This window comes from Ruegeria sp. CDSB117 (genome assembly GCF_059611005.1).
Window position 1 is genome coordinate 1 of record NZ_JBXWOS010000010.1, and the last position, 115343, is coordinate 115343.

The following is a 115343-nucleotide window of genomic DNA, read 5'->3' on the forward strand; positions in this document are numbered from 1 at the left end:
GTCACCGTGATCGGCCCGTCCGGCTCGGGCAAAACCACCGTGTTGCGCATGCTGATGACTTTGGAAACCATCAATGGCGGCGTCATCTATGTTGATGGCAAACCGCTTACCCATATGGAAAAGAACGGGGTTCTGGTGCCGGCGGACGCGAAATACCTGCGCCGGGCCCGGTCCTCGATCGGCATGTGTTTCCAGCATTTCAACCTGTTTCCACATATGACCGCCCTACAGAACTGCATGGAAGGGCCTGTGCAGGTGCTGGGTTTGCCAACGGCTGAGGCCCGAGAACGGTCCGAAGAGTTGTTGTCGATGGTCGGCATGATCGACAAGAAGGACCAGCATCCTTCGCGCCTGTCGGGTGGTCAGCAACAACGTGTTGCTATCGCCCGGGCGTTGGCCATGCGCCCCAAGGTGATGCTGTTTGATGAAGTCACCTCGGCGCTTGACCCCGAGGTAATCGGTGAAGTGACCGGCGTCATCCGCAAACTGGTGGCCGAGCACAACCTCACCATGTTGATGGTGACACACCAGATGGGCTTTGCGCGCGATATCTCGGACCGTGTCTGTTTCTTCTACCAAGGGAAGATCGAAGAACAGGGTCCTCCGGAGGATCTGTTCGGCAATCCCAAACGCGAACGCACACAGCAATTCCTGTCAGCAGTAAAAGCGGCGGATTGAGCCTTGCACCTGACGTCATGATACGGTTCCCGAGGAACCGCCACCAAAGAAAGACCTGTTATGAGAATTGGAGTTGCCGGTATCGGAGCCGTCGGTGCGGCGGTTGCACGCGCATTGGACAACGGTGAAATTCCAGGATGTGCGCTGGGTGGTCTGGCGGCGCGAACCAGCGAAAAGGCGGCTGCCCTGAATGATACTCTGAAACATCCGGCGCATGTAGTGGATTTCGGAACGTTGGCCTTGACCTGTGATTGTGTGATCGAAGCTCTCCCCCCCGCATTGTTCGGCGATCTGGCTGACCCGGTTTTGCGGGCAGGCAAGCAACTGGTTGTGCTTTCGGCCAGCCAGTTGCTTGCCCGGGACGACCTAATCTCTCTTGCGGCGAAAAACGGTAGCCGCATTATGGTCGCGTCAGGTGCGATGCTGGGTCTGGACGCGTTGAATGCAGTGAATGTCGGCCAGATTCATTCGGTCACAATAGTGACCCGCAAACCGGTCGAAAGCCTTATCAGGGCACCTTTTGTCGCGCGGTTGGGCATGGATCTAACCGCGCTTCAAGGGCCAAAACAAGTGATCGCAGGCAGTGTCACCGAAGTGGCACGCGAATTCCCCGCCAACGTGAATGTCGCGGCAGCGATCAGCATGGCCGGGCTTGGTCCAGACAAGACCCGCATGGAGGTCTGGGCTGATCCATCCCTGACGCGAAACACACATTCGGTAGAGGTAACTTCCGACAGCTCGGATTTCGCAATGTCTATTCAGAACCGGCCGAGCGCTGAAAACCCGGCTACCGGCATCATCACCGCCCGAAGCGTGATCGCCCTTCTACGCCGCTTTCATTCAACTTTGCAGGTGGGGACGTGACGCAGTGTTGACCATTGAAATGATCACTCAGGCTGCCGAGCGGTTACAGGATGTCGTGATCCGAACCCCGTTGTTGGAATCTCCACTGCTCAACAACGCGCTTGGGTTCCGGTTGCTGATCAAATCGGATTGCCTGCAAAAGACCGGCTCGTTCAAAATACGTGGTGCTTACAACAAGATTGCGTCGCTTGGCGAAGGCCAGCGCAAGGCAGGGGTCGTGGCATATTCATCCGGCAACCACGCACAAGGCGTTGCGGCTGCCGCAAACGCGATGGGGGTTTCGGCTAAGATAGTGATGCCAGCAGATGCGCCCCGCATAAAGCTGGACAACACCGCCCAGTGGGGGGCCGAGGTTATCACCTATGACCGACAGACGGGTGACCGGGCCAAAATAGCCCAGGACATCGCCGAAAAAACCGGCGCAACGCTGGTGCCGCCCTATGACGATTACGACCTGATGGCCGGGCAAGGTACAACTGGGCTGGAAATAGCTGAGCAATTGGACGCGCTTGGCGTAAGGGCGGACAGAGTCATTTGCCCTGCCGGAGGTGGCGGGCTAATCGCCGGGCTGTCTACTGCCATGCTCGCGCGCCATGAGGACACTGAAATCTGGGCGGCTGAACCCCGGAATTTTGATGATACCAAGCGCTCTCTAGAAGCGGGAACTGCCCTGTCGATTGAGCCGGGTCACAGCTCGATTTGCGACTCGATCGTGACCGCGCGACCCGGACAGCTAACCTTTCCAATCAACCTGAAGACCCTGTCGGGTGGCTATTCCGTCAACGAGCTAGATGTTGTTGCCGCAATGCGGACTTTGTTCACAGAGCTCAAGGTTGTTGCCGAACCCGGCGGCGCAGTTTCAGTGGCCGCAGCCGTGTCAAACAAACGCGCCTTGCAAGGGCAGACCGTCGTTGCTCTGGTGACGGGCGGCAACGTTGATATGGACAGTTTTCTCACGTGGATGGCATAAGTTGGCGAATACCCGTTATCGATAGTGAGCAACGCATGACGAAGAACGATATCTATCTCGAGATGCGCCGGCGTATCTGCCTTCTTGACTATCAGCCGGGAACGCGCCTGAACGAGCGGGAATTGGCAACGGAATTTGGCGTCAGCCGCACGCCGATGCGGGCCGTGCTGCAAAAGCTTGAACACATCGGTCTGATCTCCAGCCAGCACGGGCATGGCACCATCGTTACCTCAATCGATCTGAAATCCATGCGCGATGTCTATATCGTGCGCATGAGGCTCATGGATGCGCTGGGTGATTCCGCTCCGTCCCCTCGGAATCCGGCCATACTGGACGAGATGCGCGAGTTGGAAGCGCGGTGCGATGCGATGCTGGATAGTCACGACAAACGCGAATTCGCGCGCGTGCTTCTGCGCTTGCACAAAATCCTGCATGGGTTGACCACCAACGCGGTGCTGGAGGATATCAACGACACATTATTCTATCAGTCCGCGCGCTTTTGGTTCTTGTTGCTGGATCGCGTCGAGATGCGCGTCCAAGTCGAGGATTTGAAGGATGAGATCCGAATATTGCGCCGCAGTCTGGAGATCGGCGATATCAAGTTGACGGCCTCGATCCACAAAACCTATCTCAGAGTGGTCGTGTCGCGTCTGGATGCCATCCAAGAGGAAGGCGGTGTTCTTTTTGAAGCAGAGTGATCCTTCATAGGTATACCTATATCTTCATTGGGGCACATATTGGTAGATTATCCAGTTAAAATCATTGAATTGGTATACAATTTGAGCTAGATTTCTTCAATCATTGAACATCGGGGCGGCCGCAGCGTCTGCCCGCCCAAGATAGCGAAAGAAATACCATGACCGATACAGCCGGGAACTCTTTGCTGTTCATTTCCATGTTGGGTGAGAATGAGCTTTTCAACCCCGATCACTTTGGAGGCTTGTGTACTTCCGGCCAGGAAAAAGATTGGATCGTGGACTGGTTTGGACCCGTGGCGCAGGAAACGGGTTTTTCACTATCCGGCGTCGACATTTGTCGCGGTGATGCACTGCCTGCGGTGGATGATGTCGATTGTGTCATCCTCGGCGGCACGATGCATGTAGTCACCGAGGACCGCCCCTGGCTGCACGCGCTCTATTCCTGGTTGCGCCGGTATCGCGATGCCGGGAAACCTTTGCTTGGCATTTGTGGCGGACATCAATTGGTGTCTACGCAGTTCGAGGATGGCGTGCTTGATGGCCGTACCGGAGGTACGCTTGCCGGAACCTATGAGATTGAGCTGACAGACCTTGGGCGCCAGCACCCCCTTTTTGAAGGCCTGTCCACATTCCCCCGTTTCAACTTTGCCAACTATCTGCATGTGATTCCGTCAGAAGCGCAGAAAGCAAAGGTACTGGCCCGCATCGGTGAGAGCAACGCCATCTGTATCGACCACGGCAACCATTGGTATACGACACAATTCCATCCGGAATCCCGCCGATCAGTCTGGTCCTGCATGTATGAACAGACCGAGCCAGAGCATGTCGAGAACTATTCGGATGATCAGGATGGTGCGGCCTTGCTTCGAAACTTCATGGCAATTGCTGCGAAAGAGTTGAATAAACAACGTCCAGTCACGTTGAGTCCATAGGACCAATACGGAATCTGAACTCGTTTTCGCTATTGTTCGAAAAATAACGCCGACAAATGCTCAGACTGCTTCAGCGTTCCTTTGCGGATATTGGTATGGATCTGTTGCAAACTTTTAGCTGTTGACGCTCTTCGGTGCTGCGAGTGAATGGCTATCGTTATTTTCAACTCGAGAGTCGGTTCATGATCTCTTTCAAAGGCGCACAATATCCGAAAGACGTGATCCTGTTTGCGGTCTTCTTCTATGTCCGTTTCGGCGTGTCCTATCGCGATCTGGAAGAAATCATGCTCGAGCGAGGCGTCACGGTGGATCACACCACACTGAACCGCTGGGTGACAAGGTATTCTGGCGCAATTGCTGATGCAGCGCGTCGTCGCAAGGGACCATGCGACCGCTCCTGGAGAATGGATGAAACGTACATCAAAGTAAAAGGCACATGGGTTTATCTTTATCGTGCCGTAGACAAACACGGCAAAACTCTTGATTTCATGCTGTTCGAGCGTCGAAACAAGCCGGCCGCCACAAGGTTTTTCGCCCGAATGATGGAGGTCAACGGTCTGCCGCGAAAGATCGTTATCGACAAAAGCGGTGCCAACACCGCTGGCATCAAGGCAATCAACAAGATGCTTGCGGGTTTTGGCTGCCCCATCCCGATCGAGATGGTCAGGCGGAAATATCTGAACAACATCGTAGAACAAGACCATCGTTTCATCAAAAGGCGAACTCGCCCGATGCTCGGTTTCAAGAGCTTTGCCTCAGCTGCAGCAACACTTGCTGGCATCGAGGTGTCGCACATGATCCGAAAGGGCCAATTCGCGCCCGGACTCTGTCCGTTTAAACAATTCGCTGAACTGGCAGCTTAACTTCGTTCTGATCGCCAAGACAATTCGGTAAGCTCAAAACTTTGCAACAAAGCCCTATGCGAACGACTTGACGGTCTTTTCCAGTGATGGCCACACACCTGATATATTTTGGGCGGCCATCTTTTCATGATCGCCGCCCAAAATCACGAATTCGATCATGGCAACGCGTTCTGTCATTTTGATACCAACCTCAACTCGCCTGAGGTGCGCCGATGGCGGCTTCAAGATCTGCCATGCTCTCTCCACCGGCCATCAGGTCCGCGATTTCTTCCCGAGACTTTTCGCCCCTCTTAAAGTCTGCGGCAATGGCGCCCCGAATAAGCACCGCGAAATGGTCGCCTACCGAAAGGGCATGCATTACTTGATGGGTGATGAAGATCACCGCCAGACCGCGCCGCTTGGCTTCGTTGACGATGCGCAGGACATGCGCCGCCTGTTTGACGCCGAGCGCTGCGGTCGGCTCATCCAGAATCAGAACCCGTGCCCCGAAATAGACTGCGCGGGCGATGGCCAGTGACTGGCGTTCACCACCCGAAAGTCCGCCCACAAAACGATCACCGTCAGTGATCCGGGTAATGCCCATCTTCTGTACTTCTTCCACCGCAATACGGTTCGCCTTTTCACGATCGTATACTTTGAACGGCCCGAGCCCCTTGGTGGGTTCCATCCCAATGAAGAAGTTTTTTCCGATTGACATCAGTGGGTAAGTCCCGCCGAACTGGTGCACAGTGGCGATCCCGCGCTCCTGCGCGTCACGCGGGCTGGTGAAAGACGTGGGGGTGCCATCCATGAGGATTTCACCGCGCGTTGGCGCATGCACCCCGGCCATCGTCTTGATCAGTGTTGACTTGCCGGCGCCGTTGTCGCCGAGAAGGCAAAGCACTTCGCCAGCATTCACCTTCAGGCTTATCTCATGCAATACGTCGATTGGCCCAAAGGACTTGTCGACTTTGCGAAGTTCCAAAACGGTGTTTGCTTCAGACATGCTTAATCCTCTTTCTTGCCAGTTGACCAATTGGTCGCCAGCCTTTGGAAGGTTCCGTTCATGAGAACTGCGATTAGCAGCATCACACCGATGATTAACAACGAATAGTTTCGGTCAATCTCGGTATAGTTGATGCCCTGCTGTACGATACCGAGAGTCATGGTCCCGAAGACCACTCCAACGACCGAGCCAAAACCACCGTTGAGCAGCACTCCACCAACAACACACGCAATAATCGTAAAGAAGATCATGTTGAAGAAGGTTGCAGATTGGGCGGAGTTGAACTGGATCACCTGAAGCATTCCCGCCAAAGACGTGCACACCGCACAGAGAATGAACAGCCCAATCTTCATTTTGCTAACCGGGATACCGGCATTGTGAGCACTTTCGGGGTCCCCGCCCATGGCAAACACCCAGTTACCCCAAGGTGACTTGTGCAGAAAAAACCAGAATATGACGATCAGACCCAACCACCAGAAAACCGATGTGCGGAAGCCAAAATAGCGTGTGCCAAATACTGCTTTCGCCCAATCCGGTGAGTTAAGAGAGACGTTGGTGTTGTTTATGAGGAGGTCGGACAATGCCAGTGTCAGCCCCCCTACAGCGAAGAGCGTGGCCAGCGTAACAATGAAAGACGGCACTTGGGTGCGTGTCACCAACAGCCCGTTGATGAGCCCGACTCCAGCGGCCATGGCCAGGGTGGAAACCATGCCCAGCCACATCGGGAAGTCATAGTGATTTACGGAAATCCCCAACATCATCGCTGATGCAGGCATGACGGCGCCGGTTGATATGTCCAATTCACCCGAGATCATCAGGAATGCAACTGGGATTGCAATGATCCCCACCGTGCTGGCGAAATTCATCCAATTGGCAAAGCCAGCAAATGAAAGAAAGTTCCGGTGATAGCCGAACATTGCGAAGATTACAAAAACAACTAGCATCCCGATAAGGGCACCCATGGCCGGGCTTCTCATGAGCTCGCCAAAAGAAAACGTGCTTTTGGCCTCGCCGGAAACAGAGCTTTCTGCAGCCGCATATTTCGTATTTACTTTTGACAAAGCGTCTCTCCAATTCTTCCCTTCACCCGACGGATCGCTCGAACGCATCGAGTGCCTGAACGGGAGTCCGGCCGCTCCGATTGAGGCGACCGGATTTTGTCATATGGCCTTAGCGTGCGCCAGCTTCCACACCCGCGAACGTCGCGTCGATATTCGATGAGTCAACGATCGCCGGGCCGGTCAATACCGGTTCAGTGGCAATCTTGGTGCCGAAGTCAATGTTGGCAGCTAGCGTAGAGACCGACAGAAAGCCCTGATAATAAGGCGTCTGGTCAATAGCCATTGCCTGGGTCCCGGCCTTGATGCGGTCCAGCGTTGCGGGGCTCAGGTCGAACTGACCCAACTGAACAGATTCCACCTTGCCCAGTTGTTCGATCGCGGCGAATGCGGCACTGGCGGACCACGACGCAAGTGTAATGACGCCGTCGATGCTTGGATCGCCATTCAGCTCAGATTCGATAGCTGCTGACGTCCCCGCCATATCGCCGTCCAACGTTGTTGGAAGACGCAAAATTGTAACTTTTGCACCAGATTCACTCGCACCGTCTTCAACACCTTTGCAGCGCGCTTCGAGGTTCACGGTTCCAGGGATCTGGATGTGGCACAGAATGTGCGTGGAGCCACGCTCAGCCAAATATTTGCCTCCAGCAACGCCAGCGACGTATTCATCAGAGCCAAAGTAGTTTAGAGCACCGGACTCTTCGAGGGAGTCACCGCCGCCGTTCAACAACGTCACAACGATGCCGGCTTCCTGAGCAGCTTTGATTGCCGGAAGCTGTGCGTTGGGTTCCGGCAGAACGGTTGCAATTCCGTCTACGCCCTGAGCTGTCGCTTGCTCGATCAGCGTAGCCAAGTCCGCGCCATAGTTGTCATAATTGTTGGTCTGCAGGATATTGACCGAACCGCCACGTGCCTCAATGGCCATGGCGGCATCTTCGGCACCCTTCTTGACGACATTCCAGAACGAGTCCTGATTAGAGCCAATAACGAGGGCAATGTCTGCCGCCATGGCAGCGCCTGCCGTCATCGAAGCGACAACTGCTCCCACGATGGTTTTCTTCAAAGTCATGTCGTATACCTCCTCTGTTTGTTACCGCCACTGGCGGCACGACATACTAGGTTTCCCTGTCTGCCAACTCTCCAAGATCGTCAGGCAGGGAAACTGATTTTGGCAAACGGTCATCGGTTGCCTTGTGATCCGTATCAGGAACGGCGGAAATTCGGTTGATTACTCCTTCAGCCTTTCTGCTGGTCCTGGGGCTTGTGCATCATAGCCACCCCAGACAGATTGATCGTAGTGAATGACCGCGCCGGTCATCATCCCGGCGTCGTCCGATGCCAGAAACAAAACAGCCCGGGCTACTTCTTGCGGGTCGAGCAATCGACCGAAGGGCAGGCCAGCATTCGCCTTTTCCTCCCAGTCAGGATCACCGGATTCTTCAAGTTGAAGCTGGCGCTCGTGGTCGGAGGCCATCCAGCCAATATCGAGTTGGTTTACGTGAATACCGTTGCGCATCAACGCGTAGCCTGAGCTGCGCGTCAGCGTCGAAAGCGCCGCTTTGGACGCGCAATAGGGCGCTATGAATGGCTGACCGGCATGCGAAGAGGTTGAGCCGATATTCACGATCCGTCCGCCTTTGCCATCCTTTTCAAGCTGTTTGACAGTGTCCTGCATCAGAAAGAATGGCGCGCGAGCATTGACCGCGAACATCTGATCGAAAAGCTCAGGTGTCGTGTTTAGAAGGTTCCCGCGATCCGTCAATCCTGCCGCATTCACCAAGATATCTATAGTGCCAAAGCGCGCTACGGCTGCCGGGACAATGCGTTGCACGTCCTCGACATTCCCAAGATCTGCGGCAATCATTTCCACTGGCACACCGGTGGCCACGCTGATTTCTGCGGCCTTAGCCTCACCTTTGGCCGCGTCGCGACCCACAATTGCGACGCCCGCAGCGCCAGCCTGCGCAAAGACGCGTGCGATGGCCGCACCCAATCCCTGCGTTCCGCCTGTGATCAGGGCGATTTTTCCATCTATCCGATTCATGCGACAACCTTGTACCCGGCCGCCTTCATGACACGGGATAATTCAGCTCGGCCTTTCTTGGCCATTTCAAGCGGCGGATTAGCGACCGGGTCTTGTTCGGCTTCAATCACGAACCAACCTTCATAGCCCTTCGCGGCAAGCGCCTTGGCAATCGCTTCGAAATCAAGCGAGCCGTCACCCGGCACGGAAAACGCACCCTTGATCACCGCATCGAGAAAACTCTCACGCTCTCGGTTCAGCCCGTCCACAACATCCTTGCGGATGTCTTTTGCGTGAACGTGACTGATCCGGGAGTGATGGTTTTCAATGACGCGGAAATTGTCCCCGCCTGCAAAGGCCATATGTCCGGCGTCAAACAATAGCGGCACTGAGGAATGCTTCATGAACATGTCCAGTTCCGCCTCGGTTTCCACCGCTGCCGCCATATGGTGATGATAGCTTAGCGGCATGCCTTCCTTGGCGCACCAATCGGCAAAATCCGAAACCTTGCGACCATAGGCGTCCATCTCAGCCTCAGTCAGTTTTGGTTTTTGCGCCAGTGGCGTGTTACGCTCACCCTGAACCGAGCGCGCGGTCTCACCATAGACGATGCAAGGCGCGCCCGCGGCTTTGAAGAAGGCGTGCTGTTCGGCGATTCGGTCCTTTTCAACCTCAATATCGCCATCAAGCAAAAGACCCGAAAACCATCCGCCGCAGACCGACATCCCGTGTTTGTCCAGAACCGGCCCCAGCTCATCCATATTCATGGGAAAGCGCCGGCCGGTTTCCATACCCGTCAGGCCAGCTTCGGCAGCCTGGCGCAAACATTCGTCCAAACTCACGTCGTCCGAGAGTTCCTCAAGATCGTCGTTCCACCAGGCGATGGGGGCTATACCTAATTTGGCTTTCAGCATTCCGACTCAGACTCCAATCCGCTGTCTCTTGCGGAATTCTTCCTGGCCTTTGCGGGCCTCATTGACACTTTCGCGGGGTGACACTTCCGGAACACCCACGTACCAATCGGCCCCGCCCGGGGTCCAAGTATAGGCATCCGACTCGATGCTGATCACCGTTGTGCGATCCGTGGTTTGAGCCCAGGCAAGAGCATCTTCGAGATCGGCCAAGCTTTCCACATGGCGCGCTTCGGCACCCATTGCTTCTGCATGTTTGGCGAAATCCACATGGCGTACATTGGCCGGATTAACGACGCGGCTGTCTTTGAGAAGATTGTTGAACCCTGCGCCGCCCATCCCCGTCTGCAAACGGTTGATGACACCAAAGCCGCCATTGTCGCAGACCACGACAATCATCTTGTGTCCCGCGATGACCGACGAATGAATGTCCGAGTTCATCATCATGTAGGACCCATCGCCCACCATAACGATTGGTGTGCCCGGAGTGCCCTCAAGCGCCATGGCATGGCCCCAGCCCCCTGCAACTTCATAACCCATACAAGAATAACCAAACTCACAGTCAAAACTGTGAGGCGATTTACAACGCCAGTTCTTGATCGTTTCACCGGGCAAGCCACCCGCGGCGGTGACCATCACGTCCTCTGGCTTCGCCATCTTGTTCACGATACCGATCACCTGCGCATAGCTTGGAATTTCGGCGTTTGTGGGTGCCTGCCCCTCGTCCAGAAGATCGTTCCAGTCTTTGTACCAGGCCTGGGCCTGCGCCATCCGCTCTGCAGGGGCGGCCCAATCACCAAGCGCTGCGTCGATCTCGATAATCGATTCCAATGCATCACCCACTAACGGCACGGCGCGGTGCTTGAGCGAGTCGAACCGTGCGGCGTTCACGTTTATGAACGTCGCATCCTTCGGAAAGGTCGTCCATGACCCGGTGGTGAAATCCTGCATCCTTGTGCCAATAGCCAGAACCACGTCAGCCGATTCCGACAATTGGCGGGCTGCTTCGGTGCCCTCGATACCCATCGGGCCAACATATGCGGGGTCATCATGGCAAACCGCGCCTTTTCCGGCGATGGTTTCGGCCATGGGAATGCCACGTCTCTTGGCGAATGCAGCAACGGCTTCTTCCGCGCCGGAATAACGAACACCTCCGCCAGAAATGATCAGAGGTTTCTTGGCTGTCTTCAACACCTCGACCGCCGCAGTTACCTGATCAACTGAGGGGCGCGGACGCGGGATCGTCCAGGTTTTCTCCTCAAAAAATTCGACCGGATAGTCATAAGCCCGCTCTTGAGTATCTTGCGGGAGTCCGATGAAAGCGGGGCCGCAATCGGCTGGGTCAAGCATCGTCGCGATCGCCTGTGGCAGAGATTGGATGATCTGCGCCGGGTGCACAATCCGGTCCCAATAGCGCGAGACAGCCTTAAAGCTGTCATTCACGGTCTTCGAGGGATCGCCAAAATGTTCAACCTGTTGCAGCACGGGGTCCGGCAAACGGTTGACGTAGGTGTCTCCCGAGATCAACAGCACCGGCAATCGGTTGGCATGAGCCACGCCTGCAGCGGTCACCATATTCGTCGCGCCCGGGCCCACAGAAGTGGTGGCGATCATGATCTGGCGCCGCTTTTTGGCTTTCGCAAACGCGATGGCCGCAAGCGCCATGGATTGTTCATTCTGGCCACGCCAGGTCGGCAGCTGATCCTGAACACGCTCCAGCGCTTCCGCAAAACAGGTGACATTGCCATGGCCAAAGATGCCAAAAACACCAGCAAACAGCGGCACACGTTCGCCATCAATCTCTGTGTATTGGGCACATAAGTACCGGACACAAGCCTGCGCCATCGTAAGGCGTACTGTGCTGGCGGTCATCTCGCTTTTCCTCCCTGAATGCCTGCGTTCAGCACCCACTGAATTGATTATTGACATTCAATACATCTTGCAACAATCATTGCAAGAGAAAAATGGGAGAACGAACTTGCCAAGGATTTCTGTGCTCGGCTGCGGACGTATTGGCCGCATGCACGCCAACAACATTGCATCACATCCGCGAGCAGATTTGGCCGGTGTTTTTGATGTGCACGACCCCTCTGCTGAGGAAATTTCTCAAAAGCATGGCGTTACCAAATTCGCTTCGGCCGACGAAGCTATAGTTGCCGAAGACGTCGATGCAGTACTTATCGCAACGCCAACTTCGACCCATGTGGATCTGCTCGAGGCCTGTGTGAACGCGGGCAAACCGGTTCTATGTGAAAAGCCAATCGACTTGTCCTTGCCGCGTGTAAACGCCCTTAAGGAACGAATTGCTGGCAAGGACGTGCCGATCATGCTGGGCTTTGTGCGCCGCTTCGATCCCGGCCATGCGGCCTGTCAAAAGGCGCGGGCGGAAGGTGAGATTGGCGAGCTGCATCAGGTCACCATCACCTCCCGCGATCCGGGCATGGCACCCGATGATTATATCAAAACGTCCGGCGGCATCTTCCGCGACATGACGATCCATGATCTTGACCTGGCCCGCTTCATGTTGGGTGAAGAGGTCACCGAAGTCTCTGCCACCGGATCGCGACTGGTGGACCCGGCACTGATGGATGAGTGTGACGACTTCGACACCGTTGTCGTGACGATGAAAACCGCCAGCGGTAAGCAGGCTATCATCACCAACTCGCGTGAAGCCGTCTATGGCTATGACCAGCGGGTCGAGCTCTTAGGATCCAAGGGCATGGTGATCTCTGACAATCACCATAATCACAACATGAGGAAGTTTTCTGCAACCGAGACGAACGTGTCGGCAGCATTGCAGCATTTCTTCATCGAACGCTACGGCGCGGCCTTTAACATCGAGATCGACCATTTCGTCGATGCGATCGAAACAGGCGCGCCAGTCCCCGTAGGATTTGAAGATGGCCGTTTGGCACTCCTGCTTGCAGATGCCTGTTTTATGTCCGTGGCTGAAGGCCGCGTCGTGAAAACCAGCGAGTTGGAGTGAGCTATGTACGATACTTTTGGACTTTTTCTATCTGGCGCATGGGTCAAAGGGGGAGAGACAACCGAGGTGTTCTCTCCGGTGACGGAAAAATCGCTGGGTAAGATTGCGGCGGCAACCCGAGATGATACCGCAGCGGCCATTGATGCGGCGGAAAGCGCGCTCGGAGCGCTGCGTGAAATGGGCGGGTTTGGCCGCGCTGATGCGCTGCACAAGGTGGCGGATGAGATGATCCGGCGCACCGATGAGGCGACGACGATGATCTCTACCGAGACGGGCAAGCCGATTGCTCAGGCGGGTCGCGAATGGACGCTCGCCTGCGATCAGTTCCGTTGGTACGCCGAGGAAGCGCGGCGCATTTACGGCCGTACTGTCGAAAGTCGCGTACCAGGCGGACGGTTCGATATCAGTTGCGAAGCGGTGGGAATCGTTGGTGCGTTTACCGCATGGAACTTCCCGGCGGCACTTCCCGCACGCAAATTGGCCCCCGCGCTGGCGGCAGGTTGTTCTGTTGTGCTGCGTCCTTCCTCGCAAACGCCGGGCGTGGCGATGGTTCTTGTTGATTGCCTGCGCGCTGGTGGCCTTCCTGATGGGGCAGTGAATCTCGTCACAGGCTCCACCGCCAGCACATATGGGCCAATCATGGCGGATAAACGAGTGCGCAAAGTATCCTTGACCGGGTCAACCCGTGTGGGCCAGCAAATGATCCGCGATGCCGCTGACACCGTAAAGAAGGTTTCGATGGAGCTAGGCGGGAACGCACCGCTGATCGTCTATGATGACGCCGATCTGGCAGCCGCGCTGGATGTGAGCGTTCCAACCAAATACGCCAACTGCGGCCAGGTCTGCGTGACGCCGGACCGGTTCTTTGTCCACGAAAGTTTGCACGACGCATTTGTCGATGGGTTTGTCGAACGAGCGTCCAAGATCAAAGTGGGCAACGGGCTTGATCCTGATGTGGGGATGGGCCCGCTTATCAATGATCACAGCCTCGAAACCATCGATGCGATCGTGCAAGCGGCCGTGGCCGAGGGCGCAACACTGGCCCTTGGGGGCAAGCGCGCGGCTGGTTTCAACGAAGGGCATTTCTATGTGCCTACGGTGCTGACCAACGTGACAGATTCCATGAGGGTCTTCGACGAAGAGAATTTCGGTCCGGTGGCTGCCATTACCACCTTCAAGGATGAAGACGAAGTACTGACGCGGGCGAACAACTCAACCATGGGCCTGTCAGCCTACGCTTTCACCTCCGACCCAGACCGCGCGCGACGCGCAGTTGCAACGTTGAAATCGGGCATGGTGGGGATCAATTCTTTTGCGCTGGCCGCGTCAGAGGCCCCATTTGGGGGCACAAACTTTTCAGGCATGGGGCGCGAAGGCGGCATAGAAGGCATCGCGGACTACCTCGACATCAAACTCGCCCAGATCGTGTTGTGAGGTGAGACGATGAGCGGACTAAACAAAGTCAAAAAGATGTGGGCTGCGGGGAAACCGGTGCTCCACGGTTGGTGCTCCATCGGCAACCCGTTCACCGCCGAGATCATGGCCGCGCAAGGCTATGATGCGATCTCGGTTGATATTCAGCATGGGGCGTTGGATTACTCCGCGTTTCTGCCCATGGCCCAGGCGATGCGGGCAAGCGGTGTAAGCATCGGCGCGCGTGTTCCCTGGCTTGATCCGGCGATCATCATGAAAGCTCTGGATGCAGGGGCAATGAACATCATCTGCCCGATGATCAACACGGCCGTGCAAGCCGCGGAATTTGTCAGCTACATACGCTACCCCCCCCACGGTCAGCGCAGCTTCGGGCCAACACGCGCGGGTATTGCCATGCCAGGTTATGGTCCTGCGATGAATGACGAGGTCGTGGCACTCGCCATGATTGAAACCGCCGAGGGTGTAGCAAATGTCGAGGCAATCGCCGCAACGCCGGGACTTGATGGGATTTATGTGGGGCCGGCCGATCTGACTCTGGGCACCCAGGAGGGCCGCTTGCCGCCCGGTTTCGACCGCGAAGAGCCCGAGATGATCGAACTGATCCAGCACATCGCGAATGTTTGTAAGGATGCGGGCATCAAGGCTTGCCTCCATTGCGGCACACCGGAATATGCGGTCCGCGCGATCGAATGGGGCTATAGCCTGACCACAGTTTCAGGTGATAGCCGCCTGTTGGCCGGCGCGGCTGCGGCCAGCGTGAAACGCTTCCGTGATCTCACCGGCGGCGAAATCGCCGCGACGACGAAAGGTGGCTATTGATGCCTCATGTCGTTGTCGCAGGCCCCTTGCATCCCTCTGGCCGCGCCCGTTTGGATGGGGCCAAGGGCATCACAGTCACCTATATTGACGAAACCTCGGAACAAAGCCTCGCAGCCAAGATCGCCGATGCCGATGCGGTACTTTTGCGCACACAGCCGGTTAGCGAGGCTACGGTCGCCCTTGGTCCGAAGGTCAAAATCATGTCACGCCATGGCGTGGGCTATGACGCTGTCGATGTAGAAGCATTGAATAAGCGCGGCATCGCCCTGGCGGTTTGCGGGGATGTGAACTCAACCACCGTGGCCGAGCATGTCGCCATGTTGATCCTGTCGGCCAACAGGCGTCTATTGCGGGGCGACGCATCAGTCCGCAATGGCCCATGGGAGTGGCGCAATAGGCTGGAGGCCCGTGATGCGCGCGGGCAGAATCTGTTGCTGGTGGGCTACGGGCGCATCGGTCGGCACACGGGCCGCATGATGGGTGCGTTTGGCATGAATGTGCGTGCCTATGACCCCTATCTACGAAAAGCAGGGTGGCCCGACGACGGAGCGCCAAGCGTCGCCAATCTTGAAGATGGCTTGGGTTGGGCCGACGTGGTTTCCTTCAGTCTGCCTCATACTGGCGAGCCGTTGATCGGAACAGAGCAATTTACCTCGATGCGCGATGGGGTCGTTTTGGTGAACACCGCCCGAGGCGGGCTGATTGACGAGACCGCACTGGTCGCAGCGCTTGAAAGTGGCAAAGTCGGTGCGGCAGGACTTGATGTGTTTGCAACTGAACCGATGCGGGACAATTGCGCCCTCAAGAAGTTTGATCAGGTCATCCTGTCCCCCCATATCGGCGGGCTTACGCAGGACGCAGCCGAACGTATGGCAATCTCTTCCGCCGAGAATATTCTGAACTACTTCAATGGAACAATCGACCACACGTTGATTGTGAACAGAGACCATATCAATGTCCCGCAACAAGCCTAAGCTTAAGGTCGGGCTCATTGGCACCGGGTTCATGGGTAAAACTCATGCCTTTGGCTTTGTAAACGCCGCCCGGGTTTTCGATTTGCCAATCGAGGCAGAACTGCACACCGTCGCTGATGTCAACAAACAGGCGGCACAAGCTGCCGCACACGCGTTTGGCTTTTCGGACTACACGGCGGATTGGACCGACATCATCGCCGATTCCGAGGTCGACATTGTCTCGATCACTGCACCCAATGCCCTGCACAAAGAGATGTCGCTCGCAGCGGCTGCGGCTGGGAAACACGTCTACTGTGAAAAACCCCTTGCTCCAAAGGTCATTGACGCCAATGAAATGGCCGAGGCCGCCGAAGCAGCAGGTGTTAAAACACAAGTGGGTTTCAACTATTTGTGCAACCCGATGCTTAGGCTGGCGCGCGAGATGATTGCCGCTGGCGAACTTGGTGAGATTTATGGCTATCGCGGTCTCCACGCCGAAGACTACATGACCTCTGCGACAGGCACGGCGACGTTCCGCATCGACCCCGAAGGCGGTGGGGCGCTTGCCGATCTGGGAAGCCATGCCTTGGCCACGGCCGAGTTCCTTCTTGGCCCGATCTCTGAAATCTTAGGCGATTTGGTGACAGTCCATGGCGCACGCACCGATTCAGAGGGCATTGCGCATGAAAGCACCGTCGATGACGTAGGTCGCGCAATTCTACGCTTTGCCAATGGTGCGTCAGGATCGATCGAAGGCAACTGGATAGCCACGGGGCGGAAGATGCAACACGACTTTGAGGTCTATGGCTCGAAAGGTGCGCTTGCCTTCAGCCAGCAGCGATTCAATGAGTTGCATTTTTTTTCTGCCGATGATCCCGCCGGGCGTCAGGGTTTTCGTCGGATCGAAGCTGCACTTGACCATCCGCCATATGGTCACTTTTGCATGGCCCCTGGCCACCAGATCGGCTTTAACGAACTCAAGGCCATCGAAGTGGCGGGGTTCATGTCCGCCATCAATGGCGATGGCCCAGAGCCCTTCAATTTCCGCGCGGGCTTGCGAATTCAATCATTGGTGGAGCAGATCCAAGAGTCTTCCAACAATCGCACTTGGATAGATGTGAGCCCGTGACGGTTCGCTGCACTGTCCAGACCCATCAGGAGAGCTAAGAAAATGCAAAGGTTTGCGAAAGTCTGATGTTAGAAGTTCACACCAGGAAGCAGTCGGTCGCATTGTCGACGCTACGACGGTAATTCGGAGGGTCCTAGATTGGGCGATCAAAACTTGTCAACGGGTCCCTCGGACTTTGAAACCTTTGTTCAACTGGTGCAGGAACGCTACGACAAGATGAGCAAGTCTCATCAGGCCATCGCGCTCTATTTGACGCAGAACCCAAACGAAATTGCGGTGCATTCTGTCAATGCGATTGCTGATCGCTGTGGTATTCATGCTTCTAGTTTCGTCCGATTTGCCCAAGCGATGGGGTACACCGGCTTCAAAGATCTGCAAGTCCTGTTTCAAAAGCGACTGGAGACTGCGGCACCCGGATTTGAAGCACGCGTCCGTGCGCTAGAGGATGACCTCGGAAACCGAGACGATCCCAGCGATATGGGCTTTCTGCGCGATCTGGTGGTCAGAGACATTGCGTCCCTTCAGTCCCTTATTGAGGACATTTCAGGCGATGACCTCGCGCTCGCCGCCGACCGGCTTAGCAAAGCGGAAACAGTATTCTTGATTGGGCAACTGCGATCGGCACCTGTGGTAGACTTCATAAGATACATGCTGACTATGATTGGTAAGCGATGTGTGATGCTTGATCCGAGCGGAGGCTTGGCGACCCATATGGCGCAGACAATGCAGACAGGAGACGTTCTCGTGGCGGTGTCTTTCCGTTATTACGCAAACGAAGTCGTAAAGATTGTCGAGCAGGTGCAAGAAGTTGGACACCCGATAATCGCCATCACAGATAGCAACCTCTCGCCTCTCGCCAAATCCGCCAAGCCTTTTTTTGTTGTGCCGGAGCATCGCCAGACATTTTCACGTTCCATCGCAGCCCCCATGTGTATTTCGCAAGCGCTCGTTCTGGCAACGGCCGCGCGGCTGCAAGGCGGCGACCACGATCCGAATATTCCAACGGTCACCAAAGCGAGTTGATCCTTGAAAGGTTTGTCTTCTTCCGGTGAGGCCAATTTGTAAGATACCCGCGCGGTGGCCTATCTTTCGCGTTGGGACGCAGGACTAATTCTACCACAACGACAACATACCATGTTGGGTTAGATCCGCGCGCAAAAGAATGCTGCGTCAGCGAAGATCGAAAACCCAAAGTCTGGCCTATACCGTCACTGTTGATTCGGGACTACAGCGGCGAAAGTACGGTTTCGATCCGGCCGATATCAGTACCCTCGAATGACCGGAATGGAGACATTTTCGACGCCACAGCAACAGTCGTGCCGCAACCGCAAGAAGTTACTGCGTCAGCGAAGTGCCAAAATCCAATGTCGGCAAGGTCCGCGTTTTAACGGTTCATGCAGCGCGCAGCGAAGGTAAGCATTTTTTTGATACGATCATGCCCCTAGCCGAACTCGTCCCCCAATACAGGAACATTAGGAGGCAGGGCAGGGTGCACCTGTTGGTAATTCCGGAGGCCATCAAACTGCGGCGATCAAAAAATATGCCTGATCATTTACGGGCGCGTTGAGAGAAGCGACCGTCTTGGCGAATTGAATTTGGACCAGCCTTCACTGTAGAGAACCCTTCAGTTTGAGAGCGCGTGACCTGTCCCAATCCCGGCAGTTTTCGACGAAAGCCATATGGGGGTTCTCGAAACCAGAGTGGTCGCCCAAAACACTTACCGCGACGAATAGAAACTCCGGCATCTTCGACGTCGCTTTGTAGATCGGCGAACCACAGTCAGAACAATTACCCAGGCTGACGGTGTTCCCGGCGTCAGACTCCCAGCTGTAGAGCTTCGGCTCGCCGCTAATTACCACATGCTGCCTAAGATACGCAGACTGCGGAAGATGGCCGCCACCGGAAATTTTCTGACAGTCCAGACAGAAACACAAAAACGAAAATTCGGGAGAACCCGAAATACGAACCTCAATTTTTCCACAAAGACACTGACCAGTGCAAATTGCCGCCGCCATTACAAGCCTCCAGATCGTAGTGTTTGGCGCCTTTTTTGATTGAAACCGAAACGGAGCGCAGCTTTCCGATACGGATGACGTCAAGAGCAGCGCCAAAATCACCAACTGTTCGAGGCCGATTAGAGCCTTGATCCAAAGCCGGTTCAAGATAGGCTGAGAAATGAAGAAGTAGCTTGTATCGTTTGAGATTTTGCCGGCTAAACGTTCAACTTCCTTGATTTGCGCTCATACCAAAGGCTCATCTTCCTCCTATTGGGTGCGATGGACCCGCAGTCGTCGGTCATCGGCCCAACCGGTTCCTCACCGTGCCCTGCCGTACCGCGTGGTTCGCGCGGAACTTGATGCCTTGACTGCTTGAGCCGTAAAGCCTGGATTTTTACTACTTCCTGACCTCAAGGTTCCCGGGTTGGTTCAGCGGATTGGATATATACTTGCAAACTGCATTTAATTGCAGTACGCATTAAATAGGAGTTTACCTCTCCGCAATCAACGCGAAAAACTCTCCAGGGAGGAGATCATGACCTATAAGATGCTCAAGCCTTTGCTTGTGACAGCAGCCATGTTGCCGCTTGCGAGCGTGGCAACGGCTCAAAGCGAAGCTCGTACCGATCTGGTAATCGCAGACCTTGGCCAGCCGGAAACAAACCCTTGGGTAATCAACCGCCATCGTTTTGAACGCTGCGTCGCCGAAGCGCTTGGTGTCGAGCTGAAGGAGTTTGACGATCAGAACTCGGAAGAACAGCACGCTGCGCAAGCTGAATCCATCATCGCAAGCGGCCCGGACGGGCTGATCTTCAACCCGCTGACGTCGCCGGCGGGTATCCAGGTCGCCCGTCTTCTGGAAGAAAATGACATTCCGGGCATTGCTGTCGGTCGACTGGTGGTGTCCAGCTACGACGATGACTATGAAGGTGAGGATTTCATCGCGCAGGTGACCCAGAACAATGACACTTGGGGGCAGGCGATTGGCAAAGCCACGGCAGATCTGGGGCACAAGAAAGTCGCGATGGTCTGGAACCAGAAGGGTGTGACCTCTGCGGAAGAAATCTGGGCTGGTGTCCAATCGGAACTGGACGCGGCAGGGGTCGAGGTGATCGCCGAGGCCTGGGATCGTCTGAACCGGGAGAATGGCCAGAAATATGCTGAACAGTTCATTGCCCGCTTCGGACCTGGCGAGATTGACGCGATCGTCGTGCTTGGTGCGGTCGCTGGCCTTGGAAGTCAATTTGCGGTGGAACAGGCCGGGCGAGATGACATCGCCATCATCACCACAGATATCGACGAGCAGGTGGCTCAGTTCATCAAGGACGGCAAGCTGGACTTCTCGATCGGTGGTCACTGGATGGTTGGCGGGTTCGGTCTTATCCAGCTCTATGACTATCTGCACGGTCACCCGATTGAAGACACCCAGCCGCGGGTTGGTCTCATTCCGGTAACGGCCGACAATGTGGATACCTATGCCAACAGTCTTCTGAACGGCTGTATTCTTTCGCCGGACACCATTCGCAGTCTCAGCAAGGTCCATAATCCCGACGCTGATCTGCCTGGTTTCATCGACGCCTGGCAGGCAAACTGGCAAGACTACGTGCAATAACTCCCCTTGCACGCAGCATGCCCTCCCCCGGCTCAATGGGCCGGGGGACCCAGAAATATCAAACTCTTTTTCGAGGTCCGCAGATGAGACTTTTCGGATACGCTCCGGAGCGCGGTGCTGCCGCTGGTGATACAATGCCATTCTACCACGATGGCACATGGCATCTGTTTTTTTCCCAACCCCCCGTAGGCGCCTGGGAATATGTTGAGCGGGCGCGTGTCTCGACCGCTTATCTTCGGTCAGATGACCTCGTAAACTGGGAAGTAATGCCCGACGCTTTTGGTCCCGGCGCGCATGGCGAATGCGACGGTGATGGGATCTGGACCGGCTCTGTCATTGAGCACGAGGGCGTTTTTCACTTCTTCTACACTGGCTACAACCGTCAATCGGCCTCGCCACAGTCAATTTGCAAAGCAACATCGACCGATCTCAGGACCTGGGAGAAATCCGGATCCAACCCGATGATCTCCCCCGATCCCCGCTGGTACGAAACCGTTGATTGGCGAGACCCCTTTGTCTACCGCGACGAAGAGGCAGGGTGCTTCAAGATGCTGATCTCGGCACGCCTCAAGGAAGGTCCGCAGTTTCGTCGGGGCTGTGTTGCCGTAGCCACGTCCGATGATCTGGAAAGCTGGGAGGTCGGCCCGCCGCTGGCGTCCTCGATGCTGACGCATTGCCCGGAATGCCCGGAAATCTTCAAGCTGGGCGATTGGTGGTATCTGGTTGAAAGCCGCTACTCGGAACGAATGCAAACCGTGTATCGGGTGTCAAAGTCCCCGGATGGTCCTTGGGAAAGCCGCAAGCTCGACAGTCTTGACGGGCGTCGGTTCTACGCCGCCAAATCCGCCAGCGATGGCGACCGCCGCATGAGTTTCGCATGGATTCCGTTCCGCAAGCATCACGGCCCCAAACGTAGCTGGGTCTGGGGCGGAGAACTGGGCAGCCCGCGCGAACTTGTCTCGCTGCCAGACGGCACGCTGACCTGTAAACTGCCCGATAACGTGGACCAGAGTTACGCAGAGACCGTGCCCCACAAGCTGCGCCCCATGTTGGGAGACTGGACCAGCGATGCAGACCCTCGGTGTGATGCGACAGGATCATACGGATACGCGTTCATCGACGGTCCGAACCGGGATGACGTGTTGCTCGATGTAGTGATTGAACCTGATCCCGCCACCGAAGCTGTGGGTATTCTCATCGAACCCCGAGGCGGCGATCATCTGGACAGCGGTTACAGTCTTTCAATCGAGCCCATGAAGGAGCGCGTCCTGTTTGATCGCTGGCCAGCTGCGATGGATCCACTTTGGGACAGCCTGGTGCTCAATGAACGGCATGGCATTGAGGTCCGTCAGGAGATCGACAGCCCATTGGTCGAGCGCCCGCTCGCCTTCACACCGAAGGATGGGTGTTACCGGGTCCAGATCCTGCGCAACGGGTCGGCCATAGAGTGCTTTGTGGCCGGGCAGGTTGTTGCATCCTTCAGGGTCTATGACATCTCCAATACCGATGCCTGGGGCCTGTTCGTTCAGGAAGGCTCGGCGAAATTCCACAATCTCAACTTCCGCAAGTAAAGGCCTCGCCATGCCCCTCATAACCCTCAGACAATTGCTTGATTATGCGGCGGATCAAGGATTTGGTGTGCCGGCGTTCAACATCTCCAATATGGAGCAGGGCCTTGCGATCATGAACGCTGCGCGCGCCTGCGACGCACCGGTGATCCTGCAAGCCAGTTTGAATGTTCGCAGGGCCTATGCCGGAGATCGGATGATCGTCGCCATAGTGAACGCACTGGCGTCCATGTATCCCGACAACCCAATCTGTCTGCATCAGGACCACGGCCACGACGAACAGGCCTGCGTCAGCGCCATCGCTGCGGGGTTCACCTCGGCTATGATGGATGGCTCCCTGATGGGCGACGGCAAGACACCCGCCAGCTATGCCCACAACGTCGATATCACGGCCCGCGTTGCACAGATCGCACATTGGACGGGTGCCTCAATCGAAGGAGAGCTGGGTGTTCTTGGATCGCTGGAAACCGGCGAGGCGGGTGAAGAAGACGGGTCCGGGGCAGAAGGCAAACTGGATCACGATCAGCTATTGACCGATCCCGATCAGGCGGCGGAGTTTGTAGCTGCAACCAAGGTCGACGCGCTTGCGATAGCCTGTGGGACATCTCATGGCGCTTATAAGTTCACACGGGAACCGGATGGCGACATCCTGGCCATCAGCCAGATTGAGGCGATCCACCGTCGCGTACCGAATACCCATCTTGTGATGCATGGATCGAGCTCTGTGCCACAGGGATTGCAGGACCTGATAAACGCCTCTGGCGGTGAAATGCCACAAACCTGGGGCGTCCCCGTCGAAGAGATCGAACGCGGGATCCGGCATGGTGTTCGAAAAATCAACATCGACACCGATTGCCGCATGGCCATGTCCGGCGCGATGCGGCGCTTCTCCCGGGACAACCCGTCGAACTTCGATCCGCGGGCGTTTATCCTGGCCGGGATGGCGGAGCTTGAGACGCTGGTCCGTGACAGGTTCGAGAGGTTCGGGGCAGCGGGCCACGGGTGTAAAATCAAGCCGATCCCAGTTGCCGAAATGGCAAAGCGGTATGCTGACGGCGGGCTCGATCCATCCCGGAAGGCCGCGTGAGCCGGGCGCTGTTCATAGGCCGCTCGGTGATGGATGTCACCGCGCTTGTCGAGGATTTTCCGGGTCCGGACGGCAAGACCAAGGCATTGAGCAATGATGTGATCCCGGGCGGGTCGGCCTTGAACGCTGCCGTCACGTTTGCCCATCTTGGCGGACGGGCGGCGCTGGCCACATCGCTGGGCGCGCCGGGCCCAATGAAGACAATGCTGACGTCCGATCTGAAGGACAGAAACGTTACGGTGCATGACATTTGTAATGAACCGGACTATCGCATCCCTCTTTCGACAGTTGTTTCAACGCGGAGCCTTGGGTCCAGGATGATTGTCAATGGCGCAGGGGATGAGTGCGAAAAGGTGCACTCTCAAGAGGATCTGATCCTGACGGAAGGATACGGGTTGATTCAGATCGACCAGTACGAACGACATTTTATTGCGGCGCACGCTGACGCTTTGCGCGCGTTTGATGGGCCAATCATTTTGGATGGCGGTGGCTGGAAAGACTGGTCCCCGGACTTTCTAAAGCTGGCCGATATTCCAATTGTCAGCGACGTGTTTTGTCCCGAGGGACCGCGCGCCTTTGCCAATATGTGTGAAGAACTGGGCATCCATCGCTGGGCGATGACACGGGGTCACGCTGGGGTCGTCTGGCATGATCAGGGACGTCAGGGTGAGATACCCGCTTTGGAGGTGGACGTTGTCGATAGCTTGGGCGCAGGAGACATTTTCCACGGCGCTTTCTGCCACGCGTATCTCGAGACCGGTTCATTTGTAGATGCGTTGAATATCGCCAACCAGATCGCGGGTAAGTCCTGCACCCATGCGGGTACGCGGAGTTGGATGGATGCCTGAGCAGCTCGCCGACTATCCCAACCTTCTGGGCGCAATTGAAAAGCGGATAGGTGCAGGTCAACCGCCGCTCATTGTCGCAATTGCGGGGCCTCCGGCGACGGGTAAGTCTACGCTGTCCGAGCGGCTGGCCGAGGATTTACGTGCTGCCGGGCACATCGCTGCCTACTGCCCAATGGACGGGTTTCACAAAACAAACGCCCAGCTTGAGGCCGAAGGGCTTAGGAGCGTGAAAGGCCGTATCGATACATTTGATGGCAACGCGTTTGCCCGCGCGGTGGAACGTTTGTCCAAGGGAGATGCGTTCTGGTGGCCGCGATATTCCCGGCACATACATGACCCGGTCCCAGAAGGGACCCGGATCGAAGGAAACGAAGCCGTTTGCATCGTCGAGGGCAACTACATCCTGATGAATGAAGCGCCCTGGGTTCAAGCGGCATCGCATTTCGACCTGCGTATCTTTGTAGATACGCCGGACGATCTCCTGAAGCAGCGCTTGATGCAACGCCACGAGCGTAGCGGCAGAGGTGAAGTCGAGACGCGGGAAAAGATCACCAAGACCGACATGCCCAACGCGGAGAGGATCCGACAAAGTGCTACATTCGCCGACATCCTGTTTCAGGAGGTCGTCGATGCCTAGCACCCGACAGTTGATTGCAGGTCGCAAGCAAAACTCGCTATGTTTGAGCCAAATTGAAAGAATTGGGGTTCGGACATGAAGCTTGCTCAAAAAGGCCTGTCGATCGAAGGCATTCAAGGCCACAACAGGCGCGCCATCCTTGCGGCTTTGCACGACATGGGAGAGTGCTCGCGCAAGGAAATCAGTGTGGCCACCGGATTGGATCAGGCGACCGTCACCCGTGCAATTGCACCACTTATCGACAATGGCATCGTAGAGGAAGTGGGGCTTGTTCGCGGTGGGCGCGGCCGGCGATCGATCAACCTGGCCTTTGTCGGTTCCGGGCGATACATCCTCTGTCTCCGACTGCAGCGGCGCAGCTTTTCCATTGCTGCATTCAATCTGCGCGGTGACCTGCTGGAGACCAGTGAATTCCCCATCGCACGAGACGGGTCCGCCAAGCAGACTTTCAAAGAGATTTCCGAAATACTGGATCGCCATATTGCCAATTTGAAACAGGTCGATGGCATTGGCGTGGCAGTTCCTGGCCCCTTCCTGGAACGCGATGAACGTGTCATCCTCATGACTGAAAGTCCTCAATGGCAGGGCTTCGATTTGATCCCCGAGCTGCGCTCCCGCTATCCCGACATACCTGTACACTCCACACACGACGCCAAGGCGGCAGCCTTGACTGAATGGCGCCATCATGGCCGGGCGCTGGGGGCCAAGGTCATGTTGTATTTGTCTGCCGGTCAGGGGATCGGATCGGCGCTTGTCGTGGATGGCCATGTTCACCGCGGGGCGCAAGGTCTTGCGGGCGAACTGGGGCACACATCCATCAGCGTTGATGGCGAGCAGTGCAAATGTGGAAATCGAGGCTGTCTGGAACTCTTTACATCACGCATTGCGCTACTGCGCGCCATACGGGAGCGCGCGGAGGACGTCAGCGGTACAACATTGACTTCAGACGCTGATTTGTCTCAGGTCCTCGACGCATACGCGGCGGAAGACGGGCTTGCCAGCGAAGAGGTGCACAGGGTTGCGCGCTATCTGGCGCAAGGCATCACCAACTGCATCAACTTCGTCAATCCGGATCTGGTAGTGATCGGAGACGAATATGCCGGGTTCGGTCAAAGGTTTCTGGAACACATCAAGACCCATGTAAAAGCGACGGTTTTGCCAAGCATCTATGATGCCGTCGACATCGAGCTGAGCCAGCAAAGTGAAGATACTGTGCTGCGCGGAGCCTTTCTGGACGTACTTGCACAAACCTATCTCGGTTCTCCCAGAGCCGAGCCAGAAGCCCTTGTTGCCGAAGCAAGCGGATAGGAATGAAGGAGAACCCACTATGATTGACCAGACGGCTCAACCTCTTCTTTCGGTGAAACACGTTTCGAAGTCATTCGGTGGTGTCCAGGCATTGCGTGACGGCTCCTTTGATCTTCATCGCGGTGAAGTCGTCGCGATCGTGGGCGGAAATGGTGCCGGAAAATCAACGTTGATGAAGGTTGTGGCCGGAGCCTATGTTCCGAACGGCGGACAGATCATCATCAATGGCAAGGAAGTGTCCCGCGCTGAGCATAACGTTTCACATATGCAGGAGTGCGGGATTGAAGTCGTTTATCAGGACCTGGCGCTGGTCCCCAATATGACGGCACCCTACAACCTGTTCCTGGGACGCATTCCCCGCAAATGGGGGATTTTTGTGGATGAACGAAAGATGCGAGAAAAAACCCGTGAAGCCCTCGCGCAGCTCAATGTCACCACCGTTCAGGATTTGTCTCAACCAATCTCCTCCATGTCTGGTGGACAACAACAAAGTATCGCGATCGGGCGCGCAATTGCCTGGGGGAGCGACATCGTAATCCTTGACGAACCGACCGCTGCACTTGGACCGAATGAAACGGCGGAGGTCGAGCGATTGGTTGAGGATGTGCGCGACAAGCAGGGCACGTCATTCCTTTTGGTCAGCCACAATCTCGATCAGGTGCGCCGTCTGGCTGACCGTATCGTAGTGACCCATCACGGGGTCACATCGCGCGAATTCAAACGCGACGAGATTACCTCGGACCGGCTCGTGAAGGCCATAACTCTCGGCGAATGAGGAGAACGACATGACCGAAACAACCGCCTCCGGCCCCTTCCTGACGCCCAAACGCGCGGAAATGTTGCGAGACTATGTGCCTTTCATGGCCATTGTTCTGGTGATCTTGTTGTTCTGGGCGATCTCGGGCGACCGCTTCATGTCGATGCGCAACTGGACGTTCATCGCGCAGCAAACGCCTGTCTTGATGTTGCTGGCATTTGCACAGTTGATGATCGTGACAACCGGTTCAATTGATATCTCCATCGGATCAAGCCTGGCATTTTCGGCGTTTCTGGGGGCTCTTGGAATGCTCTGGTTCGGGGATGTGGGCTTGATCCTGGGTGTTGTCGCAGGGGGTCTTGTTGGCATGGTCAACGGCCTGATTATTTCACTGCTCAAGATCCCATCATTTGTGACAACTTTGGCAATGCTCATCATCGTGCGGGCCATTGTGATTATCGCGTCAGACGGCACGGCGATCTATATAACGGACGACAGCGTGTCAGGCGGCACCAACATCTCATCCGTTGCCGCGCCATGGCTTCTGTCGATGGGCAAATTCCCCGCGATCTTCATCCTTGCGGCGATTGTCGCGCTGTTTATGTGGGCCTTCTATGAGAAGACTGTTTTTGGTCAGCAGTTGCGCGCCGTAGGTGGCAACGAGAAAGTCCTCCGCCTGGTCGGGATCAATGTCACCACGTTCAAGATCAAGGTCTTTGCCGCTGCAGGATTGATGGTGGGGTTGGCGGCTTGCGTCAACCTGGCAAGGGCAGGGGCGGCGACGCCACAGGCGGGTCTGATGATTGAGCTCGACGCAATTGCTGCAGTTGCGCTTGGTGGTACGCCGCTGACGGGTGGCTATGGCAGTGTAGTCAAGACGATCATCGGGGCATTGACCCTGACGATCGTCCGCAACGGGCTGACAATCGCGGGCGTGCCACCATCATGGAGTCAGGTCGCCCTGGGTGTATTGCTGATTGCGGCCATCGCTATTTCGCTGAACAGAAGCAAGGTAGACGTGGTGAAGTGACAGCGAATGACATCGTGGTGTGGCTGCCGGAGCTGTGCGCTACGATGCCGAGGAATCGAATATTGGCTGCGTGCAGCCGTCGACAATCGCTACTGGTCAACAGCTTGCGCTGAACTTGATGCGCGTAACCATGGAGAAGGGCGTAGGTTGATCGCATTTACCAGCGCACCTATCGTGCCAGAGGTCTAACATCACGCGTTCCATAGCGTTGGAGTGATCCTCGGATGAACATGTTCGAACTTCGCGTACCCTTCTTTCTTCCGCTCTGGCGGCGGGTTGCCGTCACACTCTTGAGCGTTGGATGGGCGATCCTGGAGCTTGTAACCGGGAACTTGTTCTGGGCCATTCTGTTTGGCGCGATTGGAGCCATCGCGAGCTGGCAGTTTTTCCTTTCTGGTTGGCCCGACGAGGCGTCAGATCAAGAGACTAAAGGGTGAATAAAGGCGCTGTAGTCAAGCTTTGAACGTGACGCGTTTTCAGCAGAATCGGGGATTTCGAAACCGGAATTAGAGCGAGCTCTACTACGGCGACACAGCGGCGTAAGTGAAACTATGTTAAATCTCTTTGACCGGTCGCTGCGCACCTAGCGTCAAAATTGAACGCTGTTTAAGCTTCGGAAAGTCTTCTCAAAGGCGAAGACGAGCGGCAGGCGAAAGTTCCACAACTCTTAACCCGCTGTCTGACGCGACACTGACTTGTCCGTTGTTCCATGCATAAACGACCGCCATCGTTTTGCCCGTGTGGGCGTCCTGAACTTCAATGATCGGCTCGCCTTTTTTTGCTCGTTCGTTTTGTTGTTCTGTCGCCATCGTCAATCCTCGGTGTTCGTAGGCCCGGTCCTTCAATCCCAGCACAACAAGATTGGTAGGGCTCTTTCTGTTGCGTGGTTGTTGCCCTTCATCCCAAAGCAAAGAGCGGATTCTGGCTCAACTTTGAGAAGAGTAAGGCGGCTCGTTGACAATCGCACGAACCGGAACGAAACAGGATGAAACGGAACGAACCATAAGCGTGTAATCAATTGATAAAGCACGGTAAATATTTTGTTCCTCCGCTGAAAGACGGCAGCGACTTCAAGGAACTGTTCAAGTATCTGGTTTCTGTGGGAGCTGGCTTACCCGCTGACCAGACGGGACTTCCTGTGGGCTCATGGACGCCAGAGTTACTTGCAAGCACCATCTCTCAGTTTGACTCCAATAAGTCGAGCATCGAGCTACGGACAGTTCAGCATTGGTTTCAGGATAACGACAGAGGGATTAGCACCGACAACATTCGCTGGCTGGCGCGCGTATTCGGCTGCGGCGATCCTGACGCTATCACCGCGTGGAGGGCGGAACTTAATGCCGCCAACAGGCGATTGGCAACAAAGCGACGAGAGAAGCGCAGCATTCAAACGCGCGATTTGCAGTTTTCTTCTGGCACTGCCAAGGAAGGTGACCAAGACGCGATTGAAAACGCAGCGAAACGGGAAACACCGAGGGAGCCGACGAGTATCTCGGGACTAGCGGGACGAACAGAGGCAATGTTCAGCACCCATTCATCATTGGGCTTGCCGGCCGTGGTATTCGCCGCTGCTACAGCGCTGGGGCTTATGTCGTTTTCATTGAACATTCACAGTGTTGAGTTCAAACCCCCAACAGGTCCGACAAAGCAAGTTGGTTTTTTGTGGGCCCCAAATTGGACAGTTGTTTTCCTTGTGCTTCTGCCAGCGTATTTCGCAGTTTTGATCAATCTGTTGAGGCTGTGGAAAGCAGAATGGCGAGCTGACTTGGTGACAAGGTTGAGTTCCACATCACCACGAACCAATTGGGCAAGCAGAGTCACAGCGATGTCCTATGTGTATTGGGCGGTGTTTGTCGTGACCATATTGATAGCCTCGGCTTTCAATTGGATGGAAACACACCTGATCCCCTTGCTGACAGGGAACACAGGAAGTTGGCCGGTGGAGTGGGGAAGAATAGCTATATTTCAACCTGATCTGGTTTCCGTACCGAACGCAATAGCGTTTTCCGGACTCGTCTTCTTGCTAAACGCCTTTGGGTCTTACTTGTTCTTCGCAGGCCTGATCATCCTCTATTCGCTCACGGATGATTTCGTCGATTTTGCTGCACACCTTGCCCACGACAAGAGCCAAGAACTCCATCAGAATCTTGCAGAGATTGGCAGCTTGCTAATGGTTGGGATTTTCAGATGTTGTTCATTGGGTCTGATGATCACCATTTTGATGAAGCTTCAGGCGAGCTTCCTGCTTTCGGACAGCAGAGACATCGTCGGTTGGCTAACATCGGACATCCTGGCTCCCTTTGGTAGACGCGATGCCCAATTGAACGGGTATGACCTCCATCAGAATGTACCCGGTTTTTACTATAGCTTTTTCTGTTTGCTCGTGATTTTCGCAGTATTTGTGATTTGCACAGCCAGAATTCGCGTTGCGGTTACCAAGCTCGGCCTGCCGAGCAGCAAGAGCGCGGACCGAGTACCCGTGGTAATGATGAACGGGATCCTGCTCCTATTGACGGCAGCCTATTTGCTCATTGGTGTTTTTCCCGGCTTCACGATCCTCCTAATTGCTGCCCTGACCTTGGCTGCATGTTTCCTTGCACGACCCACCCTGGGTCAGCTTAACGCAATAAAATCGAGAGAATTAGATGCCTAAGACGAATGCCCTGGACAAAGCCCCTATTCATCCCGATGTCGCGGAGGGCCCATCCGATGCGAAAGCCTATTGGATTCACACCGATGATAAGGTGCGGCTTAGGGTGGCGCATTGGCCGACAACCAAGCTGTCAAAAGGCACGGTTTTTCTGTTCCAGGGGCGAACGGAAAACATCGAAAAATACGGGCGCACCGCCGAGTATCTGCATGACTTCGGCTATACGGCGTTCGCTGTTGACTGGCGTGGCCAGGGGCTTTCGGACCGGCTCACGGAAGACAGGTTGATGGGCCATGTTGTTCGTTTCTCTGACTACCAAAAAGACGTCTCAGCTACGCTTGAAGCAGCCAAGTCACTCAATCTTCCGCAGCCCTGGTTTCTGATTGGGCACTCGCTAGGGGCATGCGTTGGCCTACGCGCCATTGCTGAAGGATTTCCGGTATCTGCCTGCGCGTTCACCGCTCCCTTGTGGGACATAAATCTCCCACGGCTGCAGCGCCTCGGTGCTTGGCCTTTGTCATGGGCATTTCAAACACTTGGAAAAGGCGACACCTATGCCCCTGGGACGCGTGGAGAGAGTTATGTCCTGACGACTGATTTCAAGGACAACAGGCTGACACATGATCCAGATATGTACGAGTACTACGCGAACATTTCGGAATCTCTGCCTGAACAAGTAATTGGTGGACCGAGTATGGGATGGCTGTTTCAGGCACTCAAGGAAACCAGATCACTGTCAAAAAGGAAGTCCCCTGACACGCCGTGCATAACGTTCTGTGGTGCCGAAGATGAAATCGTTGCCATATCCGCCATACAAGATCGAATGGCGCGTTGGCCAGGCGGGAAACTGGAACTCATTCCTGGTGCCAGGCATGATGTTCTATACGAGACCCCGAAGGTTCGTGAGCACGTTTTGGCTCAGATTTGTGAACTTTTCTCCGCGTCGACAGAGGAAAAGCTGAAGGCGCCCAGCAAATCGATTGGGGATGCTCTGGTCTAGAACCAATCACCCATTCAGAAGTCAATTCTTCCTCGAGTGGAATTGATTGCTCAGCAGGCCCGCCCGAGTGCGCTTGTTAATATGGGACCAGCTCATAGTCATAACGCCCAAAAATGTCGGACCAGTCCACCCCAACGCCCCGAAAGTAGCTCGGGCAGTCTTTGCGGAGAGGTAGCCAATCTGGTCTTTGTCCCGGGGCGCGATCCGACCAATAAAAATTGGCGTTTTCGTCATAGGTTCCGACAACCATATCCAGGCGAGTGGAACATGGGCCTTCACGCTCACGGACTTTGTAGCTGTAATGTCGAACATGCCAAACGCGGATGGATCTGATAACGTCAAAGTCCGCTGACGATAGATCAACGCTTGCACGTAAAGGTTCGGGCAGGGCAGGAGAACCAGCCACCAGTTTGGCCAATGGTGTTCCTGTCGTACCAAGTGTTGACCACGACTCTGGCGTGAACGAGGCCTCGACAACAATTGCACTTTCTTCTTCGCCGGGCAGCTCAGGAGTTGTCGTCGCACTGACAGCCTTGATTGCTTCCAGACGTTGCATCGGTGTGAGCTGCGATGAACCGGAGGCAACGCCCATCGGGCAACGCCAGAGTTGCAGCGGCGGCTCTACCGGCATGGGTGTTATGCGCCGAATGAACTCCGCCCGTGCTGTATTGCAATCGGGATCACTCGGCCACCCGCCAGCGAGGCACAGAAAAATCGCGCAATCAATGGGGTAGGCGTGTGCTGGGGCGGAGACTCCGAGTGCCAGGGCAGATGTGCATCCAAGTAGCGTCATGCGAAACATGGTATGATCCTTTCAAGCAACAGAGACTGTATGAATCGTGTAGGCTGATTTCTGCATAAATTGTAGAACACATTATTTTCTGTTTTGCAAATTTCAAATTTTACATTATTGAAAATACCAGATCTAAACTTTCGCAGGTTTCGAAAGGATGTAAGAAGTCGTCCCATAGGGGGACGACCATGCCGCACAGAAAGAACTTCCCATTGATCACACAAGGCGAAGCACGTGACCTTGTTGAATCGGGTAAGGACTATGAATTTCGGTATGACCTAGTCGAGCTGGGGCAAAATGGACGTCCGCAATACATTTGCATATATCGCTACGATGGGAAGGATAACGTCCTCATCTCTGAGAGGGCGACTTCGCAAGGCGTTGTTCCCCGCAGACTGTCGCTATTTCCGGGCCTGTTCAATTTCCATACCCGTTTCAGACAGGGCACTGACATCACCCTGCACAAAGATCTTACGATCACCACAGATGGTGTACGTGGGCACATCAATCTGGATTTTGATAAAGACCCTGATCAGGACGATTCAGAAGACGACAGCGAAACTAAGTAGTTCGAAGGTAGACTTAGAACAGGCAATGGCTATTAGCCGTCTGCACCAAACCTTTTCTCACACAAACTTCGAAAAAGCATCAAAAGCCGCCGCTCAGCCGGCTTGGTATGGGGTAGGGCCTAAACCCAGTTATGTTTACTGCGCCGTCGCCCCAAGTTTTGGCTGTCTTCTGGAAGAGGGAGGGCACGGCGGATGAAAAAGCTCCTTCTTTCCTGCACGGTCATGGCCGGGCTTCTGATCACAAACCATCACCTCGGCCAGACGACCAAGATCCTGAGCGCCTTCGAGGTTGCCGCTGTTGATGGCGATACCATCGACCATGGCGACGATCGCTATCGCCTCGTCGGCTTCGACACGCCTGAAACTTACCGTCCGCAATGTGATGCGGAGCGGGCTCTGGGCTTGAAGGCGAAAGCCCGGCTGACGGAGCTCATCGAAACGGCCGGCCAAATCAAGCTGGTCATTGAATCGGATTTGGACGTGCATGATCGTTTTCTGGCGGTCGGACGTGTGGCTGGACAGAACGTCGGGACCATCCTGATTTCTGAAGGTCTTGCGCGACCCTATGGCGGTGGCATGCGCCAGTCCTGGTGCAGCTGATCGGAGACTAGAATGCAGCAAGAGGAAGGAAACTAATCGAGCAAAGAACGGTCCTGTCGGTTGTTGGCGCAATCGACAGGACCCGAAACGCCCCAAGCCCGGGGCATTCCACAACATCAAGAGAGAACCGTAAGCGATGAAGAATACAGCAACCCTCGATGCTGCTCCTAAAAAGGACAGCAAACGCGCCGGAGTCAATGGTCCTGACTCCGGAACGCAATAGCGACTTCTGAGCGGTCTTCAGGGGTCCAGTAGGCGCGCGCTCTGCACGCCAGAGCCACGCCTCATAAGACTTATTATGTAAACTCTACTGACCTAACTGCGCCTCAAGAGGTAACTACTGTGACCTACGATATTGCATCAAAATCCGCTCCAACATCTTGCAGTTTGAGAATTGAGCTCTCTTCGATGCATGTGGTGCTACACCGAAGAGAGAATGTGGCCAGGTCCGGATTGAGCCGCACCAACCACATTTTCGCAATCTGCAATCCACCAGATGCGACGTACCACAAGCTACTCAACCCAACCTATTCAAACCAAACCAAAACCCGTCCCGATCACGGATTTGTCAACACGCCTCAAAGCAGTCTGGGGGCACCAGAGTGACCCTGTTTCTGAATGGCAATCCTCTGGTGGTCGATAGCGAAGCGGGTCAACGCGCCCTGACGGTCGCGCATGGCGCGGGCACCCGTGTGGTCTGTGGGTGCCGCACGCCTGCCCCGGAAATGTACATCGCGGCAACGGCGGGCAAATTCATTGTCAAACGGATGCCGGGAACGGGGCCGGATCATGCAATTGATTGTGCGTCTTTCCTGCCCCCTGAAGAATTGTCGGGGCTGGCGAAGGTCCAGGCGTCGGCCATCACCGAAGATCCTGACGACGGCACAACCACGCTCAAACTGGGCTTCCCGCTGCGCAAAAACAGCAAAAGCCGCACCGCACCGGAACAGACCGGTGCAAAGCCAACCGAGGCCAAGGCCGCACCGCGCAAGCTAACGATCACCTCTGTCCTGCATTTCCTCTGGCATGAGGCGGATCTGGGCAAATGGTATCCGAGAATGGAAGGAAAACGGTATTGGGGAGTGATACATCACGCTCTGCGCCGGGCTGCGGCGGCGAAGATCGTCAAGGGTCAGGATCTGGCCCGCATCCTCTATGTACCCGAATACTTCAAACTCGACGACAAGTCCCAGATCGCCGCCCGTCGGAACCGGGTCTTTGCAAGCCTGCGTTCTGCCGGGCACGGCGCAACCCCGTTTGGTCTGGTGATTGCAGAATACAAGGGTTTGGAACCCACAGCGCATGGTGCGCGGTTCATTTTCAAACATGCGCCAGACTGTTCGTTTTTTGCTGACGCGGATCTGGCGCAGAAGTTCGACAAGGTGTTCGGGGATCAGCTGCGGCTCATCGAAGCCATGGGCTCCGGCCACGCCATCCTGATTGCCAGCTTCTCCATCGCAAACGCAGGTTATCCAGTCTTGCATGAAATCGGAATGATGCTGGTGACGGACACCTGGATTCCGTTTGAAGGCCTGCGCGAACTGGAAATGCTGAATGCGCTGACCGAACAGTCCCGCGCGTTTCAAAAGCAATTGCGGTTCAACCTGCCACTGGACGCATCGATCGCCTCCGCCGTCCTGCTGGATACGACAGATCCGATTGCCGTCTTTGTTGCAGACAATCCCGACGATGCCGGGGCGCTGGCACTTCTCACCAAAGCCTCTGAAGAAGGCCGGTATGCGAGCTGGTGCTGGTTTGACGATGGGCCGATGCGCCCGTTCCCGCATCGTGGCGCATCCCCCTCCAGCCATCACTCACGACCACCGGAGGGGGGCGCGGGCGAAACTGTAGGCAGCGCAGACGGTCAAAACGTGGCCAAAAGAGATCCCGAGGGCGCCTATGGAGTCCCTCCCCGCCGACAGGACGATGTCGCGACGGAGAGGGATGCTAATCAAACTACATTTGGGATGGGGTTCGACCAGCAAGCTCCCCCTACTTCAACCTCCGCAATGTCACAAAAGAACAGTCGGCCCACATGAAAAACGTGTTCAAACCGTTGCTGATTAGCCTCCCTTTAATCGCAGCACTCGCTTCATCTGCCCAGGCGCAGAATGACGAGGCCGCAATTTGTGCGGGCCGTGAAGGCCCGCTGTTGAGTGGAGGGCGCTTGCTGTGTGTGGCCGCCCCCGCCCGCACCTGCCTGGAACCGGCATTCCGGGCAGGTGCAATGGTATGCCTCAGATATGAGGACGGAGGCAATCCGGAACAGGTTGTCTCGAAGAACGCAAGCCCGCGCAACAAGGGCGAATGGGCCGATGAAGCGGAGCGCGCCGCCAAACGCCACGGTGTTCCGGTGCCACTGTTTCTTGCGCTGGTCCATCAGGAAAGCCGCTGGAATGCGAACGCGGTCAGCCCCAAAGGCGCACTGGGATTGGCGCAGCTGATGCCACCCACCGCCGCGGCTCTTGGTGTCGATCCGCATGATCCGGTGCAAAACCTCGATGGCGGCGCTCGGTATCTCAAGGCGATGTTCCTGAAGTTCGGCACATGGCGACTGGCGCTGGCCGCATACAACGCCGGGCCCAAAGCCGTCGAACGCTATGAGGGCATCCCGCCTTACTCGGAAACCACCCACTACGTCGCAACCGTTCTCGAAGGGGCCGGGTTCCCGCCCGACGCCTGAACACCCCCGTCCAAGGAGACTATCTTACATGAAACGCAACCCTCAAAATGTCGCTCCGCTGACGCTGCTGGCCCTTGTGGCGTTCAGTAGCCCGGTCATGGCGCAATCGCTGTTTGATGCGCCGGTGTCCATCCTGACCCAGATCCGGACCTTTGTGACAGGTGCCAACGGTATTCTGCTCGGTGGTGCAGCTATTGCGCTCGCTGGTATCTCGGCGGCCAGCCCGCGCGTGCCGGTCACATGGGGCCATTTCTTTGTGATCCTCGTGGTGCTGGGCATCTTCTACGGTGCGTTTGGCATTGCCGAAGCCATTCAGGGTTTTGCGACCTGATGAGCGACGACAACCGGATATTCCAGGCGATCACCCGGCCCTCTGAACGGGCCGGGATGCCAATGACGTTTCACATCGTAGCGATCAGCATCCCTTTGATGACGTTCATCATGACCCAGGGCTTTTTGGGCTTCTGGGGGTTGCTCGCCATCGCCCCGTCTTATGCCGCCGCCCGCTGGATCGTGAGTGTCGATCCGTATCTGCCGGATCACGTCGCCACGATGGCGGACTGCAAACTCTTCACCAAAAACAAGCCCTTCTGGGGCGGCAATTCCTACGCCGGAGACTGACATGAACATGCACCCGGAGATTCAAAAGGCTATGCCGTCCGCGCGCCGCGCCGCGCGCGAGGTACCGGCCACCACGCATATCCCTTTCGTGCGCTTCCTGCAGGACGGGACGTTCACAACCCGCAACGGTGATCTGGTGGCGGTATTGGAACTCAAGGGGTTCATCCACGAAACTGCTGATCGTGAAACCATCAAGGCCGCCAATGCCACGCTGGCCCGCCTAGCATCCAGTTTCGAAGACAATCGGACGGCTTTCTACAGCCATATCATCCGCACCAAAGTGAAGCTGTCCGACACGCTGCCCCCCTTGAACGGCCCCGGCTTTTCCGAAGACCTGGATCATCACTATCGCGCCCAGCTGGACCAGGACGAAACCTTTGAGCTGCGCCATTTCCTGACGATCGTTCGACGCCCTTACACAAGCGGCAAGCGGCTGCTGGATGCCGGTTTGCGGTCTTTCCGGGCGGCGGCATCAGACCCGGCCACCACCGCTGCCCGCACCAAGAACCGCAAGGCCCTGCATGTGGCGGCAGAACAGGCCATGCGGGATCTGTCGGTTTTCGGCACGCGTAGGCTCACCGGTTCGGAAGCGGATCGCAGCCGCACGCTGTCTTTCCTCTCGATGCTGCAAAGCGGGATTTGGCAAAAGGCCCCGTCCGTCTGGACCCATTTGGCCGATGCCGTGCCAAACGGGCGCATCACCTTCCGCAAAAACCACGTTCACAGCCTATCGCCGGGCGGGGACAAGGATCGCTTTGCGGCAGTCTTTGCAATCAACGCCTATCCGGAACGGTCAAAATACTACATGTTTGATGAGCTTCTGGGGGAACGCTGCGAGTTCATTGCAACGCAATGTTATGCGCCGATGGACCGTGTGTCAGGCGGCACCAAGATCCGCGATGCCGAACGGGGCATGAAAGATGCTGGCGATGAAGCGGAAACCCTGCAGAAAGACTTGAAAGAGGCACGCGACGCGGTTGCCTCCCGTGCCATGTCCATTGGGCGGCATCACTTCACTGTTTCTGTTCTGGGTGACACGCGCGAAGAGATGGAAGATGCGGCCATCCGCGCGAATTCCTGTCTGACGGGTGCGGATCTGCGCACCCGGCGCGAAGATATCGGGTTGGAGGCGGCGTGGTGGGCGCAACTGCCCGGCAACTTCGCCTATCAGACCCGGAGCAAAAAGCGCTTTGTCTCCGACAAGAACTTTGCCGACTTCGCCAACCTGCATTCCTGGCCGACGGGATCGCGGAAAAAACTGCGCTGGGGTGGCCCTGTGGCGGCGTTCCGGACGCTGGGCGGCACGCCCTATTGGTTCTCCTTCCACCGCGAAGGCTCTGACACATCCAAGGGACCAGGAACCACGGCCATTTTTGGGGCCACGGGAGAAGGTAAAACCCTGCTGGCCAACTTCCTCATGTCCAGCTGCTACCGCCTGTCCGAACACCCTCACCTGATCGCCTTTGACAAAGACCGGGGATCGGAAACCTTCATTCGAGCCATTGGCGGCACTTACCTTCAAATGAAGTCCGGCATGAACCTCGGCTTCAATCCGTTTGCTGTCGCCACCGATGAGGTCGGGATCGAATGGCTTGAGGGCTTCATTCAACGGCTGACAGGAGCGGACAAACTCACGCCGGAACAAGAACGACGGATTGCGTCGGGTCTTAGGCGCTTGGCCAATGGTGATCCGGCCCTGCGCACATTCTCGGACTTTGCCGACACGCTGCGGTCTGTGGATGATGCGGACGCGCCCATGCAGCTGCTAGACGCGCTCAGCAAGTGGCATGGGACAGGCAGCCGCGCTTGGCTGTTCGACAATGCTGAGGACAGTTTCAGCCTCGATCAAGCCGTGACCGCTTTTGACATGACGGCGTTGCTCAAGGCGTCGGATATCCGACTGCCTTTGCTGGATTACCTGTTTTATCGGATCGAGCGCAAACTGGCGCAGGGCAAACCGCTGATTATCATGGTGGATGAGGCATGGGCTTTGTTTGACGATCCCCGGTTTGGTCCACGTATCCAGGACTGGATCAAAACCATCCGAAAGCTGGATGGCATTCTGGTGTTCATGACGCAGGAGACCTCAGATGCGGCCAAATCCTCAATCTCGGACACGCTGATTCAGTCAACGGAAAACCGCATCTTCTTTGCCAACCCAAAAGCGGATCGCAAAACCTATGTTGATGCGTTCCGGCTTACGGAGGCTGAGTTCAGTGCTGTTTCGTCCATGCCACCCAAATCCCGTCTGGTGCTGATCAACGATGGCGACGGATCAGCCGTTGTCTCGACGCGGCTTGAGCTGCCCGAACAGTTTTATCGGGTCTTGTCCGCCACAGGCGACAGCGTTGCCGAGATGGACCAGCTGCGCGCCACGCATGGCGAAGATGGCTGGCTTGCCCCCTTCATGACCTCCACCCCCTCAGAGGAGCAATCCCAATGAACCGCCCCCTTGTTTTCCTTGCCCTTGGCCTGCCCCTGATTGGGGCCTGCACGATCGCCGGTGATGTCGTCGATCCACCGCGTGAGCTGAAGGCCAATTGCAACATCGCAGATGCAGTGCCCGTTCCGCAGACCGGCCTTGCCACCACTCCGCCGCTTAGCATCGGCAAAGTCTGACCAACCCCTGAAAGGACTTCATGATGAAAACCGTTCTCAAAAGCACCGCCGCAGCTGCAACCTTTGTCCTGGCCGGTATTGTCGGGACCGCCGACACTGCCAGCGCGCAGGGTGTTCCGACTTATAGCGCCACAGAACATGCCGAACTGATCGCCCTGCTGAGTTCCACCGGGGAAATGGTGAATCTTGATACTCAGATGCTGGACAACGCGCTGCTGCAGTTGAACGAGCTTCAGGAGCAATTGCGCCAGGCGCGAGCCACGCACAATGCCATCACCGGTGCACGTGAAACGATAGGCAACCTATTCAGCGGCGATATCACGCCGCGCAAGCTATCCTCGTCGCTGTCAACTCTGTCGATGACCGGGAATTCGGTGAACAACCGTCTCAGCAATCATATGGAAGAACTGAAAGTGGATTTCCAGCCAATGACCGGGCTGCAAATCTTTGGGCGCGATGCGGAAGGTCCGGCGACAAAATCGCATGATCTGGTGAGCGGGTCTAGCCTTGCCGGCCTTGCAATCGCCGAAGAGGGCTTTGCAGGCGCGGGCGAAGCAATGGAGCGCTATGACGGCTATCGTGAGCAGATTTCCGCGACCGATGATCTGAAAGCTAGCATTGATCTGAACACACGCATAGCGGTTGAGAACGGCATGATGCTCGCCACTTTGTTGCAGACCCTCTCTGCACAAGGTCAGCTGGACGCCGCAATCGTCAACCAGCGCCTGCGCGGCCAGGATATCGTCGCGCGCCAGGCGTATAGACCTGAAGGATCAAACTAATGCGCTTTTCTTTCCAAACAGTTCTCATCGCAGCAACTGTCGCCATCACTCTAGCGGCGGGTCAGACCGGCACTGCATTTGCAGAGCAAGCACCAATGACCGCGGATGAAAAGCGAGAGAAATCTCGCCTAAGCAAGGCTTGGAACGTGTCCATGGCGCGCAAATCGGCTGAAGTCCGCTTCATCTTTTCGGAGAAATGCGAAGCAGCATTCGAAGCTGATGAACCCATGCCAGAGCCGGATCTGCGGGTCACAGAAGAAGTCGAGATCGACGATGATTTGATGGGTATGACCGTCGAGCAAATCTCGGATCAGTACGGGCTTTCCTCTGACGCATTTGATGAGGCGGATCGGGCTGTGAAGGATTGCATCCGAAAATTCAGAAAGAGGAACGATGGGTCATGAGCATCAGAGATTTCCTTGTTGGAACAGATCAGAGTTTTGACAACATCATCAACGGTGGGTCGCAGCAGGTGTTCCAGGCGCTTGCGACCCCCAGCGCCCAATTCCTCACACTGTTGGCCGGAGCCGCATTGGCAGTCTGGGCGGTAACCGCAGCATATCGGGGCAGCTTCTCCCTCGATGGCTTCATAACTTTCGTTTTCCGATTTTCATTGTTCTATTTGGCGGTGTCCGGTGGCGTCCTTTGGACGCAGTTTATCTATCCGTTCATCACCGGGTTTCCGGTGGCTGTAGGGAACACAATCATCAGCGAATTTGGCGGGGGCGGAACGGCAGGGGGCATTGCAACGGCCTTTGCTGAGTTCGCCAACACGGCATTCAGAAACATCATCACCGCGTTGGGGTCCTATGGCGTTACAGACTATCTGGGCGGAGATGCTCTTGGTGTCGTCCTGATGGCTCTGATCGCCTCGGTCTCGATCCTATTCATGATTGTCATCGCATTGGCGCTGCTCGTCGCGTCCAAAGTTCTGTTAGCCATTCTGATCGCCATATTCCCGGTTATGGCAGTCTGGGCCTATCTCCGCAGTTCTGCAGAAATCTTCAACGGCTGGGTACGCGGCATCACGATGCTTGTTCTATTCCAGATCCTGCTCTTTGGCGTTATGGGCATCGCGCTCGCTGCCTCGGAGGGTACAGCTGACGCAGTTTCGGCCGGTGTTGCTTCAGGAGCCGACATACCTCTGGAGATGTTCAAATTAGCCGGAATGAGCGGGATTACTGCTGGATTGCTTCTGATCTGCCCGATGATTGCTCAGCGGATCGGCGGCGCGGCTTTGAACCTCGGCGAGTCACAGATCAAAGGCGCTAGTCAGGCTGGAGTGAAACTTCTTGGCGGCCAGCTGACGGGCGCGAGCTCTGGCGGCAACAACCTCGGCGACGTCTCCAATCAGCGCGCAAGTGCTGCGAATGAGGCCGATCGGCCATCAGGAACAGAAGCCAATAACCAGCGCGTTCGTGACTCCGTAAGGCGCGGGGCCGAACGCATGGTCGAAGAAGCCCGACGACGCGGAAGCTGATCAAAACGCATTGAAATCATTGGCGGGCTGGCCCCGCAACAGACGAGGAGTCACCAGATGCAACATGCAGCAGCAGATTTGAGGCCCGATCCGCTCAATCCTGACGGGCAGTATCATGGCTCTCCCCTGCCCGATACCACCACAATTCATGACGGCCACGACCGCTGGGAGGATGAACTGTATCTCTCGATGCAGCGTCGAACGCGGCTGGCCTATGCCGTCGGCGGGATCGGAGCGCTCATCGGCATAATGGGTGTTGCCGCCGTTATGGGCCTGGCTCCGCTCAAACAGCTTGTGCCCATCGCCATGACCGTCGACAAACATACCGGCCTGGTCAACGTGGAGTCCCGTCTGGGTAATCTCACATTGGACGATGACGAGTATGTCACCCAGGCCCTGTTGTTCCAGTATGCCCGTGACCGCGAAACCTATGACGCACATGACCAGCGCAATCGGTTGAACCTCGTCTACGGCCAGACATGCGGCGGGGCAGCTGAAGATCTGGCGGCGCTCTATGACGGGGAAAACCCCAACAGCCCCATGAACATCTACGGCAGCTATGGCCGCGTGGATGTCCGCATTCGGTCTGTCACCCTGCACAATGGAAATTCGGCCACGCTGCGCATCACGAAAAGCGCGCGGGCGCAACAAGGCGCGCCCGTCTCAGAGCGCAATTTTGTGGTGACGATGGTCTACGAATTCGACCGCACCGGAAACATGAAGCTCGAGGAACGATGGGAAAATCCGACCGGCTTCTGCGTGAACAATTACCGCCTGGATGAGGAGGCCCGCTGATGCTTCGTATTGTTTTGACCGCTGCATTGATGCTGGCCGTGGGTGCTGTCTCGGTGTCTGCGGAACAGCAAGGGCGTGGCACACGCACCGATGGCCGCATTAGGACACTCAATTATCATCCCGACGACGTTTACAAGATCAACGCCTATACCGGCTATGCCTCGACGTTCCAGCTGGAAGAGGGCGAGGTGATGGTTGATGAAGTCCGTGGCGACCCCAAGACCTGGGATTTCATCCCGAACACCGCGCGGGATGGGTTTGTCATCAAGGCAAAATACGCCACCCCGCAAGCCAGCAACCTCATTCTGGAAACCAACCTGCGCACCTATGTGTTCCTGTTGCATGCCCACAAAGGCGGTCCTCCAGGAAACGTCGGGTTCCTCTATCGTTTCAATTACCCGGATCGCAAAAAAGGATACCGGCCTCGGCAGGCCGGAAACATCCAAGCGGCATTCAACACAACCGGGCGGCCCGCCAATCTCCAATACAGCGCGAGCGGTGACAAGCTGTTGCGCCCGGCGGTGGCATTTGATGATGGCCGCAAGACCTACCTGCGCCTGAAAGAACAAAGCGTGCGTCCCTCGATTTTCACCATGGGGGCAGATGGCCGCGAGCGGCTGGTGAACTCCACTGATCTGGCTGACGGAACCATTGTTGTGACCGGAGTTTACCCGCGCCTGGTGCTGCGTGACGGCCCTTACGTCGTCTGCGTCTTCAACATCCCGCTCTATGAAACGGACCAGAATCGAGACCCGAACCGCCCAAGAGCAAGCAGATCGCAACAGGCTGCTGATCAGACTGGGGAGAACCGCTGATGTCAGAGCAAAACAAACTCCTGTCGGATCGCATCGAACCCGAAGAAGAGCGAAAGCGCGGCGTCAACCTTCCTATGATCCTAGGCGGGCTTGCCCTCGTCGGATTCATTGGGGCGGCGCTCTGGATCAATCTCGGCGGTGATGATGTTGGGCGTCGAACTGGCATCATTCCCGAGGTCAATCAGACACCCGATCCGCGCAGTCAGGGTGGCAGCTTGTTCGGAACAGTTCCGACGCAGCCGCTGGCCTCGGTTGAGCCGCAGCAAGATCCGCGCGTGGCGGTGCTGGAGGCCGAATTGGCAGAATTGCGCGAATTGATTAAAGCCGCACAGGCTGAGGAATCCGAGCCCACTCCTGAAGAACCAAAAGAGCCAACCGCCGTCCTGGACGCACAGGCCCTCGCAGCTCTGGAAAAGCGGGCAGAACGGCAAGAGGCGGCGTTGGAGGCGTTCCTGAAGAAACTGGAAGATGACCGACTGGCTGCAGAACGGCGACAGCGTGAACTTATCGCACGGATACAGGCGAACAGGCCGGTTACACAGCCGGGCCGAACTGCAGAGACAGCGCAAAATGGCGACACGGAAGCGCAGAGACTGGAAGCTGCTCGCAAAGCTGAAGAGGAACGGCTGGCGCAGCCATTGACCAACAGTCTTGGCGGCAGCAGCACGGGCCCGGGAGCAGGCACGGGCAGCAACAACAGCAGCGGCAACGACTTCCTCGATGCCGCTGCCTCCCGTTTGGTGCAAACGGCCCGGGCCACGCAGTTGAAAGATGTTCACCGCCTTGTTCCGCAGGGGCGCACGATCCCGGCCACCCTCGAAACGGCTATCTCATCTGACCTGCCCGGTGAGCTGCGCGGTCGTGTCAGCCGGGATGTCTGGTCAGCTGATGCCACAACGGTCCTGATCCCGCGTGGCTCAACACTAATTGGTGAGTATTCTTCGGATATCTCGCTGGGACAGCGCCGGGTTCTCGTGGCCTGGAACCGTGTGATCACCCCTGATCAGCGGTCCATCATGATCGGTTCGCGTGGCGTCGATGCGCTGGGGCGGGCCGGTTTGACAGGCAATGTTCAGCATCACTTCGGGCTCAAGTTCGAAGCGGCGTTCTTCATCTCGATCTTCTCGGGAATATCGAGTTTCGGAAACCGCACTCTGAGCGACAACGACCTGTCAACCGGTACAGATGGTTTTGCGAATTCCGGTCAGAGCGCGTTTGAGGAATACCTGTCCATCCCACCCTCGATCTGGATTGACCAGGGCGAACAGTTCAACGTGTTCGTCTCGCGGGATCTGTACCTGTGATCCCCTGACATTCTCGCCCCGCAGGAGAAAGCCATGAGCACCATACAGGCAAAGACCCACCTTCCTTACACGATTGCAGCTGGCGTCATCAGCATCCCGCTTTGGGCCGCACTCCTGATTGCTTGGAAAGTGAATGGCGACATTGAAACATGGCGGCCCTGGCTGCTGCTCAGCCAGCGCAATAATCTGCACCCGAAGGATTGGGATCTGGTGCTTTGGGGTGGCATCACGCTTGGACTGATGACCGGCGCGGGCCTTGCCTATCTGTTCGGCGGCATGGTGTTTGGCGTCACAGCAACCGATGCCCACGGCGATGCGCGATGGGCCAAGGCGAAGGAGATCCGCACGGCGCGGCTTGTCAGCGATTGGGGGCTGGTTCTGGGCAAGCTGGGTAAACCAGAGAAAAAAGCCCCGCACCTGCGCGCCCATACCGATGATCAAGGCACGGTGCTGGTCTCGGGTCCGCCGCGCTCCGGTAAGGGCGTCGGTATCATCGTCCCGACCCTGCTGGACTATCCCGGCTCGCTCATTGTCTATGACGTCAAAGGCGAGCTTTTTGAAACCACGTCGCGGCGGCGGTTGACAAAAGGCGACAATGTAAGGGTCCTGTCTCCGTTCGACGTGCAGTTCCCCAACAATCCGGATGGCTCGCTTGTCGGCCGGTCGCATAGCTTCAACCCGCTGATCGAGGTTGCGGCAATGCCAGACCTCGAAGACCGGCTTGTGCGGATCTCTGAAATCAGCTCGGCGCTGTTGGCCTCCAAAAGCACAACCGGCGCTGAGGTATCTTTGATGGAAGATGCCCAGGAAATATTTGAGGCCGCGGCGGCGATCGTTTGTAACGAGCCGGAACCCTCGCTTGGGCGCGTGCTGCAGGTGTTGACGCCGGAGGTCGCTGGTGACGATGAGGTTCCAGATTACAAAGCTATGTTTGCCGCCCTCGCCCCGCGCGCGCCTGATCCAGTCTCGAAAGGCGCGATGCTGCGCATGGCGGGCCAGGACAACAAGCAGTTGGGGATCTACCTGTCGGTCCTGATGGGCGGTGGTCTTAATGCGTGGCGCAACCCCGCGATCGTGCGCGCGACAAAGACCAATGATTTTGACTTTGAATCGATGCGTTGGGAACCTCAAACTTGCTACATCTCGATTCCGGAAGCGCATAAGCAGGTGTCGCGGCCTTTGGTGCGTCTGTTCATCCAATGCGCCATCAACGCGCTACGCCGACGGCTCATGGCTTCGGGTGAGGATTTCTTGCCGGTTCTGTTTCTGATTGATGAATTTCATTCGCTAGGGAAAATGCAAGGCGTCCTCGATGCTGTAACCACCCTACCCGGCTATGGTGGCCGGCTGTGCCTGGTCGTACAATCGCCGGCATCGCTGCGCGAACACTATGGCCCTGCAGGTGAGGAAATCCTGACTGAAAGCTCGCACCTGCATGTGTGGCTGACGCCCAATTCTGAGGAGACAAAACAAAAGCTGTCCAAGGCGCTTGGCAACAAAACGGTGACACAGAAATCCGTCTCGGGGCGCAACTGGTCTAAAGAACCCGGTCGGTCGGAAAGCTGGTCGGAGAAAAGCCGGGCGCTCCTAACACCTGAAGAAATCGGCCGGTTGGGCAAGGAAGAGGTCATTATCACCGGAAAGGGCATGTTTCCGATCCGCACAAACCGGGTGTCATATTACAAAGACCATCGCTTCAAAGCGCTGAACAACAGCCAAAAGGGCAAGCCCTGGCCGGATGTGCCAGTGGTTAAAGATGGGGTTGTGACACGGTATGATGAGTTCCTGAAAAGTGCCGGGTCGGCAAAATCGGCTGTGACCGAAGAACAGGAGCCTGGGCTGGCCGGCCAATCGCCCTTGTCGCAGCGTGCGGCCGTCACGGGCCCCAGAGACGATGGGTATCCTGATCACGATGGATATCTTGATCATGGCGTGTCCGGCTACGGATACTTCGAAGATCCGCGCGAGATTGCCGGTAACGAGGAAACACCCCTGGACCGCCAACTAATGCAAGCAATCGAAACGGTGAAAGCGCCAGGCTTTGCAGTCAACCTTGGCAGCCTCTTGAATCTGGCACCGGTCAGACCGGAGAGTGAGCCCGAACTTGCCGATCTGGCACGTCGACTCTCTCCTGACGAGCTGGTCAACAGGCTGATGCCACTGTTCAACGGCAAAAACGCGAAGATCAGTGGCCATTCGCTGCGTGGGGCATAAACTGGTAAGAAGCGGGACTCTCCAGACATTGGCCTTTGGGCATGTTGCTGACGCAGCATCCGTTTGCATCTGCGGCACGTTCGATGTGGCAGCGCAGCGCAAATCACCGAAGCAGCCGCTCGACAGCGCGGATTTGGCTGAGACCGAAACTGTAGTTTCGCCGCAGCCTGGTCTGACAACTCAGACGCGGATGGGGTGGATGGCGCCTGCAGCCAACCGTCGCGCTTTGCGGCATACTGTAGAAGTCATCTTCTGACAGGAAAGGAACCCCACCATGGAAGTTACAACAGTTGGACTGGATCTTGGTAAGGACGTCTTCCAAGCTCACGGCATCACCGCAGACGGGGCGATTGTTTTCAATCGAACAATTCGACGCAAGCAGTTGCTTAAGTTCTTCGAGAAATTGCCGAGTTGCCTTGTCGGGAAAGAAGCCTGCGGGTCGGCCCATCACTGGGCGCGCGAGCTGACCGAAATTGGTCATGATGTGCGGCTCATGCCTGCGGCCTATGTCAAACCGTATGTCACGCGCCAGCCCGTGCCTGCGGCGAAGCCAAGCTAGCCCGTGCAGAACTTGGGGTCGAGTTTATAGTGGACGCGGCCTACGATTGATCTGTTGCGGGTTTCGGCTTCGCTCAATCGCACCGGCAACAACGTCAACCAGATTGCGCGGCGCTTGAACGAGGCGAGCGGTGTGCTGTAAGCGAAGTGCTGCGATTTTGTAGATTGGCGCACCTGTCATCAGATTGGGACCTTCTCAATCTGATGACAGGAGGTTCCGATGGTGGAACATTATGTACCCGCGCTGCGCAAGTGCTTTCTCGAAGACATGCGGACCGCGGGGCTCAATACCTGTCGATCAAGTATTCCGAGCGCCTTGACGAGGCGAAGGTCGGTGCCTCGGTCGGCAGTAGCGGGGACAGTTACGATAACGCCCTCTACAAGGCTGAGGTCATCGAACACGAAGGCCCGTGGAGTGGCAAGAAAGACGTGGAAATGGCAACCCTCAATTGGGTCAATTGGTGCAACGAAAAGCGCCTCTTCGGCCCGCTCGGGTATATCTCACCCGCACCAGCAGAAAGGAACTTCTACAACGCAGATTGCGCGGCTAAGATCGCCGTAGAATGACAAACTCAAACGTCTCCGGTAAACTCGGTCTGGTTCAGTAACCATAGAAGCCGGTAGTCGTTTAGAACTCTTTGGAGAGAGCCATGATCGTCTCGGTACGCTTGACACCATCGATTTTATAGATCTGCTCCAGCACGAGATTCAGACGCGGCTTTTCGATGGGATTGATGAGCAGCGCGAAGTCGTGGTCTCCTACGATTCTTAGACAACTTGCAACCTCTGGCATGGTCGCAAATTCGCGTGCTGCTGCTTCCCCCTTGCTGCGGATTTCCATGTTTATCAGTACAATTGCCCCTATGCCGCCTGTTTCAACGGTCGAAGGTTCCTTGATTGTGTAGCCAAGAATCTGCTGAGTTTGCTCCAGTCTTGAAAGCCTTGCCTGCACCGCAGTGCGCGAACGGCCAACCTTCCTCGAAAGATCGGTGACGGGCACACGCGAGTCCCTGCGCAGCGCTTCAAGTATTTGCTCGTCGATCTTATCACGCATTGATATCCAAGCCCGTCCCAAATTGCAGATTGCCTAGTGTATAGGCATATTGCCTATGATTTCAATCGATTTAACAATCGACAGGACGGGCCGTTTTGACTGACATCTTCGTTATGGACAACGCAACACTATTGAACTCGATTTCGTCCCGTGCGCGGGCTTTGGAAGCCTCCAAGATCCGCGAGGTTGCAGAGCTTGGCATGAAGCAAGACGGCGTGTTGCCGCTCTGGTTCGGTGAAGGCGCCTGGCCGACCAATTCACTGATTGTGGACGCTGCAATTGCCGCGCTCAAGGCTGGCAATCATATGTACCAGCCGAACAATGGCGCGATGGCGCTGCGGCAAGCGATTTGTGCTTATAGCAACGAACTTCTGGGCAGCCGTCTGAAACCGGCTCAGGTCACAGTCACCCCTTCCGGAATGCAAGGCCTCATGCTGACGGCTGAATTTCTTGTGACTCCCGGCGACCGGGTTATCGCAGTGGAGCCGGGCTGGCCCAATATCATCGGTGCTTTCAAGGCGACCGGTGCAGAGATTGCGAGCGTGGCAATCGTGCCGAAGGGCGGTCATTGGGCGCTCGACGTGGAAGAGCTGATCGCGGCGCTGACACCGGGCACCAAAGCGGTGGTGATTAACTCGCCCAACAACCCCACCGGCTGGACCATGTCGGCCGAGGAGCAGCGTCTGGTGTTGGAGCATTGCCGCCGGCACGGCATCTGGATCGTTGCCGATGACGTTTATTCCCGGCTCTACCGCCATGGGCGTCACGCGCCCTCATTCCTGTCGATTGCAGAGCCTGAGGATCAGCTGATCTCTGTGAACTCGTTTTCAAAATGCTGGTCGATGACCGGATGGCGGCTTGGCTGGATCGTGGCTCCCGCCGCGTTCGAGGCTAAGCTGGGTCAGCTGACCGAGTTCAACACGTCCTGCACAGCCGGCTTTGTCCAGGAAGCGGGCATTGTCGCGTTACGCGACGGTGAGGAAGAAATTGCCAGCCTACTGAGCAAGATCCAGGCTGGGTACGAAATCACGGCAGAACGCCTCAACGCTTTTTCGCGGGTGGAGTTCATTGAGCCTGATGGTGCTTTCTACTGCTTCTTCCGAGTTGACGGGCTGACTGACAGCTTCGCTGCGGCTGGTGAAATCCTTGAGCAGACCAAGGTCGGGCTAGCGCCGGGCGTGGCGTTCGGTCCGCAGGGAGAAGGTTATTTGCGGCTCTGCTACGCGCAGCCGGCAGAAGTGCTGGAAGAGGCCTTCAAGCGGCTCGAGCCGTTCCTCTCGAAGTGATGCCTCAATATCGGGGAGGAAAGACATGACGTATCAACTCAGCCTTGAGGGTAAAACCGCGCTGATTACTGCCGCTGGGCAGGGTATCGGGCGTGCCAGCGCCGAGGCCTTTGCCCAGGCTGGCGCCTCGGTCATTGCCACAGACATCAATGAGACTTCGCTAGCTGAGCTCAATGCGATTGACGGCATTACCGCATGGAAACTGGATGCAACCGATCCCGAAGACATCAAGCGGGTACTGCATGAAGCTGGTAGGCTGGATGTGCTGTTCAATTGCGCTGGATTTGTCCATACCGGCAGCATCCTGGATAGCACCGAGGAAGATTGGGACTTTGCCTTCGATCTGAATGCCAAGGCCATGTACCGCCTGTGTAAGGCAGTCCTTCCGGGCATGCTTGAACAGGGCAAGGGGTCGATCATCAACATGTCCTCGGTGGCATCCTCCTTGAAGGGCGTTCCAAACCGCTTTGTTTATTGCGCGTCCAAGGCAGCGGTCATCGGCATGACCAAGGCGATCGCTGCTGACTACGTAACCCAAGGCATCCGTTGCAATGCGATCTGCCCTGGCACCGTAGATAGCCCATCGCTGCACGACCGGTTGCGGGCCACGGGCGATTACGAGGCGGCGCGGGAGCAATTCATCGCGCGCCAGCCTATGGGGCGCGTTGGCGATGCAGACGAAATTGCAGCGCTTGCAGTTTACCTTGCCTCGGATGCCAGCGGATTCACCACGGGCCAGGCCCATATCATCGACGGCGGCTGGGCCCTCTGAACGGAGACTATCATGAAACTTTTGCGTTATGGCCCGAAAGGGCACGAAAAACCCGGTATCGTCGACGCTGACGGTGTTGTCCGCGATCTGTCCGGCTTGGCGGATGACATTGCCGGTGAGGTTCTGACGGATCAAGGCCTGGCCGGCATTGCCGAAGCTGACCTGTCGTCGCTGCCTGCCGTTGAGGTCGACCGTTATGGGCCCTGCGTCGGCGGTGTTGGCAAGTTCATCTGTATTGGGCTCAATTACTCCGACCATGCCGAGGAAAGTGGGCTGGAGGTGCCGCCGGAGCCGGTGATCTTTGCCAAGGCGACTTCGGCAATTTGCGGTCCCAACGACACGGTAGAAATCCCCCGCGGCTCGAAGGCCACCGACTGGGAAGTTGAACTGGGCGTCGTAATTGGCAAAGAGGCAAAATATGTCGATGAGGCAGAAGCTCTCGAACATGTTGCGGGCTACTGCGTGATCAACGACATTTCCGAACGTGATTTCCAGAACAAGCGCGCAGGGCAGTGGACCAAGGGCAAATCTGCCGACACGTTCGGTCCTATTGGACCTTGGCTGGTGACCCGCGACGAGGTTTCTGACCCGCAGAATCTGCCGATGTATCTGGAAGTGAACGGAGAGCGCCGCCAGGACGGAAGCACGAACACAATGGTGTTCGGGGTGGCTCACATCGTCTCTTACCTGTCACAGTTCATGAGCCTGCAGCCAGGCGACATCATCTCCACCGGCACACCTCCGGGTGTGGGCATGGGGATCAAGCCTGAGCCCGTATACCTTAAGGCGGGCGACAAGATGGAACTCGGCATCGAAGGCCTGGGCGTGCAGCGCCAGGACGTTGTGCAGTGCTGACCTTCTCCCCGGCGCCAGGCCGTTCACCCCATTGGCGCTGTTCCTGGGCCAGCTATATTGGTTGCCCGGTCCATCTTTTCCCGAGGCCTACATCCATATCGGTCTCAAAAGGCAAGCCCAGTGAATGAAGGCTGCCTGTAGCCGTGATTTTCATCAGGAGGACAAAGTGATGGAAAACCAAGTTGCAATCGTAACCGGCGGTGCGCAGGGAATAGGCCTGGCTGCGGCTCGGCTTCTGATCGAAAAAGGTGCGAAGGTCGTCAGCTGGGACATTGATGCAAGCAACGGGGACGCAATGGCTGCTCTGGGCGGCAATGCTTTCGCGGTGGACTGCGATATCACCGATCTGTCTTCGGTGGAAGCGGCCTACAAGCGTACTTGCGAGGCAGCGGGAATTCCTTCGATTTTGATCAACAGTGCTGGGATCGCAGGTCCCAACGAACCGCTGGACACCTACGATCCCGAAGCTTGGCGCAAGATCATCGACATTAACCTGAACGGCACATTCTATGTGAACCGCGTCTGCGTTCCTGGAATGCGAGAGCAAGGCTATGGACGCATCCTGAATGTCGCGTCCATCGCAGGAAAAGACGGCAATCCTAATGCTTCCGCCTATTCGGCTTCCAAGGCCGCGGTGATCGGCTTGACTAAGTCCTTGGGCAAGGAACTGGCTGGCTACGATATTGCAGTAAACTGCGTGACGCCGGCTGCGGCCCGGACCCGGATTTTCGACCAGATGAGCCAGGAGCACATTGACTATATGCTTTCCAAAATCCCTCGTGGCCGGTTCCTGGAAGTCGAAGAGGCCGCGAAGATGATCGTTTGGGCGGTTTCACCTGAAAACTCCTTCACCACTGGAGCTGTATTCGATCTGTCTGGCGGCCGGGCCACCTACTAACTCTTGTAAATTAAGTCACTTGGAGGAAAACCCATGACAGATAATGACAAAAAAGCCGCTCTCACCGAACGCCTTGCAAAATGCTACAGCGGTGCAGTTTATGACGCCCTGCGCGAGAGAGGGATAGACAATACTGTTCTGCCCAAAGACATCCGGCCGATTGACGATACTCATGTTCTTGCTGGTCCCGTTTTCACAATTTCAGGAACACCAAAACCTGGGATTAGTGCTGATGATGCTCTGCTGGCTTGGACGGGTTTCCTTTCAACAGCGCCGTCTGGCCATGTCGTAGTTTGCAATGGCCACACTGACGACATCGCGATGATGGGGGAACTGTCTGCCGAGACGCTCCAGATGCGCGGTGTGCGCGGATATGTGACCAATGGCGGGTGTCGGGACAGCAATTTCATTCGTAACATCGGTTTCCCCGTTTTCCATCGCTTCTACACCGCCCGCGATGTGGTGGGCGCATGGTCGGTCGACAAAATGGAAGTCCCTGTGCAGATCGGTGACGTTGTCGTTAAGCCCGGGGATTTTCTGATTGCCGACATTGATGGGGCCATCCTTATCCCAGGTGAAATCGCAGAAGAGATCGTGGTTGAGGTCGAGGAAGTGATGAACACCGAGAACAAGGTCCGCTCGGCTATCCGTAGCGGGACGGATCCGAAAGAAGCCTACCTGACCTACGGGCGCTTCTGAGCGGTCAAACTGGCGTAACAGCACTTGGAGATACGAATATGCATATCGGTTTGCCTGACCAGGGCTGTTTTGTTTTGCGGGTCTGGAATCCAGCGGTTTCAGGGCCTTCGGTTTGCCACTTGCGCGACGGATGCATTGTCGATGTGACCTCGCGTGAAGTGGCAACAGTACGCGACCTGCTTGAGCAGGACGATCCGGCGGGCTGGATCAAGTCTGCCTCAGGCGAAGCAGTTTGCACGCTGGGCGAGCTCGAGGAGAGTTCCGTCGAACGGCCTGATCCTAAATTACCCTATTTTCTGGCGCCCTGCGATCTGCAGCCAGTTAAAGCATGTGGCGTGACCTTTGTATCCTCAATGTTGGAGCGGGTGATTGAAGAGCAGGCACTCGGTGATCCTACCAAGGCCAAGGTGATCCGCGGGCGCTGCGAGACTATTTTAGGCGATAGCCTGACCGGGATTGTTCCCGGGTCAGACCAAGCAATTCAATTGAAGAACGCGCTTCTCGCCGAGGAAGCCTGGTCGCAATACCTTGAAGTCGGAATTGGCCCGGATGCAGAAGTTTTCTCCAAGGCTCAAGCGCTGTCTTCGGTTGGCTGGGGTGCAAGCGTCGGCCTGCATCCAATGTCGCGCTGGAATAACCCGGAACCGGAGGTGGTTCTGGCGATAAACAGCCGGGGTGAGGTCAAGGGTGCCACGCTCGGCAACGACGTGAACCTTCGCGATGTCGAAGGCCGCTCGGCGCTGCTGCTTGGAAAGGCAAAAGACAACAATGCTGCCAGCTCGGTAGGACCTGCCATTCGCCTCTTTGATGGAACCTATTCGATCGCGGATGTGCGTAAAGCGGAACTTGATTTGCGGGTTACCGGGGAGGATGGCTTTGTGATGGACGGTCACAGCACAATGGCCGAGATCAGCCGCGACCCGCTTGACCTGGTTGGGCAGGCTTATGGTGCGCACCACCAGTATCCCGATGGTTTCATGCTGATGATGGGAACCCTTTTCGCTCCAACCCAGGACCGTGATCACCCCGGGGGTGGTTTCACGCACAAAATGGGCGACGTCGTGACCATTTCAAACTCTGATCTGGGTGCTTTGGTCAATACCGTGCGCCTTTCTACCGAATGCCCGCCCTGGGACTTCGCAGCCTCGCATCTGATGCGCAATTTGGCCCGCCGTGGCCTGCTCTGAACGGAGACACTCATGCTAAACGGAAAACATCTGATTGCCGGCGAATGGCTAGGCAGCGCCAGCACTTTTTCATCACAGCCTGCTCACGGCTCCGCCCATAACTTTGCTGTCGGAACGGTGGATCTTGTCGGACGTGCCTGTGAGGCGGCTGAAGAGGCTTTCTGGTCCTATGGCTACTCTGGCGTGGAAAAACGTGCGGCGTTCCTGCACCGGATTGCGGATGAAATTGACGCCCTTGGAGATGATATCACTGAGATCGGAAGCCAGGAGACAGGTTTGCCCGAGGCTCGCTTGACCGGTGAGCGCGGTCGGACTGTCGGCCAGCTGCGCTTGTTCGCAGAGCATATCCTGAAAGGCGATTATCTGGACCGTCGCCATGACAGCGCCTTGCCTGACCGGCAGCCGCTGCCGCGGCCTGAGCTGTATATGGTTCAGCGGCCCATTGGCCCGGTTGCGGTCTTTGGTGCTTCGAATTTTCCACTGGCCTTCTCGACCGCAGGGGGTGACACCGCAGCAGCATTGGCCGCAGGCTGCCCTGTAGTGGTCAAAGGCCACTCAGCGCACCCGGGAACGGGGGAGCTGGTGGCTCAAGCCATCGACAAGGCCGTGAAGGCGATGGATCTGCACCCTGGCGTGTTCAACCTGATCCAAGGAGGCAAGCGGAACGTAGGAGCTGCGCTGGTTCAGCATCCATTGGTTAGGGCGGTTGGCTTTACCGGTTCGCTGGGTGGCGGGCGGGCCCTGTTCGATCTGTGCGCATCCCGCGAAGAGCCTATCCCGTTCTTTGGCGAACTTGGCTCAGTCAATCCGATGTTCCTGCTGCCACGATCTCTCTCCTCCCGTGCTGAGGCAATGGGCGAGGGCTGGTCCGGCTCCTTGACTATGGGAGCCGGCCAGTTCTGCACCAATCCAGGGATTGCCGTCGTGCAGTCGGGCGCAGATGCCGAACGTTTTGTTGCGGCAGCTACCAAGGCATTGGAGCAGGTTGGCGCGCAGACAATGCTGACTGACGGGATCGCCGCAGCCTATCGCGATGGGCGCGACCGGATCCGCGCCAATTCCAGCGTGCAGGGAATCCTCACCACCACCTGCGTCCTGCGCAATGCAACGCCGTACCTTTTCCGCGTCACTGCGCGTGAGTGGTTGGCAAATGATGCGTTGGCCGAGGAAGTCTTCGGTCCGCTGGGCCTGGTTGTCGAAGCAGAAGATGCGGCCGAAATGACTGCTGTTGCGAAGGGACTTAAAGGGCAGCTGACCTGCACCGTCCATATGAGTGAAGACGACACCGCCCAGGCGCAGGCCTTGATGCCAATCCTTGAGCGCAAGGCGGGGCGAGTTTTGGTCAACGGCTTTCCGACCGGCGTCGAAGTATCTGACACGATGGTCCATGGCGGCCCCTATCCGGCCTCGACAAATTTTGGTGCGACCTCGGTGGGTACTCTGTCGATCCGACGTTTCCTTCGGCCTGTATGCTTCCAAAACATGCCAGAGGCACTGCTGCCTCAAGATCTGAAATGAACGTCCAAGGATAATATTATGGCTAAAATGTACAAAGGCATCTGGCCGGTTGCCCCGACCCCTTTTCATGACGATGGAACACTCGACCTTGAGGGTATGAAGCGCGTGCTCGACTTCATGATCGATGCGGGCGTCGATGGCATCTGCATCCTTGCGAATTACTCCGAGCAGTTTGTGCTGTCTGATGAAGAGCGCGAAGTGCTGACTCGATTGTCGCTGGAACATGTGGCGCACCGGGTGCCGGTGATCGTGACTGTCAGCCACTTCGCAACCCAGATTGCGGTGGAGCGCGCGCGTCTCGCGAAATCGCTTGGCGCCAGCATGGTGATGCTGATGCCCCCCTATCACGGGACAACGCTGCGGGGGACGCCGGAGCAAATTTTTCAGCAGTTTGAAGCGGTCGGCGAGGTGGGCATCCCGATCATGGTGCAGGATGCGCCGATGGCCGGCAATGATCTGACTGTGCCGCTTCTGGTCAGGATGGCCCGCGAAATCGAGATGGTGAAGCTCTTTAAGATCGAGTGCATTCCGGCAACCGGTAAGCTGCGCGAGCTTATTGCTGCAGGCGGTGACGCGATTCAAGGCCCCTTCGACGGTGAAGAAGGTATCACATTGATGGCCGACTTGGATGCCGGAGCTACTGGCACCATGACCTCTGCCACAATTCCCGATAAGATCAAGCCCATTCTGGCTTTGCACGCCGAAGGCAACCGCGAAGGTGCATCCGAAGTCTACCGTCAGGTGCTGCCGGTGATCAACTTCGAAAACCGCCAGTGCCTTTGGCGCGCCTCAAAGGCCGCGATGATGGAGGGGGGGTGATCAATTCCGACTGCTGCCGCCACCCGATTGCACCGTTGCATCCTGAGACCCTTGCGGGGCTCTTGGATATTCTTCGGCCGATTGATCCGCTCGTCCTGTCCTGGGGCAAGTGAAGTAAGACTGGGCGGTTGCATCGTTGAACCAAAAACATAGGCCGCAACTGCCCCGCTCGGCCAACTATGGCATGATGAGAACAGTTCTTGGATTGGTGCCTTGCGGGAGGAGCCGGTGATTTTCACGTTCGCGACATAGGCCGCTCCCACATTCTTCTCAACCCAACGAGACCGTATACTGCACTTGGTCGAAATCAATACGATAGAACGCGACATACTTTAACGATGTGAGCTAACGCTATCAGTCAGGATCAATTCTGTCGGGACGAGAGTGAGTTTAGTTGGCGCTGTCGGATCCGAGATACGGCTTAGCAGATGTTGAATGACAACTCTCCCCATCTCTTGCAGATCAATGCTTGTCGTACTCAGCGGCGGATTGGTGTGTTGCAACTCATCGATCCCCTCGTTCGCGATCAACGAGAAATCTTCTCCGATTTTTTTTCCCAACCTCTGCAAACCGGCTTTCAGTCCAAGGGTGACGATAGCATTATATCCGATGGCAGCAGTCGGCGGATCTTCGACATCCAGAATTCTCGCCGCTGCTTCGTATCCCTGAGCACGAACAGGGCGGCATTCGAAAACAAGCGCACGATCGAACTCTTGACCCGCTTCGTCAAATGCTTGCCTGATGCCTTTCATGCGACGGTTAAATGGGGAAATATTGACTGTGCCGCCAACAGCGGCAATGCGTCTGTGACCAAGGTTAAGCAGATGTTTTGCCGCCGTGTAACCCGCAAGTGTCTCATCAGCCACGACTGAATCGATGGGATAGCCACTGATCTCTCGCGAGACACACACTATTGGGGGGCTGAATTTCTTCATCTCTTCCAGGTCGGTCGCCTGAGTTCCAATCGCAGGAACCAGGACGATGCCATCTGCATTGTACTCAGACATTTTCCTGATGAATTCGGATTGTCTCTCCACTTTTTCATCCGTATTGCACAGGAAGACCGTTTTTCCTACTTTGGCAAGTTCACCTTCAATCGCTCCCAGAATCTCGCTGAAGGACGGGTCGGACACGTTGTTAAGCACGATACCCACCGTGTCGGTCTTTGACTTCCTCAATCCTGCCGCGGAACGCTGATAGACATAGCCAGATTCGCGCAGCGCTTCTTTGACCCTGGCGCGCGTCTGGTCCGAGATTCGGCTGTTTTCCTTCATCGCCAAAGAAACAGTTGCAGTGGAAAGTCCTAACTGTTTTGCGATTTGACTAAGGGTCGGCTTCTGCATTCTTATTATTTTTCCTATGGTTATGGTTGCCTAGGGTAGTAATTTCCAACGTTCTTTCGGGCAAGTTGCCCATGAGAAGTCAGAGTTAATCGATTTAATTTGATTTGTAAAAGTTAATCGATTAACTTGAAGCGGCACCGACGGAAAGCAGTTTACGCATTCCGGAGCGCAAGCGCAGTTTCAACGGGAGGAAAACTATGAAACTCGGAAAATATGCATTCGGCATAATCTCGGGTCTGGCGTTGTCAGGCCTACTTGCAACAACAGCCCTCGCCGACACGGTCAGGCTGAAATTGGCCGGGACCTATCCAGTCAACCACTTCGGCCATGAGATTGTCGAAAACATGATCAAAGAGATTGAAGACGCAGACGTAGGCGTGAAAATCTCCTATTTCCCGGCCTCACAGTTGGGATCCGGCGAAGAACTGATCGAGGATGCCATTCGCGGCAATATCGACCTTGTACAAGCGTTCATCTACGCTCAGGCCGATCCTCGGCTGGAAGTCATGAACCTGCCAGGGTTGGTGACGACTTTTGACGAATTGAAAGCGGTCTACGGCAACCCGGACTCCAAGTTTAACCAGATCCTGGCCGGGATCATGGACGACCTGGGGCTGGTCTATCTTGCCAATACCGGCGAAGGGTTGGTCGGTATTGTCGCGAACGAAAAACCTACCGATTATGCCGGTTTCGGTGATAAGGGCGTGAACATCCGCGTCTGGAGTTCAGAGGTCGCCAAAAAGACCACCGAAAGCCTCGGGTATCGGACGACAACGATGAACTGGGCGGAGGTTCTGCCAGCGCTTCAATCTGGCGTCATCGACGGAGCGATCTGCTGTACGCCGGAATGGGCCTATTCGACCTTCGCGGCCGCCGGCGTGGGGAAATACTTTATTCCCGTGAACACGGCTATCGAAGCGTCATCATTCTATGCCAGTGGCAAGTCCTGGGAGAAGTTGAACCAGGAACAGCGCGACGTTATCCGGGCTGCCGCCGAGAGAGCCGCCAACGTTGCGATCAACACATCCTGGGACCGCAATCAAGGCTTCGTCGAAAAGCTGAAGGAAGCTGGCTGGGAAATTCTTGAGTACAGCCCTGAAGAGCGCGCTGCGATGGTTGCCCACATCCAGGAAAACGTCTGGCCGGAACTGGCGGACGTGGTTGGGCAGGACCTTATCGACGAGCTGACCGCCAAGTAACCAAGATTTTCTTTGGTTGCTCATTAATTGGGGATGCCGTGATTGTCTGGCATCCCCCTCTTAACGGGGAGTGAACTTTCGATGGTACTATTTGAAGATGCATTGCCACCCGGTCTGAGCCGGTTCGTTCGGCTGATGGTTTGGATCAAGTCGGTCCTGGTGAGCGTCGCTCTACCGATACTGCCGATCACATTCTTTTTCGTTGTGCTGTTTCGCTATGTTCTGGAACGCGATCTTTTTGCCTACGAAGAATGGCTCATGCCGATCTGCTTCTGGATCTTCTTCTTGGGCAGTGCGCTTGGCACTTACTACGACAAGCAGATCAATGCTGATCTTCTTGATACAGTCACCGAAAATTCAACACTGCTGTGGCTTCGCAAGCTCGTGATCCAGATCATCGAGTTGTCGATAACGCTGGTACTTGTTTACTGGGCCTGGCTGATGATTGCGGATGAGATCGCGGCATATCCTGGATGGAAAACCACCATCGCCCTGAAGATTCCGTTTATTGTTCCACGCTTTGGAATTTTCGTGGGGTTCGTGTTCATGGCGTTCTACAGCGCCTTGTCGATCTTCCTGATGCTGCGCGTGGGCCCCGATCGATATGCCGAGGCCATGGAGAATGCGCGACGGGCAGAGCCCGATGAGGAGGAGGTTGTGACATGGTAATCCTCATCGCCATAATCCTTATCTGCGTTCTGCTGGCAATCGGCGTCTCGGTTCCATTGGCCTTTGGCGGTGTGCTGATCCTTCTGGCCTATACCGGAGGGTACGATGTCTCTGGGTTCTTCGCGACGGGCCACTGGAAGATGAATTCAGTTATCCTGCTGGCCATTCCTCTTTTCATCATGGCTGGCGATATTATGCAGCGGGGCAAAATTGCAAAACCGATCGTTGAGATTGCCGAGCTCATGTTCGGCCATCTCCGCGGCGGGCTAAGTGCTGCCTCGGTCGTGGCCAGTGCGATGTTCGGCGCAATCTCGGGCAGTGGTGCGGCCACATTGACTTGCATCGGTTCGATCATCATGCCGCATCTGCGCAAGGCACGGTATCCCGCAGGCATTTCCGGCGCATTGGTGATCTGTGCAAGCCCCTTAGGCCTATTGATCCCGCCAAGCGGCGCGCAGTTGCTCTATGCCTGGGTCGGTCAGTTGAACGTTCTTGAATGTTTCCTCGCAACGGTCGTACCAGGGCTGATCCTTACGACCCTGTTGATCATCGTGAATTTCGTGATCCTTCGGAAGGATACCGAAATTCAGGTTACCGAAGTTCCGGACCGTTTCTTCCGTGCACTTGCTGGTAAAACAGCCATCGCAACACCGGCGATCCTGATGCCACTGATCATTCTGGGCGGCATTTATGGTGGCATCATGACGCCCACCGAAGCCGCTGGCGTCGCCGTAATTTATGCCATTCCGGTGGGCTTCTTCGTCTACCGCGGCCTGACACTCAAAACCTTCTATGAAAGTATGAAACACTCGGCGATCACGATCGGCGTGGTCATGGTCATGATCTTCACAGTCTTAATCGCCAGCCGCTTCCTGATTTTCGAAGATATTCCCGGTCTCGCCGAGGATCTGATCTATTCCATTTCAGATAACCCAATAATGATTTTCCTGATGCTCAATCTGGTCATGCTTCTGATTGGTATGCTGATGGACGATATCAGCGGAATCATCCTGAGCGCATCGCTTCTGCTACCCATCGCTGTTGGAGCTGGAATGGATCCAATCCACTTTGCCGCAGTTCTTGGTGTTAATCTTGGCATGGGCAACATCACGCCGCCAACGGCACCGCTTCTGTATCTCGGATCGCAAGTGACAGACGTGCCGGTCCGACAACTGATCTGGCCGACACTGATTTTCATCGTGTTTGCTTGGCTGCCAACTTTGCTGATCACCACATTTATCCCTGGGATCGCTCTTTGGTTGCCGAACATGTTCTTCGGCTCCTAGCAACACGAAAACACCAGCCAGAATAGAAAGAAGTTGGTATGCAAAACTCTGTTCCTTCAAACCGGGCGACGGTTGTCGTGGCTGAAATTCTGGCTCCGAAAGCCAATTTTGATTTCGCTGCCCACGCTCATATCACGGACAAGTCGTGATGGCGGACGCGCTCATAATCGGCGGTGGGCTGATTGGCATCACAACGGCCCACCGATTGGCCAAACGCGGCTGCTCGGTCGTGCTGGTGGAGGCCAACGAGGATGTCGGTCTTGGTGCCAACTTTGCAAACGGTGCGATGCTGGTGCCTTCACAAACTATGCCATGGAATTCGCCAGGGATATTGTCCACGCTTTTGAGGTCAATCGTGACACAAAATTCCGCAGTGCGGATCAAGCCGAAAGCTATCCCGTCCCTGTTCAAATGGGGCCTGCAATTTCTCAAGAACTCAAAGCCGCATCTGCACGAACTCCATACGCGCCGATTGCTCGAACTGGCGCTCTTTTCCATGGATGTCTTTGAGGAATACTACAAAGGATACGCAGACCAATTCGAACCCAAAAAATGTGGCACCATCAAAATCTACCGCGACCAACCAGGTCTGGAAGCCCAGATCAGATCCAATCGTCACCTCAGTGAGGTTGGGCTAGATTGGGAGGCACTAACGCCTGATCAAACTGTTGAGGCTGAGCCGCACCTTCAAGCGCTGGCCCCGCAGCTGGCAGGCGGAATTCGTTTTTCCGCTGATGTGGTGGCGGAATCGCGAAAATTCTGTCAAATCCTCCGCGATGACCTCGTCGCTTCCGGTCAGATAATACATGTTAGTTGCCAAGCCAATGAACTGCTGATGTCAGGCGAAAAGGTCATCGGCGCGCGTACAACAATCGGAGATATTCGGGCGAAGAATACCATTCTGGCCCTTGGGGCCAATACAAGAAAATTGGCTGCAAACGACGCAAGATCAATCTTGGTGCGCCCCGTGAAAGGGTACTCGGTCACATACGATACAACCGGCGTCAACGACCTGCCTTCGTATCCCGTTATCGACGAAGGGATGCATGTCGGGATTGTTCCAATAAATGGCAAATTGCGCGCTGTTGGAATTGCCGAGTTCGCCGGGCATGACGACACTCTAAGCCCCAAAATAATCCGGCAACTCGATCGCCTGACCAAATCCGTTTACCCCAACCTTGCGCAGACGCTTGACGGCTGCAAGCGCGAGCCGTGGACTGGATTCCGCCCGATGAGTGCTGACGGTTTGCCCTATATCGGCGAAGCATCCAGCAAGGGGCTTTGGGTCAATACCGGGCACGGCCATCTGGGTTGGACCCTCGCCACCGGGTCGGCAGAGTTGCTTGCTGACCTCATCATGGGCAAGCCAACAGCCTTGGACGCATCCAGCTATGCAGTAACTCGATCACACTAGACAGAAGATAAACCTAATGGAAGACAAGGTCATGAAAATAAAAGATATTCGCCTCACACGGCTCTTTTCCAAGTTCAAGACGCCCTATGTCTGGGCCATGGGCAAGAATCTTGGTCAAACAACAATCCTGATTGAGGTCGAAACGGATGCGGGCGTCGTCGGCTACGGCGAAACCGCCCCGACGATGACGTCCCCAGAGGCGATCCATGCGCTCTTACTAACCGCTAAAACGGTCCTGATAGGGCAGCCCATCACTCAGATCACCGATTTGATGAAACAGCTCTTTACGCAAAATTTTGGACATCACTATGCCAGCCAATCTCATCCAAGAATAGGCAATTTTGCGTTTGCAGGTGTTGAATTGGCCCTTTGGGATGCACTTGGCAAATCGTTGGATCTGCCGGTTCATGCCCTGTTGGGTGGGAAGATCCATGACACGGTGAGTTTCATGGGGTTTGTCCAGGGAGACAGTACGGAAGAGGTTGCAGCACATGCCGGTCAGTTGGCGTCGGACGGCTTTGAAGTGATTTACCTCAAGGCCGGATACACCAACGATAAAGATATGGCCAATGTCGAAGCTGTCAGAAAGGCAATTGGCAACAAGCGACTTCGGATCGACCCGAATGAGGCCTGGGACTTGATGGAGGCCCAGGTGATGATCAATAAGCTCGCCAAGTATGATCTCGAGATGGTTGAACAGCCGGTGTCGGCGATTGCCGGCGTTCCGGCATTGAAGGCATTGAAACAATCCTGCTCAGTCCCAATTGCCGCCGACCAGTCCGTGTACACACTAGAGGAGGCTCACTCGATGTGCTCCAGCGGTGCGGCAAGCCTGCTGACTGTGGGTCTGCACGAAACTGGAGGTATTCTTGGGTTCCGCCGCGTCGCTGCGATAGCTCAGGTATTCGACATCAACGTGTGTATTCACGGTGTTTGGGAGACCGGAATTACCACCTGCGCCTCGATACAAGCTGCGTCGGGTGTTCCGAATTTGGATGATGGCAATCAGATCATGTGGCAGCTCCTGCAAGAGGACATCGTCGAAAGCCCGGATCTGACGCCAAATGCCGGGAAAATTCCGGTCATGTCCGCCCCTGGCCTTGGATTTACCCTGAACGAGGACGCCGTTGGTCGGGCCGCAGAAGCCTACGACAAGAAGAATGGTTTGGAGGTAACATGATAGCATTGCAAGACAATTCACCTGCGGTCGTATCGCCCGGCATTTATCCAATGCTCTATGCGTTCTTTGACGATCGCGGTGTATTGCGCCAGGATCCGTTTCGGCGTCAGGTGGATGCGGCTTTGGGCACCCAGGCTGCCGGAGTTGCGATTCTGGGGTTGGGTACGGAGGTCTCGAAGCTCTCATTCGATGAGCGCGTCGAGGTCCTTGAAGTCGTCGCGAAGCGCATTGATGGACGCAAGCCGCTCTTAGCGACCGTCTATGGCGATACGATCACCGAGCAGATTGAGTTTTCGAAGCGAGCAATTCAAAGCGGTGCGTCGGCGCTGATGCTCCAGCCTCCCTCGCAGAAAATGGACGATGCAAAGCTGGCGGGCTTCTTCTCCGAGATTATCTCGGCGGTCGATTGCCCGATTGGGGTCCAGAATGCGCCGGAGTTCCTTGGCTTCGGACTAAGCAACCAGAGCTTGATCGCGCTTGCGAATGACCACAAAAATTTCACCATCGCGAAACTGGAATGCAACGCCGTCGATCTTGAGTCTGTTGCGTCAGAGCTCGGGGATAGCGTGATGCTTTTCAATGGCCGCTGCGGACTGGAATTACCTGACAACCTGCGCGCGGGTGCCAGTGGGCTGATCCCGGCGATTGATACGGTAGATAAGACCAGCGAAATTTTCGCTGAATTCACTGCTGGGACCGAAGAGCGGGCCGATAAGCTATATGCCGATCTATTGCCGGTTCTCTGCTTTATCATGCAGGGAATTCCACATTTCCTGACCTATGGAAAGATGCTGGCCGCAGCGCGTTTGGGAATTGAGCTTGGCGGCAGTCGAGAACCCTCATTGCCAGCGACTGATTTCGGCGCAGCATGCATCCACCGGTTCTCGAAACACTTGGGACCGTTGAATTGAGATATTCCGCAACATCACCAGCCATGAACAATGGCCCAAACACCAAAAGAAGAAAGTCATGAAAAATACTGCGCTACACATTTCGATTTCGTTCCGTGCCCGGCTGAGGAGGCTTTTCTAATGACCGTCGTAAACCTATCGCTAAGTGAGATACATGATCTCGCACTAGAAGCATTCACCCAAAATGGATGCGACCCTCAAAACGCCGGGGCCCTGACCCGGACGGTTGTTGCTGCTGAGCGAGACGGGTCTCATTCCCACGGCTTGTTCAGGGTGCCCGGATATGTGGCATCCCTACGTAGTGGGAAGGTCAACGGCGCCGCCGATCCGCAGATTTCCAACAAATCACCTGTAATTGTTAACGCGAATGGCGACGATGGGTATGCCCCCTTGGCAATCGAGCGAGGTATTCCAGCGCTGGCGAAAGCAGCGAGTGAGTTCGGTATCGCAGCAATGACTCTTACCCACACGCATCATTTTGCCGCCCTTTGGCCAGAAGTTGAGGCATTGGCCGAACAAAATTTGGCAGGGATGGCTTGTGTAAGTTATATGCCAAATGTCGCACCACATGGTTCAAACAAGCCTTTATTTGGTACCAATCCGCTCGCTTTTGCCTGGCCACGGAAAAACAAACCACCATTTGTATTCGACATGGCAACTTCCGCAATGGCCGGCGGCGATGTAGCAATTGCCGCAAGAGATGGCCATTCGGTCCCCCTTGGAACCGGATTGGATGAAAATGGCAATGAAACCACCGATCCGGCAGCAATCTTGAAAGGCGTTTTGCTTCCCTTCGGAGGGCACAAGGGTTCTGCTATTGCAACGATGGTTGAACTCTTGGCGGCTGGTGCGACCGGTGAACGGTTTAGCTATGAAGCGCAAGATGCCGACAACGGTGATGGTGGCCCTCCCCGTGGGGGAGAGTTTTTCCTGGCATTTTCGCCATCACTACTGGCCGGTGAAGGTTGGGAGGGCCATTGCGAAGAGTTTTTCGAAAAATACGAGGCAATTCCGGGATCTCGTCTGCCGGGCGCAAGGCGCCACAACAACCGCAATGATACAACCAACCGTGCCATAGATGCGAAACTTGTCGCCACCATTCAAGAGCTTTGTAGTCGTCCCGATTCGTGAATCAGGCACAAGATCGCCATTTGGTTGCCTGAGTTGTCTTTTGGAGGGTGTCGCATTTGATCGCGTTTACCCGCCCGATACGCAAGTATCGGGCACGCGTCCGCCCACCCGGGCGAACGCCCAGCACTGTAAGCGATACTTGAACTGCGACTCCTATTGGCGTTGAAGGTGATTGACGAATTGGAAGTTAATCGATTAACTTATGAGCATTAAGCGTTCCAGAACATGGGATTCGGCATTGCCCACATCAGCGTTGAAACTGGCCGGTTCCACGAACTGGGTGCCAAATGGGCACCCATGCCATAAAGGAAAAGAATGCCATGAGGTACTCAGGGCTAAGAGTCATTAGAGAGGCCTTGAATGGCCAAAAAGGTTGGAAGCCTGCTTGGCGCAATCCGGAACCCAAACCCAATTACGACATCATTGTCATTGGCGGCGGAGGCCACGGGTTGGCGACTGCACATTACCTAGCGACGAAATATGGTGAGAAAAGCATCGCAGTGGTCGAAAAAGGCTGGATTGGGTCCGGCAATGCCGGGCGTAACACGACAATTGTGCGTGGTGACTACACTTTGCCTCCAAATACCCGCTTCTACGATCACAGTGTTGGCCTGTGGGAAAAGATGGAGCGGGAGTTGAACTTCAATGTCATGCACTCACAGCGTGGCTTGTTGTTCGTGCACCACAACGACTCAGAGAGGGACGACCACTATCGCAAAACCAACATCATGCGGATGCAAGGCACAGATGGCGAAATTTTGGGGCCTGAGCAGGTGCGCAAGATGTACCCCTCGATGAATTTCGACGGACGTTTCCCTATCACGGGTGCCTATCTTCACCGGCGCGGTGGCACCGCCCGCCATGACGCTGTGGTCTGGGGATATGCGCGGTCGGCCGACAGGCGCGGAGTAGATATCCTTCAGAATTGCGAAGTTATGGGGTTCCGGATTGAGCAAGGTAAGGTCCTGGGGATTGAGACAACCCGCGGGTTCATCGGCGCAAGGAAGGTTGGTGTCTCGGTAGCTGGAAATACCAGCCGAGTGATGGACATGGCGGGCATTCGTACCCCAATCGAAAGCCATGTTCTTCAGGCTTTCGTGTCTGAAGGGCTCAAGCCCATCATTCCCGGCCAAGTCAATTATGGCGCAGGTCACTTCTATATTTCGCAGTCGGACAAAGGCGGCCTGGTTATGGGAGGCGACCTGGATCAGTACAATTCCTGCGCCCAGCGGGGCAACCTGCCGGTCTTTGAATCGGTGATTGAAGCCGCTGTGACCTTGTTCCCAATGCTGTCGCGCGCTCGTCTTTTGCGGGCATGGGGCGGTTTGCAGGATATGTCCATGGATGGCCATGCGGTGATCGACGAAACGCCGATCAAGGGTCTCTATTTGAACGGCGGCTGGTGCTACGGCGGATTCAAAGCAACACCCGCAGCCGGCGAATGCTTTGCTCATCTTCTAAGCACAGAACAGCCGCATGAACTTGCCAAGCCCTATCGTCTTGACCGGTTCCGGACCGGCTACCTGCTTGATGAAAAGGGCCAAGGCCCGAACCCGAACCGGCAGTAAGGAGCGGTCAAATGATTATCAATCACCCTCTTTTGGGGCCGCGTGACCGGCAGGAATTCACCTATCTCGGCGATGCTTGCCTGATTGACCGTCCCGACTGGCAGGCCGGGAACGCGATGGATCAGTTTTACGAATACGTCTACCTGCGTGATGATCCAGCCGGGGAGCACCGCGAGCTTTGGTATCACGAGCATGGCGACCGCTCGTGGCTAGTCGTAACACGCAACACGGTGACGCATGAAATCACTAATGTCGAACTGGCCAGCGATGTGGCCCGCAAGCAGGGGCGCAGCAAATGACCCAATCCAACCGTTTGAATGGCGGCCTGATCAACCGCGGAAAGCCACTGAACTTCAATTTCGATGGGCGTGCCTATCTGGGGTATGAGGGCGACACGCTGGCGTCTGCCCTGATGGCCAATGGCGTGCGTTTCCTGGGTCGATCGTTCAAGTATCACCGTCCGCGTGGTATTTTCACCGCTGGCTCCGAGGAGCCAAACGCGCTGGTCGAATTGCGCAGTGGAGCCCGGCAGGAACCAAACACACGCGCTACAGTAGCGGAGCTGTACGAAGGGCTGGTTGCTTGCTCACAGAATTACAAGGGCAGCTTACGTTACGACCTGCTTGCCCTGAACGATTTGTTCTCGGATATTCTGAGCGCCGGTTTCTATTACAAGACGTTCATGTGGCCGGCGGCTTTCTGGGAGAAAGTCTATGAACCCATCATCCGCTCAGCTGCAGGCCTTGGTCGCCTGTCTGGGGAAGATGACCCGGATGAATATGAAAAGGGCTTCCTCCATTGCGATCTGCTGGTGATTGGGGGTGGGCCCGCTGGCCTGATGGCGGCACTGACCGCGGGCCGTGCAAGCGCAAACGTCATCCTCGCGGATGAAGATAGCCGTTTTGGCGGGCGCCTGAACGTCGAACAGGAAGATGTCGACGGAAAGCCTGCGGTCGAATGGGTTGAGCAGACTGTGGCCGAGCTAACCGCGATGGACAATGTGCGCCTGATGCCGCGAAGCACGGCGATGGGGGCCTTTGACCACGGGGTTTACGGTGTGGTTGAGAGGGTGCAGGACCATCTGCAAACCCCTGTGGCAGGGAAGCCGCGGCAGACATTGTGGCGGGTTTATTCAAAGCGCGCGATCCTTTGTGCCGGGGCAACCGAGCGTCCAATTGCTTTCCCGGACAACGACCGTCCGGGGGTGATGCTGGCAGGATCGATGCGGGCCTATGCCAACCGCTGGGCTGCAACCCCCGCGCGGAAGGTGGCGGTCTTCACCAACAATGATGATGGCCATCGCACTGCGGTAGACCTGATGGCAAAAGGTGTTGATGTCACAGCCATCGTCGATGCCCGGCTGGATGCGCCGACACTGACGGATGTGCGGCTGATCAGTGGCGCGCATGTTATCGGCACCAAGGGGCGGCATGGCCTGAGCAGCATCCGGGTCCGTCAAGCGGATGGCCACGAGGAAACGCTAGCCTGTGGCGCCTTGGGCGTGTCTGGCGGCTGGAATCCCAACGTCCACCTGACCTGCCACCAGGGCGGCCGTCCTGTCTGGATTGAGAGTATTGCAGCTTTCGTTCCCGGCCGGAACATCCCAGTTGGCATGTCGGTGGCGGGTGCGGCCAAAGGCCTGTTTTCGACTGAAGACGCATTGCGCAGCGGGGCGGAAGAAGCTGTGGCTGCCCTGGAAAGCCTGGGTATCGCCGCCAGCGCATTGAAGCTGCCGCGCGCCGATAACGGCGCCTATAACCTCCAGCCACTTTACCATGTGCCCCATGGCAAGGGCCGGGCTTGGCTGGACCAGCAGAACGACGTGACCGTCAAGGACGTTAAGCTGGCACATCAGGAGAACTACCGATCGGTCGAGCATCTCAAACGCTACACTACTCTCGGCATGGCCACTGACCAGGGCAAAACTGCTAACGTCAATGCTTTGGCAATAATGGCCGAGCTGACCGGCAAATCGATCCCCGAAACGGGAACGACGATTTTCCGGCCGCCCTATACACCGGTTGCACTGGGCACAATCGGCGGGCGCACGGTGGGCAAACACTTCCACCCGACGCGCGAAACCCCGACTGACAAATGGGCCAGGGAACACAATGCGCCCTTTGACACTGCTGGCGACTGGATGCGGGCGCGTTGGTTTCCGCAGCCGGGCGAGACCCATTGGCGCCAGTCCGCTGACCGAGAGGCCTGTAACGTGCGCAAGAATGTGGGCATCTGCGATGTGACCACACTGGGAAAAATCGACGTTCAGGGCGCGGATGCCGCGTCATTCCTGAACAGGGTCTATGCCAATGGTTTTGCCAAGCTGGCAGTGGGTAAGGTGCGCTATGGCATCATGCTGCGCGAAGATGGCGCCTGTTACGATGACGGCACCGCTGCACGGTTGGCGGAAGAACACTTCGTCATCACGACCACTACAGCCAATGCCGGGGCGGTTCTGAGAAACATGGAATTCGCCCGTCAATGCCTGTGGCCGGACATGGACGTGCAGCTGATCTCAACCACCGAGGCCTGGGCGCAGTTTGCTGTTGCCGGACCGAAATCGCGCGAGCTGCTGCAGCGGATTGTGGACTCTGAGTTCGATATCTCAAACGAGGCATTCCCGTTCATGGCCTGCGGTTCCGTGACGCTGTGCGGCGGCCTGAGGGCACGTCTGTTTCGGATCTCATTCTCGGGTGAACTGGCCTATGAATTGGCTGTTCCCACCCGTTATGGAGATGCGCTGTGGCGCCGAATGCTAGAGTTGGGGCAAGATCTTGGAGTAGCTCCCTATGGTCTTGAAGCGCTCGACATCATGCGCATTGAAAAAGGCCACCCGACGGGTCGCGAACTCGACGGCAGGGCCACCGCACTGATGCTGGGTATGGGGCGCATGGTGTCCCGCAAAAAAGACAGCATCGGCAGCACAATGGACCAGCGGGAGGGGGTGACTGATCCCAATGGATTGCGCCTTGTCGGTCTGAAGCCCGTGAACCAAAGCGAAGTGATAACCGCCGGTTCCCAGTTGGTGAATGAAACTGCGCCTGTTCATATCGACAGCGAACAGGGGCATGTGACATCAGCCTGTATCTCGCCACATCTGGGGCACTCCATCGGAATGGCCTTTCTCAAAGGCGGTGATCAGCGCATGGGCGAGATTATCCGCGTAGTCGATCCCGTGCGGGGAACCGATGTAAAGGCTCAGGTCATTCCCACACATTTCTTTGACCCGGAAGGAGGGCGCCTGCGTGCTTGATCTTCAATCCATCACCCCGCTTTGGGGAGAAACGCCGCGTGTCGACCGATTCAATGGGCTGACAATCACTGAGGTTCCGAACCGGGCGCTTGCCTCGCTTGCATTGCGTAGGGGGCGCGAAGACGAAGGCCGGAAAGCGGCCGAGGCCATGCTGGGATTAGCTTTGCCTGCGGTCGGGAAGCACGCCGCAGCGGGCTCATACGCGGCTAGCTGGTTTGCGCAGGATCAGTGGCTGATCTCCGCAGAAATCCCGGAGCATGAACTTATGTCCTACCAACTCGCGGATGCCGTGGAGGGCCTAGCCTCGGTAACAGAGCAAACAGACGGCTGGTGCCGTTTTGATCTGGAGGGTGCGTGCCGGGGTGTGTTTGAACGTTTGAGCGGCGTCAATCTGGCTGCGATGGAGCCCGGGAGCGCCACACGCGCGCTGCTGGAGCACCTTAGCTGTGTGATCATCTGCTTTGAAACTGCCAGCCACTACGCGGTTCTTGGCCCGCGCTCTTACGCGCGCTCTCTGCACCATGCTTTGGAGACTGCCGCCCGTTCGGCCCTTTGAAATATCGGCTTACTTTCTGAACTAACCCGCCGCTACTGCGACCGCGGCGGAACCACGTACAGGAGACTTCCCATGACAACTGCTTGATCTTTTGGCCCTAGGTACCAAAGCTTAGGGTTAACCACGCAGTTGTCCAGTTTCGGCTTCGTCCGCGACTTGTGAATTCCACGTGTGATTCTCGCTGCAGCCTGTATGAATGACCGTTGCTTCCGCTGCATAGCGGCACCGAACTTGTTGCTCACTTGGCATTCCTGACGCTGCGAGTGCAAGCAGCGAGAAAATCCAAGGAACAGGTTGGGCTCTTCTTCCTCCTTCGTCGAAAAGAGAACGAACGGCTGCTATCCCATTTGCCTGCGCCGGCAGCATAGAACCAAAACGACGAGAGTCGTGAAGCCACTGCTGACTTCCTGCTTACCGCTGTCGCAACACTCTGACAGCAACCGGCCGCCTTTGATCCCCTGTCTTCCGAAACTGAACAATCACGTCAATCATTGAGCGACAGTATTCGAGGATCTCCGAATATGTCAGCCCGGTATCCGCTTGCAGAACCATCAGCGCCAATCGTGACAGGGCGGAGTCCGGCGAGGCCGCGTGCAAGGTGGAAATGCCGCCGGGATGACCAGAGTTAATCGCTGACAGAAAATCATATGCCTCAGACCCGCGCAGCTCGCCCATGATGATCCGATCCGGCCGGAACCTCAGGCAGGCTTTCAACAGATCGCGGCTGGTGGCATTCTTGTTCACGACCAGAGACACGACGTTGGGCTGACTGGGCCGGATTTCCAGCACGTCCTCAATGGTCATGATCCGCTCAGCGAGATCAACCTCGGCAATGCAAGCACGCAACCAGGTCGTCTTGCCGGAGGATGTCCCACCCGACAAAAGGATGTTCCACTTGGCCTTGACCGCCGCGCGCAGAAAATCTCCAAACCCGCCATTGTCGTAAGCTTCGAACACAGCGGTGTCAGCAGGGTTCACACCGGATTTCAGATCTTCCATGCTGGCGTCCAGATCCGGCAGGCCCACCATCAGATCATCAAGCGACATTTCCTTGGCAACGGCCCGACGCAACGCAAAGGCAACGCCATCCTCAACGGCGGGTTTAACCGCGACCTGGGCCCGCCACAGCGAGTCCTCGATTTCAAATTGAGAACCGGCCAGTGGAATTTTCGCAGAGATGGGGTTTTCGCCGGCCAGATCCTGCGCGAGCGCCAAGGCGTCATCCTCACCCATGGGATCGTCAAGCGGGCGCATAGCAGGCTCACCGCTGCGCTCGATCCAAACCCGGCCGTCCGGGTTCAGGACGATTTCGGACAAGAGCGGATCGGAGAGCAATTGCTCTCCGAACACGCGATTCAATGTCGCGACAAGGTGGCGGCTCACCGAGTGATCCCCCGATCCCCCTTGGCGCGATCGGCACGTTCCCGACGCAAGCGCTCCTGTATTGCAGGGTCACGATCAATCTGTCGATCGATGTTCTTCACATCCCAGGCTTTGCGGGTGACATTGACGCGCTCGGGCTCGTCCGTCTCTGGGTTTCTGCGCGAGCGGGTCACCTCTTCTTTGCCCGCTTCGACAAACGTAACCTTGTCACCGATGGAGATGTTGTTGCGCGCCATCTGGTCCTGCAGGGCGGTGCCCCAGATCCGCTGTGGGTCTTCTTTTCCTTTGACCTTCATATCCACATAGAAAGATTTGCTGCCGGGATCGTCTCGACGTACCAGGCTTTCTTTCGCGTCAATGATGACGCCGGTGACGCCGGTTTGCGTGATCTGCTCGACACGCTCGGTGCCCTGCCCGATCTGTGGGGGTGTTCTCGGCCGGAATTGGTCGCGCAGAGCGTCGCCATTGGGCTGCAGCTGCTCGCCCGTGTTCTGCGCTCTGTCTGCTTCACGCGGCGCGCGGTCGATATCGGTGGCCTTCCATGCCCGGCGCCGCGCCTCGATGTTCTTCTCTTCACCTGTTTTCTGGTCGCGCTTCGTCACAGTCACAACCTTGTAGCCGTCATGGGCCAGCGTAGCGGTGTCGCCTACTGCGAGGTCCTGACGATTCATCATGTCGGGCAGGTCGACACCCCAAAGCCGGTAGGGCTTGTCGTGCCCGTCCAGTTCCAGATCGACATAAGGAGACTGGCTGTCCTCGTCGTCTTTGTCAAAGAGCGCAGAACCGGTGGCAACAACCTGGCCGCGCACACCAGTCTTGAGGTCAGGCCGTGCCGATGTTGGTGTAAATGTGCGATCACCGGCATCATCAGCTTGCCGTTCCAGACCCGGGCGCGCATCGGCAACACCATGATCCGGCGCGCGGCCAGTGACACGTTCCTGTACACGATCTTCAATCTCAAGCAGACGTCCGCCAATGGCAGCTCGGTCAAAACCCTGCCCCTTCATGGTCTGGATTTCATTCTGAACGCCGGTCTTGACCTTCTCCTGCAGGAAGTCCTCTCCTCTGCCCTCTGCAAAGGCACGGTTGATGTCACGGATCTCGCCTCGGGCATCCCGGTAGATTTCAGCGGCATCTTTGTACGCAGCCTTCATGTCGATCCGCGCCTGGCTCTCGCTCAGCGAATACGCGTTCGCCAAGGTCCGCACGTCCCGTTCAAACCAGTTCTCACGGGTTTGCCGGTCTACATCAGCGCCATTGCGGATGCGCGACAACACAAGATCGCCATTGATGCCCATGGCTTCGAACCGCTCAGCCACCTGCCTGTCGGCATCCTTCAGCACTGCCTTGGTCGCGGTACCGAGTGGATCGCTTGCATCGGCACGCTCCCGACCATCTGAGCCTGCCTGCTCCCGTCCGATAGGTTGGGTGCGCGTGGGATCTGTTGCATCCCGTTCGGCAGCCCGGCGCTGGCGCGTCGGATCAATGTCAACCTGACCGACTTCAACCTCATCGTCCCGCTCCAGGCGCGGGCCAAAGAACGTCCTGGTCTCCTCATCCATCAGCGGTTCATAGTCCCGCAGAACACGGGATATCGCCGCCTCTGTCTGGCTGCGCTTGTCCTCATCCTCCATCGCATCGGCCTTTTCCGTCATGCCCTGGATAAAGCTGCGGATGTCGCTGCCAATCGCTTTGATCTCACTGTCAATGGCTGACGCCTGAGCCGGATCTAATTGTTTGTCGACTTGAGCATTCATGTCGATGTCCTCTTTCTCAAGAACCCCGTCCGGCAACAGGGTTTTGGCTGCGCCGAGAACAGCCGTTACAAGGGTGTCCAGGGTCTCGGCCCGCCCTGGGTAATGGGTTGTGAAAATGCCCCGATCGAGCCCGGCCTGATGCGACCGGAGGGTTTTACCGAGGGCGACATAATCTGCGTTCCGCTGATCTTTCATCTTCCGAAGCTGGTCCGGCGCGACCGGCTGTTGGCGACCAACCCCAAAAAACGGAAACCCCGCCCGGCGCTTCTGGATGGACCGCTCGCGTAGATCGCGGCCATCGCGGCGCGCGTGAACGCGGGCGCTGCTTTCGCGGTCGGGGCGCAGATTGCGGCTGAATCTGCTGGTGGCTGTCAGGACAATGCCAACGTCCCGTGCGGTCTCGGCTTGCAGCTCGCGCAGATCCTGGGGCGTAATGCCGTACCGGCTCAGCTGGAGGGTCCTCCCCAACGCCCCTGCCCTGCTGATGACCAGATGGGTATGTGGATGGCCGGTGTCGTCATGATGGGCCAAGACGTATTTGTATCGGTCGCCATACTCGCCGTTTGTCAGCCGTTCCGCAAAACTGCGGGCGGCCTGCTTTGCGGCCTCCCGGTTTGTGTCCTTCGGATAAGACACAATGACATGATAGGTGTAGTTAGTGGTCCGAGGGTCCATCCGGGTCCAATCTTTGGCCCACTCACTCTGCAAAGCCCGCAGAGCGTCCATCCCCTGCGTGAGCTCTCCGGTGTCGCCGCGCTCCATTTCTACGGTGCCCTTCCGGGTGATGTAGGACAGCTGGCCCCCTAGGCGGCCGGATTTCGCGACGCCGCCACCGCGGACAACTTTGACCACCGCCTGGTTGGTCAGCAAAGCATTAGAGATCATCCCGGCCGGTCCGCCCGACTTGCTTTGTCGGTGCGCGGACCGCCGTCCCATGCGCCTAGGGTTTTGACCTGGTCGCGGTTTCAGGTTTGGAATGAGCTGAAACTCACCAAACAAGGCCTCCCAGGCCGGGTCATATGCTGTGGTCAGGCTGGTCATCCCCTGGCCTTTGCTTTGGGGGACACCCGCGCTGCCCGCCGTTTCTCCGCCCGCCGCTCGATCTCAAGCGCACGTGTAAACGATCGCTCGCGGGCCGCATCAGCGTAGTCTTCGAGCAGCTGACGCAATTCACGGATCTCGATCTTCACCGCCTCGATCTGATCCTCAGTGCGTTTGTTGAGCCGCAACTTTCCGGCATTGGCGGCACGTGTCATCTGGTTGAGGTCGTTTGCAATGCGCACCAACTGAACCAGATGGGCTTCGAAGTGCTGGGTCCTGAACTCTTCTTTGGTTGGGATTCCAAAGGCCACGCGCAGGCAAACGCGCACCAATCCGGTCACACTGCGCAGCTGCATCGCCTGGCTGCGTTGTTTGAGGAACGCCAATTCGTCCTCATCAAAACGCATGGTTGTGGTGACGGATTTAGATTGGCCGGTCGGCATCGGGGCGGTTCTCCACGATCAGAAATCGTGCGAGGCCCCGGCAGACCGCGCGTTGGTTAATTCAAGTGTAAGTTGAAGATAGGGCCGACTGCAAGTCCAACAGATTGTCGATAGCACAATCTGTATTATCCCGCAAAGTAAGCGTAGGATGTAAGCGGGCTGTCGGGGCAGGCGCCATCATTGTCGCTCACCCGCGTCGGCTGGTCATAGGCCAAATGGCGCAACACCGGGTGCCATATGGCAAGTGGCAGGCGGCACTTGGTAACTGGCCGTCGCCATCTGGCAAGCGGTGTTGACCCGATGACATATGTCACACGCCACAAACCATAAAACAAAGCGTCAGATGGCATTTGCTGATTGCTTTGAAACGCAATAGTGTTGGGATCAGCGCGGGTGCCGGGTCGCGCGATAGTTTGAAAACGCAAGCCCGGTTATGGCATGCCTGTGCACGGCGTGACTTTCGGGCGCAGACCCGGAGACCAGAATGAACATCTATGCCGCTGTTAACTCCAAGGGCGGGGCTGGGAAATCTTCCATGCTCGTTGCCTTTGCCTCTGCCTTGCACCATCAGGGGAAAAGGGTGCGTATCCTCGATCTGGATTCACAAGGCACGCTCTCGGAATGGTTGAATCCCGATAATGGGCTGGAGCCAATCCCTATTGATGAGCTTCTGATCGAGGCTGGGCAGTTTGCCAAGGAAGATGCAGAGAATGCCCGACTGGCCTATGCCCACATCCTTGAGGCTGAAAAGACTGGTGGCTACGACTACCTGCTGATCGACACCAAGGGTGAGCCCAGCATGACAGCTGCCGTGACTATGGCTGTGGCGGACATGGTGCTGTGCCCGTCCGATGGCTCGTCGGCGGAGTTCAATCCGATCATGGTGACCTACAGGTCGTGCGAAGCTGCATTAAAGCAGATCGGCAGCACAGCCAATCCGCAGGGCAAGTTCCGGATCGTCTTCACCCGGCAAGCCATCGCGCAGTCATCCGGTATTCAGAAGGGCAAACAGGCATTGGAAAAGCGGTTCCGTTGTGTCGGCGGACTGGCCGACACGGCCGCAATGGATGACGCGCTACGGACAGGGACAACGATCGGGAGGCTGATGGGCTTTGCTAAGGAAGCCATGGAACAGGCTGAGACTCAAACCGCCCGGTCGAATGCGCGCCGCATGGCGGATCGCTGCAGAAAGGCGCTGAGCAACGCGGAGTTTGTGCTGAATGCCCTCAAGGAAAGCGAGGTGCAGCATGCCCCGGCCTGATAGCATCGAAAACCTGTTGTCGGGATCTGTGTCTGACATCGCGCCGACCGTAACCGATCTGACCAGGCAGGGGCGTGACGAACCTACCGCGAAAGCACCGTCGGCAGCCAAGCCACAGCCTGCGAAACCCAAAAAACTGAAACCTGTAAACGAAGGCCAAAATCAGGACAGGGAGTCTGTAGCCAGCCAATCAAGCGCTGCCGGTCAACCGATCAGAATTCAGATATCCACTTCTGACGGCAGTGAGATTGCGGCAGCGCTGGAAGAGGTTCGCAGCAACATACCATCTGCGTTCCAGAGGAACTTTAACCTTGGGGCGTTCTTCAAAGAGGTCCTGCGGGAATACGATGCAGAAATTGCCGCGATGATCCGGACAAAAGCGGGGCGGAAGTAACTATGTGCGCGCAACCCGGCCAGGAGCCGGAGCATAGGAAAGGGCGACGTGTGCCGCCCTGCCCTTCTGTCACTCGGTGACCGGATCATTGTCGTCCCGTTTCGGGAAAGCCACCATTTCAACGCCGGGGAACATATTGTGTTTCACGCTGATCGACTTGATTTCGCCCGTTTGCTCATCGGTATGAACGAAGAGAACGCCGCTGCGGTCCCAGTAGGTTTTGCCGTCTTTTTCACCGGTTTTGACTTTGAGGGTGATGTTCTGAGTCGCCATTGTTTGATCCTCGCTATGACGTGTTTCGATGAACATGGCTTTTGCGAGCATTAAGGGGATGTCAGCGGCTATTTTGCTTCGCGATGCAAAGTCGGGCCTGCCCGACGGCGGAAAATAGTCGTTGAAGCTCCTGATCTGCTGCCTGATCAGGAGTGCCATTCCTGACTGCTCGCATATGTTCATCTTGAAGAAACACAGGCTGCGAGGATCATCGCTGGCTACGGAACGCATCCTCTCGGATCCGCGAAAAGTTAAGACCTGCTGGGGCTGCTGTGCCCAGGACACCCAACTAATTTTCCTCGATGGGTGTCAGCGAAATCATGGAGATCGGACGCATGCACGTCGTTCCGACCCGAGAGCAGGTGGTTTTCCAGAAACCGGATCACCAACCTTTGATCAGAGACACTGCACAAGTCGCCCTTTCCTGTCAGCGGAGGCGCCGGGCCGGGCTTATCCAGTCGCCGCCGGTCCGACTTGCTCCGGCCGCAGTAGCGGCCGTCAAAGCGAAGCGACCAGTCGCGTCGGCACGCGGGGCGCAGGCCCCGGGTGCCAAGGGACAACTTGAGAGCTTCGACGCCAGGACATCGGCAAAAGAATGGCCCACCGAAGCGGGCCACAGGTTTAACCGAAGGAAAGTCTCGAGGTATTGAATACAAGCTAACGCTTGCGCGCGCGATCGACAACTCCGTCGGTCGTGATCGTGGCAATGCGATCCTCGGTACGCCGGGTCATTTCCACCCCGTCACCTGTCATATGCGCCTCGGCAAATTCGGTGAATTTGAAGATGCTGCCATCAGCTTCAACATGGGTTTCATCTTCTTCTGAGCGGCGTTTCACCGAGCCATCATAACGGATTTCAATGATCGTGTTGTCGGCCATTCGGACTGTCACGGAATGCTCATCCACGGCAACACCCTGCCACCACATATCTGCATCGCGGCGCACAACAATACGGTTTGGATGCAGCTTGATCTGTACATCCTGCGCGGTCTCCGGATCAGCGGCTTTGACAACAACGATGGCCTCCTGCGCGCTGTGGTCGCTATGGATTGACGCGCTCCCGTTTTTTGGTGGCCAGAGCTTTGGCTGCGTGCGCGGTTTGCCTTTCTGATCCGTATGAAACCCGACAAACATCTGCGCGGATTTCCAAACGCGGCGAATGGTCTTTTCGGCTGTAGAAGTAGCTGCATCGGTAGACATGGCGGGTTGCCTTCTAAAACAGTTAACTCACGTGCATTTTCGGGGTGAGCGTAACACCCACAGCGCTCAGCACTTTGAGGATGGTGCCAAATTCGGGATTGCCGTTTTCGCTAAGCGCACGATAGAGGCTTTCCCGAGACAGGCCGGATTTGTCGGCTACGCTCGACATACCTTTGGCCTTTGCAACATCGCCAAGAGCTGATGCAATCAGGGCGGTGTCACTGGTTTCAAAAGCCGCTTCAAGATAGGCTTGAATGGCTTCGGGGCTGTCCAGATAGTCAGCCGCTTCAAACTTCGTTGTTTTGACACCCATGTTTTTCACTCCAACTCTTTTGCCATCGCTTTGGCGGTTGTGATGTCCAATTGCTGGGATGACTTGTCTCCCCCGCAAAGCAAAACGATCAAAACGTCACCGCGCGATACGTAGTAAACCCGATACCCCTTACCCTCAGAAATACGCAGTTCACTGACACCCTCACCAACCGGCTTCACGTCACCGGGATTGCCCAGGCTCAACCGCGTGATGCGAACCAAAATCCTGGCTTTTGCCCTTTGGTCCTTCAAGCCCTTGAGCCATTTATCGAACAGGGCAGTCTTGCGAATTTCTATCATACCTAAATGTAGCCTACAAGCTACATCCTTTCAAGTGAAAGAAGCGTAAAGCATTGAATTAAAACAGAACAACGCGGCTGACAGGCAGGGCACTAAGCGCCCTGCCCTGTTGGGTTCAGAAGCAATCAGGAACCCAAGCTTCGATCCGGGCTTTCTGCGCCTCGGTCACGCCCAGAGCCACCTGATGTTCATTGTCATTGAACAGCTTGTGCATCGCCTCGTTCTTCGCGCCTTTCTTGGATTTCGCGAAGGCCTTGAACATGTCGGTATCGACCTGCAGGTCCAACAGGTCCTTGTAGAGATCATCCAGCTGCCAGCCCTTCAGGCGTTTGAAACAATTCTCAGCCGAAGGGGTCCAGATCGCGCGGATGTCCGATCCGATCTCAGCGTCGATCTCAGCCATGAACTCCGGGCGTTGGGTCAAAAACCGCCGGGCCAGAAAAGCTGTGATCTCTCCATTACGGGTCTTCTTGCCCAGATCGCGAAACGCTTTGAACGCGTCCACGCTGCCTTGTGCGGCCATCTCCTGGAACTGGTCATAGGCTGCCTCCGACGCCTCGTCCCGCTCCCCGCCAAGACGCGGGTCGAGGATGAACTGGTCGTCGATCTCAGGCGTGTTCCGCTCAGCGCCACCATAGCCAAACCCAAACAGGTTGCTGGTCAGACCAGACGCCGGGGTTGCGAAGAAGGCAAACAAGCTCAACACATAGTCAGGCTTGTCCAGCAGGGCCGTTTGAACCGCCGCCAACCGGATCGCCACCATGTCGTCGATGAACTTCTGCGAATAGGCTGGTTTTGGTGCCTCTTTAACCTCTGGCTCTTTGACCGGGGCCAGAACACCGGCCTCAATGGCGGCCTGCACATGTTCCGCCGCGACATAGGCCGAGGATGTTTTGATCTCGCCAGTGTTGCCGACATAGACAAACACACCGGACAATTTTCGCTGATCGTCGGAATAGAACGGCGCGGCATAGTCTTCGAGCGCGGCATGCTCCTTTTCGCCAGCCTCGTCCAGAGCCTCAGCCTCATAGAGTTCGGCAAGCTCGTCATAACGCTTAGACTGTTCTTCGGTGAAGTCCCGGCTCACCATGTCCAGGCGGTGCATGCCTTCACTTCCCGAGAACCCATAGGGAATATAGCTTTCATCATGGGTCTCCACCCAGTCCCAGCCTTGCGCTTCGCGCAGCTTCTCTGCTTCTGCCGCCAGCTTTTCAGCAAACAAGTGGTCCAGTAGTTCGCCTTGATTGAACAGGGTCTCATCGGCAAAGAGATCAGCGGTGACGGTGCCACCCGCCTCAACATAAGCCTTCTGCCCGACAAACACGGCCTTGCGGTTGGTGCTGCTGACAGCCTCAGATGTCAGGGCCTGTTTGACATCATGTTCGCTAAACCACCGACACTCTTTTGCCTGTTCCAGCACTTGCAGAATTTTCTCTTCCTCGGTGCTGACTGTCATGGCCTTGGCCAGCCCCATGCTGATCTCACCCGCCTTGAGCGCATCCAATACGGCGGCGGGCAGACCAGCCAGTGCGAGGCGGCGGCGCACATGTGCCTCGGTCACACCGAACGCATTGCTGATCTTGGCAACAGACAGGGATTTCTCCGCCATCTTGCCATAGGCGCGGACCTCGTCCACCGGGTCCAGTTCCTCACGGGCGGTGTTCTCCGCATTGGCCCATTGTTCGGCCACAAACGGATTGTCAGTGACCTTCACGGGAACCTGTGCCAGATCGGCCCGCTCGGTCACGGCGATGTTCAAAGCCCGCAGGCGGCGACCACCGGCAACGATGGCGACTTTGCCATCTGTATCCCGCAGACCACTGAGGTTCTGGATCAGACCGCACATGACCAGACTGTCAGCCAGCAGAGCGATACCGTCCTCACCAACCTCCTGACGCGGGTTCAGATCGGACAGGTAGAGATCGGACAATGCAACGGTTTCGATGGTTTCCGGTGCGGTGAATGTTTCGACTTTGCTCATGGGGCAAATCCTTGTTTGAGTGTTTTGCTTCGTGTTAAGGGTGCCCTACCCCTTCCGGGGTAGAGCGGGGCCGCTTAGGCGGCCGCGTGTTGTTTCAAGAAGCGGAGCGCAATGTTGGCTGACAGGCCTCCCTTCTTGAGCAATTCCACAGCTTCACGTGTTCGCTGTTCGATGATCTTTGCGGGCATAAATTCACCTCCTTTCCTGCGCGGGATGCGCGTGCAGTCCCTGCCCTTTTGGGACAGGGCTGGTCTCAGTATTCGCTGGGGCACATGATGGTCAGGACGCGGCGCGTCACTGCGGGATCAAACGGGCGGTCGGAACCGTATGTGTAATCCGTGTCGTACAGATCGATTTTCCAGAACAGCTTCTGGCCGCTGACCGTCACCGTTCCGAATGTGTGATCGCCATAAGGGTCATTGCCCTCGTCAAACTGGTCATCCGACGCCACTGCAGCCAATGCCGCGATCTGAAACTCCACCCCTTCGCCCGATACGCCCGGCGTGACAAACACCTGTCCCTGAATGCCTTTGGTGTGCATCTCGATTGCCGCAGTCGGATCGATCAGGGCTTTCCGAAACAGGTCATTCTGGGCTGCGATCTCTGCCGCCTGAAGGCTGGTGTCATTTTCGATGTCTTTTGTTGCTTCACTGTTCAAAACCGTCTCCTTTGTGATGCGACCTCCGGGGCTGATCCCTTTTGGTGCTGGTTTTGAGCCGAGCCCTGAAAGGGCGTCGTCTCTAAAACCTGCCCCGTGGCGAACGCGGAGAGGGGCGAGACAGGACAAATCGACAAGAGTGGTGCGGCCCGCAGCGCAGCGCGCGAGGACACGGTCTTGTCTATTTGTCTTGTCCGAGGGGGGAGGCCGCGCCTTCCCCCTGACATCGGGTGGCGTTTGGCTTGTCCAAATCCCGCCTGACCAACAAAAAAGGAAAAGGATCTTCGATCCTGCGGGAGCGCAAAAGGGATCATCACCCGAATGGGCAGATCATCACGGCATGGACCGACCATGACCCAAAGCCCCTGCCCCGGCTCGCAAGAGACGGTTCAGGGGTTACTGGGACAGGGAGATCATGCTGGGGTGTTCTGGGTGGAAGCCGGCTCGCCGGCTGTAACCTTGAGCCCGGTCACGAGACGGCAGGCTCGGGAATTGCTACGGAAACAGATTGCAGCCCGAGGTCACTCTCCGACCGGAACATAGCCTCGGCGACGTTTTTGTCTTTCAAGTTTATGGAGCGCGTCAGCAGCCTGGGCTTCGTCATCATACGTCACCATCATGGCTTGCCCGTTCGTGCCAATACGTCCCCAGGTGCGAAACACGGACACTTCCCCAAACAGCGTCGGCTGCAGCTCTATTCCGTAGTACCGTGCCATGTTGACGTCCGGGTCCACATGGATCAGGTGGACAGGTGTGGTGTCTGACAGCTCCATGCCTCCCAGTATTGCTTGGCACAATCCAGCTGTCCAATGACATTGCGATATCTATTCTCTGGGAGCGATTCATACCCGTGGTGTGAGGCGGCACGGGTTTCACCCGGCCTTATCAATCTGGTCGCACCATATGCGAGCTGAAGATCTTTGCAGTCCCTCCGTTCGCCGGATCAGGGTTGACGAGCCCGGCCCTTGTCGCGTCCGCTGTAGTTATGGACATAGATGAGAACAAGGTGGATGAAGCAGTCCTGGCGCTGCTCTGGTTGACGCTGCATGACGAGCGCCGCGCGTGGAAAGGTTTTGACTGGGACGCGCTTGATCGCCTGCACCGCAACGGGTTGATCCTGGACCCGGTTGGGAAGGCAATATCGGTGGTGCTGACCGATGAAGGCCTTCGCCGCTCCGAAGAACTTTTTGCAGAGCTTTTTGGGCGGGAACCGAAGAAATAGCATTCGCCGCGACGAGACCATCAATGTAACGCAGTTCTGCACACGCTTGTGGTCTGGCTCGCGGTTGCAATCTGCGCTAGATCGCCCCTGTCCGGCGAACAGGGAGAAGGTGAAAATGGCGACGGGGAACGATCTTGGTGGGCTCATCGGGTTTGTCACCGGTGACGAGATTTGGCACGAGCGGCTCGCGGACGTGTTGGACGAGCATTTTCTGCCAGCGCTCGAGGCATTCGATCTCGATTTCGAGGATTTGGGCGACCTGCTGGGCGATGACTGGCCAATGGTTCTGTGGGGCGGTGGCCTAGAAGACTTGCTGGGCAGGACATTCGGATCGGGCGCCGAAAACGCTGCAGATGCTTATCTGAAAGGGAGTGGAACCAAGGAGAGTGCGCAGACCCGCGCCTATATCAAAGGATTGCGGGACGCGCCGGTCAGCCTTTATGAGGTGAGCGAAATAGACCCTGGCAGATCCATGGTATTGCGCGACGCGCTTTCGGACGCCGAGCCGGTCACCGTCCAGGAACACAGCGCAACGCAGATGCTGCAGAGGTGGGACCGCATTGCGGCTCGGGTTGTCGCGCAGGGAGGTCATAACGTGATCTCAGGGGCTCTGCTTCCCTTCGAGCCAGAAACCGTCGCGTTTTTTGAAGAGGGGCTCCGCTCCGTGTTGAAATTGAACCCCGACGATGAGCTGAGACTGACACAGCATCAGCTACACCGCTCTGCACCCCTCTTCACCAATGCCTGGCTCTTCGCACATTTGCCGAACTTGCTGGACCCGGAACCACCACAAATCAGCAACAGCGATGGCGACGACCTTCTCTTTCACGAGATGCGCTTCCCGCTCGCCAGTAAGGTGACGCAAAGCCAGGTCTCGCAAAGACTGTCCCAGTCCGCAGAACTCGTGGTCTCAGGTCGAAATGACTGGACCTGGCTTGCCGTCGACAACCCGTCCGGCAACAAGCACGGCACCGGCCTCGTGTTGGACAAGTCGATGTCAGGGACCTCTGTGCTTGGGTCCCTGAACCTGAAAGGCAAAACACTCACGCTTTCTGTAAACTCTGCAGCGCGCGCCGAACGCGGCGAAGCCCTGGTCCGGGACCTCCTGGAGGATCTGGTGAAGTCACCGTTGACATCAATCCAGACCGTCGAGCAAATGATGGCGGATGACAGCCTGGAGGGCGGAGTGGCAGAAGAAGAGGACATCCCCCCTGCCCTTGCCCGTCAGATTGCCCACGAACATCTCGAACAACACTACCGCGACACGCTTGACCAGCCGATCCCGACCCTGGATGGCAAGACACCACGCCAGGCCGTTCGCAGCACCGCAGGCAAGAAAAAGGTGATTGACTGGCTGAAGACAATTGAAAACCGCAGCGCCCGTCAGACTGGCTCCCCTGTTGCAGACTATGATTTCAGCTGGATGTGGGACGAGCTGGACCTGTCAGACCACCGAAAATGACAGATAGACTGAACAATAGAGCCATTCAAGTTTCACTCAAAACCAGGCAATCGCATTTGTTCAAAGCGTAACCATGCGACTGATCGTTGGCATGCATGCCCTACTGCCCGCCTGCAATGTTGACTTGGCCCACAATCTTCGCACCGCTTTGGCATATCGGCGGCTAGTGTTTTTGCTACAGAAGACGGTGGCCAGACTTGGGAGCGGCGCAATTTCTTCGCACGAGTCAATATTCAAGGTGTATCATTACACTTGGCCAGCGACCTGTCGTTCGTAATCCACGGCATCGAACCAGCCTAGTGAATTGGTGATACGACAGTTTTCGTCCAGTTCCCATTCTTCCCAGCCGCTGGCCTTGACGAGGTTACCCGTATCCGAATGATGCCCTTCAAGCGTCCAACCAAAGATGGCGTGATCTCCGGCAAAACGAACAAAGTCCCTTGTAAGTTTCAAATCGGGAAAAGAAGACATGAAACCACCCGCCATGGCAATTATCGCGTCGCGCCCAAATTGGTTTTCCCCTCGGTTGATCGTGATACCCTTGTCAGGAGCATAGTGATCGGCGACCGCCTCGGGATTTCCCGAGTTCCATGCCGTAGTATAAGCCTCGGTCATTCTTTCGAACTCATTTTTATTCAGTCGCATGCCAGCCTTCCCGTCTCCAAACCCCAAGCCAACTTAGTTGGCGCCCCACTCTTATGTCCACAAGCCAAATATGGCGTTATTCTGTAGCGATTTGAGCAAATTCGCAGTCTGAGGAATACTCGTTGCCCAAACTGACTTAATCGGGAACACTACGATTCTCAAACCCTCTTAGAAGACCAATTACCCTATGTCCGATCTCATTGAATGGCTGACACGAAGGAAGCTCCTTAATCTGGAAGCGGTTCTGGTCGAGAATGAGATCGATCTTGATGTCCTTTATGACCTAACGGATGAGGATATGCGTGAGATCGGCCTTTCACTGGGTTCGCGCAAGCGGTTGCGAGCGGCTATTGAAGCAGTTGAACCTAATCAATCCCAGTCTGACGCGACAAGTACAACGGATATCAAGCGCGAAGCCGAGCGTCGCCATTTGACGACGCTGTTCGTAGATCTTGCCGGATCAACAGCAATGTCAGCGCGGTTGGATCCCGAAGACATGAGCGAAGTGATCAAGCGCTATCAAAATACCGTTGCCGGTATCATCACCCGCTATGAAGGGAATGTGGCAAAATATATGGGTGACGGTGTACTGTGCTATTTTGGTTGGCCGGTGGCGCATGAAGACGACGCCAAACGCGCTGCGCGCTCTGCGCTGGAAATTATCGGGGCGATCGCCGAATTGCGTTCGCCTGATGAACAGGCACTATCTGTTCGGGCCGGAGTAGCGACCGGCATGGTCGTCGTCGGCGACCTCATAGGGGAAGGAGCATCAAGGGAAGAAACCGTTGTTGGCGACACGCCAAACCTTGCAGCGCGTCTTCAGACATTGGCTGAGCCGGGGCAGGTTCTGGTTCCAGAATCGACGAAGCAATTGATCCAAGACTCGTTCGAGTTAGAAGAGTTAGGCTGTTTCGACATTAAGGGATTGGACTCGCCAGTACCGGCGTGGAGGATCGGAACCGAGCGCAGCTTGGAAAGCCGGTTCGAGACCGAAGATATCAGTCCTGTTCTGCCGATGATCGGGCGCAACCATGAACTGGGACTGATCATAGAGCGCTGGCATCGCGCAATTTCCGGGGAAGGCCAAGTCGCTGTTCTGATCGGTGAGGCAGGCATCGGCAAGTCCAGACTGACGCGTGCCGTCATTGATGCGGTCTCGACGCAGGATCACTTCCGGATGAACTATCACTGCTCGCCCTACCACACGGATTCGAGTTTCTTTCCTGTTATCCGGCAGCTTTCACATGCCATGGGCCATCTGGAAACTGACACTGCCAGCAAAAAAATTGCAAAGCTTCGCAAGCAACTCCGGGCCGCTGACCCAAAGATTATTGCTGAACTCCTGCAGATTGAAACTGGTCCATCTGCCGAAAATCCCGATCTGACACCACAACAACTCAGAGTTCGGATCATGGAAGAAACCTCGGCAGAATTGCAGGCGCTTTCACGGGAAAAGCCAGTTCTCCTTGTCGTAGAGGACGCACATTGGTGCGATGCCTCGACGCTCGCGATGCTCGAGGCGTGTCTGGATCGAATTGCTACCGAGCGGGTAATGATCTTGATTACCGGTAGACCGACTTTCCAGCACGCGTTCGGAGGTCATCCAATCGTATCCAAGCTTACCCTAAACCGATTGGGGTCCGAGCAGATCGAGGCTGTTCTCGCAAAGATATCAGGTGGGAAAACCCTTCCCGACGAACTGACTAAAGAAATCATCCACCGAACCGACGGCGTTCCCCTGTTTGTCGAGGAACTGACAAAAACCATTTTGGAATCCGGCGACCTGATTGAAGCCGAAAACAGCTTCCAACTTGCCGGTCCTATTGATCGGGTGACTATCCCAGCGACCCTGCATGATTCCCTAATGGCCCGGATCGACCGGCTTCAACCCGTGAAGGAAATCGCCCAGATGGCCGCCTGCATCGGGCGAAGTTTCGACCGTGCGTCGTTGACAAAAATCGCCCGGGTCGATGATTTGGCGCTTGACGATGCGCTGGGGCAGCTTGAACGCAGCGAGCTCGTGTTTCGACGGGGGATACCTCCGGATGCGACATATGTCTTCAAGCATGCGCTGGTTCGGGATGTAGCCTATGAAAGCTTGCTGAGACGTCGACGTTTAGAAATCCACCACAGGCTCACGGATCTGTTTGAGGCCGACCCGAACGCGCCCTCGGAGTTGATCGCACATCATGCGACTGAGGCTGGGTTGGCGGAAAAGGCTATTACGCTATGGGGCGACGCTGCCAGAAAAGCTCAGGCCCGGCCGGCTTATGTCGAAGCAGGAAATCATCTGCACAATGCCTTGACGCTGGTTGCAGGCTTGCTGGACAAACCGGAATGGCGCGAACGGGAACTGGCGCTTCTGGTGCAGCTTGCTCAGGTACATATCGCCAAGGATGGCTACGCCTCAGCCGAAGCCAGCAACGCATTCTCACAGGCGCTGGAAAGGATAGAGGCAACCACGGACCCAGAACTCAAGGTTGCAATCTACTATGGGACGTGGATCGCGCCTTATATCGGCAACGATCTGCATAAAGCGTTCGGTCTGGTTTCGAGACTTGTAGAAGACATGGCGAACGAGCGCGCTCCGATCCCGAAGCTGATCTCGCGCCGGATGCGGGCTGCGACCCTGATCGCCAAGGGCCGCTCTGCTGAAGCACTTCAAGATCTCGAAGTCGCTTATGAACTCTATCGGTCGGCCGAGATCATAGATTTTTCGACGAAATTCGCCCAGGATCCAGGAGTGCAGATCTGGTGCTATATGCTCCTTGCGCAGTGGATGTGCGGCGACGAAGACACGGCGCAACAGACCTGCGTCAAGGCCCTTGCTCGAGCCCGCGAGCTCAAACACGCCAACACAATCTGTTACGCTGGTCTGCACGCTGTCACCTTATCGATCTGGATTGGCGACTTGGAAAGTGCAACCGAGATCAATGAGGAAATGCGACAGGTCTCAAACGAGCACGACATGGCGTTGTGGAAGAATTTTGTTGCCATTCATGACGCTGTCCTGGCTTGCATGACGGATGCGCCTGGCGCCGTCCATCAATTGGACAAGGCCTTGGAAGAGTATCGTGCAAAAGGATGCTGGCTTTGGGTAACGCTCTATTTGGCTGAACACGCGAAAGCCCTACTCAGGGCCGGTGATCCCAGCGCGGCCCTACAAACAGTGGTTCGCGCTTTGCGAGAACAGGATACCACAGGAGAACACTGGGCAGAGGCTGAGTTGCTGCGTATCAAAGGAGAAATCAGAGCAGCACAAGGAGATACCGATTCAGCGAGTGCCGCCTTTGACCAGGCTATCTCGGTTGCCCAGACTCAAAAGGCCCAAATATTGATCGAGCGCGCGTTTCGTTCAAAACAGATTCTCCTCGACGCAAACGGCTGAGCATTCGGGTTTCTCGCTCGCATCTTGGAGCATAACCCTTCTATGCAAACGTTTAAGGTCGTCATTTCCATTAGATGCAACTTCGATCATACTGAGCCCTCTGCCACCAATAGATCAGCTGCAACATTTGCTACGATTGGTGAACAACGCGTTACAGGGTCGGCCCAAAGCCGCCGTCCGCCGAAGAAATTCGATGCTGCGGTGCGGCTCGTCGAACCAGCCATTCGCTACGGACAAAAAAATCCTGAAACTGCCGAACTCACAGAAGGCGGGACGGTGCGTCCGTTTGATCTATCGCTATTGGGCGGCTCGAAACATCGGAAACAGGGGTGGGGCTTGGTCGGTTTTGATTAGACCCATCTCTTGGAAACCATAGCGCTTATACAGTGATAGATTTGTAGGGTTTGTCGACTCTAAGTAAGCCGGTCTTCCATCTTCGTCACAACGTTTGAGGCAGCATTCAAGCAACGCGGACCCCAACCCTTTTCCTTGGCGAATTGGATCGACCGCAATAAAAGCTAAATGCCAGCAGTCCTCATCGGGATGATAATCTTCCATCTGCCCGAATGTTTCGAACAACGCATCATGCTTTTCTGATGAGACCGTCTGCTCAAAACAGGCGACAAGCCGTTCTTCGTCAGGGTGAATGCTTGGCGGAAGCCAAAGTGCGCCAGCAGTAAAATCATCGTTTCGAAACGCGCTACCCTGTTCAAATGCACGCCCTCCAAAGAAGTCCATTACTCGCGGGAAGTGGGTAAGGAAATCGGCAGGTTCAGGATACAGCCAACGCATGAATGGGTCGGCAGAAAATCCAAGAGCAAGTCCGCTAAACAAACTTTCTGCTTCACTTCGGGTTGATGATCTAAACATGAAATTACCTTTGGTCGTTCCACCTCGATTTTCACGTTTCAGCATGTGGGCCGCAAATACTTGTTGTCAAATGCGCAATTTATTGTCCTGCTTAAGCAACGAAGGATGACTGCGTCGAGCTCCCAGCAGACCTCTGAGGCGACGCAGCATCCTGTGATATTGTCTCTCGTCAATGTCGGGTTGTCGTTGTGGGAGGGTATGGCGGATCGGAGGGTCAGTCATGGAAACCCAAACTTACCTGCCATTCGCGCTTCGCCCAACCTGGAACAAGGGACGTATCGTCGGTCAGAAGCGGCCGCTAAAACCTAAGCATGTCTGGGCGATCCGAGTTCGACTTGAACTGGCCGAAAACCACCGCGACCTCGCGTTGTTCAACATGGCAAGTCTCACGGCGCGAGGGCATCGATGACGATTGACGGCCTGCACATCATCGCAAGCTTTTTCAGTTACTTTTGGATTGTCCCTCCCATAAAGTGCGTTGAAATCAGAGTTGGCGGTGATCGAATGAACGGCGCAGAATCGTTAGTCAAAACCTTTCTTCACAACGGTGTGGATACGGTTTTCGCCAATCCAGGCACGTCTGAAATGCACTTTGTTGCGGCTCTCGATCGACATCCCGAGATGAACTGTGTTCTATGCCTTTTCGAAGGTGGAACGACGGGCGCCGCTGATGGCTACTACCGCATGAAACGGGACGTCGCCGGCACTCTGCTGCATCTTGCACCGGGGCTAGGCAACGCATTTGCCAATCTACACAACGCCCGAAAATCAGGATCCGGGATCGTGAATGTGGTGGGAGATCACGCAACACATCACCTGCGCTATGAAAGCCCACTCAGAGGCGACATTATTGGCGTAAGTCAGGCCATAAGCCATTGGACACGAGTTTCTGATCAGGCCACAAGCGTCGCATCAGACGGGGCCGCAGCCATCCAGGCCGCCCGATCTCAAAACGGCCAGATCGCCACTCTTGTTCTTCCCGCCGATACTGCTTGGGATTCAGCGACTGGCCCTGTGACGAATAGCATTCTGGCCCAACCACTTCATCGTCCGTCCTTGGAAGACATCGAGGCCGCAGCCATGCGTCTGAAGACTGCAAACGCGGCTTTGATGATAGGTGGGTCCGCGCTTTTTGGTCCACTTCGTGTACTGGCTGGAAAAATTTCCGTCAAAACCGGATGCCGCCTGTTGGCGGATACTCTAATCCCTCGAATTTCGAAGGGGGCCGGGGCTGCCAAATTGGATCAACTTGTGTATCCAATTGCACCCAAGATCGCTCAGCTTGAACAGACCTCGTCAATCACTTTGATCGGCGCCGACCAACCCGTTGCCTTCTTTGCATACCCGGGGAAACCGAGCACACCCGAGCCCGCCGGTTGCACGGTCTCAAGCCTCTGCACTCCGACGGATGATATTGCCTGGACTCTTCAATCACTGGCAGACACGGTTGGTGTTTCGAGCAAGACACAGCTGAACACATACGCTCTCGACCTGCCTCCAATCCCAACCGGAGATCTCACCCTAGCGAATGTCGGCCAGGCGTTAGCGGCCCTCATTCCCGAGAATGCTATCGTTTGCAATGAATCCGTGACGTCCGGGTTTCACGTCATTCCTCCGACTGCAACGGCGCGACCACATGACTTGCTTGGGGGAACCGGTGGGGCAATAGGGCTTTGCCTACCGTGCGCAACTGGCGCAGCAATTGCATGTCCAGACAGAAAAGTAATTGCTCTAACAGGCGATGGATCCGCCATGTACACGTTGCAATCTTTGTGGACGATGGCACGCGAAAGCCTGGACGTTACGGTGATTGTATTTGCCAACCGCGGCTATCAAATCCTTCGGGATGAGCTGGCAAATGTCGGTGTTGAGAGTTTTGGCAAGAATGCGGAGGCAATGTTTGATGTGGAAAACCCAACGCTTGACTGGGTTGCGCTCGCTAAAGGGCATGGGGTTCCCGGAATACGAATTGAAAACACCGATGGCTTTGTAAATGCCCTTTCCGCGGGGCTATCACGTGACGGCCCTTTCTTGATCGAAGTTATGTGCCCGCCAGCATCTTGAGCACAAATTCTATTTGAAACGGACGGCCCTTTCCTGCCGTTGGCCACGGTAATTCGATGCTGCGGTCGCAGCCCAATTTTCGGACATTCGTCGCAGGCGCAAAACTTCGACGTCAGCGAACTCACGATTTGCGGGCCAATCCGCTATTCGCGGGACAGTCGGTCAATGTCCGCCAAAAGGCGGCAACGTTTTTCTTTATTGGTGAAGACTGCGTTCCAGTGCCTCCTTCGCCTCGATAACGATTTCTCGCACAATATCTCCAGCGGGTTGAACTTTCTTAACCATTGGAACGCCTTGTCCTGCCCACATTGAGATGGCTTCAACATCGCCCGTTAAATCCGCACTGGGCGTCTTGGATTGATATCGTAAAACATCGCCTTTCTTTTCAGAGAATGCCACAACGTCACCTTCTCCGGGTCTTTGGCCGCTTTTCGGGCGGCCTGCATTCTCCCACATTTGGGTTGTGCTGTTCTTCAAGACCCTATGAGGTGCATTGGGCCAGTCGATGTTGAACAAGTTGTCAAAATAGGCCGTGTCATTCTCAGACGCCGCTAAGAGGTGTGACAAGTAGTCTGTGTGAACATACGCCTCAGAAGCTGCAAGAAATCTCGTTCCCACCCATACTGCCGAAGCACCGAGCGATAGCGCCGCCGCCAATCCACGCCCGTCTGCAATTCCACCGGCTGCCACGACCGGCACATGACCAACCGCATCAACAATCGCTGGAATGAGCGCCATGCTCCCAACGGTTCCACGGACGTGACCTCCGGCTTCCCATCCCTGAGCACAAATCGCATCAGCGCCAAGGTCTGCTACAGCCTTTGCATCAGCTGCATCACCAGCGGTGTAAATGACTTTGGCGCCTCCAGACTTGGCGTGGGCGAGCATATCCCCAGGCGCTTTCCAAAAAATAGAAATGACCTCGACGCCTTCCTCCAGGCATATGTCGAGATGCTCAATGCTCGGGAAATCCATGTTCAGGTTCACACCGAATGGCTTGTCAGTGAGTTGCTTTATGTTGCGCACCGATTTTCGAAGCTCGTCTGCGTCAACGTGCCAAAGAGGTGCCAAACCGAGCCCACCTGCATTGCTGACAGCCGCAACCAAGGCGTCGGAGACTACCCCGGCCATGGGTGCCAAAACCACTGGGTAGTCAATGCCAAATGTTCGGCAAAATTCCGTTCGCATAAGTTGTTCTCTCTGAATATAGGTGTTTGATTACAGTATTGTTGTCGCTTCAGCGCTTTCTGAGGATTTTGATAACGGCCGCAGTCTCCTGGCTTCCAAAACCAGCGTCCTGCGCTCGCCTAACCCACTCATGCATCAGCGTCGGGAGTTCGCTGTTAATACCCATAGAAATAGCGTGATCGTACAATCCAGTAACCGCCTCGCCTGCGACATCGACTGATGCTCCACCTCCTGAAATCTTGTCGAATGAACCTGCGTGGATCGTTTCGGTCAGCGGAATTGCTCTGTCCCCGGGCGGCAGTATGGAGGTGAACTCTGACACAGGCACTCCTTCAGCCTCGCATACCAATGCGCCGTGAATGCTCCCAAAGATAATACCAAGAAGGCGCGAGAGAAACGCAAGTTCCAAGGTCGCAGCAGAACGCACATTTGAACCCAGATAGCGCATGTCGCCAGCGAGTACATTGAGATCAACATCGCATTTTGAAAATGCGGTACTATCCCCAGCGACCGCGATCCGCCCCGATGGCTTTCCAATATTTCCGGGCCAACACATAATGGTGCCATCAAGGTAACTGGCGCCCCACTCATTGAATTGCGCTTTACTGTCCTCGGATTCCTGCGGGGATGATGTGCCGAGCTGAATAATATTACGTCCGGCAACTGCTTTCGAAACTATTGGAGTTTCAAAGAGAGCATTTGTCGTTGAGTAGTTGAGAAGGCAGATCACCGTTTTTGGACTTGCAGATATAGCTTCACTCAAATCAGAGGCTCCCTGTGCGCCTCTTTCCTGCAACGGCATCATTTTGTGTGGTGAACGGTTCCAGACGGTCACGTTACGCCCCGCATCCATGAGCGCGGTTGCCAATGCCGATCCCATGGCTCCCAACCCCACCACCGTAATATCAGTTTTCATAAAAGACCCCCCAACATGGCATTTGGGTTTTAGAACCCATGCAAGCGAACGATAACACGTATCGTGAATGGTGGGTCTTTTTCTGAAGCTCCGTTACAGGATCATCCTGGGCCTTGGGTTCCCGTAGGTTGGTAAAAAAGTGTCCCCCGCCATCCGCGCGATGCTGCGCAGTTCCTCTTCGCTGGCATGAGCACGGGACGCGATCTGAATGCCGTCGTTCAAAGCGGCAACAAAACGAGCGAGTTCGCTCAGCGTGCGCTCTCTGTCGAGTTCTCTCTTGCCTGAGCTTCTATTCAGGCAGCCCCACTGCACGAAGCCCATCCAGGATTGCGTCCCACCGTGTGGGATCCTGAAAATGGAAACTGCGCAGGCCGCTAATCCGGAAGTCCGGATCTGATGCCAATAGGGCATCCCGCGCCCTTTCTCCTTGATCAGATAGACCAGCCTGACCAGCCGCGCTGGCAAGATACAATTGAGCGACTGGTAATCCCGGCGAGTTTTGCAGCGCTCGATTGGCGTTGGCGATGGCATTCTCGAAATCACCCATAATCAGATAGGTCTGGGCTAACGCTTGTGGGACACGGTGATATATCCGGTTCTTGGCCAGAGAAAACGAGCCCTTTTTGATAGACTTCAGCGCAAGCTCTGGTTGGCCCATCAAGTTCTGGATCCAGCCAAGTACCATATGCCCCTGGGCAAACTGCGGACTGATTTCGAACCCACGTTCAACACACCGCACCGCTGCATCCAAATCGCCGGTAATACCGTAATGAAAAATCCCCCGGATCAGGTGCACGTAGTCGCTTTGGTCATTCAACGACACCGCCTTGCTCAACCCGGCGTCGGCCGCTTCGATATCCTCCGTGCGTATCGGACGGTAACCCCATACCAATTCGCCGATCAACGTGTTCGCCTTCATCCCAACGGCCATAAAATTGCGTGGCTGGACCGTCAGGATCCTGTCCAGCAGACGTCCCGCCGCCTCCCATTCTTCAGGCTGCGATCCCATCATGTAATGCCCTGCAAGGTTCAGCATTGCCTCAGGATCGTTTGTCTCTGTCTCAGCCGCGCGCTCAGCAATTCGTTGCAGAATCCCGTATCGGATGGTTGTCGCGATTTCCCCTGACAACAGATCTTCTGCCAAGAAGGGGTCGGAAAGATCACCGTTCATCCGCTGGGTCAGATAGGTTGCCGATGTACCCGTCTCGCGCAGCTTAAGGGTGGCGCGGACCTGATTGCCGGAGGCATGAAACACCGCCGTGGCGATATGGTCCGGGCCCGCCTCGAGTGCGATCAGATCCAACCCTGTAAGATTGGCAAGCGCCGCCTCTACCGTGTGATTGCAAGCTTCGGCCAGCATCTTGGCATCGTCATTGTTGCCAAGGGTTTCGAATGCGGCGAGGGCTATCGTTGGTTTTTTGGATGTAACCCCGATGGACGGCGTGGTGACACTGTTCAATGCACCGCCATGGTCGGGAGGCCAGACAAAGGCGCGGATCGGGCGCGAGATGTTCTTCAGCGTCAACTCGCCCACATCCGTGAACAGCCCGTCCATTACGCCAACGATCTGGTCACGGACGGCAGCGGAGATGCAGATCCCGCCGGTCGGGGCTGCGCCTTCTAAGCGAGCCGCGAGATTCACACCGTCGCCATAAATGTCGCCGTCATCGACAACCACGTCGCCCAGATGAACGCCCATGCGGTAACTGATCTGCCGATCTTGAGGCACGGATTCTTCCTCTGCGCGCATCGCTTCTTGTGCCGAAATCGCGAACCGCACCGCTTCCACCACGCTTGAAAACTCGGCCAGAAATCCATCGCCGGTCGACTTAATGATCTTACCCCCAGCCTGCTCGATGCCGGGGTCGAGCACGGACAGGCGCAGTTCTTTCTGACGCGCGAGCGTGGCTTCCTCGGCGGATTCCACAAGCAGCGAAAAGCCTACAATGTCGGCTGCCAAGATCGAAGTGAGTTTGCGTTTCACCCTTGGGCTCGCGGGTTCAATGGAATCCAACCGGTTTTGTCCGGTTCGGGCACAACGACCCCATCCCCACCAAACGATGTCGGAACCGTCTTCCACTTCGGCAGGCCATCGGCCATGTCGAAAACACGTTCGCCATAGAAGATGTGAAAGGTCGGCTCAAAGCTCAAATCGGATTCGGCCAGCGACATCGCGTAAACCGCGACGATGTCCTTACCAGGTTTGATATTCACCAATGCACCACCGCATTTACCACAGGAAACACGATGGCTCTCATCATTCTTGTCCGATTGAACCGTCGGCCCTGACAATGAGACCTTGTCTGCCGACCAGAGACACCAAGCATTGACCGGCGCTGAATGCCACTTTCTACAAGAGTGGCAATGACAATAAGCCATGATCATCGGCTTACCGGTGGTAGAAACATTACATGCGCCGCAGTAGCAGATTCCTTGGTAGGTTTCAGAAACGCCGCTCATCATCTTTTTCCCAAATCGATCAAGGGCGCTCTTTGTAACACACTAGGGACACCCGACTTCCTCAATACATTTCTACACATACATCCCTATTGTGCTGCCCCAAAGTGGCTTCTTCATCTCCGCTGCTGAACTTCGAACGATATCCTGAAAGAGCCTTTGTCCGGTGTCCATCGCAATCACTCGATTTCGGGGTTTCAGCCAGTTTAATATGTCACCATGCCAAAGGTAGCGACAACAACCGAAGATCTTGCAACCCGGATCATTGCTGCATTTGACGGCCTTGATCCACCTGCTGATGGTGAACTTCTTCACCCCGAATGTATGGATGACGTGGATATTCTTGAATTCTACGGCGGGGTCAAATGGCACGAGATGACCGATCAAATGATCATATACAATTACGCTGCCCCCACGGCTTTCAGCGCCAAAGCCTTTCAGTACTACTTGCCCGCATATCTGATTTGGACGCTGCTAAATTCAGACAGCCGGGAATATGCCAGTGAAAGCATCCTACTTGCACTCGACCCCGGCACATCGAAAGAAATGCTGCATGAGTTCAGGAAGTCCAAGTTCAACCAATTGACGCCTGCACAGAAAGAGGCCGTGTTGAGGTTTCTGTACTTTTTCAGCGACCATCCTGATCTCGGTGAATTTGCGGAATCCGCTTTGGTCAATTACTGGATTGACCAGGGCGTGCGGTCGCCGGGTCGATGATTTTTACGTATTTGATGTGGCTCTTCGCAACTCTGTTCGTCGTAACCGGTTTACCGTTGGCATGGACTGAGGATGAGCAATGGCAACGACTATGGGGGGATCCAGTGCGCTGTCACTTACCCTTTTTGCTATATCGATTGCAGCGGATAGTTTGCTTAGAGGCCAGATAAGAATTCATTTTTCGATTATCCACTGCTCCAGCCAACCGCGTTTGTGCTTCAGCGCAATCGCATTGGTGTTCGCTGCCGGTACCGGTGCCATCATTGCTGCTATCTGGGCAGTTTTCTTTAAGGATTGGTAAGATTTGCCCAGCACGGAGTGACTTCAGAACCAATGGGCCGATTTAGACTGAATGAATACGACCATTGCGATTTCGTTGTTTCGTCAGTTTTCCAGGCTTTCGAACCAGTCGAGCGCCATCGTGCCCCATTCTTTTGGGTAGCCGTGCCCACCGTCGTGCAAAAAGAGTTCAAGACTACCGTGTTCGCATTCCCACCGTTTGCGCCAAAGATTGGCCGTCACTTCGTTTTCTGTCGCGTTGTGTTGGCATTCGTTTCTTCGGCGCCACAACGCAAGACCCTCCCAGACATCGGCCTGGGTAATGGTGATATCGAACTCTTCATTGTGTATTGATCTGCCCTCAAGCGGCACAACCTTGTCAGCAAAACCGTGAGTATGAAGCATATGAACGGGGCCAAGACACTCCTCGGTCATGGGAAGCCAGAAGCCACCGGACGCAGGGGCATAGCCACGCGCCAGGTCAGGCGCGAGGCACGCAACTTCCCACACCATGGAACCACCTCGTGAGAACCCTGTCAGCAGCACCTGGTCCGGGTTTACGTTTGCACGGGTCACGAGATCCGCCAGCACGTCACGGAGAAACCTGACATCAGAGCGGGGATAGGTAATCCACCCATCCCTAACCGACCAGTCAGCAGGTTTTCCTTCCAGCCATGGCAATGCGGTCGGTGCCACAAACGCATAACCCCGCGCGGTGAATGCTTCGACGAACTGCTTGTTTTTAAGTACCTTTGCTCCGGACCCGCCATAACCATGCAAGTGCATCACGACCGGCCCGCCCCGCCATTCATCTGGTAGGGCGATGTGGTATTCACCGGTGTCTATTTTGCAGGGATTGGATACTTCGCCGCAATCAAGCGCAAAGGCCTGCCCCGAAATCAGAAACATGGACAATGCGATTGTTACCTTTTCGAGCATATCTGGGTCCCTCCCGATGTCTGACCGTACCATATTACGGAAAGGGCTTTTTTGAGACGGCGGTGGTGCAGAATTCAACTTTGCTGAGCAGCCTCACCTGACTGATCCAAAAAGATTGTTAGTGCATCAGCGGCTTTTACTCCATTGAGATGATGGTTTGAGTTGCTGGCGGACGATACACGAACTCACATTTCGCGGGACTAAGCGGACGTACGCCGCACTAAGGCAAGTGATCCCGGAAGGATTGAGACCTAGTTGCAAAAGCCACTTAAGACCAATTTAGTTCGAGACCAATCGAAACTGGACAGATACTAGATCCGCTGCCGTCTTAGTCCGGGATTTCCACGGTTCCGACAATATGAGTTCGCCTCAGGGGCAGCGCTTGGTATGCTGAGGCGATATCTGTTGTCGCTATGCCGCTGCCAGTCATTCCTTCGTAGCGCCCCGTCCCGGTGACGATTTCCCAAGTGTTTGCCTCGCCTTTTTCCCCGGCCTTCCATCGCATGATAAAAGTGTCATCACCTTCACCGAAAACGCATATTCCATTGATTGAGTTGGTGCCGTCTTCAAATCCAAATCCAGAACCCAAACATCTGGCAGGCCCATCATCCATTGGACCCTCAATTACTTCGAAACCACCCCGATTGTCTGTTAGGTGAAAAATGTGATCCCCAAGGTCAAAGTTCTCTTGATTTAGAGGGTAGACATTGTTGATTTCGATGCGTTGCTCGTCAGCACTGGCGGGAACACCGAGTGTCGCCAAAAGCAGGCTAATCCGTAGGACTCTCATCTGGTTCTCCAAAGAATGCCACTCATCTTAAGGGCCTTCAAAGCATTTACAATCAGCAATAACTCTGCGGACCCACCACTAATGTTGTACGGGGTTACGCGGTTCCAGCCAATTGATGGCGGACCAAATCGGGCATCGGCAAGGGCTTGATGACGCTGCGGTGCAGCCCGCAGAAAAAGAATTTCGCTGCGGTTGCCAGTTGCCCGGCCAGATGAGGTCATGCTCAGGGAAGACACCCTGTCGTCGCCCTAAGGTTCACAGGAGACCCAAGACAATATAGATTTCTATGAAGATTTGACAGCAATAGGCGTGGATCAGAATGGCGCGACAGTTCCCACTCGAAGGTGACAAGACCTTTCTAGTTTATGCTGGCACTGGCACAGACCTGATATTTAATCATGGGGTTGAGCTACCCGGTTTCGCGTCGTTTCCATTGCTGGAAGAACCTGACACCAGGGCAATACTGGCTGGTCAAATGCAGGCACTTGTCGATCTCGCCGGTGAAATGAGTGTCGGATGCATCCTTGATGCGCCCACATGGATGGCGAACGCCGACCGAGCAGGGCCCTTGGGGTACGATGCAGAACGGCTCGTTGAGGTGAACAAGGATGCGGTCAGTCTAGTCGAGGGCGTGCGCCAAGCTGCCACTCGCGATGATGTACTGGTGTCAGCATGTATTGGCCCGCGTTATGATCCTTACGCCAACATTCCGCCGGTACCCGTCGAAGATGCACGTCAATACCACGCCGCTCAAATGCACAGCCTGAAAGACACAAGTGTCGACCTGGTCACCGCTTATACATTCAACCGCCCAAGCGAGGCAGCGGGATGCATCCTCGCCGCCCGAGACGCTGATCTGCCGATCATCATGTCTCTGGTTGTTGAGACAGACGGGTGCCTGGCAGATGGAACCAAACTTGTGGACGGAATTGACCATATCGACGGGGCAACCGACGCAGCGGCGCTGTTTTTTATGGTCAACTGCGCTCATCCTACCCATTTCGCCGGAGCGCTTGGCAACCACCCACGACTTAGAGGCATGGTGGCGAACGCTTCGAGCTGCTCGCATGCGGAACTTGACGAAGCAGATGAACTGGACGAAGGCGATCCAATTGAGCTTGGTAAACAGATTGCCGCGATTGCGCAGCAGAATCCATCGATTCAAGTATTTGGAGGATGCTGCGGTACCGACATGCGCCACCTGAAATCGATGGCCGGCGAATTGGCGTAATCAACTTGGTACAATCTGAGCGATAACGCTGATATCTAAGGTGATACCGTGATTTTTTTCCGCAACTTGTTGGGAGGCGGCCCATTCCTGCCCATCACTGATTGGTCAATATGCTGCGCTTGAGCCCGCACAGCCGCCGTTCGCTGCGAACGCAGAGTTCGCGAAATGACAAATGCCGCCGCCGTCGCCACTGGTTGCAAATAGAACAATACGTAGGTTTATTCCCAACGCTTGTGAGCTGGCTATCCGGCGGAATTCGACCAATACATGTATGGGTTGTTGAATTGAAATCACTCGTCTGGTAGCACACGGAGTTGGAAACCCTGATACAGGAGAGATCAGATATGATGAATTGTCAGACTTCAATGCTTCGCGCGGTAGTCGCAGTAGCCCGTTAAAGCGGTCTGACAGGTTTCCGATCTGAAGGCCGCCTCGTGAGCGGCCTTTTTTGTGTTTTCCTCATGTGGCGGCTTTCCATCATTTCATGGAGAGAACAATGCCAAGCTTATCACTTTACATTCCAATCAGCCGGTCGCGTGGCCTCTTACTGCGGCTAGCGGCAATCTTCGCCCATCGACCCAGCGTGGAACGGCCTGTTCTGCGCGGAAGAGCCGAGTTGCCGGCTCACCTGAGAAAGGACGTCGGCCTTCCGCCGGAGGTTGAACACCCACCTCCCTCGCATTACCGGTTCCCCTTTTAACGAACCGACCAAGCAAGGGCATTAAGCTGCCCTTGCTCTTGACTATTACGCCGTGTGCGGAGTGATGCGTATCCTCATTCCGCGCGATAAATGAACCCTGTTGCATACAGTTCCTTTTGACGTGTGTTCAAGGCCGCCAGAGAGATCATTTCACACTCGTCCTGCAACTTGCGAAGACCAAGCCGGCTGGTCCGAAGAAAAGCTGGCCAAACTGGAAGAGGAAGTCCTGTCCATTCATGAACGGCTCAGGCCAAGTGTCGAAAGCGGCAGCGCCGTCGAGAACACCAGCATGTCCGATGTAAAAAACTGCCGTTGAAGTCGCATCGACCTACGAAGGTTTTCTGGAAAAGCCAGTCCTTCTTTTCAAACCCAATAAATTCCACTTCACGTCATGATGTTGCGTGTTTGCTTGCCGTGCCGGGTCGGCAAGACAACAGGATCAGGACCAGAAAGGACAGGTTTAGTACGACGTTGAAGGGCGCCCCTACCAAAATGGAGCCTGAACTGTCGACGCAAAACCAGGACCATGCCGTAATCTGAGCGGTCTTGGTCGCGGCCACCGCCGATACCGGGGCAACGTATGTTCCCAGCGCCCATTGCATTCCTCCCAAGCCAACCGTCAGGCCTCCAGTGATCACCAGCAGTAAAGGCGACGGAACCATCAGTTCCGCGGGAACATCGTGAATTGGCCAATACGCGATTTGCAGAAAGATATACGCAACGGGATGAAGAAACTGAAACGCGGCCAGCGCAAAAAGCGCCCCGGTTGCAGCAAGAACACCGCCTGAAATTCGCATTGCTGATTGTTGTTGGGTCATGAGCTTCTCCTTTCGATATGCGCCCTTCATGCAGCTTGCGGCGGACGCAAATCAATTACCTCGGAGGTAGGTGAATTCTGTTAGGACCCTTGCTAAACTCAGGTCATGACACCCTATCCCGGCATGCTGAAAGAGTGGCGAAAGCGACGCAGGATGAGCCAGCTGGACCTTGCAGTCGAAGCCGAGGTCAGTGCGCGACATATCTCATTTCTTGAAACCGGGCGGTCCCGGCCGAGCCCGGACATGATCCTTCATCTGTCCGAGGTCATGAACCTTCCGGTCGACACTCGAAATCAGATGATGCGCGCCGAAGGATTCGCGCCGCGTTTTGCGGCAACTCCGATTGATGACGCGGCGATGTCGCCCATTCGGGACGCGGTCGAATGGACTCTGCAGCAACATGCGCCTTACCCTGGAATGGTGTTGGACCGGCTCTGGACGGTTGTAATGCTCAACAGCGGTGCCCAAAAGCTGTTCAAGCCACTGGGGATCGGCGAGGGGCAAAGCCTGCTGGATCTGCTGACCAGCCCGTTGATGCCTGAGCTTGTCGAAAACTGGCCCGAGGTCGCGCATCACACGATGTTGCGGCTGCGCGCTGAAAGCGCCAACGCAGGCGGCATACCCGCACTGGACGCCGCAGCGCGCACGTTGTCGCAACAGGGGCACGCCCGAAGTGACGCGGTGATCGGGCCGACAATTTCTACGATCTACCGCTTTGGTGGTCAGCGGCTTTCCCTGTTTGGAACCATTGCGCAATTCAGCACGGTCACGGATGTCACGCTGGACGATTTGAAGATTGAGCTGTTTTTTCCGGCCGACGACCAAAGTGCCAAATTTCTGCGTGATCTTGCCCACGTGGCTGCCAATTAGATGGTGGTTTGACTAGAGCCCACCACGTCCCGGCGAACCCCGTTCATTCCTGACCTTGGAAGGGTTCCTGCCATTGCGGCCCTAACCAGCCATTCATCAGATCAGGCGACGCCGCAATGCAGCTTCACCGAACCGGACTTTCGCCGAAAGCGCAGAATCCAGCGGCGGAGTAACTCACACTTCGGCGGACAAACGAAACTTTCGCTGCGCAACGCGTAAACGTCCGATTTCGTCGTTTCGCGCCTGCGATGAATTACACAGAGGCGGAAACCTGTCAGTCGCTGTTCGTGGTGAAATGCACCGCATTCCCTCTAGAATGGCGCAGGCGATCTCTGTTTTCGAAGGATGAATTCACACTCGGTTCATTTTCCGACCACTCGTTCAAGTATTCAAGAAGTAGCGGACTTGCCTTTGAACGTGTTCAGGTGTGCATCCAATTCCTTCAGGTAAGCGTTGCGTTGAGCTTCAGATATCCACGATCCAACGAATGCGTTCCTCATGAACTGGGTCATTTCATCAGCCGAGAAGTCTCCTTGTTCCTGAACGGCGTTGAGCATGTTTGACATGTATCTGCTGGCAAATTCTTCCGGGTCATCGGTATTGAGACAAGCAGGAACGTTCAATTCGAGCATTTTGCGGATTGCTGGAATTCGGCGCGGCCCCGGATCCGCCAGACGCCAGGTCGGGCACATAGTCAACGTGACCTGACGTTCCTTAACATCTGCGATCAGCTGCGGATCATCCATGACATGTACGCCGTGATCAATGCGGTGTACGCCAAGATCATGGATGCATTGGCGCGCGTGCTCAACGGCATTTTTCTGATCGCAGTCGCAGTGAGCCGTTAGCTTGAAACCCAGCTCTCGTCCACGATCATAGTATTCCTGAAATTTTGCCGGCGGATTTCCTTCTTCGACAGAATCCAAACCCAGGCCAACAATTTCGTCCTTGTAGTTCTCCGCCAGTTTCAACGTTTCGAGCGCGCTTTCAAGCGAACGGTCCCGGTTCATGCACATAACCAATTGAGTCGAGACCGGAGAATCTTTTCGCGCCTTGTTGAGGGCATCAATCAGCTCGCCAAACTCGATCCCGCGCTCCAAATGGCCTTGAGGGTCGAATGAAAGCTCCACGTGCCGGGTGTTTTCTATGACGCATTTCTCCAAATAGTCCTGGGTGATTTCAAAAATATCCCGCCCAGTTCGAAGTACATCCGAACACATGTAGTGATATTTCAGGAAATTTTCCAAGGGAGGCGTGCCATAGTTTTGCGCCTCCAAAAGCTCTTGCTCCGTTTTGTATTCAATGTCGACGCCATTGCGATCCGCCAATTCCAGAACACGCCTTGGAGAAACTGTCCCTTCAATATGGAGATGCAATTCTGCCTTTGGCATCTCTTGAATGAACTGCTTCATATCCATTGAAAAGCTCCTTCCTGAGTATTCTAAATTTCGATTGAACAGACGAACCTTGGTAGTCCAGATGCCGCAATTCGGTTAATGCCTAAAGTGTGGAACCGGGAGACGAAACTGGGAGGAAACTGTTTCGCCTCCCGGTTCCGCCGGGCCGAGATCCTGAGCCCGCCGGATTAAGCGAGAGTAAGCAGGTAGTAGGCCAAAGGGACGCACATCACATACAGGAACCAGTGCACCTCTCCGCCGCGCCCGGCAAACAGTTTCATTGCAGCCGCAAGAATGATGCCGACACTCAGACCTGTCGCGATGTTGAACGTAAATGCAGTCATGATGACCGAGATGATTGCCGGTATGAATTCAGTTGGATCATCGAACTTCATGCCTTCAAGCGTCGTGAGCATGCTGGCTCCAACAAGGAACAGAGCTGCACCCGCTGCGGCAGCTGGCACCATCAAAGCGATGGGCGTGAACAACAACATCACAGCGAAAATGAGTGCCGTGAATATGGCAGTAAGACCTGTACGTCCGCCTGCTTCAACACCGGCGGCTGATTCAGTGTAAGTTGTTATTGTGGTAGTTCCGATAAGTGTCCCGGCAGTTGTCCCAACTGCGTCCACCATGAAAACCTTGTCGGCCTCTTCGAATTCCCCATTTTCATCAAGCTTCCCCATTTTCCCGCCCACAGCATAAAGTGTGGCGGTGGTGCCAAAGAAATCCGATACGAAGAAAGCAAAGATCAGCGGGATGAAGGCCAGGTTCATGGCCTCTTTTAGATCTAGCTGGAAGGAAATAGGTGCAATGGATGAAGGTAACCCGATCAGGTTATCTGGAATGGTTGTCACCCCGAGCGGTACACTGACGGCGGTAGCTATCAGAATGCCATAAACGATTGCTCCTTTGGACTTGCGCGCCTGAAAGAACAAGATCGTAACGAAGGCAATGCCAGCGACAATAGCATTAGGTGTGTGTATATCGCCCAGAACCATAGAACGGCGACCGTGTTCAAGAATGCCCATGTTCATCAGACCGAGCAAACACAGGAACAATCCAATCAGCGGCGCCAGTGCAAATTTCATACCCGCAGGCATGATATTCACCATGAACCTCCGAATTCCCAATGCTGTGATAACGATGAAGATTACGCCTGAAATGAAGTTGACGGCCAAAGCACCCTGCCATGTCGCCAGTCCTGCACCTACAATAGAAAACGCAAAGAACCCATTCGCCCCCATACCAGGAGCAAGCACGAAGGGCATTTTTGCGTATAGACCACAGGCAGCCGTCACGACCACCATAGCTATGATTGTTGTTGTGGTCAGGGCGGCCTGATCCATTCCGGCATTCGACAGAATTAGCGGGTGCACAATGATCACGTAGGCCAACGTCATGAAGTTTGCCAACCCGCCCATGGCCTCTGATCCGACCGTCGTGTTGTTTTGGCTTAGCTTGAAGTACCTCTCAAGAAAGCCCTTCGGCGACTTAGTTTCGCCAGCTCCTAACCGATCCTCGACAAAATCATTCATGGCATCTCCTCCTATATGCCGGTGACAATTGTGCTTTCCTGCATGCCTCCAACGCTGGAAACCCAAATTTGATCTTATCTCCGAGCACGTGATGCAAAAAGGACAAAGATCGCAGCACATCGTTGCGATTTATGCACCACTTGATACACTTTGGATGAGCCTTCCAAACTCGAAATTCTTATTCAGATGGGGCAGGAATGCACGGAATAGCTCTGAAATATATTGATGCAGTCAATCGACACGGGTCGATCCGTGAAGCGGCGCGAAGGTTGAACGTATCGTCGTCATCCATCACACGTCAGCTTCAAAAGGTAGAGTATCATTTTGGAATTCGGATTTTTGAACGCGGTACAGAGGGCGTTCGCACAACTGAATCGGGACGTATTTTGCTTGCTCACATTGGCAGCACGCTGCGGGATTGGGAGCGCACACAGATCCAACTTGAGGCAACAGCTGGAAAACGTACAACAGTAGTCAATATCGCCGCCACCGATAGCATCGCTTCGTCGTTCCTACCCAATTTGCTTTCCGACTGTCTTGAAGAAAACACGGCTGTGCGCTTTCACACCTTGTTGAAACAATCGCCCCAAATTTGCGAGGCGGTGATCCTGGGCGAAGCAGATGTTGGCATCACGTTCTTGTCCAAGGATAATCCGAGGGTGACTACTAACGCAGAACACCATTTGCAGGTTGGTATCCTCGCCTCCCAGGAACATCCTTTGGCGATACGTGACTCAGTTAGTCTTGGTGAAGCGCTTGAATATCCCATGGTCGCATCTTCTGTGAGAGCACCAATTTATCAGGAGATCGGAAAACAGCTGGGGGAAAGGTATGAAAACTACGAGCCCTGGATCAAAACAGATTCCATCACAATGCTTCACGCGCTTGTTGATTCCGGCAGGTTTATTTCCTTGGGGACCGTTCTTTATACGATCAAGAACCGTTCAGGAGCAAAAGAGCTTTTCAGGATTCCCATTTCAGGCTCAACGCTTCCGGATGATCGATTGGTCCTTGTGACCAGGAAAGAAAATCCGACTGATACGTTAGATTGGTTCGTAAGAAAATCTACGGATTTTCTCGACAGGAGCTTTGGCGGCAACCCGTGATCCCTAAACCGAAATTTGGTACTTCAATATTGTCTTTGATGCATGAACTGAACTGGACTAATTCCGGCACAAGCAAACCGCGAAAGTAGCGCCCAGTGCAGGCTGTTTTTAATGCAGACGACTGCCACTATCACACGCTTCGCGCGCATTCGTCGGATGTGCAGAAATAGGCTTTTGGGGCTCTTCAGGCACCTTCGCCGCATGATCCACCAACCGCTGGTCTGAGCAGGTCGCCATTCGCTGTACCTTGCCCGAACTGGTAAGAGGCGGACGAAGTGAGAATTCGCTGCGACTGCACTGATGTCTGCGTTGGCATTCGTATGAGATAACCGATGAGCCATAACGACAGCCAAGGTTGAAAAAACTGGCTAAGCATTGCCGAGAAAATGTGTTCGCCTGGACAGTAATGCGCACAACGCAGTGTTCGCCCAGGCGTTCATATTGCAATACGCATTCGCTACGCGTAGTCGGGCGCATCCAGCGTTTCGCCACTCATGTTGGCCTCAACAGCAGCGACATAGGCTTTGGCGGTGTCGGAAGCAGACAGACCAGAACTTGGATCCATGCCCATCTTCTGCATGGTCTCTTTGACAAACACCGGGCTGACGGTGTTGACGCGAAGATCGCGGTCAAGCTCAAGCGCTGCTGCTTTAGCGAAGGATTCCAGTGCGCCGTTTGCCAAGCTGATGACAACAGAGCCGGGCATCGGTTCACGAGACAGGATGCCCGCAGTCAGCGCGAACGAACCGCCGTCGTTGACATAGTTCTGCCCTACCCGAACCAGATTGATCTGCCCCATCAGCTTGTTACCGAACGCCAGCTCATATGCGTCATCATCTAATTCATTGAAAGGGGCAAATCCGGCCAGCCCGGCAGTGCTGATGACGGCGTCAACTTTGCCAATGGATTGGAACATCGCCTCAATGGAGGCTTTGGAGCCGAGGTCAACTTTCACATCGCCATCGCTATAGCCCGCTCTGATGATGTCATGTTTGGCGGAAAGGGCGTCTGCTACTGCGCCGCCGATCAGGCCTGTTGCGCCTACGATAAGGATTTTCATTGTGTTTCTCCGTTTGATGGGGGGGTGGCGCTGCCCGATAGAGTGTGAGGCAGCGCAGGGTGTTCGACGGTGATTACGGCTTGGCGCTGTAATCTAAGTCCAGCGGTGCAGGTCCTTCAGCAGGTCCGACCAACTGTTCAATCTGAAGGCGGAATCGCTCGACCAGATCGCGTTTCAGCATGAAGCGGTGGAAGTCTGCGGGCGAGGTGTTGTAGTGGTGAACTGATTGGTATCCCTCGGGAGAGGCGATATCCATGCGGGCCGGGAATTGCAGCCATTTGCCTTGAAATTCTTCGGACAGCATCCAGTTCAAATAGAGCTTGGCCGCGGCCTTGTTCTTGGCATCGGTTGGAATGGCGGCCACCTGGAACCATGTCAGGAAAAAATCCTCTTCCGGCAACACCAAGCGTGTATTGCTGCCTTCCCACGGGACGAATGCCCAAGATGTGGTGAAGCTTGCACCATACCAGCCATTGTCAATTGCGACATAAGGCATGGATGTACCGCGCACCCATGTGGGTTCTGTTGCAATGAGTTTCTCCAGAAACTCCCAGCCGTATTTTTCCTTCAGGTTCCAGAACTGGTACAGCACCGCGTCATCGGTATGCGGATAGGTCAGGATCAATTTGCCCTTCAGCGCCGGGTCAAGGTAATCCATCGCATCGCGTGGGGCATCCTCGTCTGCAATGACGCTGTTGTTGTAAACATTGGTGAAGGCTACGCCAAACAGGCCAACCCAATTGCCATGCGGGTCTTTGTAATCCGGATAAACCTTTTCCCAGTTCTTCGGCTTGTATCGCTCCAGCAGGCCGCGCTCTGCGTAGTAGTCAAAGTCATGCAGGGTTTGCAGTTGAATGATGTCCGGCACATCGACCTTATCATCTTCTTTGCGCGCATTGTCATAGCGCGAGGCGTGATAAAAACTCAGGTCTACGCTGTGAGTGACATTGATCTCTGGAAAGCGTTTCTTGAACATATCCAGATAGTAGTCTGCCTGATCATCCTTATCGCCACCGGCGCGGATGACGAGCTCCCCGCCTTCGGCAACGGCATCGGCATAAAGCTGATCTAGTGACTTGGTTTCAATTTCTGTTGCGAGTGCAGAACAGGCGAAGAGCATGCCTGAGACCGCACTAATGAGTGCACGTTTCATTGGAGTATCCTTTCTAAAGGGGCAGAGGTTACGCAGCGAGTTCTTGACCGGTGGCATATTCGTAAGACCGGCCAATTATCGACTTGATGATGACCAGCTCTGCCGCATCACGGGGGGAATAGACCATGACCAATCCAACGGGACGGCGCCCCAGATCGACCAATGTGTGGTGTTCGCCCCAGCCCTTCGCGACCACTTCCAGCGCGTCTTTTTTTGGCAGTTGCACATGCATGCTGCCATTGTCGGGCTTGGGATGGATATGAGCGATCTCGCGACCGATCATGAAGGCGTCGTGATTGCAGGCGGCAGCGTCATGCATGACCATCGCGCGGGCACCGGGAACCGACACCAGACTGTGTGCCTCGTCGACACCGGCTAGCGAAAACGCCCAGTCGCGCATCTGGTCAACGATGTCATCGGGGCCATGCTGCGTGACCTGTGAATGGGGCAGACCGTGTGTGGTTTGGGGCTTGGGTCCAACACGCTGCGGTAAGTTCAGGGGCGTAAGCATTTCGTGTCTCCGTTTCTGTGTGAACAACAGATAGCTTGACCATCACCGCAAGGTAATTCACAGTTTTGGCAAGGAGAGCTTGCATGAATGCACAGAAACTGGACTGGAGCGATATCCCCTTTGTCCTTGCCGTTTGCGAGGCTGGCAGCCTGTCAGGTGCTGCACGTCAACTGGGGGTTAACCATTCGACGGTGTTTCGTCGGATTGAGGGCGTCGAGGCACGCTTGGGCGTCACCCTGTTCGAGCGTTTAAGCCACGGTTACGTCATGACCGCAGCTGGAGAGCACTTCTTCCGAAATGGGCTTCTGCTGCGCGACGGGATGAACAGTATCCAACGGGAACTGGGCGGACAGGACCTGCGGCTGGCCGGTGCGTTGACGGTGACGACAACGGATTCACTGCTTCACTGTCTGACGCCGGTGTTTTCAGCGTTCCAGAATGAGTACCCGAACATTGCACTGCGGCTCTTGTCCGACACACGCCCGCTCGACCTGATGCAGCGTGACGCTGATATTGCTTTGCGTCCGACAAACTCTCCCCCGGAACACTGGATCGGGCGCAATCTGTCGAAGCTCGCCTATGCGGCCTATGCCCAAAAAGAGTATTTCGAAACTGTACAGGACTTACCTGCAACAGCACACCGATGGATCAGATTGAATGACAGTCTCAACCAATCGCCAATGAGCCAAATTACAATAAAACACAAACCAGAAGACGCGCCTGTAACGATATCCAATTCTCTGATGGGCGTGTTTGAGTTGGTTCGCAGCGGCCTCGGGTTTGGGGCCTTGCCATGCTATCTGGGAGAGGCCTACCCAAATCTTGTGCGTGTTCACGATCCAGAGGAACAGTACAACTCAGACCTTTGGATGTTGGCTCACCCCGACATCCGTCGGAGCGCCCGGGTCCATGCTTTCTTCGAGTTTGCGACGGCAAGAGTTCGTGACGAGTTCGTGGGCATTTGCTAAGTTTGCGAACTGCGGAACAGACATTTGTTCACAGTGCAGCATCGGTTGTGGGTAGGCAGTTGGATGCTGGATAAAGCTGCCCTCAGATGATTTCACGTGAATTTCTGCTATTTTACAAAGGAACAGTCGTCTCCGAGAATTCATGGCAGGTCCGTCGCGACCTACAACCCGGAAATATACGCTCCATGTCCGACACAATCCTCGCAGCTGAGCCGACCATCCGCCTTGTTGCCTTTCTGGGCATTCTGGCGGTCATGGCGCTATGGGAAGTTGCAGCACCCCGGCGGCGACGGGAAATACCACGCGTTGTGCGTTGGACAAATAATCTTGCGCTCGTTGTGCTCGACACCGCGATCCTGCGGCTGACCTTTCCGATCCTCGCAGTTGGTCTCGCGGTGATGGCCGAGAAGCGCGGATGGGGGCTCTTCAACAACATCGATGCGCCGGTTTGGGTCGCCATCGCGGTCTCAATGCTGCTTCTCGATCTTGCGATCTATCTTCAGCACGTAATGTTCCACGCAGTGCCGGGGCTTTGGCGGCTGCACCGGATGCATCACGCCGATCTTGATTTCGACGCGACCACAGGCTTGCGGTTCCACCCGTTAGAAATCCTCATCTCGATGGGGATCAAGCTCGCGGTCGTTGCAGCCTTGGGTCCCCCCGCTGTCGCCGTGCTCTTGTTCGAGGTCATCCTGAACGCGACCGCGCTTTTCAATCACGCCAACATCGATCTTCCGCGCCGGCTAGACCGTATCCTAAGATGGATCATCGTCACCCCGGACATGCACCGTGTGCATCATTCCGTTGATCCATGCGAGACCAACTCGAACTTCGGCTTTAATCTACCCTGGTGGGATCGGCTCCTGGGGACTTACGTCGCGCAGCCTGCGAAAGGGCACAAGAGTATGGTGATCGGCATTAAGCAGTTTCGCACGCGCCGCGACCTCTGGCTCGACCGGATGTTGATTCAACCTTTTCTCGGTCCAGCGAGCGGTGGCGCGCTTGACGCCCGGAGCCATCGGAAGCGATCTTCATCCACCTCATCCAAGCCGGGCGGCGACAAATAGATCCAAAGCCGTGAACTAATGATCTTTTGCGGCCCAAAGAAGATATCCAGGGCACCGCTCGGATGCCGCATCGGCAGCCCGCATTGCCTCCATTCGCCGCACGCGCAATATCAGAGACTGGCTGAACTGACGCTATGCGGGACATAGCCGCCTTTTGCCAGAACTGATATTGCTGACGCAGAAAATGCTCGCGGGCGCGGCATGGTTCTCGCTGTGAAGCAGCATGTGTCGTCGGAGCGGTCATTGAATGCCAGTCTAAAAGGCGAAATTCAATTCAACATTTCGCCGCAATCGCTACTGACAAACGAGGAGCGGACAAAGGTTGAATTTGCTGCACCTACCCCGAATGGCCGCTCCTCACCTTTCGCTACCAAATAGCAGTCAACGCTTTCTGATCATCGCCCAATCGCATAGGCCTGCATCCCCCTAGCACTGGCGGACCCTGACAACATCCCTGAAGCGGTGATCATGGCGCTGCAAATCCACCCTTCCGACCAAGGCGGTGCTGTGGTGACAACATGGCCACGCGCAGTCAGTGCGGCAACAATCTCGCGGCTCGCGCGGGCTTCTATCTTCATATGTCCGGGCTCGGCGTTGCGCGGGTAAAATGAGCCGGGCCAATGGGTTGAGCTGAACCCGAGCGCATCATTGGCCTGTTGCGGGGACATGCCGCACAGCAGATGACGGACCAGAAATGCCAGTTGCCATTGATCCTGCTTGTCGCCACCCGGTGTGCCAAGCGCCATGTAAGGCTTGCCTGCATCGTTCAGAACAATCGTTGGCGACAACGTACTGCGCGGACGTTTACCCGGCGAAAGCGCGTCTGGCGCGCCCGGTATCAGGCTCATCATCTGCAGCCGGGTGCCCAGACACACGCCAAGCTCGGGGATCACGGGTGAGGATTCCATCCAGCCACCCGACGGAGTTGCAGACACCATGTTGCCCCAACGGTCGACCACGCTGATCTGGCAGGTGTCGCCGGTGGCGGGCCCTGGATCACCGCTGCCGTTGTCGCTCTTGGCTGTCGGTTCGCCCAGACCCATCGCGGCCAGCGCCTCGGCATCGAATTCCTTCGTGGCGGCGCTGTGATAGTCGACGGGATAGCCAAATCCGGGGATGTCGCCGGGTCGCCAGAGGTTGTTCGCCTGATCGCCTACCAGTTTTGCGCGGCTTTGCGCGTAATCTCGACCCAGCAATTGCGCCATTGGCACCTGCACCACATTCGGATCACCGTAATAGGTTTCCCGATCGGCATAAGTCAGTTTCATGATCTCAGTCAGCGTGTGATAGAAATCAGCACTGTTTGGGTCGCGTAGGTGATCCTCAAGCTGTTCGGCCAGCGCCAATCCTTGCAATAGTACTGGGCCCTGACCCCACGGTCCGGTCTTGCACACGGTGTGGCCGCGATAGTTCAGCGTAAAAGGGTCTTCATAAAAGGCCGACCAGCCCACCATGTCGTTACCGGTCAGCAGCCCGCCATTGCGCTGCCCGGTCACATCCAGATGCGTGGTCGTGCGGCAAAACCGATCAATGCTTTCAGCAACAAAGCCGGTTTTCCAAACATTGCGTGCCGCTTCAATCTGATCCGACCGGTCTTGCGCGGTACCCGCCGCCTCATGCAAAATACGCGTGTACATATCCGCAAGAATGGGGTTTTTCAGCGGCTTATCCGCCGACGGAACTTCCCCATTATCGAGGTAAATCGCCGCGTTTTCGGGCCATTCAGTAGCGAACCATCCCCGCAACTGCGTGATCGACTTGATCAGCTTCAATGTCATCGGCACGCCATGCGTTGCATAGTCGATGGCTGGCTGCATCACCTCTGCCAGATCGAGGGTGCCATAGTCGCGCAGCATCAGCATCCAGGCATCAAACGCACCCGGGATAGCTGTCGCCAGCAGCCCTGTGCCGGGAATCTGGTCAATCCCAAGTGCGCGAAATGCGTCAATCGTTGCACCGGCAGGCGCGGGGCCTTGCCCGCAAACCACGCGGGTCGCGCCGCTGTCGGCGTGGTGCAGTAGTATGGGCACCTCACCCAAAGGACCATTCAGATGTGGCTCGGCCACTTGTAAAACCAGCCCACCGGCCACTGCTGCATCAAAAGCGTTACCGCCAATCTCAAGCATACGCATCGCAGTCTGACTGGCCAGCCAGTGGGTTGAGCTTGCGATCCCAAAATGCCCGGTGAGGTCAGGCCGTGTGGTGAACTCCATGTCTTGTCCTTCCGATTCTGGCGGGGCATCATGTGTGGGCGAATGATAATAAAATGCAAGAATTTTCTATATCAGTCTAAACTCAGGTTATGTTTCACACGCGGCAACATATTGAAACGCGCGCTCCTGAGCGCTGAGCGCATCGCTTACAAGCTGTTGCTGCATGGACTGAACCAGGCGCGAATTGGACCTGTGCCTTGGGGTCATCAGCACGATGTTAAAACCGATATTCTGGTCCAGAGGGCGCACGACGACTGTGTCCGAAGGCCTTTCAAGCGCAGTCATGGCGTCCACGATAGCCACACCGGCGCCGTTCATGGCAAGTTCCATCGCGGTCTGGGTTGTAAACACCTCTAACCGGCGTCGCTGAGACGAGATCAGTTGGGACAATGGCTGCGGCAATGCCAGATGCAATGGGTCGAAATTCGAAGGAGCGATCAGATCGTGACCCGCCAAATCGTCAACCTCGATGCGCTTGCGCCCGCACAGCGGATGCCCCTTGGGGCACACACAGACTAGGGGCAATTGCAACAACGGGGTTTGTATGACCCCCAACTCATCCTTCCGGAAAAGACCCAAACCCAGATCAGAGCGCCCGGCGGCAACAGACCGCGCGATCCAGTCGGTGCTACGCGCGACCAGTGACAGCGAAACATCCGGCCTGTCTCGTAGAAAATTCGCGGCTGTGCGCGGTAACCAGCCCTGTGAAAGCAGCGGCATTGCCGCCACGCTGAGCATCCCACGCCGGCTTTCGCGCAGATCCTCGGCAAACCGGTCCAGTTGATCCAGACCCCGGTACAGGATCTCGGCCTGCTCAAACAGGGCAGTGGCCTCATCTGTGGGATGTAGACGGTTTCCGTTGCGCCCAAACAGGGTAAAGCCCACATCGTCCTCTAACAAACGCAACTGTTTGCTGATTGCAGGTTGGCTGACATGCAATCGTTTTGCGGATTCTGTTACCGACCCAGTCAGCATAACCATCCGAAAAATCTCGACTTGTCGTGCATTCATAACTTTTTCTCTGTTTGGGGGCAAAACAAGTTATTTGAGATTATACTAAATCAATCGCAAACTATCTGGCAATGTCGATAATGAATGAACATGCCATGATCGAACTTGCGACTGACTTGACTACCCCAGCACAAACTTCGGGCCATTGGCCGGGCGAACTTGCGTTTGATGCCTCTGATTTCACCGCTCGGCTGCACATGATACAGGCGGATCTGTCAGGCAGGGGTTTGGATGGCGCCTTGCTGTTCGACCCCGAGAACATGTTCTGGCTGACCGGTTTTCAGACCATCGGATATTTCACCTTTCAATGCATGTTCATCCCCAAAGAAGGGTTGCCCACCGTTGTCACGCGCGTCGTCAACCGCGACATGGCGCTGGCCCTGCCAACCATTGGCGGGGTCGAGGCGGTTCTGGACACGCAGGATCATGTCGATGTCCTTTGCGGATTCCTGGAACGGCTGGGTGCACGTCAGATCGGATTGGAAACGGGCACGCGGTATCTGAACGTCCGCGATTACAGATGCCTGTC

At 55.8% G+C, this 115343-nt stretch carries 107 protein-coding genes and 5 pseudogenes (1 of these 112 running past the window's edge); 75 read left to right on the forward strand and 37 right to left on the reverse strand.

Annotated elements, in window-relative coordinates:
* The 6 genes from ehuA to AC2FJC_RS12565 all read left to right on the forward strand — a co-directional run.
* Positions 1-678, forward strand: a 678-nt coding sequence (gene ehuA, locus AC2FJC_RS12540; RefSeq protein WP_496739773.1) for an ectoine/hydroxyectoine ABC transporter ATP-binding protein EhuA, incomplete at its 5' end; no start/stop codon positions are given.
* Positions 679-738: 60 nt separating this feature from the next.
* Positions 739-1542 (forward strand): aspartate dehydrogenase, encoded by an 804-nt coding sequence (locus AC2FJC_RS12545; protein WP_496739774.1) that lies wholly within the window; start codon positions 739-741, stop codon positions 1540-1542.
* Positions 1543-1546: 4 nt separating this feature from the next.
* The gene (locus tag AC2FJC_RS12550) at positions 1547-2512 is read left to right on the forward strand and encodes a threonine ammonia-lyase (RefSeq protein WP_336509504.1); all 966 of its coding nucleotides are present in this window, start codon (positions 1547-1549) and stop codon (positions 2510-2512) included.
* 35 nt (positions 2513-2547) lie between these two features.
* The gene (locus AC2FJC_RS12555; RefSeq protein WP_170432389.1) at positions 2548-3210 is read left to right on the forward strand and encodes a GntR family transcriptional regulator; all 663 of its coding nucleotides are present in this window, start codon (positions 2548-2550) and stop codon (positions 3208-3210) included.
* A gap of 158 nt (positions 3211-3368) precedes the next feature.
* Entirely contained in the window at positions 3369-4142 is a 774-nt protein-coding gene (locus tag AC2FJC_RS12560) for a type 1 glutamine amidotransferase (RefSeq protein WP_496739775.1), read from the forward strand.
* A 182-nt stretch (positions 4143-4324) separates the two neighbouring features.
* Positions 4325-5005 (forward strand): IS6 family transposase, encoded by a 681-nt coding sequence (locus AC2FJC_RS12565; protein WP_170432380.1) that lies wholly within the window; start codon positions 4325-4327, stop codon positions 5003-5005.
* 190 nt (positions 5006-5195) lie between these two features.
* Here AC2FJC_RS12565 and AC2FJC_RS12570 read toward each other — a convergent pair whose 3' ends face one another.
* From AC2FJC_RS12570 to iolD, 6 genes are all read right to left on the reverse strand, one after another.
* Positions 5196-5990: an ATP-binding cassette domain-containing protein gene (locus AC2FJC_RS12570; protein WP_170432456.1), complete on the reverse strand. Its 795-nt coding sequence runs from the start codon at positions 5988-5990 to the stop codon at positions 5196-5198.
* Positions 5991-5992: 2 nt separating this feature from the next.
* Complete coding sequence (locus AC2FJC_RS12575; RefSeq protein WP_496739776.1) at positions 5993-6952, reverse strand: ABC transporter permease; 960 nt, start codon at positions 6950-6952, stop codon at positions 5993-5995.
* Between the two features lie 208 nt (positions 6953-7160).
* On the reverse strand, positions 7161-8120 hold the full coding sequence (locus AC2FJC_RS12580; protein WP_170686465.1) for a substrate-binding domain-containing protein: 960 nt from the start codon (positions 8118-8120) through the stop codon (positions 7161-7163).
* A gap of 159 nt (positions 8121-8279) precedes the next feature.
* Positions 8280-9095 carry an SDR family oxidoreductase gene (locus AC2FJC_RS12585; protein ID WP_496739777.1) on the reverse strand — a complete coding sequence of 272 codons (816 nt, stop codon included), beginning with the start codon at positions 9093-9095 and terminating at the stop codon, positions 8280-8282.
* The gene (gene iolE / locus AC2FJC_RS12590; RefSeq protein ID WP_254436331.1) at positions 9092-9988 is read right to left on the reverse strand and encodes a myo-inosose-2 dehydratase; all 897 of its coding nucleotides are present in this window, start codon (positions 9986-9988) and stop codon (positions 9092-9094) included. The genes AC2FJC_RS12585 and iolE overlap by 4 nt, the downstream gene beginning before the upstream one ends.
* A 6-nt stretch (positions 9989-9994) precedes the next feature.
* The gene (gene iolD, locus AC2FJC_RS12595; RefSeq protein WP_170432368.1) at positions 9995-11857 is read right to left on the reverse strand and encodes a 3D-(3,5/4)-trihydroxycyclohexane-1,2-dione acylhydrolase (decyclizing); all 1863 of its coding nucleotides are present in this window, start codon (positions 11855-11857) and stop codon (positions 9995-9997) included.
* Between iolD and iolG the strand changes: the two genes are divergently transcribed.
* The 6 genes from iolG to AC2FJC_RS12625 all read left to right on the forward strand — a co-directional run bounded on the left by iolG (position 11844) and on the right by AC2FJC_RS12625 (position 18329).
* A complete protein-coding gene (gene iolG, locus AC2FJC_RS12600) occupies positions 11844-12971 on the forward strand; it encodes an inositol 2-dehydrogenase (RefSeq protein ID WP_480513653.1) in 1128 nt (375 codons plus the stop codon). The two genes, iolD and iolG, sit on opposite strands and share 14 nt — an antisense overlap.
* A 3-nt stretch (positions 12972-12974) precedes the next feature.
* Entirely contained in the window at positions 12975-14405 is a 1431-nt protein-coding gene (locus AC2FJC_RS12605) for an NAD-dependent succinate-semialdehyde dehydrogenase (RefSeq protein ID WP_170686466.1), read from the forward strand.
* Between the two features lie 9 nt (positions 14406-14414).
* The gene (locus AC2FJC_RS12610; protein WP_170432363.1) at positions 14415-15224 is read left to right on the forward strand and encodes an HpcH/HpaI aldolase family protein; all 810 of its coding nucleotides are present in this window, start codon (positions 14415-14417) and stop codon (positions 15222-15224) included.
* The gene (locus AC2FJC_RS12615; protein WP_170432360.1) at positions 15224-16198 is read left to right on the forward strand and encodes a hydroxyacid dehydrogenase; all 975 of its coding nucleotides are present in this window, start codon (positions 15224-15226) and stop codon (positions 16196-16198) included. Before AC2FJC_RS12610 ends, AC2FJC_RS12615 begins: the two co-directional genes overlap by 1 nt.
* Positions 16179-17306 (forward strand): Gfo/Idh/MocA family protein, encoded by a 1128-nt coding sequence (locus AC2FJC_RS12620; RefSeq protein WP_170686467.1) that lies wholly within the window; start codon positions 16179-16181, stop codon positions 17304-17306. The genes AC2FJC_RS12615 and AC2FJC_RS12620 overlap by 20 nt, the downstream gene beginning before the upstream one ends.
* A 138-nt stretch (positions 17307-17444) precedes the next feature.
* Positions 17445-18329, forward strand: coding sequence for a MurR/RpiR family transcriptional regulator (locus AC2FJC_RS12625; RefSeq protein WP_254436329.1), 885 nt, complete (start codon positions 17445-17447; stop codon positions 18327-18329).
* Between the two features lie 584 nt (positions 18330-18913).
* On the opposite strand, the gene AC2FJC_RS12630 is transcribed toward AC2FJC_RS12625, so the two are convergent.
* The gene (locus AC2FJC_RS12630) at positions 18914-19321 is read right to left on the reverse strand and encodes a GFA family protein (protein ID WP_496739778.1); all 408 of its coding nucleotides are present in this window, start codon (positions 19319-19321) and stop codon (positions 18914-18916) included.
* Positions 19322-19838: 517 nt separating this feature from the next.
* Here AC2FJC_RS12630 and AC2FJC_RS12635 point away from each other — a divergent pair.
* From AC2FJC_RS12635 to AC2FJC_RS12675, 9 genes are all read left to right on the forward strand, one after another.
* Positions 19839-20915 carry a sugar ABC transporter substrate-binding protein gene (locus AC2FJC_RS12635; RefSeq protein ID WP_214652691.1) on the forward strand — a complete coding sequence of 359 codons (1077 nt, stop codon included), beginning with the start codon at positions 19839-19841 and terminating at the stop codon, positions 20913-20915.
* Between the two features lie 83 nt (positions 20916-20998).
* Positions 20999-22486, forward strand: a complete 1488-nt coding sequence (locus AC2FJC_RS12640; RefSeq protein ID WP_496739780.1) for a family 43 glycosylhydrolase — start codon at positions 20999-21001, stop codon at positions 22484-22486.
* 10 nt (positions 22487-22496) lie between these two features.
* Entirely contained in the window at positions 22497-23570 is a 1074-nt protein-coding gene (fba, locus tag AC2FJC_RS12645) for a class II fructose-bisphosphate aldolase (RefSeq protein WP_170432349.1), read from the forward strand.
* Positions 23567-24418: a PfkB family carbohydrate kinase gene (locus tag AC2FJC_RS12650; RefSeq protein WP_496739781.1), complete on the forward strand. Its 852-nt coding sequence runs from the start codon at positions 23567-23569 to the stop codon at positions 24416-24418. Before fba ends, AC2FJC_RS12650 begins: the two co-directional genes overlap by 4 nt.
* Entirely contained in the window at positions 24411-25055 is a 645-nt protein-coding gene (locus AC2FJC_RS12655) for a nucleoside/nucleotide kinase family protein (protein WP_496739782.1), read from the forward strand. The genes AC2FJC_RS12650 and AC2FJC_RS12655 overlap by 8 nt, the downstream gene beginning before the upstream one ends.
* Positions 25056-25130: 75 nt before the next feature.
* Positions 25131-26363, forward strand: coding sequence for an ROK family protein (locus tag AC2FJC_RS12660; RefSeq protein WP_496739783.1), 1233 nt, complete (start codon positions 25131-25133; stop codon positions 26361-26363).
* A 19-nt stretch (positions 26364-26382) separates the two neighbouring features.
* Entirely contained in the window at positions 26383-27138 is a 756-nt protein-coding gene (locus tag AC2FJC_RS12665) for an ATP-binding cassette domain-containing protein (RefSeq protein WP_496739784.1), read from the forward strand.
* A gap of 10 nt (positions 27139-27148) precedes the next feature.
* Complete coding sequence (locus AC2FJC_RS12670; RefSeq protein ID WP_496739785.1) at positions 27149-28150, forward strand: ABC transporter permease; 1002 nt, start codon at positions 27149-27151, stop codon at positions 28148-28150.
* 224 nt (positions 28151-28374) lie between these two features.
* Positions 28375-28587, forward strand: a complete 213-nt coding sequence (locus tag AC2FJC_RS12675; RefSeq protein WP_496739786.1) for a hypothetical protein — start codon at positions 28375-28377, stop codon at positions 28585-28587.
* Between the two features lie 189 nt (positions 28588-28776).
* On the opposite strand, the gene AC2FJC_RS12680 is transcribed toward AC2FJC_RS12675, so the two are convergent.
* Positions 28777-28959: a hypothetical protein gene (locus tag AC2FJC_RS12680; RefSeq protein ID WP_282153400.1), complete on the reverse strand. Its 183-nt coding sequence runs from the start codon at positions 28957-28959 to the stop codon at positions 28777-28779.
* Between the two features lie 209 nt (positions 28960-29168).
* Between AC2FJC_RS12680 and AC2FJC_RS12685 the strand changes: the two genes are divergently transcribed.
* Together AC2FJC_RS12685 and AC2FJC_RS12690 are read left to right on the forward strand one after the other, a co-directional pair.
* Positions 29169-30803, forward strand: coding sequence for an RcgA family putative transporter (locus AC2FJC_RS12685; protein WP_496739787.1), 1635 nt, complete (start codon positions 29169-29171; stop codon positions 30801-30803).
* Positions 30796-31800, forward strand: coding sequence for an alpha/beta hydrolase (locus tag AC2FJC_RS12690; protein ID WP_496739788.1), 1005 nt, complete (start codon positions 30796-30798; stop codon positions 31798-31800). The genes AC2FJC_RS12685 and AC2FJC_RS12690 overlap by 8 nt, the downstream gene beginning before the upstream one ends.
* A gap of 76 nt (positions 31801-31876) precedes the next feature.
* Here the strand turns inward: AC2FJC_RS12690 and AC2FJC_RS12695 are convergent, their stop codons facing one another.
* On the reverse strand, positions 31877-32431 hold the full coding sequence (locus AC2FJC_RS12695; RefSeq protein ID WP_496739789.1) for a hypothetical protein: 555 nt from the start codon (positions 32429-32431) through the stop codon (positions 31877-31879).
* A gap of 350 nt (positions 32432-32781) precedes the next feature.
* Between AC2FJC_RS12695 and AC2FJC_RS12700 the strand changes: the two genes are divergently transcribed.
* The 19 genes and pseudogenes from AC2FJC_RS12700 to AC2FJC_RS12790 all read left to right on the forward strand — a co-directional run.
* Complete coding sequence (locus AC2FJC_RS12700) at positions 32782-33162, forward strand: hypothetical protein (RefSeq protein WP_496699159.1); 381 nt, start codon at positions 32782-32784, stop codon at positions 33160-33162.
* 192 nt (positions 33163-33354) lie between these two features.
* Positions 33355-33762: a thermonuclease family protein gene (locus AC2FJC_RS12705; RefSeq protein ID WP_496739790.1), complete on the forward strand. Its 408-nt coding sequence runs from the start codon at positions 33355-33357 to the stop codon at positions 33760-33762.
* Positions 33763-34364: 602 nt separating this feature from the next.
* Positions 34365-35801, forward strand: coding sequence for a DUF1173 family protein (locus AC2FJC_RS12710; RefSeq protein ID WP_496739791.1), 1437 nt, complete (start codon positions 34365-34367; stop codon positions 35799-35801).
* Complete coding sequence (locus AC2FJC_RS12715; protein ID WP_496739792.1) at positions 35798-36445, forward strand: lytic transglycosylase domain-containing protein; 648 nt, start codon at positions 35798-35800, stop codon at positions 36443-36445. Before AC2FJC_RS12710 ends, AC2FJC_RS12715 begins: the two co-directional genes overlap by 4 nt.
* A 28-nt stretch (positions 36446-36473) precedes the next feature.
* Positions 36474-36776 (forward strand): TrbC/VirB2 family protein, encoded by a 303-nt coding sequence (locus AC2FJC_RS12720; RefSeq protein WP_496739793.1) that lies wholly within the window; start codon positions 36474-36476, stop codon positions 36774-36776.
* On the forward strand, positions 36776-37066 hold the full coding sequence (locus AC2FJC_RS12725) for a VirB3 family type IV secretion system protein (RefSeq protein WP_372579140.1): 291 nt from the start codon (positions 36776-36778) through the stop codon (positions 37064-37066). Before AC2FJC_RS12720 ends, AC2FJC_RS12725 begins: the two co-directional genes overlap by 1 nt.
* Before the next feature lies 1 nt (position 37067).
* Positions 37068-39509, forward strand: coding sequence for a VirB4 family type IV secretion/conjugal transfer ATPase (locus AC2FJC_RS12730; protein WP_496739794.1), 2442 nt, complete (start codon positions 37068-37070; stop codon positions 39507-39509).
* A complete protein-coding gene (locus AC2FJC_RS12735) occupies positions 39506-39685 on the forward strand; it encodes a hypothetical protein (protein WP_496739795.1) in 180 nt (59 codons plus the stop codon). The genes AC2FJC_RS12730 and AC2FJC_RS12735 overlap by 4 nt, the downstream gene beginning before the upstream one ends.
* 23 nt (positions 39686-39708) lie before the next feature.
* Positions 39709-40467, forward strand: coding sequence for a type IV secretion system protein (locus tag AC2FJC_RS12740; RefSeq protein ID WP_496739796.1), 759 nt, complete (start codon positions 39709-39711; stop codon positions 40465-40467).
* Complete coding sequence (locus AC2FJC_RS12745) at positions 40467-40871, forward strand: hypothetical protein (RefSeq protein WP_496739797.1); 405 nt, start codon at positions 40467-40469, stop codon at positions 40869-40871. The genes AC2FJC_RS12740 and AC2FJC_RS12745 overlap by 1 nt, the downstream gene beginning before the upstream one ends.
* Positions 40868-41947 carry a type IV secretion system protein gene (locus AC2FJC_RS12750; RefSeq protein ID WP_496739798.1) on the forward strand — a complete coding sequence of 360 codons (1080 nt, stop codon included), beginning with the start codon at positions 40868-40870 and terminating at the stop codon, positions 41945-41947. The genes AC2FJC_RS12745 and AC2FJC_RS12750 overlap by 4 nt, the downstream gene beginning before the upstream one ends.
* A 57-nt stretch (positions 41948-42004) precedes the next feature.
* Positions 42005-42742, forward strand: coding sequence for a VirB8 family type IV secretion system protein (locus tag AC2FJC_RS12755; RefSeq protein WP_496739799.1), 738 nt, complete (start codon positions 42005-42007; stop codon positions 42740-42742).
* Positions 42742-43557, forward strand: coding sequence for a TrbG/VirB9 family P-type conjugative transfer protein (locus AC2FJC_RS12760; protein WP_496739800.1), 816 nt, complete (start codon positions 42742-42744; stop codon positions 43555-43557). The genes AC2FJC_RS12755 and AC2FJC_RS12760 overlap by 1 nt, the downstream gene beginning before the upstream one ends.
* Positions 43557-44861, forward strand: coding sequence for a TraB/TrbI/VirB10 family type IV secretion system protein (locus AC2FJC_RS12765; protein WP_496739801.1), 1305 nt, complete (start codon positions 43557-43559; stop codon positions 44859-44861). The genes AC2FJC_RS12760 and AC2FJC_RS12765 overlap by 1 nt, the downstream gene beginning before the upstream one ends.
* 33 nt (positions 44862-44894) lie before the next feature.
* Positions 44895-47075 (forward strand): type IV secretory system conjugative DNA transfer family protein, encoded by a 2181-nt coding sequence (locus AC2FJC_RS12770; protein ID WP_496739802.1) that lies wholly within the window; start codon positions 44895-44897, stop codon positions 47073-47075.
* 274 nt (positions 47076-47349) lie between these two features.
* Positions 47350-47604 (forward strand): annotated as a pseudogene (locus AC2FJC_RS12775) (IS110 family transposase); the annotation flags it as partial.
* Positions 47598-47684: pseudogene (locus AC2FJC_RS12780) on the forward strand (RidA family protein); the annotation flags it as partial. The pseudogenes AC2FJC_RS12775 and AC2FJC_RS12780, both read left to right, overlap by 7 nt.
* Before the next feature lie 4 nt (positions 47685-47688).
* Positions 47689-47775, forward strand: a complete 87-nt coding sequence (gene mobC, locus AC2FJC_RS12785) for a plasmid mobilization relaxosome protein MobC (RefSeq protein ID WP_367575553.1) — start codon at positions 47689-47691, stop codon at positions 47773-47775.
* Between the two features lie 125 nt (positions 47776-47900).
* Positions 47901-48200, forward strand: a pseudogene (locus AC2FJC_RS12790) (IS3 family transposase); the annotation flags it as partial.
* A 61-nt stretch (positions 48201-48261) separates the two neighbouring features.
* Here AC2FJC_RS12790 and AC2FJC_RS12795 read toward each other — a convergent pair.
* Positions 48262-48687, reverse strand: coding sequence for an Lrp/AsnC family transcriptional regulator (locus AC2FJC_RS12795; RefSeq protein ID WP_496676975.1), 426 nt, complete (start codon positions 48685-48687; stop codon positions 48262-48264).
* 95 nt (positions 48688-48782) lie between these two features.
* Here AC2FJC_RS12795 and AC2FJC_RS12800 point away from each other — a divergent pair, with 95 nt between their 5' ends.
* From AC2FJC_RS12800 to AC2FJC_RS12835, 8 genes and pseudogenes are all read left to right on the forward strand, one after another.
* Positions 48783-49973, forward strand: coding sequence for a pyridoxal phosphate-dependent aminotransferase (locus tag AC2FJC_RS12800; protein ID WP_496739803.1), 1191 nt, complete (start codon positions 48783-48785; stop codon positions 49971-49973).
* 25 nt (positions 49974-49998) lie between these two features.
* The gene (locus AC2FJC_RS12805; RefSeq protein ID WP_496739804.1) at positions 49999-50745 is read left to right on the forward strand and encodes an SDR family oxidoreductase; all 747 of its coding nucleotides are present in this window, start codon (positions 49999-50001) and stop codon (positions 50743-50745) included.
* Between the two features lie 12 nt (positions 50746-50757).
* A complete protein-coding gene (locus tag AC2FJC_RS12810) occupies positions 50758-51600 on the forward strand; it encodes a fumarylacetoacetate hydrolase family protein (protein ID WP_496739805.1) in 843 nt (280 codons plus the stop codon).
* A 169-nt stretch (positions 51601-51769) separates the two neighbouring features.
* The gene (locus AC2FJC_RS12815; protein WP_106607586.1) at positions 51770-52498 is read left to right on the forward strand and encodes an SDR family NAD(P)-dependent oxidoreductase; all 729 of its coding nucleotides are present in this window, start codon (positions 51770-51772) and stop codon (positions 52496-52498) included.
* A gap of 33 nt (positions 52499-52531) precedes the next feature.
* Positions 52532-53197 (forward strand): RraA family protein, encoded by a 666-nt coding sequence (locus tag AC2FJC_RS12820; RefSeq protein ID WP_106607287.1) that lies wholly within the window; start codon positions 52532-52534, stop codon positions 53195-53197.
* A 38-nt stretch (positions 53198-53235) separates the two neighbouring features.
* Positions 53236-54384: a fumarylacetoacetate hydrolase family protein gene (locus AC2FJC_RS12825; RefSeq protein ID WP_106607286.1), complete on the forward strand. Its 1149-nt coding sequence runs from the start codon at positions 53236-53238 to the stop codon at positions 54382-54384.
* Between the two features lie 12 nt (positions 54385-54396).
* Positions 54397-55902, forward strand: coding sequence for an aldehyde dehydrogenase (NADP(+)) (locus AC2FJC_RS12830; protein ID WP_496739806.1), 1506 nt, complete (start codon positions 54397-54399; stop codon positions 55900-55902).
* A gap of 18 nt (positions 55903-55920) precedes the next feature.
* A pseudogene (locus tag AC2FJC_RS12835) lies at positions 55921-56834 on the forward strand (dihydrodipicolinate synthase family protein).
* 219 nt (positions 56835-57053) lie between these two features.
* Here the strand turns inward: AC2FJC_RS12835 and AC2FJC_RS12840 are convergent.
* Complete coding sequence (locus tag AC2FJC_RS12840; RefSeq protein WP_106607283.1) at positions 57054-58064, reverse strand: LacI family DNA-binding transcriptional regulator; 1011 nt, start codon at positions 58062-58064, stop codon at positions 57054-57056.
* A gap of 197 nt (positions 58065-58261) precedes the next feature.
* On the opposite strand from AC2FJC_RS12840, the gene dctP reads away from it, so the two are divergent.
* The 11 genes from dctP to AC2FJC_RS12895 all read left to right on the forward strand — a co-directional run bounded on the left by dctP (position 58262) and on the right by AC2FJC_RS12895 (position 71231).
* Entirely contained in the window at positions 58262-59263 is a 1002-nt protein-coding gene (gene dctP / locus AC2FJC_RS12845; RefSeq protein ID WP_496676989.1) for a TRAP transporter substrate-binding protein DctP, read from the forward strand.
* 81 nt (positions 59264-59344) lie between these two features.
* Entirely contained in the window at positions 59345-59932 is a 588-nt protein-coding gene (locus AC2FJC_RS12850; protein WP_496676992.1) for a TRAP transporter small permease, read from the forward strand.
* A complete protein-coding gene (locus AC2FJC_RS12855) occupies positions 59926-61218 on the forward strand; it encodes a TRAP transporter large permease (protein WP_496676995.1) in 1293 nt (430 codons plus the stop codon). The genes AC2FJC_RS12850 and AC2FJC_RS12855 overlap by 7 nt, the downstream gene beginning before the upstream one ends.
* 148 nt (positions 61219-61366) lie before the next feature.
* Entirely contained in the window at positions 61367-62632 is a 1266-nt protein-coding gene (locus AC2FJC_RS12860) for an FAD-dependent oxidoreductase (protein WP_496676997.1), read from the forward strand.
* Between the two features lie 31 nt (positions 62633-62663).
* On the forward strand, positions 62664-63812 hold the full coding sequence (locus tag AC2FJC_RS12865; RefSeq protein WP_496677000.1) for a mandelate racemase/muconate lactonizing enzyme family protein: 1149 nt from the start codon (positions 62664-62666) through the stop codon (positions 63810-63812).
* A 5-nt stretch (positions 63813-63817) separates the two neighbouring features.
* A complete protein-coding gene (locus AC2FJC_RS12870) occupies positions 63818-64723 on the forward strand; it encodes a dihydrodipicolinate synthase family protein (protein WP_496677003.1) in 906 nt (301 codons plus the stop codon).
* A gap of 120 nt (positions 64724-64843) precedes the next feature.
* Entirely contained in the window at positions 64844-65854 is a 1011-nt protein-coding gene (locus AC2FJC_RS12875; protein WP_496739807.1) for an Ldh family oxidoreductase, read from the forward strand.
* 320 nt (positions 65855-66174) lie between these two features.
* Positions 66175-67422, forward strand: a complete 1248-nt coding sequence (locus tag AC2FJC_RS12880; RefSeq protein WP_106607585.1) for a sarcosine oxidase subunit beta family protein — start codon at positions 66175-66177, stop codon at positions 67420-67422.
* Positions 67423-67433: 11 nt separating this feature from the next.
* Positions 67434-67721 carry a sarcosine oxidase subunit delta gene (locus AC2FJC_RS12885; protein ID WP_106607275.1) on the forward strand — a complete coding sequence of 96 codons (288 nt, stop codon included), beginning with the start codon at positions 67434-67436 and terminating at the stop codon, positions 67719-67721.
* On the forward strand, positions 67718-70675 hold the full coding sequence (locus tag AC2FJC_RS12890) for a sarcosine oxidase subunit alpha family protein (RefSeq protein WP_496677010.1): 2958 nt from the start codon (positions 67718-67720) through the stop codon (positions 70673-70675). Before AC2FJC_RS12885 ends, AC2FJC_RS12890 begins: the two co-directional genes overlap by 4 nt.
* Positions 70668-71231, forward strand: coding sequence for a sarcosine oxidase subunit gamma (locus tag AC2FJC_RS12895; RefSeq protein WP_142638799.1), 564 nt, complete (start codon positions 70668-70670; stop codon positions 71229-71231). Before AC2FJC_RS12890 ends, AC2FJC_RS12895 begins: the two co-directional genes overlap by 8 nt.
* Positions 71232-71642: 411 nt before the next feature.
* On the opposite strand, the gene AC2FJC_RS12900 is transcribed toward AC2FJC_RS12895, so the two are convergent.
* Genes AC2FJC_RS12900 through AC2FJC_RS12910 form a run of 3 tightly spaced genes read right to left on the reverse strand, consistent with a single transcriptional unit; the run spans position 71643 to position 75855 of the window.
* Entirely contained in the window at positions 71643-72614 is a 972-nt protein-coding gene (locus AC2FJC_RS12900) for an ATPase, T2SS/T4P/T4SS family (protein WP_496739808.1), read from the reverse strand.
* Positions 72611-75412: a relaxase/mobilization nuclease domain-containing protein gene (locus tag AC2FJC_RS12905; RefSeq protein WP_496739809.1), complete on the reverse strand. Its 2802-nt coding sequence runs from the start codon at positions 75410-75412 to the stop codon at positions 72611-72613. The genes AC2FJC_RS12900 and AC2FJC_RS12905 overlap by 4 nt, the downstream gene beginning before the upstream one ends.
* On the reverse strand, positions 75409-75855 hold the full coding sequence (locus tag AC2FJC_RS12910) for a MobC family plasmid mobilization relaxosome protein (RefSeq protein WP_496739810.1): 447 nt from the start codon (positions 75853-75855) through the stop codon (positions 75409-75411). The genes AC2FJC_RS12905 and AC2FJC_RS12910 overlap by 4 nt, the downstream gene beginning before the upstream one ends.
* Before the next feature lie 484 nt (positions 75856-76339).
* Between AC2FJC_RS12910 and AC2FJC_RS12915 the strand changes: the two genes are divergently transcribed.
* The gene (locus tag AC2FJC_RS12915; protein WP_496739811.1) at positions 76340-77116 is read left to right on the forward strand and encodes a ParA family protein; all 777 of its coding nucleotides are present in this window, start codon (positions 76340-76342) and stop codon (positions 77114-77116) included.
* Positions 77103-77510, forward strand: a complete 408-nt coding sequence (locus tag AC2FJC_RS12920) for a hypothetical protein (RefSeq protein WP_496739812.1) — start codon at positions 77103-77105, stop codon at positions 77508-77510. Before AC2FJC_RS12915 ends, AC2FJC_RS12920 begins: the two co-directional genes overlap by 14 nt.
* A gap of 69 nt (positions 77511-77579) precedes the next feature.
* On the opposite strand, the gene AC2FJC_RS12925 is transcribed toward AC2FJC_RS12920, so the two are convergent.
* From AC2FJC_RS12925 to AC2FJC_RS12955, 7 genes are all read right to left on the reverse strand, one after another.
* Positions 77580-77942: a hypothetical protein gene (locus AC2FJC_RS12925; protein ID WP_496739813.1), complete on the reverse strand. Its 363-nt coding sequence runs from the start codon at positions 77940-77942 to the stop codon at positions 77580-77582.
* 498 nt (positions 77943-78440) lie between these two features.
* The gene (locus AC2FJC_RS12930) at positions 78441-78983 is read right to left on the reverse strand and encodes a hypothetical protein (RefSeq protein ID WP_496739814.1); all 543 of its coding nucleotides are present in this window, start codon (positions 78981-78983) and stop codon (positions 78441-78443) included.
* 22 nt (positions 78984-79005) lie between these two features.
* A complete protein-coding gene (locus AC2FJC_RS12935; RefSeq protein WP_170766490.1) occupies positions 79006-79296 on the reverse strand; it encodes an addiction module antidote protein in 291 nt (96 codons plus the stop codon).
* A gap of 5 nt (positions 79297-79301) precedes the next feature.
* Positions 79302-79595, reverse strand: coding sequence for a type II toxin-antitoxin system RelE/ParE family toxin (locus tag AC2FJC_RS12940; protein WP_496739815.1), 294 nt, complete (start codon positions 79593-79595; stop codon positions 79302-79304).
* A gap of 115 nt (positions 79596-79710) precedes the next feature.
* Entirely contained in the window at positions 79711-81576 is a 1866-nt protein-coding gene (locus AC2FJC_RS12945; protein WP_496739816.1) for a ParB/RepB/Spo0J family partition protein, read from the reverse strand.
* Positions 81577-81829: 253 nt separating this feature from the next.
* The gene (locus tag AC2FJC_RS12950; protein WP_496739817.1) at positions 81830-82234 is read right to left on the reverse strand and encodes a DUF3768 domain-containing protein; all 405 of its coding nucleotides are present in this window, start codon (positions 82232-82234) and stop codon (positions 81830-81832) included.
* 521 nt (positions 82235-82755) lie between these two features.
* Positions 82756-83007: a WGR domain-containing protein gene (locus tag AC2FJC_RS12955; protein ID WP_496739818.1), complete on the reverse strand. Its 252-nt coding sequence runs from the start codon at positions 83005-83007 to the stop codon at positions 82756-82758.
* 233 nt (positions 83008-83240) lie between these two features.
* On the opposite strand from AC2FJC_RS12955, the gene AC2FJC_RS12960 reads away from it, so the two are divergent.
* Together AC2FJC_RS12960 and AC2FJC_RS12965 are read left to right on the forward strand one after the other, a co-directional pair.
* A complete protein-coding gene (locus AC2FJC_RS12960; RefSeq protein ID WP_496739819.1) occupies positions 83241-83456 on the forward strand; it encodes a DUF6429 family protein in 216 nt (71 codons plus the stop codon).
* Between the two features lie 115 nt (positions 83457-83571).
* Positions 83572-84918, forward strand: coding sequence for a DUF7986 domain-containing protein (locus tag AC2FJC_RS12965; RefSeq protein ID WP_496739820.1), 1347 nt, complete (start codon positions 83572-83574; stop codon positions 84916-84918).
* Between the two features lie 246 nt (positions 84919-85164).
* Here the strand turns inward: AC2FJC_RS12965 and AC2FJC_RS12970 are convergent, their stop codons facing one another.
* Positions 85165-85563, reverse strand: coding sequence for a nuclear transport factor 2 family protein (locus AC2FJC_RS12970; protein WP_299987102.1), 399 nt, complete (start codon positions 85561-85563; stop codon positions 85165-85167).
* A gap of 187 nt (positions 85564-85750) precedes the next feature.
* Here AC2FJC_RS12970 and AC2FJC_RS12975 point away from each other — a divergent pair, with 187 nt between their 5' ends.
* Positions 85751-88951, forward strand: a complete 3201-nt coding sequence (locus tag AC2FJC_RS12975; RefSeq protein WP_496739821.1) for an ATP-binding protein — start codon at positions 85751-85753, stop codon at positions 88949-88951.
* Positions 88952-89248: 297 nt separating this feature from the next.
* On the opposite strand, the gene AC2FJC_RS12980 is transcribed toward AC2FJC_RS12975, so the two are convergent.
* On the reverse strand, positions 89249-89866 hold the full coding sequence (locus AC2FJC_RS12980; RefSeq protein ID WP_282154241.1) for a GNAT family N-acetyltransferase: 618 nt from the start codon (positions 89864-89866) through the stop codon (positions 89249-89251).
* 153 nt (positions 89867-90019) lie between these two features.
* Between AC2FJC_RS12980 and AC2FJC_RS12985 the strand changes: the two are divergent.
* Both AC2FJC_RS12985 and AC2FJC_RS12990 read left to right on the forward strand, forming a co-directional pair.
* Positions 90020-90203: pseudogene (locus AC2FJC_RS12985) on the forward strand (hypothetical protein); the annotation flags it as partial.
* A 122-nt stretch (positions 90204-90325) separates the two neighbouring features.
* A complete protein-coding gene (locus AC2FJC_RS12990) occupies positions 90326-91885 on the forward strand; it encodes an acetolactate synthase large subunit (RefSeq protein WP_282154240.1) in 1560 nt (519 codons plus the stop codon).
* 195 nt (positions 91886-92080) lie between these two features.
* Here the strand turns inward: AC2FJC_RS12990 and AC2FJC_RS12995 are convergent, their stop codons facing one another.
* From AC2FJC_RS12995 to AC2FJC_RS13010, 4 genes are all read right to left on the reverse strand, one after another.
* Positions 92081-93091, reverse strand: coding sequence for an NAD(P)H-dependent flavin oxidoreductase (locus AC2FJC_RS12995; RefSeq protein WP_496739881.1), 1011 nt, complete (start codon positions 93089-93091; stop codon positions 92081-92083).
* 31 nt (positions 93092-93122) lie between these two features.
* The gene (locus AC2FJC_RS13000) at positions 93123-94058 is read right to left on the reverse strand and encodes an NAD(P)-dependent oxidoreductase (RefSeq protein ID WP_348774633.1); all 936 of its coding nucleotides are present in this window, start codon (positions 94056-94058) and stop codon (positions 93123-93125) included.
* Between the two features lie 220 nt (positions 94059-94278).
* A complete protein-coding gene (locus AC2FJC_RS13005; protein WP_282154236.1) occupies positions 94279-95973 on the reverse strand; it encodes an adenylate/guanylate cyclase domain-containing protein in 1695 nt (564 codons plus the stop codon).
* The gene (locus tag AC2FJC_RS13010; RefSeq protein ID WP_496739822.1) at positions 95970-96452 is read right to left on the reverse strand and encodes a GFA family protein; all 483 of its coding nucleotides are present in this window, start codon (positions 96450-96452) and stop codon (positions 95970-95972) included. Before AC2FJC_RS13010 ends, AC2FJC_RS13005 begins: the two co-directional genes overlap by 4 nt.
* Before the next feature lie 213 nt (positions 96453-96665).
* Here AC2FJC_RS13010 and AC2FJC_RS13015 point away from each other — a divergent pair, with 213 nt between their 5' ends.
* A complete protein-coding gene (locus AC2FJC_RS13015; RefSeq protein ID WP_282154235.1) occupies positions 96666-97163 on the forward strand; it encodes a DUF6714 family protein in 498 nt (165 codons plus the stop codon).
* Positions 97164-97547: 384 nt separating this feature from the next.
* On the opposite strand, the gene AC2FJC_RS13020 is transcribed toward AC2FJC_RS13015, so the two are convergent.
* Positions 97548-98381 carry a CE1 family esterase gene (locus tag AC2FJC_RS13020; RefSeq protein ID WP_496739823.1) on the reverse strand — a complete coding sequence of 278 codons (834 nt, stop codon included), beginning with the start codon at positions 98379-98381 and terminating at the stop codon, positions 97548-97550.
* A gap of 328 nt (positions 98382-98709) precedes the next feature.
* Entirely contained in the window at positions 98710-99171 is a 462-nt protein-coding gene (locus AC2FJC_RS13025) for a hypothetical protein (protein WP_170660739.1), read from the reverse strand.
* 319 nt (positions 99172-99490) lie between these two features.
* Between AC2FJC_RS13025 and AC2FJC_RS13030 the strand changes: the two genes are divergently transcribed.
* On the forward strand, positions 99491-100402 hold the full coding sequence (locus tag AC2FJC_RS13030; RefSeq protein WP_282154232.1) for a homocysteine S-methyltransferase family protein: 912 nt from the start codon (positions 99491-99493) through the stop codon (positions 100400-100402).
* 1089 nt (positions 100403-101491) lie between these two features.
* Here AC2FJC_RS13030 and AC2FJC_RS13035 read toward each other — a convergent pair.
* A complete protein-coding gene (locus AC2FJC_RS13035) occupies positions 101492-101920 on the reverse strand; it encodes a hypothetical protein (protein WP_282154231.1) in 429 nt (142 codons plus the stop codon).
* Positions 101921-102025: 105 nt separating this feature from the next.
* Here AC2FJC_RS13035 and AC2FJC_RS13040 point away from each other — a divergent pair, with 105 nt between their 5' ends.
* Positions 102026-102790, forward strand: coding sequence for a helix-turn-helix domain-containing protein (locus AC2FJC_RS13040; protein ID WP_282154230.1), 765 nt, complete (start codon positions 102026-102028; stop codon positions 102788-102790).
* Between the two features lie 389 nt (positions 102791-103179).
* Here the strand turns inward: AC2FJC_RS13040 and add are convergent, their stop codons facing one another.
* The gene (add, locus tag AC2FJC_RS13045; RefSeq protein WP_496739824.1) at positions 103180-104208 is read right to left on the reverse strand and encodes an adenosine deaminase; all 1029 of its coding nucleotides are present in this window, start codon (positions 104206-104208) and stop codon (positions 103180-103182) included.
* Between the two features lie 167 nt (positions 104209-104375).
* A complete protein-coding gene (locus AC2FJC_RS13050; RefSeq protein WP_496739825.1) occupies positions 104376-105725 on the reverse strand; it encodes an NCS2 family permease in 1350 nt (449 codons plus the stop codon).
* 197 nt (positions 105726-105922) lie between these two features.
* Between AC2FJC_RS13050 and AC2FJC_RS13055 the strand changes: the two genes are divergently transcribed.
* Complete coding sequence (locus tag AC2FJC_RS13055) at positions 105923-106831, forward strand: LysR family transcriptional regulator (protein ID WP_496739826.1); 909 nt, start codon at positions 105923-105925, stop codon at positions 106829-106831.
* A 457-nt stretch (positions 106832-107288) separates the two neighbouring features.
* Here the strand turns inward: AC2FJC_RS13055 and AC2FJC_RS13060 are convergent, their stop codons facing one another.
* From AC2FJC_RS13060 to AC2FJC_RS13070, 3 genes are all read right to left on the reverse strand, one after another.
* A complete protein-coding gene (locus tag AC2FJC_RS13060) occupies positions 107289-107891 on the reverse strand; it encodes a short chain dehydrogenase (protein WP_496739827.1) in 603 nt (200 codons plus the stop codon).
* Between the two features lie 73 nt (positions 107892-107964).
* Entirely contained in the window at positions 107965-109044 is a 1080-nt protein-coding gene (locus AC2FJC_RS13065; protein ID WP_496739828.1) for an ABC transporter substrate-binding protein, read from the reverse strand.
* 28 nt (positions 109045-109072) lie between these two features.
* Positions 109073-109555 carry a luciferase domain-containing protein gene (locus AC2FJC_RS13070; protein ID WP_496739829.1) on the reverse strand — a complete coding sequence of 161 codons (483 nt, stop codon included), beginning with the start codon at positions 109553-109555 and terminating at the stop codon, positions 109073-109075.
* 83 nt (positions 109556-109638) lie between these two features.
* On the opposite strand from AC2FJC_RS13070, the gene AC2FJC_RS13075 reads away from it, so the two are divergent.
* Positions 109639-110523 carry a LysR family transcriptional regulator gene (locus tag AC2FJC_RS13075; RefSeq protein ID WP_496739830.1) on the forward strand — a complete coding sequence of 295 codons (885 nt, stop codon included), beginning with the start codon at positions 109639-109641 and terminating at the stop codon, positions 110521-110523.
* A gap of 185 nt (positions 110524-110708) precedes the next feature.
* Positions 110709-111590: a sterol desaturase family protein gene (locus tag AC2FJC_RS13080; protein ID WP_496739831.1), complete on the forward strand. Its 882-nt coding sequence runs from the start codon at positions 110709-110711 to the stop codon at positions 111588-111590.
* Between the two features lie 395 nt (positions 111591-111985).
* Here AC2FJC_RS13080 and AC2FJC_RS13085 read toward each other — a convergent pair whose 3' ends face one another.
* Positions 111986-113803, reverse strand: coding sequence for a gamma-glutamyltransferase family protein (locus AC2FJC_RS13085; protein ID WP_299667781.1), 1818 nt, complete (start codon positions 113801-113803; stop codon positions 111986-111988).
* Between the two features lie 87 nt (positions 113804-113890).
* A complete protein-coding gene (locus AC2FJC_RS13090; RefSeq protein ID WP_299667784.1) occupies positions 113891-114814 on the reverse strand; it encodes a LysR substrate-binding domain-containing protein in 924 nt (307 codons plus the stop codon).
* 95 nt (positions 114815-114909) lie between these two features.
* Here AC2FJC_RS13090 and AC2FJC_RS13095 point away from each other — a divergent pair, with 95 nt between their 5' ends.
* Positions 114910-115343 carry the beginning of a M24 family metallopeptidase gene (locus tag AC2FJC_RS13095; protein WP_496739832.1) on the forward strand. The gene runs 760 nt beyond the window's last position, so only the first 434 of its 1194 coding nucleotides appear in the window; the start codon lies at positions 114910-114912; the stop codon falls past the right edge of the window.

What these genes read in the sequence shown, in the direction of transcription:
- AC2FJC_RS12545 (WP_496739774.1), top strand. Translation starts at nt 739, where the DNA reads ATGAGAATTGGAGTTGCCGGTATCGGAGCCGTCGGTGCGGCGGTTGCA.
- AC2FJC_RS12555 (WP_170432389.1), top strand. Translation starts at nt 2,548, where the DNA reads ATGACGAAGAACGATATCTATCTCGAGATGCGCCGGCGTATCTGCCTT.
- AC2FJC_RS12560 (WP_496739775.1), top strand. Translation starts at nt 3,369, where the DNA reads ATGACCGATACAGCCGGGAACTCTTTGCTGTTCATTTCCATGTTGGGT.
- AC2FJC_RS12565 (WP_170432380.1), top strand. Translation starts at nt 4,325, where the DNA reads ATGATCTCTTTCAAAGGCGCACAATATCCGAAAGACGTGATCCTGTTT.
- AC2FJC_RS12570 (WP_170432456.1), bottom strand. Translation starts at nt 5,990, where the DNA reads ATGTCTGAAGCAAACACCGTTTTGGAACTTCGCAAAGTCGACAAGTCC.
- AC2FJC_RS12575 (WP_496739776.1), bottom strand. Translation starts at nt 6,952, where the DNA reads ATGGGTGCCCTTATCGGGATGCTAGTTGTTTTTGTAATCTTCGCAATG.
- AC2FJC_RS12580 (WP_170686465.1), bottom strand. Translation starts at nt 8,120, where the DNA reads ATGACTTTGAAGAAAACCATCGTGGGAGCAGTTGTCGCTTCGATGACG.
- AC2FJC_RS12585 (WP_496739777.1), bottom strand. Translation starts at nt 9,095, where the DNA reads ATGAATCGGATAGATGGAAAAATCGCCCTGATCACAGGCGGAACGCAG.
- iolE (WP_254436331.1), bottom strand. Translation starts at nt 9,988, where the DNA reads ATGCTGAAAGCCAAATTAGGTATAGCCCCCATCGCCTGGTGGAACGAC.
- iolD (WP_170432368.1), bottom strand. Translation starts at nt 11,857, where the DNA reads ATGACCGCCAGCACAGTACGCCTTACGATGGCGCAGGCTTGTGTCCGG.
- AC2FJC_RS12605 (WP_170686466.1), top strand. Translation starts at nt 12,975, where the DNA reads ATGTACGATACTTTTGGACTTTTTCTATCTGGCGCATGGGTCAAAGGG.
- AC2FJC_RS12610 (WP_170432363.1), top strand. Translation starts at nt 14,415, where the DNA reads ATGAGCGGACTAAACAAAGTCAAAAAGATGTGGGCTGCGGGGAAACCG.
- AC2FJC_RS12615 (WP_170432360.1), top strand. Translation starts at nt 15,224, where the DNA reads ATGCCTCATGTCGTTGTCGCAGGCCCCTTGCATCCCTCTGGCCGCGCC.
- AC2FJC_RS12620 (WP_170686467.1), top strand. Translation starts at nt 16,179, where the DNA reads ATGTCCCGCAACAAGCCTAAGCTTAAGGTCGGGCTCATTGGCACCGGG.
- AC2FJC_RS12630 (WP_496739778.1), bottom strand. Translation starts at nt 19,321, where the DNA reads ATGGCGGCGGCAATTTGCACTGGTCAGTGTCTTTGTGGAAAAATTGAG.
- AC2FJC_RS12635 (WP_214652691.1), top strand. Translation starts at nt 19,839, where the DNA reads ATGACCTATAAGATGCTCAAGCCTTTGCTTGTGACAGCAGCCATGTTG.
- AC2FJC_RS12640 (WP_496739780.1), top strand. Translation starts at nt 20,999, where the DNA reads ATGAGACTTTTCGGATACGCTCCGGAGCGCGGTGCTGCCGCTGGTGAT.
- fba (WP_170432349.1), top strand. Translation starts at nt 22,497, where the DNA reads ATGCCCCTCATAACCCTCAGACAATTGCTTGATTATGCGGCGGATCAA.
- AC2FJC_RS12655 (WP_496739782.1), top strand. Translation starts at nt 24,411, where the DNA reads ATGCCTGAGCAGCTCGCCGACTATCCCAACCTTCTGGGCGCAATTGAA.
- AC2FJC_RS12660 (WP_496739783.1), top strand. Translation starts at nt 25,131, where the DNA reads ATGAAGCTTGCTCAAAAAGGCCTGTCGATCGAAGGCATTCAAGGCCAC.
- AC2FJC_RS12665 (WP_496739784.1), top strand. Translation starts at nt 26,383, where the DNA reads ATGATTGACCAGACGGCTCAACCTCTTCTTTCGGTGAAACACGTTTCG.
- AC2FJC_RS12670 (WP_496739785.1), top strand. Translation starts at nt 27,149, where the DNA reads ATGACCGAAACAACCGCCTCCGGCCCCTTCCTGACGCCCAAACGCGCG.
- AC2FJC_RS12675 (WP_496739786.1), top strand. Translation starts at nt 28,375, where the DNA reads ATGAACATGTTCGAACTTCGCGTACCCTTCTTTCTTCCGCTCTGGCGG.
- AC2FJC_RS12680 (WP_282153400.1), bottom strand. Translation starts at nt 28,959, where the DNA reads ATGGCGACAGAACAACAAAACGAACGAGCAAAAAAAGGCGAGCCGATC.
- AC2FJC_RS12690 (WP_496739788.1), top strand. Translation starts at nt 30,796, where the DNA reads ATGCCTAAGACGAATGCCCTGGACAAAGCCCCTATTCATCCCGATGTC.
- AC2FJC_RS12695 (WP_496739789.1), bottom strand. Translation starts at nt 32,431, where the DNA reads ATGCCGGTAGAGCCGCCGCTGCAACTCTGGCGTTGCCCGATGGGCGTT.
- AC2FJC_RS12700 (WP_496699159.1), top strand. Translation starts at nt 32,782, where the DNA reads ATGCCGCACAGAAAGAACTTCCCATTGATCACACAAGGCGAAGCACGT.
- AC2FJC_RS12705 (WP_496739790.1), top strand. Translation starts at nt 33,355, where the DNA reads ATGAAAAAGCTCCTTCTTTCCTGCACGGTCATGGCCGGGCTTCTGATC.
- AC2FJC_RS12715 (WP_496739792.1), top strand. Translation starts at nt 35,798, where the DNA reads ATGAAAAACGTGTTCAAACCGTTGCTGATTAGCCTCCCTTTAATCGCA.
- AC2FJC_RS12720 (WP_496739793.1), top strand. Translation starts at nt 36,474, where the DNA reads ATGAAACGCAACCCTCAAAATGTCGCTCCGCTGACGCTGCTGGCCCTT.
- AC2FJC_RS12725 (WP_372579140.1), top strand. Translation starts at nt 36,776, where the DNA reads ATGAGCGACGACAACCGGATATTCCAGGCGATCACCCGGCCCTCTGAA.
- AC2FJC_RS12730 (WP_496739794.1), top strand. Translation starts at nt 37,068, where the DNA reads ATGAACATGCACCCGGAGATTCAAAAGGCTATGCCGTCCGCGCGCCGC.
- AC2FJC_RS12735 (WP_496739795.1), top strand. Translation starts at nt 39,506, where the DNA reads ATGAACCGCCCCCTTGTTTTCCTTGCCCTTGGCCTGCCCCTGATTGGG.
- AC2FJC_RS12740 (WP_496739796.1), top strand. Translation starts at nt 39,709, where the DNA reads ATGAAAACCGTTCTCAAAAGCACCGCCGCAGCTGCAACCTTTGTCCTG.
- AC2FJC_RS12745 (WP_496739797.1), top strand. Translation starts at nt 40,467, where the DNA reads ATGCGCTTTTCTTTCCAAACAGTTCTCATCGCAGCAACTGTCGCCATC.
- AC2FJC_RS12750 (WP_496739798.1), top strand. Translation starts at nt 40,868, where the DNA reads ATGAGCATCAGAGATTTCCTTGTTGGAACAGATCAGAGTTTTGACAAC.
- AC2FJC_RS12755 (WP_496739799.1), top strand. Translation starts at nt 42,005, where the DNA reads ATGCAACATGCAGCAGCAGATTTGAGGCCCGATCCGCTCAATCCTGAC.
- AC2FJC_RS12760 (WP_496739800.1), top strand. Translation starts at nt 42,742, where the DNA reads ATGCTTCGTATTGTTTTGACCGCTGCATTGATGCTGGCCGTGGGTGCT.
- AC2FJC_RS12765 (WP_496739801.1), top strand. Translation starts at nt 43,557, where the DNA reads ATGTCAGAGCAAAACAAACTCCTGTCGGATCGCATCGAACCCGAAGAA.
- AC2FJC_RS12770 (WP_496739802.1), top strand. Translation starts at nt 44,895, where the DNA reads ATGAGCACCATACAGGCAAAGACCCACCTTCCTTACACGATTGCAGCT.
- AC2FJC_RS12795 (WP_496676975.1), bottom strand. Translation starts at nt 48,687, where the DNA reads ATGCGTGATAAGATCGACGAGCAAATACTTGAAGCGCTGCGCAGGGAC.
- AC2FJC_RS12805 (WP_496739804.1), top strand. Translation starts at nt 49,999, where the DNA reads ATGACGTATCAACTCAGCCTTGAGGGTAAAACCGCGCTGATTACTGCC.
- AC2FJC_RS12810 (WP_496739805.1), top strand. Translation starts at nt 50,758, where the DNA reads ATGAAACTTTTGCGTTATGGCCCGAAAGGGCACGAAAAACCCGGTATC.
- AC2FJC_RS12815 (WP_106607586.1), top strand. Translation starts at nt 51,770, where the DNA reads ATGGAAAACCAAGTTGCAATCGTAACCGGCGGTGCGCAGGGAATAGGC.
- AC2FJC_RS12820 (WP_106607287.1), top strand. Translation starts at nt 52,532, where the DNA reads ATGACAGATAATGACAAAAAAGCCGCTCTCACCGAACGCCTTGCAAAA.
- AC2FJC_RS12825 (WP_106607286.1), top strand. Translation starts at nt 53,236, where the DNA reads ATGCATATCGGTTTGCCTGACCAGGGCTGTTTTGTTTTGCGGGTCTGG.
- AC2FJC_RS12830 (WP_496739806.1), top strand. Translation starts at nt 54,397, where the DNA reads ATGCTAAACGGAAAACATCTGATTGCCGGCGAATGGCTAGGCAGCGCC.
- AC2FJC_RS12840 (WP_106607283.1), bottom strand. Translation starts at nt 58,064, where the DNA reads ATGCAGAAGCCGACCCTTAGTCAAATCGCAAAACAGTTAGGACTTTCC.
- dctP (WP_496676989.1), top strand. Translation starts at nt 58,262, where the DNA reads ATGAAACTCGGAAAATATGCATTCGGCATAATCTCGGGTCTGGCGTTG.
- AC2FJC_RS12850 (WP_496676992.1), top strand. Translation starts at nt 59,345, where the DNA reads ATGGTACTATTTGAAGATGCATTGCCACCCGGTCTGAGCCGGTTCGTT.
- AC2FJC_RS12855 (WP_496676995.1), top strand. Translation starts at nt 59,926, where the DNA reads ATGGTAATCCTCATCGCCATAATCCTTATCTGCGTTCTGCTGGCAATC.
- AC2FJC_RS12860 (WP_496676997.1), top strand. Translation starts at nt 61,367, where the DNA reads ATGGCGGACGCGCTCATAATCGGCGGTGGGCTGATTGGCATCACAACG.
- AC2FJC_RS12865 (WP_496677000.1), top strand. Translation starts at nt 62,664, where the DNA reads ATGAAAATAAAAGATATTCGCCTCACACGGCTCTTTTCCAAGTTCAAG.
- AC2FJC_RS12875 (WP_496739807.1), top strand. Translation starts at nt 64,844, where the DNA reads ATGACCGTCGTAAACCTATCGCTAAGTGAGATACATGATCTCGCACTA.
- AC2FJC_RS12880 (WP_106607585.1), top strand. Translation starts at nt 66,175, where the DNA reads ATGAGGTACTCAGGGCTAAGAGTCATTAGAGAGGCCTTGAATGGCCAA.
- AC2FJC_RS12885 (WP_106607275.1), top strand. Translation starts at nt 67,434, where the DNA reads ATGATTATCAATCACCCTCTTTTGGGGCCGCGTGACCGGCAGGAATTC.
- AC2FJC_RS12890 (WP_496677010.1), top strand. Translation starts at nt 67,718, where the DNA reads ATGACCCAATCCAACCGTTTGAATGGCGGCCTGATCAACCGCGGAAAG.
- AC2FJC_RS12905 (WP_496739809.1), bottom strand. Translation starts at nt 75,412, where the DNA reads ATGACCAGCCTGACCACAGCATATGACCCGGCCTGGGAGGCCTTGTTT.
- AC2FJC_RS12910 (WP_496739810.1), bottom strand. Translation starts at nt 75,855, where the DNA reads ATGCCGACCGGCCAATCTAAATCCGTCACCACAACCATGCGTTTTGAT.
- AC2FJC_RS12915 (WP_496739811.1), top strand. Translation starts at nt 76,340, where the DNA reads ATGAACATCTATGCCGCTGTTAACTCCAAGGGCGGGGCTGGGAAATCT.
- AC2FJC_RS12920 (WP_496739812.1), top strand. Translation starts at nt 77,103, where the DNA reads ATGCCCCGGCCTGATAGCATCGAAAACCTGTTGTCGGGATCTGTGTCT.
- AC2FJC_RS12925 (WP_496739813.1), bottom strand. Translation starts at nt 77,942, where the DNA reads ATGGCACTCCTGATCAGGCAGCAGATCAGGAGCTTCAACGACTATTTT.
- AC2FJC_RS12930 (WP_496739814.1), bottom strand. Translation starts at nt 78,983, where the DNA reads ATGTCTACCGATGCAGCTACTTCTACAGCCGAAAAGACCATTCGCCGC.
- AC2FJC_RS12935 (WP_170766490.1), bottom strand. Translation starts at nt 79,296, where the DNA reads ATGGGTGTCAAAACAACGAAGTTTGAAGCGGCTGACTATCTGGACAGC.
- AC2FJC_RS12940 (WP_496739815.1), bottom strand. Translation starts at nt 79,595, where the DNA reads ATGATAGAAATTCGCAAGACTGCCCTGTTCGATAAATGGCTCAAGGGC.
- AC2FJC_RS12945 (WP_496739816.1), bottom strand. Translation starts at nt 81,576, where the DNA reads ATGAGCAAAGTCGAAACATTCACCGCACCGGAAACCATCGAAACCGTT.
- AC2FJC_RS12955 (WP_496739818.1), bottom strand. Translation starts at nt 83,007, where the DNA reads ATGGAGCTGTCAGACACCACACCTGTCCACCTGATCCATGTGGACCCG.
- AC2FJC_RS12965 (WP_496739820.1), top strand. Translation starts at nt 83,572, where the DNA reads ATGGCGACGGGGAACGATCTTGGTGGGCTCATCGGGTTTGTCACCGGT.
- AC2FJC_RS12970 (WP_299987102.1), bottom strand. Translation starts at nt 85,563, where the DNA reads ATGCGACTGAATAAAAATGAGTTCGAAAGAATGACCGAGGCTTATACT.
- AC2FJC_RS12975 (WP_496739821.1), top strand. Translation starts at nt 85,751, where the DNA reads ATGTCCGATCTCATTGAATGGCTGACACGAAGGAAGCTCCTTAATCTG.
- AC2FJC_RS12980 (WP_282154241.1), bottom strand. Translation starts at nt 89,866, where the DNA reads ATGCTGAAACGTGAAAATCGAGGTGGAACGACCAAAGGTAATTTCATG.
- AC2FJC_RS12990 (WP_282154240.1), top strand. Translation starts at nt 90,326, where the DNA reads ATGAACGGCGCAGAATCGTTAGTCAAAACCTTTCTTCACAACGGTGTG.
- AC2FJC_RS13010 (WP_496739822.1), bottom strand. Translation starts at nt 96,452, where the DNA reads ATGATGAGCGGCGTTTCTGAAACCTACCAAGGAATCTGCTACTGCGGC.
- AC2FJC_RS13015 (WP_282154235.1), top strand. Translation starts at nt 96,666, where the DNA reads ATGCCAAAGGTAGCGACAACAACCGAAGATCTTGCAACCCGGATCATT.
- AC2FJC_RS13020 (WP_496739823.1), bottom strand. Translation starts at nt 98,381, where the DNA reads ATGCTCGAAAAGGTAACAATCGCATTGTCCATGTTTCTGATTTCGGGG.
- AC2FJC_RS13025 (WP_170660739.1), bottom strand. Translation starts at nt 99,171, where the DNA reads ATGAGAGTCCTACGGATTAGCCTGCTTTTGGCGACACTCGGTGTTCCC.
- AC2FJC_RS13030 (WP_282154232.1), top strand. Translation starts at nt 99,491, where the DNA reads ATGGCGCGACAGTTCCCACTCGAAGGTGACAAGACCTTTCTAGTTTAT.
- AC2FJC_RS13035 (WP_282154231.1), bottom strand. Translation starts at nt 101,920, where the DNA reads ATGACCCAACAACAATCAGCAATGCGAATTTCAGGCGGTGTTCTTGCT.
- AC2FJC_RS13040 (WP_282154230.1), top strand. Translation starts at nt 102,026, where the DNA reads ATGACACCCTATCCCGGCATGCTGAAAGAGTGGCGAAAGCGACGCAGG.
- add (WP_496739824.1), bottom strand. Translation starts at nt 104,208, where the DNA reads ATGGATATGAAGCAGTTCATTCAAGAGATGCCAAAGGCAGAATTGCAT.
- AC2FJC_RS13050 (WP_496739825.1), bottom strand. Translation starts at nt 105,725, where the DNA reads ATGAATGATTTTGTCGAGGATCGGTTAGGAGCTGGCGAAACTAAGTCG.
- AC2FJC_RS13055 (WP_496739826.1), top strand. Translation starts at nt 105,923, where the DNA reads ATGCACGGAATAGCTCTGAAATATATTGATGCAGTCAATCGACACGGG.
- AC2FJC_RS13060 (WP_496739827.1), bottom strand. Translation starts at nt 107,891, where the DNA reads ATGAAAATCCTTATCGTAGGCGCAACAGGCCTGATCGGCGGCGCAGTA.
- AC2FJC_RS13065 (WP_496739828.1), bottom strand. Translation starts at nt 109,044, where the DNA reads ATGAAACGTGCACTCATTAGTGCGGTCTCAGGCATGCTCTTCGCCTGT.
- AC2FJC_RS13070 (WP_496739829.1), bottom strand. Translation starts at nt 109,555, where the DNA reads ATGCTTACGCCCCTGAACTTACCGCAGCGTGTTGGACCCAAGCCCCAA.
- AC2FJC_RS13075 (WP_496739830.1), top strand. Translation starts at nt 109,639, where the DNA reads ATGAATGCACAGAAACTGGACTGGAGCGATATCCCCTTTGTCCTTGCC.
- AC2FJC_RS13080 (WP_496739831.1), top strand. Translation starts at nt 110,709, where the DNA reads ATGTCCGACACAATCCTCGCAGCTGAGCCGACCATCCGCCTTGTTGCC.
- AC2FJC_RS13085 (WP_299667781.1), bottom strand. Translation starts at nt 113,803, where the DNA reads ATGGAGTTCACCACACGGCCTGACCTCACCGGGCATTTTGGGATCGCA.
- AC2FJC_RS13090 (WP_299667784.1), bottom strand. Translation starts at nt 114,814, where the DNA reads ATGAATGCACGACAAGTCGAGATTTTTCGGATGGTTATGCTGACTGGG.